The organism is Kordia zhangzhouensis (genome assembly GCF_001005305.1).
In the GTDB taxonomy this organism is placed as follows: Bacteria; Bacteroidota; Bacteroidia; order Flavobacteriales; family Flavobacteriaceae; genus Kordia; species Kordia zhangzhouensis.
In genome coordinates this window covers 115,344-230,686 of the sequence record NZ_LBMH01000005.1, presented here as the reverse complement: position 1 = coordinate 230,686, position 115,343 = coordinate 115,344, and the positions used below count along the sequence as shown (strand labels likewise).

At 33.6% G+C, this 115,343-nt stretch carries 104 protein-coding genes and 1 riboswitch (2 of these 105 cut by a window edge); of the genes, 52 read left to right on the top strand and 52 right to left on the bottom strand.

Annotated elements, in window-relative coordinates; all coding sequences use genetic code 11:
• Positions 1-981: the 3' portion of a tetratricopeptide repeat protein gene (locus AA088_RS09695; RefSeq protein WP_046744784.1), read on the top strand. Its footprint begins 21 nt before the window's first position; 981 of the gene's 1,002 nt are visible here — the last part of the coding sequence; its start codon lies off the left edge, out of view; its stop codon occupies positions 979-981.
• A gap of 129 nt (positions 982-1,110) precedes the next feature.
• Here the strand turns inward: AA088_RS09695 and AA088_RS09690 are convergent, their stop codons facing one another.
• Positions 1,111-1,677 (bottom strand): tetratricopeptide repeat protein, encoded by a 567-nt coding sequence (locus AA088_RS09690; protein ID WP_046744783.1) that lies wholly within the window; start codon positions 1,675-1,677, stop codon positions 1,111-1,113.
• 170 nt (positions 1,678-1,847) lie between these two features.
• Between AA088_RS09690 and rpmH the strand changes: the two genes are divergently transcribed.
• The 6 genes from rpmH to AA088_RS09660 all read left to right on the top strand — a co-directional run bounded on the left by rpmH (position 1,848) and on the right by AA088_RS09660 (position 10,406).
• On the top strand, positions 1,848-2,006 hold the full coding sequence (gene rpmH, locus AA088_RS09685) for a 50S ribosomal protein L34 (protein ID WP_046744936.1): 159 nt from the start codon (positions 1,848-1,850) through the stop codon (positions 2,004-2,006).
• Between the two features lie 107 nt (positions 2,007-2,113).
• Positions 2,114-4,969 carry a carbamoyl-phosphate synthase large subunit gene (gene carB, locus AA088_RS09680; protein WP_046744782.1) on the top strand — a complete coding sequence of 952 codons (2,856 nt, stop codon included), beginning with the start codon at positions 2,114-2,116 and terminating at the stop codon, positions 4,967-4,969.
• Between the two features lie 531 nt (positions 4,970-5,500).
• Positions 5,501-6,412, top strand: coding sequence for an alpha/beta hydrolase family protein (locus AA088_RS09675; protein WP_046744781.1), 912 nt, complete (start codon positions 5,501-5,503; stop codon positions 6,410-6,412).
• A gap of 225 nt (positions 6,413-6,637) precedes the next feature.
• Positions 6,638-7,459 (top strand): DNA alkylation repair protein, encoded by an 822-nt coding sequence (locus AA088_RS09670; protein WP_046744780.1) that lies wholly within the window; start codon positions 6,638-6,640, stop codon positions 7,457-7,459.
• Positions 7,460-7,696: 237 nt separating this feature from the next.
• Positions 7,697-8,848 (top strand): vWA domain-containing protein, encoded by a 1,152-nt coding sequence (locus tag AA088_RS09665; RefSeq protein WP_046744779.1) that lies wholly within the window; start codon positions 7,697-7,699, stop codon positions 8,846-8,848.
• Between the two features lie 103 nt (positions 8,849-8,951).
• Positions 8,952-10,406, top strand: coding sequence for a sigma 54-interacting transcriptional regulator (locus AA088_RS09660; protein ID WP_046744778.1), 1,455 nt, complete (start codon positions 8,952-8,954; stop codon positions 10,404-10,406).
• A gap of 97 nt (positions 10,407-10,503) precedes the next feature.
• Here AA088_RS09660 and AA088_RS17665 read toward each other — a convergent pair whose 3' ends face one another.
• Positions 10,504-11,787 carry a lipase family protein gene (locus AA088_RS17665; RefSeq protein ID WP_052752850.1) on the bottom strand — a complete coding sequence of 428 codons (1,284 nt, stop codon included), beginning with the start codon at positions 11,785-11,787 and terminating at the stop codon, positions 10,504-10,506.
• A gap of 221 nt (positions 11,788-12,008) precedes the next feature.
• Between AA088_RS17665 and AA088_RS09650 the strand changes: the two genes are divergently transcribed.
• Positions 12,009-12,317 carry a T9SS type A sorting domain-containing protein gene (locus AA088_RS09650; RefSeq protein ID WP_157547136.1) on the top strand — a complete coding sequence of 103 codons (309 nt, stop codon included), beginning with the start codon at positions 12,009-12,011 and terminating at the stop codon, positions 12,315-12,317.
• A gap of 40 nt (positions 12,318-12,357) precedes the next feature.
• Here the strand turns inward: AA088_RS09650 and AA088_RS09645 are convergent, their stop codons facing one another.
• Positions 12,358-12,909, bottom strand: a complete 552-nt coding sequence (locus tag AA088_RS09645) for an acyl-CoA thioesterase (RefSeq protein WP_046744776.1) — start codon at positions 12,907-12,909, stop codon at positions 12,358-12,360.
• Positions 12,910-13,086: 177 nt separating this feature from the next.
• Between AA088_RS09645 and AA088_RS09640 the strand changes: the two genes are divergently transcribed.
• Positions 13,087-13,656 carry a hypothetical protein gene (locus tag AA088_RS09640; RefSeq protein WP_046744775.1) on the top strand — a complete coding sequence of 190 codons (570 nt, stop codon included), beginning with the start codon at positions 13,087-13,089 and terminating at the stop codon, positions 13,654-13,656.
• A 123-nt stretch (positions 13,657-13,779) separates the two neighbouring features.
• Here the strand turns inward: AA088_RS09640 and rmuC are convergent, their stop codons facing one another.
• Complete coding sequence (gene rmuC / locus AA088_RS09635) at positions 13,780-15,213, bottom strand: DNA recombination protein RmuC (RefSeq protein WP_046744774.1); 1,434 nt, start codon at positions 15,211-15,213, stop codon at positions 13,780-13,782.
• A 128-nt stretch (positions 15,214-15,341) separates the two neighbouring features.
• Complete coding sequence (locus AA088_RS09630) at positions 15,342-15,842, bottom strand: GNAT family N-acetyltransferase (protein ID WP_046744773.1); 501 nt, start codon at positions 15,840-15,842, stop codon at positions 15,342-15,344.
• 330 nt (positions 15,843-16,172) lie between these two features.
• Between AA088_RS09630 and AA088_RS09625 the strand changes: the two genes are divergently transcribed.
• Both AA088_RS09625 and AA088_RS18315 read left to right on the top strand, forming a co-directional pair.
• Positions 16,173-18,725, top strand: coding sequence for a ligand-binding sensor domain-containing protein (locus AA088_RS09625; protein ID WP_046744772.1), 2,553 nt, complete (start codon positions 16,173-16,175; stop codon positions 18,723-18,725).
• Between the two features lie 152 nt (positions 18,726-18,877).
• Entirely contained in the window at positions 18,878-19,072 is a 195-nt protein-coding gene (locus AA088_RS18315) for a hypothetical protein (protein WP_157547135.1), read from the top strand.
• A 429-nt stretch (positions 19,073-19,501) separates the two neighbouring features.
• Here AA088_RS18315 and AA088_RS09620 read toward each other — a convergent pair whose 3' ends face one another.
• From AA088_RS09620 to AA088_RS09610, 3 genes are all read right to left on the bottom strand, one after another.
• Positions 19,502-20,302, bottom strand: a complete 801-nt coding sequence (locus AA088_RS09620; RefSeq protein ID WP_164484238.1) for an ABC transporter ATP-binding protein — start codon at positions 20,300-20,302, stop codon at positions 19,502-19,504.
• A gap of 76 nt (positions 20,303-20,378) precedes the next feature.
• Positions 20,379-21,410 carry a FecCD family ABC transporter permease gene (locus tag AA088_RS09615; protein WP_046744770.1) on the bottom strand — a complete coding sequence of 344 codons (1,032 nt, stop codon included), beginning with the start codon at positions 21,408-21,410 and terminating at the stop codon, positions 20,379-20,381.
• Positions 21,411-21,416: 6 nt separating this feature from the next.
• Entirely contained in the window at positions 21,417-22,589 is a 1,173-nt protein-coding gene (locus tag AA088_RS09610) for an ABC transporter substrate-binding protein (RefSeq protein ID WP_241483400.1), read from the bottom strand.
• A 64-nt stretch (positions 22,590-22,653) separates the two neighbouring features.
• A riboswitch (cobalamin riboswitch) is annotated at positions 22,654-22,891 on the top strand.
• 67 nt (positions 22,892-22,958) lie between these two features.
• Here AA088_RS09610 and AA088_RS09605 point away from each other — a divergent pair.
• The gene (locus AA088_RS09605) at positions 22,959-24,821 is read left to right on the top strand and encodes a TonB-dependent receptor plug domain-containing protein (RefSeq protein ID WP_046744768.1); all 1,863 of its coding nucleotides are present in this window, start codon (positions 22,959-22,961) and stop codon (positions 24,819-24,821) included.
• A gap of 134 nt (positions 24,822-24,955) precedes the next feature.
• Here AA088_RS09605 and AA088_RS09600 read toward each other — a convergent pair whose 3' ends face one another.
• A complete protein-coding gene (locus AA088_RS09600; protein ID WP_046744934.1) occupies positions 24,956-26,455 on the bottom strand; it encodes a S41 family peptidase in 1,500 nt (499 codons plus the stop codon).
• A gap of 147 nt (positions 26,456-26,602) precedes the next feature.
• Here AA088_RS09600 and AA088_RS09595 point away from each other — a divergent pair, with 147 nt between their 5' ends.
• The 4 genes from AA088_RS09595 to AA088_RS09580 all read left to right on the top strand — a co-directional run bounded on the left by AA088_RS09595 (position 26,603) and on the right by AA088_RS09580 (position 28,690).
• Positions 26,603-27,112 carry an RNA polymerase sigma factor gene (locus AA088_RS09595; protein WP_046744767.1) on the top strand — a complete coding sequence of 170 codons (510 nt, stop codon included), beginning with the start codon at positions 26,603-26,605 and terminating at the stop codon, positions 27,110-27,112.
• Positions 27,099-27,521, top strand: coding sequence for a hypothetical protein (locus AA088_RS09590; protein WP_046744766.1), 423 nt, complete (start codon positions 27,099-27,101; stop codon positions 27,519-27,521). Before AA088_RS09595 ends, AA088_RS09590 begins: the two co-directional genes overlap by 14 nt.
• A 3-nt stretch (positions 27,522-27,524) precedes the next feature.
• The gene (locus AA088_RS09585; RefSeq protein WP_046744765.1) at positions 27,525-28,073 is read left to right on the top strand and encodes a DUF4252 domain-containing protein; all 549 of its coding nucleotides are present in this window, start codon (positions 27,525-27,527) and stop codon (positions 28,071-28,073) included.
• Between the two features lie 86 nt (positions 28,074-28,159).
• Positions 28,160-28,690 carry a DUF4252 domain-containing protein gene (locus tag AA088_RS09580; RefSeq protein ID WP_052752848.1) on the top strand — a complete coding sequence of 177 codons (531 nt, stop codon included), beginning with the start codon at positions 28,160-28,162 and terminating at the stop codon, positions 28,688-28,690.
• Between the two features lie 62 nt (positions 28,691-28,752).
• Here the strand turns inward: AA088_RS09580 and AA088_RS09575 are convergent, their stop codons facing one another.
• From AA088_RS09575 to AA088_RS09565, 3 genes are all read right to left on the bottom strand, one after another.
• Positions 28,753-29,262: a hypothetical protein gene (locus AA088_RS09575; RefSeq protein WP_046744764.1), complete on the bottom strand. Its 510-nt coding sequence runs from the start codon at positions 29,260-29,262 to the stop codon at positions 28,753-28,755.
• 97 nt (positions 29,263-29,359) lie between these two features.
• Positions 29,360-30,703 (bottom strand): adenylosuccinate lyase, encoded by a 1,344-nt coding sequence (gene purB, locus AA088_RS09570; RefSeq protein ID WP_046744763.1) that lies wholly within the window; start codon positions 30,701-30,703, stop codon positions 29,360-29,362.
• Between the two features lie 69 nt (positions 30,704-30,772).
• A complete protein-coding gene (locus AA088_RS09565) occupies positions 30,773-31,345 on the bottom strand; it encodes a hypothetical protein (protein ID WP_046744762.1) in 573 nt (190 codons plus the stop codon).
• 35 nt (positions 31,346-31,380) lie between these two features.
• On the opposite strand from AA088_RS09565, the gene AA088_RS09560 reads away from it, so the two are divergent.
• Positions 31,381-31,857, top strand: a complete 477-nt coding sequence (locus AA088_RS09560; protein WP_046744932.1) for a heme-binding domain-containing protein — start codon at positions 31,381-31,383, stop codon at positions 31,855-31,857.
• A 12-nt stretch (positions 31,858-31,869) separates the two neighbouring features.
• On the opposite strand, the gene AA088_RS09555 is transcribed toward AA088_RS09560, so the two are convergent.
• Positions 31,870-32,571, bottom strand: a complete 702-nt coding sequence (locus AA088_RS09555; RefSeq protein ID WP_046744761.1) for an SIR2 family NAD-dependent protein deacylase — start codon at positions 32,569-32,571, stop codon at positions 31,870-31,872.
• Positions 32,553-33,731, bottom strand: a complete 1,179-nt coding sequence (locus tag AA088_RS09550) for a tetratricopeptide repeat protein (RefSeq protein WP_157547133.1) — start codon at positions 33,729-33,731, stop codon at positions 32,553-32,555. The genes AA088_RS09555 and AA088_RS09550 overlap by 19 nt, the downstream gene beginning before the upstream one ends.
• A 113-nt stretch (positions 33,732-33,844) precedes the next feature.
• Here AA088_RS09550 and AA088_RS09545 point away from each other — a divergent pair, with 113 nt between their 5' ends.
• Positions 33,845-34,501 carry a TrmH family RNA methyltransferase gene (locus AA088_RS09545; RefSeq protein WP_046744931.1) on the top strand — a complete coding sequence of 219 codons (657 nt, stop codon included), beginning with the start codon at positions 33,845-33,847 and terminating at the stop codon, positions 34,499-34,501.
• Positions 34,502-34,507: 6 nt separating this feature from the next.
• On the opposite strand, the gene AA088_RS09540 is transcribed toward AA088_RS09545, so the two are convergent.
• The 7 genes from AA088_RS09540 to rlmH all read right to left on the bottom strand — a co-directional run bounded on the left by AA088_RS09540 (position 34,508) and on the right by rlmH (position 42,006).
• The gene (locus AA088_RS09540) at positions 34,508-34,981 is read right to left on the bottom strand and encodes a DUF1801 domain-containing protein (protein WP_046744759.1); all 474 of its coding nucleotides are present in this window, start codon (positions 34,979-34,981) and stop codon (positions 34,508-34,510) included.
• Positions 34,982-35,202: 221 nt separating this feature from the next.
• Positions 35,203-36,840, bottom strand: coding sequence for an alpha-amylase family glycosyl hydrolase (locus AA088_RS09535; protein WP_046744758.1), 1,638 nt, complete (start codon positions 36,838-36,840; stop codon positions 35,203-35,205).
• A gap of 186 nt (positions 36,841-37,026) precedes the next feature.
• A complete protein-coding gene (locus AA088_RS09530; RefSeq protein WP_046744757.1) occupies positions 37,027-37,803 on the bottom strand; it encodes a carboxypeptidase-like regulatory domain-containing protein in 777 nt (258 codons plus the stop codon).
• A gap of 116 nt (positions 37,804-37,919) precedes the next feature.
• Positions 37,920-39,710: a DEAD/DEAH box helicase gene (locus AA088_RS09525; protein ID WP_046744756.1), complete on the bottom strand. Its 1,791-nt coding sequence runs from the start codon at positions 39,708-39,710 to the stop codon at positions 37,920-37,922.
• A gap of 217 nt (positions 39,711-39,927) precedes the next feature.
• Positions 39,928-40,932, bottom strand: a complete 1,005-nt coding sequence (locus tag AA088_RS09520) for a hypothetical protein (protein WP_046744755.1) — start codon at positions 40,930-40,932, stop codon at positions 39,928-39,930.
• Positions 40,933-40,938: 6 nt separating this feature from the next.
• On the bottom strand, positions 40,939-41,517 hold the full coding sequence (locus AA088_RS09515; protein ID WP_046744754.1) for a non-canonical purine NTP diphosphatase: 579 nt from the start codon (positions 41,515-41,517) through the stop codon (positions 40,939-40,941).
• Positions 41,518-41,532: 15 nt separating this feature from the next.
• Complete coding sequence (gene rlmH, locus AA088_RS09510; protein WP_046744753.1) at positions 41,533-42,006, bottom strand: 23S rRNA (pseudouridine(1915)-N(3))-methyltransferase RlmH; 474 nt, start codon at positions 42,004-42,006, stop codon at positions 41,533-41,535.
• 411 nt (positions 42,007-42,417) lie between these two features.
• On the opposite strand from rlmH, the gene AA088_RS09505 reads away from it, so the two are divergent.
• From AA088_RS09505 to AA088_RS09485, 5 genes are all read left to right on the top strand, one after another.
• Positions 42,418-42,627, top strand: coding sequence for a hypothetical protein (locus tag AA088_RS09505; protein ID WP_046744752.1), 210 nt, complete (start codon positions 42,418-42,420; stop codon positions 42,625-42,627).
• A 139-nt stretch (positions 42,628-42,766) separates the two neighbouring features.
• The gene (gene nadC, locus AA088_RS09500) at positions 42,767-43,627 is read left to right on the top strand and encodes a carboxylating nicotinate-nucleotide diphosphorylase (protein WP_046744930.1); all 861 of its coding nucleotides are present in this window, start codon (positions 42,767-42,769) and stop codon (positions 43,625-43,627) included.
• Positions 43,627-44,571, top strand: coding sequence for a YihY/virulence factor BrkB family protein (locus tag AA088_RS09495; RefSeq protein ID WP_046744751.1), 945 nt, complete (start codon positions 43,627-43,629; stop codon positions 44,569-44,571). Before nadC ends, AA088_RS09495 begins: the two co-directional genes overlap by 1 nt.
• A 67-nt stretch (positions 44,572-44,638) precedes the next feature.
• Positions 44,639-45,205 carry a chalcone isomerase family protein gene (locus AA088_RS09490; protein WP_046744750.1) on the top strand — a complete coding sequence of 189 codons (567 nt, stop codon included), beginning with the start codon at positions 44,639-44,641 and terminating at the stop codon, positions 45,203-45,205.
• 12 nt (positions 45,206-45,217) lie between these two features.
• Positions 45,218-45,646: a DUF2147 domain-containing protein gene (locus tag AA088_RS09485; protein ID WP_046744749.1), complete on the top strand. Its 429-nt coding sequence runs from the start codon at positions 45,218-45,220 to the stop codon at positions 45,644-45,646.
• A gap of 58 nt (positions 45,647-45,704) precedes the next feature.
• On the opposite strand, the gene AA088_RS18310 is transcribed toward AA088_RS09485, so the two are convergent.
• Positions 45,705-45,848: a hypothetical protein gene (locus tag AA088_RS18310; RefSeq protein WP_157547132.1), complete on the bottom strand. Its 144-nt coding sequence runs from the start codon at positions 45,846-45,848 to the stop codon at positions 45,705-45,707.
• Positions 45,849-45,996: 148 nt separating this feature from the next.
• On the opposite strand from AA088_RS18310, the gene priA reads away from it, so the two are divergent.
• A complete protein-coding gene (gene priA, locus AA088_RS09480) occupies positions 45,997-48,450 on the top strand; it encodes a replication restart helicase PriA (RefSeq protein WP_046744748.1) in 2,454 nt (817 codons plus the stop codon).
• An 86-nt stretch (positions 48,451-48,536) separates the two neighbouring features.
• Here priA and AA088_RS09475 read toward each other — a convergent pair whose 3' ends face one another.
• Positions 48,537-49,229, bottom strand: coding sequence for a LytR/AlgR family response regulator transcription factor (locus tag AA088_RS09475; protein WP_046744747.1), 693 nt, complete (start codon positions 49,227-49,229; stop codon positions 48,537-48,539).
• A gap of 178 nt (positions 49,230-49,407) precedes the next feature.
• On the opposite strand from AA088_RS09475, the gene rpsF reads away from it, so the two are divergent.
• The 5 genes from rpsF (at position 49,408) to AA088_RS09450 (ending at position 51,445) form a co-directional block, all read left to right on the top strand.
• Positions 49,408-49,746 (top strand): 30S ribosomal protein S6, encoded by a 339-nt coding sequence (gene rpsF, locus AA088_RS09470; protein WP_046744746.1) that lies wholly within the window; start codon positions 49,408-49,410, stop codon positions 49,744-49,746.
• 6 nt (positions 49,747-49,752) lie between these two features.
• Positions 49,753-50,049 (top strand): 30S ribosomal protein S18, encoded by a 297-nt coding sequence (rpsR, locus tag AA088_RS09465; RefSeq protein WP_046744745.1) that lies wholly within the window; start codon positions 49,753-49,755, stop codon positions 50,047-50,049.
• Between the two features lie 14 nt (positions 50,050-50,063).
• Positions 50,064-50,513, top strand: coding sequence for a 50S ribosomal protein L9 (gene rplI, locus AA088_RS09460; RefSeq protein WP_046744744.1), 450 nt, complete (start codon positions 50,064-50,066; stop codon positions 50,511-50,513).
• 91 nt (positions 50,514-50,604) lie between these two features.
• Positions 50,605-50,889, top strand: a complete 285-nt coding sequence (locus AA088_RS18540; RefSeq protein WP_046744743.1) for a carboxypeptidase-like regulatory domain-containing protein — start codon at positions 50,605-50,607, stop codon at positions 50,887-50,889.
• An 85-nt stretch (positions 50,890-50,974) separates the two neighbouring features.
• Positions 50,975-51,445: a DUF6495 family protein gene (locus AA088_RS09450; protein ID WP_046744742.1), complete on the top strand. Its 471-nt coding sequence runs from the start codon at positions 50,975-50,977 to the stop codon at positions 51,443-51,445.
• 161 nt (positions 51,446-51,606) lie between these two features.
• Here AA088_RS09450 and AA088_RS18535 read toward each other — a convergent pair whose 3' ends face one another.
• Complete coding sequence (locus AA088_RS18535; protein ID WP_052752847.1) at positions 51,607-52,053, bottom strand: hypothetical protein; 447 nt, start codon at positions 52,051-52,053, stop codon at positions 51,607-51,609.
• Positions 52,054-52,309: 256 nt separating this feature from the next.
• Between AA088_RS18535 and hisS the strand changes: the two genes are divergently transcribed.
• On the top strand, positions 52,310-53,677 hold the full coding sequence (gene hisS / locus AA088_RS09440) for a histidine--tRNA ligase (protein ID WP_046744741.1): 1,368 nt from the start codon (positions 52,310-52,312) through the stop codon (positions 53,675-53,677).
• 69 nt (positions 53,678-53,746) lie between these two features.
• Here the strand turns inward: hisS and AA088_RS09435 are convergent, their stop codons facing one another.
• Both AA088_RS09435 and AA088_RS09430 read right to left on the bottom strand, forming a co-directional pair.
• Complete coding sequence (locus AA088_RS09435; protein WP_046744740.1) at positions 53,747-54,865, bottom strand: hypothetical protein; 1,119 nt, start codon at positions 54,863-54,865, stop codon at positions 53,747-53,749.
• 37 nt (positions 54,866-54,902) lie between these two features.
• Positions 54,903-55,886 carry a transporter gene (locus AA088_RS09430; protein WP_046744928.1) on the bottom strand — a complete coding sequence of 328 codons (984 nt, stop codon included), beginning with the start codon at positions 55,884-55,886 and terminating at the stop codon, positions 54,903-54,905.
• A gap of 209 nt (positions 55,887-56,095) precedes the next feature.
• Between AA088_RS09430 and AA088_RS09425 the strand changes: the two genes are divergently transcribed.
• From AA088_RS09425 to AA088_RS09415, 3 genes are all read left to right on the top strand, one after another.
• The gene (locus tag AA088_RS09425; protein ID WP_046744739.1) at positions 56,096-56,350 is read left to right on the top strand and encodes a DUF4834 family protein; all 255 of its coding nucleotides are present in this window, start codon (positions 56,096-56,098) and stop codon (positions 56,348-56,350) included.
• A 76-nt stretch (positions 56,351-56,426) separates the two neighbouring features.
• Positions 56,427-58,937, top strand: a complete 2,511-nt coding sequence (locus tag AA088_RS09420; RefSeq protein WP_046744738.1) for a YfhO family protein — start codon at positions 56,427-56,429, stop codon at positions 58,935-58,937.
• Positions 58,938-58,951: 14 nt separating this feature from the next.
• Entirely contained in the window at positions 58,952-60,238 is a 1,287-nt protein-coding gene (locus AA088_RS09415; protein WP_046744737.1) for a glycosyltransferase family 4 protein, read from the top strand.
• Between the two features lie 60 nt (positions 60,239-60,298).
• Here the strand turns inward: AA088_RS09415 and AA088_RS09410 are convergent, their stop codons facing one another.
• Positions 60,299-61,492: a hypothetical protein gene (locus AA088_RS09410; RefSeq protein WP_046744736.1), complete on the bottom strand. Its 1,194-nt coding sequence runs from the start codon at positions 61,490-61,492 to the stop codon at positions 60,299-60,301.
• 382 nt (positions 61,493-61,874) lie between these two features.
• On the bottom strand, positions 61,875-62,543 hold the full coding sequence (locus tag AA088_RS09405) for a hypothetical protein (RefSeq protein ID WP_157547131.1): 669 nt from the start codon (positions 62,541-62,543) through the stop codon (positions 61,875-61,877).
• Between the two features lie 350 nt (positions 62,544-62,893).
• On the opposite strand from AA088_RS09405, the gene AA088_RS09400 reads away from it, so the two are divergent.
• Positions 62,894-63,988 (top strand): DUF3667 domain-containing protein, encoded by a 1,095-nt coding sequence (locus AA088_RS09400; RefSeq protein WP_046744734.1) that lies wholly within the window; start codon positions 62,894-62,896, stop codon positions 63,986-63,988.
• Between the two features lie 8 nt (positions 63,989-63,996).
• On the opposite strand, the gene uvrA is transcribed toward AA088_RS09400, so the two are convergent.
• Positions 63,997-66,783 (bottom strand): excinuclease ABC subunit UvrA, encoded by a 2,787-nt coding sequence (uvrA, locus tag AA088_RS09395; protein ID WP_046744733.1) that lies wholly within the window; start codon positions 66,781-66,783, stop codon positions 63,997-63,999.
• A 305-nt stretch (positions 66,784-67,088) separates the two neighbouring features.
• On the opposite strand from uvrA, the gene AA088_RS09390 reads away from it, so the two are divergent.
• Positions 67,089-67,670 (top strand): RNA polymerase sigma factor, encoded by a 582-nt coding sequence (locus tag AA088_RS09390; protein WP_046744732.1) that lies wholly within the window; start codon positions 67,089-67,091, stop codon positions 67,668-67,670.
• Between the two features lie 215 nt (positions 67,671-67,885).
• On the opposite strand, the gene AA088_RS09385 is transcribed toward AA088_RS09390, so the two are convergent.
• Positions 67,886-68,554 (bottom strand): endonuclease III domain-containing protein, encoded by a 669-nt coding sequence (locus AA088_RS09385; RefSeq protein WP_046744731.1) that lies wholly within the window; start codon positions 68,552-68,554, stop codon positions 67,886-67,888.
• A 47-nt stretch (positions 68,555-68,601) separates the two neighbouring features.
• On the opposite strand from AA088_RS09385, the gene bcp reads away from it, so the two are divergent.
• Positions 68,602-69,063, top strand: coding sequence for a thioredoxin-dependent thiol peroxidase (bcp, locus tag AA088_RS09380; protein ID WP_046744730.1), 462 nt, complete (start codon positions 68,602-68,604; stop codon positions 69,061-69,063).
• A gap of 116 nt (positions 69,064-69,179) precedes the next feature.
• Here bcp and AA088_RS09375 read toward each other — a convergent pair whose 3' ends face one another.
• Together AA088_RS09375 and AA088_RS09370 are read right to left on the bottom strand one after the other, a co-directional pair.
• Positions 69,180-69,662: a CIA30 family protein gene (locus AA088_RS09375; RefSeq protein WP_046744729.1), complete on the bottom strand. Its 483-nt coding sequence runs from the start codon at positions 69,660-69,662 to the stop codon at positions 69,180-69,182.
• A 64-nt stretch (positions 69,663-69,726) separates the two neighbouring features.
• Positions 69,727-71,190 carry a nucleotidyl transferase family protein gene (locus tag AA088_RS09370; protein ID WP_046744728.1) on the bottom strand — a complete coding sequence of 488 codons (1,464 nt, stop codon included), beginning with the start codon at positions 71,188-71,190 and terminating at the stop codon, positions 69,727-69,729.
• 167 nt (positions 71,191-71,357) lie between these two features.
• On the opposite strand from AA088_RS09370, the gene AA088_RS09365 reads away from it, so the two are divergent.
• Positions 71,358-72,122 carry an MBL fold metallo-hydrolase gene (locus AA088_RS09365; protein WP_046744727.1) on the top strand — a complete coding sequence of 255 codons (765 nt, stop codon included), beginning with the start codon at positions 71,358-71,360 and terminating at the stop codon, positions 72,120-72,122.
• Between the two features lie 15 nt (positions 72,123-72,137).
• Positions 72,138-72,665, top strand: a complete 528-nt coding sequence (locus tag AA088_RS09360; protein ID WP_046744726.1) for a hypothetical protein — start codon at positions 72,138-72,140, stop codon at positions 72,663-72,665.
• A gap of 210 nt (positions 72,666-72,875) precedes the next feature.
• Here AA088_RS09360 and AA088_RS09355 read toward each other — a convergent pair whose 3' ends face one another.
• From AA088_RS09355 to AA088_RS09335, 5 genes are all read right to left on the bottom strand, one after another.
• Complete coding sequence (locus AA088_RS09355; RefSeq protein ID WP_046744725.1) at positions 72,876-73,529, bottom strand: alpha/beta hydrolase; 654 nt, start codon at positions 73,527-73,529, stop codon at positions 72,876-72,878.
• A 12-nt stretch (positions 73,530-73,541) separates the two neighbouring features.
• Entirely contained in the window at positions 73,542-73,868 is a 327-nt protein-coding gene (locus AA088_RS09350; protein WP_046744724.1) for a DUF4870 domain-containing protein, read from the bottom strand.
• Between the two features lies 1 nt (position 73,869).
• Positions 73,870-75,123, bottom strand: coding sequence for a dihydroorotase (locus AA088_RS09345; protein ID WP_046744723.1), 1,254 nt, complete (start codon positions 75,121-75,123; stop codon positions 73,870-73,872).
• Positions 75,120-77,069, bottom strand: a complete 1,950-nt coding sequence (locus tag AA088_RS09340) for a BatA domain-containing protein (RefSeq protein WP_316931682.1) — start codon at positions 77,067-77,069, stop codon at positions 75,120-75,122. Before AA088_RS09340 ends, AA088_RS09345 begins: the two co-directional genes overlap by 4 nt.
• Before the next feature lie 541 nt (positions 77,070-77,610).
• On the bottom strand, positions 77,611-78,489 hold the full coding sequence (locus AA088_RS09335; protein ID WP_046744722.1) for a hypothetical protein: 879 nt from the start codon (positions 78,487-78,489) through the stop codon (positions 77,611-77,613).
• Positions 78,490-78,955: 466 nt separating this feature from the next.
• Here AA088_RS09335 and AA088_RS09330 point away from each other — a divergent pair, with 466 nt between their 5' ends.
• On the top strand, positions 78,956-80,230 hold the full coding sequence (locus tag AA088_RS09330) for a patatin-like phospholipase family protein (RefSeq protein WP_046744721.1): 1,275 nt from the start codon (positions 78,956-78,958) through the stop codon (positions 80,228-80,230).
• Positions 80,231-80,286: 56 nt separating this feature from the next.
• Positions 80,287-80,712: a hypothetical protein gene (locus AA088_RS09325; protein WP_046744720.1), complete on the top strand. Its 426-nt coding sequence runs from the start codon at positions 80,287-80,289 to the stop codon at positions 80,710-80,712.
• Positions 80,713-80,777: 65 nt separating this feature from the next.
• Here the strand turns inward: AA088_RS09325 and AA088_RS09320 are convergent, their stop codons facing one another.
• Complete coding sequence (locus AA088_RS09320) at positions 80,778-81,539, bottom strand: TIGR02757 family protein (protein ID WP_046744719.1); 762 nt, start codon at positions 81,537-81,539, stop codon at positions 80,778-80,780.
• 65 nt (positions 81,540-81,604) lie between these two features.
• Here AA088_RS09320 and AA088_RS09315 point away from each other — a divergent pair, with 65 nt between their 5' ends.
• Positions 81,605-82,615 carry a carboxypeptidase-like regulatory domain-containing protein gene (locus tag AA088_RS09315; protein ID WP_046744718.1) on the top strand — a complete coding sequence of 337 codons (1,011 nt, stop codon included), beginning with the start codon at positions 81,605-81,607 and terminating at the stop codon, positions 82,613-82,615.
• Here the strand turns inward: AA088_RS09315 and AA088_RS09310 are convergent.
• Positions 82,610-84,451, bottom strand: a complete 1,842-nt coding sequence (locus AA088_RS09310) for a cytochrome-c peroxidase (RefSeq protein ID WP_046744717.1) — start codon at positions 84,449-84,451, stop codon at positions 82,610-82,612. The genes AA088_RS09315 and AA088_RS09310 overlap by 6 nt on opposite strands.
• A 2-nt stretch (positions 84,452-84,453) precedes the next feature.
• Positions 84,454-85,920, bottom strand: coding sequence for a PhoX family protein (locus tag AA088_RS09305; protein ID WP_046744716.1), 1,467 nt, complete (start codon positions 85,918-85,920; stop codon positions 84,454-84,456).
• A gap of 522 nt (positions 85,921-86,442) precedes the next feature.
• On the opposite strand from AA088_RS09305, the gene AA088_RS17655 reads away from it, so the two are divergent.
• From AA088_RS17655 to AA088_RS09270, 7 genes are all read left to right on the top strand, one after another.
• The gene (locus AA088_RS17655; protein ID WP_052752845.1) at positions 86,443-90,303 is read left to right on the top strand and encodes a leucine-rich repeat domain-containing protein; all 3,861 of its coding nucleotides are present in this window, start codon (positions 86,443-86,445) and stop codon (positions 90,301-90,303) included.
• Positions 90,304-90,308: 5 nt separating this feature from the next.
• The gene (locus tag AA088_RS09295) at positions 90,309-91,124 is read left to right on the top strand and encodes a T9SS type A sorting domain-containing protein (RefSeq protein WP_046744715.1); all 816 of its coding nucleotides are present in this window, start codon (positions 90,309-90,311) and stop codon (positions 91,122-91,124) included.
• Positions 91,125-91,332: 208 nt separating this feature from the next.
• Entirely contained in the window at positions 91,333-92,982 is a 1,650-nt protein-coding gene (locus AA088_RS17650; RefSeq protein WP_052752844.1) for an alpha/beta fold hydrolase, read from the top strand.
• Positions 92,983-93,034: 52 nt separating this feature from the next.
• A complete protein-coding gene (locus AA088_RS09285) occupies positions 93,035-93,400 on the top strand; it encodes a c-type cytochrome domain-containing protein (RefSeq protein ID WP_046744714.1) in 366 nt (121 codons plus the stop codon).
• Between the two features lie 15 nt (positions 93,401-93,415).
• Positions 93,416-93,961, top strand: coding sequence for a YceI family protein (locus tag AA088_RS09280; RefSeq protein WP_046744713.1), 546 nt, complete (start codon positions 93,416-93,418; stop codon positions 93,959-93,961).
• Positions 93,939-94,337, top strand: coding sequence for a hypothetical protein (locus AA088_RS09275; protein ID WP_046744712.1), 399 nt, complete (start codon positions 93,939-93,941; stop codon positions 94,335-94,337). The genes AA088_RS09280 and AA088_RS09275 overlap by 23 nt, the downstream gene beginning before the upstream one ends.
• Before the next feature lie 11 nt (positions 94,338-94,348).
• Positions 94,349-95,200 (top strand): DUF5777 family beta-barrel protein, encoded by an 852-nt coding sequence (locus tag AA088_RS09270; protein WP_046744711.1) that lies wholly within the window; start codon positions 94,349-94,351, stop codon positions 95,198-95,200.
• 231 nt (positions 95,201-95,431) lie between these two features.
• Here the strand turns inward: AA088_RS09270 and AA088_RS09265 are convergent, their stop codons facing one another.
• The 5 genes from AA088_RS09265 to AA088_RS09245 all read right to left on the bottom strand — a co-directional run bounded on the left by AA088_RS09265 (position 95,432) and on the right by AA088_RS09245 (position 101,329).
• A complete protein-coding gene (locus AA088_RS09265) occupies positions 95,432-96,055 on the bottom strand; it encodes a hypothetical protein (RefSeq protein ID WP_046744710.1) in 624 nt (207 codons plus the stop codon).
• A 195-nt stretch (positions 96,056-96,250) separates the two neighbouring features.
• A complete protein-coding gene (locus tag AA088_RS09260) occupies positions 96,251-96,646 on the bottom strand; it encodes a hypothetical protein (protein ID WP_082106692.1) in 396 nt (131 codons plus the stop codon).
• A 60-nt stretch (positions 96,647-96,706) separates the two neighbouring features.
• Entirely contained in the window at positions 96,707-97,957 is a 1,251-nt protein-coding gene (locus AA088_RS09255; protein ID WP_046744708.1) for an alpha/beta hydrolase-fold protein, read from the bottom strand.
• A gap of 181 nt (positions 97,958-98,138) precedes the next feature.
• The gene (locus AA088_RS09250; RefSeq protein ID WP_046744707.1) at positions 98,139-98,801 is read right to left on the bottom strand and encodes an ABC transporter ATP-binding protein; all 663 of its coding nucleotides are present in this window, start codon (positions 98,799-98,801) and stop codon (positions 98,139-98,141) included.
• A 50-nt stretch (positions 98,802-98,851) separates the two neighbouring features.
• Positions 98,852-101,329: a DUF5916 domain-containing protein gene (locus AA088_RS09245; RefSeq protein ID WP_046744706.1), complete on the bottom strand. Its 2,478-nt coding sequence runs from the start codon at positions 101,327-101,329 to the stop codon at positions 98,852-98,854.
• A gap of 216 nt (positions 101,330-101,545) precedes the next feature.
• Here AA088_RS09245 and folE point away from each other — a divergent pair, with 216 nt between their 5' ends.
• From folE to AA088_RS09230, 3 genes are read left to right on the top strand one after another with little or no spacing between them, the layout of a single operon-like run.
• Positions 101,546-102,142, top strand: coding sequence for a GTP cyclohydrolase I FolE (folE, locus tag AA088_RS09240; protein WP_046744705.1), 597 nt, complete (start codon positions 101,546-101,548; stop codon positions 102,140-102,142).
• Between the two features lie 7 nt (positions 102,143-102,149).
• Positions 102,150-103,463 (top strand): DUF885 domain-containing protein, encoded by a 1,314-nt coding sequence (locus AA088_RS09235; protein ID WP_157547130.1) that lies wholly within the window; start codon positions 102,150-102,152, stop codon positions 103,461-103,463.
• Positions 103,464-103,488: 25 nt separating this feature from the next.
• Positions 103,489-105,567: a BNR-4 repeat-containing protein gene (locus AA088_RS09230; RefSeq protein ID WP_046744703.1), complete on the top strand. Its 2,079-nt coding sequence runs from the start codon at positions 103,489-103,491 to the stop codon at positions 105,565-105,567.
• A 105-nt stretch (positions 105,568-105,672) separates the two neighbouring features.
• On the opposite strand, the gene AA088_RS09225 is transcribed toward AA088_RS09230, so the two are convergent.
• The 7 genes from AA088_RS09225 to AA088_RS09195 all read right to left on the bottom strand — a co-directional run bounded on the left by AA088_RS09225 (position 105,673) and on the right by AA088_RS09195 (position 114,997).
• Positions 105,673-106,773: a ligand-binding sensor domain-containing protein gene (locus AA088_RS09225; RefSeq protein ID WP_052752843.1), complete on the bottom strand. Its 1,101-nt coding sequence runs from the start codon at positions 106,771-106,773 to the stop codon at positions 105,673-105,675.
• Between the two features lie 306 nt (positions 106,774-107,079).
• Positions 107,080-109,275 (bottom strand): PepSY domain-containing protein, encoded by a 2,196-nt coding sequence (locus AA088_RS09220; RefSeq protein ID WP_052752842.1) that lies wholly within the window; start codon positions 109,273-109,275, stop codon positions 107,080-107,082.
• A 10-nt stretch (positions 109,276-109,285) separates the two neighbouring features.
• Positions 109,286-109,726 carry a DUF2271 domain-containing protein gene (locus tag AA088_RS09215; RefSeq protein WP_046744702.1) on the bottom strand — a complete coding sequence of 147 codons (441 nt, stop codon included), beginning with the start codon at positions 109,724-109,726 and terminating at the stop codon, positions 109,286-109,288.
• A 69-nt stretch (positions 109,727-109,795) separates the two neighbouring features.
• On the bottom strand, positions 109,796-111,295 hold the full coding sequence (locus AA088_RS09210) for an ankyrin repeat domain-containing protein (RefSeq protein ID WP_046744701.1): 1,500 nt from the start codon (positions 111,293-111,295) through the stop codon (positions 109,796-109,798).
• 3 nt (positions 111,296-111,298) lie between these two features.
• Positions 111,299-112,204: a DUF6607 family protein gene (locus tag AA088_RS09205; protein WP_046744700.1), complete on the bottom strand. Its 906-nt coding sequence runs from the start codon at positions 112,202-112,204 to the stop codon at positions 111,299-111,301.
• A gap of 52 nt (positions 112,205-112,256) precedes the next feature.
• Complete coding sequence (locus AA088_RS09200; protein WP_046744699.1) at positions 112,257-112,886, bottom strand: HmuY family protein; 630 nt, start codon at positions 112,884-112,886, stop codon at positions 112,257-112,259.
• A gap of 23 nt (positions 112,887-112,909) precedes the next feature.
• Positions 112,910-114,997 carry a TonB-dependent receptor plug domain-containing protein gene (locus AA088_RS09195; RefSeq protein ID WP_046744698.1) on the bottom strand — a complete coding sequence of 696 codons (2,088 nt, stop codon included), beginning with the start codon at positions 114,995-114,997 and terminating at the stop codon, positions 112,910-112,912.
• Positions 114,998-115,262: 265 nt separating this feature from the next.
• On the opposite strand from AA088_RS09195, the gene AA088_RS09190 reads away from it, so the two are divergent.
• Positions 115,263-115,343: the start of a hypothetical protein gene (locus AA088_RS09190; RefSeq protein WP_046744697.1), read on the top strand. It continues 225 nt past the right edge of the window; only the first 81 of its 306 coding nucleotides appear in the window; it begins with the start codon at positions 115,263-115,265; its stop codon lies beyond the right edge, outside the window.

Sequence of the window (115,343 nt, the reverse complement as noted above, 5' to 3'; positions counted from 1 at the left end):
GAATTTCAGGAGAAGTTGATCTTTTTTGTCTTCTTACTCTTGTTCTTTAAGGCAATTTATACACTTGTCATGTCCATCATACAAGGAAGCTTTACGAGTTTCATTACTACACTCATGATTATTGTGTGTATCTTTTTTGCAATATTTGCTTTATTGCGTTCATTATTTGGAGCAGTGTCTTTAGAAAATGGCTATGGAGGAGGAACATCTACAATAGGCGACAGTCAATTTCAAAGCTTGGTAGATCGTTATGAAAACCTTTGTGAAGAGTACATCGAAAAAAAACAATACAAAAAGGCAGCGTACATTCAGTTAAAACTCTTACGCAACCCATATCGCGCAGCGCATATATTAAAAGAAGGGCATTTATACAATGAAGCTGCTGTAATTTTTCTTAAAAAATGTAAAAATAAAATAGAAGCAGCTGAATGCTATGCACATGCTCGCTCATATACCAAAGCCGTACAGCTCTATAAAGAGTTGGAAATGAATGAAGAAGTAGGAGATATACACACACAACTAAAAGATACTAAAAAAGCATTTCATCACTATCAAATAGTTGTTGATGATTATAAAAAGAACTATCAATACGTACAAGCAGCTCTTTTGTATCGTAAAAAAATGAATAACGTTCAGGCAGCAAATAACTTACTTTTAAATGGATGGGAAACTAACAAAGATGCGGTAAACTGTGCTAATAATCTCTTTGCTAACTATAAAGATACAGCTCAATTGAACAATGCAATCATCAACTTTAAAAAAGATATGGTAAATGTTTCAAATGAAGAAAACTTCTTAAAAGTACTCCAATTAGAATACAAACGAGAAATTGCGCCTAAAGAGACGATACAAGACATGGCGTACCAACTCATATCTAAGCATCACCACAATGATATGATTATAAGTATGTTGTCAAGTTTTGTGAATGATGATTCGCAACTTAACAAAGATATCATGCGATTTCGCAGAGATTCTAAGTAAATCACTATACATACTCATTCATAGAATTTTTTCACTAGAGATATTGCTAAAAAACGCAAATGAAGAAATAAAAAAAGCCGAAAGATTATTTCTTTCGACTTTACGTATAAACTATATGTGAATAGAGAATTAACGTCTGCGCATTTGCTGGCGGTTTCCATAATGTTGCTTTGGTGCACTTGCAGCTCGCTTCATTTGTTGCTCCATCATTTTAATTTGTTCTGAAAGTAACCCGCGTTTGTCCAAATCTTTGGCTTCTTTCATTAAGCTTTTAGCTTCGTTCTTACGATTTTTTTGAGCCGCAATTCCGGCTAAAGTCATTTTTACCATGGCCATATCATGATCCATACTCAAACCTAACTTTTCAGCTTTCCGCAAATGTTTTTCTGCTTGTGTCAAATTATTTTGAGATGCCATAATTCCATGCAAATAATAATAATATCCCTGTTGTTTCTTAGTCAATGCCTTTTTTGGGTCTTTTATCTTTGCCAACAAACGTTTAGCTCCATCAAAATCCTGCTTTCGTAGCTTTAAAAACGATAGTAGAATAAATTCATTCTTAAAATAAAAAAGCACAAAAATAGCTGCTAATAAGATTAAGAAAATTCCATTTCCGATGTTTGTTTCGTAGAATTGATAAATGGCGTAGGTAAAAATTCCTGCCGCTATGATTAGTTTAAAATTTTTATTGAACATAAAATGTGTATATTTATAGAGGTTGCAAATGTATAAAAAACAAACGAAAATATTTTTTAAAATGTGTTTGCTAAAGTAAAAACTCTTTGTATATTTGCGCCGCACTTTTAGAAAGGAATCTCGCGTGCATTAATAATTATTTTCAAGAGAAACTAAAGATATTTACAGTAATGAAAAGAACATTTCAACCATCGAAAAGAAAAAGAAGAAACAAGCACGGTTTCAGAGAAAGAATGGCTTCTGCAAACGGTAGAAAGGTGCTAGCTCGTAGAAGAGCAAAAGGAAGAAAAAAATTATCAGTATCATCAGAAATGAGACATAAAAAGTAATGATGTTGATATCATAATAATAAAGGTGTTGTTTTTTTAAAGCAACACCTTTTTTGTACCCAAACGTTTTTTTATTTTTACGCAACAACACAACACACAGAGAATCAATGCCAAAAAGAGAAGATTTAAACTCAATTTTAATTATCGGATCAGGACCAATTGTTATTGGTCAAGCATGTGAATTTGACTACTCAGGTTCGCAAGCACTACGCTCATTAAGAGAAGATGGAATCGAAACAATCTTAATCAATTCTAACCCAGCAACCATCATGACCGACCCATCTATGGCGGATCATGTTTACTTAAAGCCACTTACTACCAAATCGATTATTGAGGTATTAAAAGCACATCCTCAAATCGATGCGGTATTACCAACAATGGGAGGTCAAACTGCTTTAAACCTTTGTATTGAAGCAGATGAAAAAGGAATCTGGGAAGATTTCGGTGTCAAACTGATTGGAGTTGATATTGAGGCAATTAACATTACAGAAGACCGTGAGAAATTTAGAGAACTCATGGGGAAAATAGGGGTTGCTATGGCTCCACAAGCTACCGCAACATCGTTTTTAAAAGGAAAAGAAATAGCACAAGAGTTTGGTTTTCCACTAGTAATTAGAGCTTCCTATACTTTAGGAGGAGCTGGAGCTTCAATTGTATACGATCCAAAAGATTTTGATGAGTTGTTACGTCGCGGACTTGAAATTTCTCCAATTCACGAGGTAATGATTGATAAAGCCATGATGGGCTGGAAAGAATACGAATTGGAATTACTTCGTGATAAGAACGATAACGTAGTAATTATCTGTTCAATAGAGAATATGGATCCGATGGGAATTCATACTGGAGATTCTATCACGGTAGCACCAGCGATGACACTATCTGACCGAACGTATCAAAAAATGCGCGATATGGCGATTAAGATGATGCGTAGTATCGGTGATTTTGAAGGTGGATGTAATGTGCAATTTGCTGTAAGTCCAGATGAAAAAGAAGAAATCATTGCTATTGAAATCAACCCGCGTGTATCACGTTCGTCTGCCTTGGCGAGTAAAGCTACGGGATATCCAATTGCAAAAATTGCTGCAAAACTAGCTATCGGGTACTCATTAGACGAATTAGACAACCAAATCACAAAATCAACGTCAGCATTATTTGAGCCAACACTTGATTATGTAATTGTTAAAATTCCTCGTTGGAACTTTGATAAATTTGAAGGTTCTGACAGAACTCTTGGCTTACAAATGAAGGCCGTAGGAGAGGTTATGGGAATTGGACGCTCATTCCAAGAAGCATTGCACAAAGCAACACAATCATTAGAAATTAAACGTAATGGCCTTGGAGCAGATGGAAAAGGGTATAAAGATTATGACCAAATCATTAGTAAATTACGCAATGCCTCTTGGGATCGTGTATTTGTGATTTACGACGCAATTCAGATGGGAATTCCTTTAAGTAGAATCTATGAAATCACAAAAATTGATATGTGGTTCTTAAAGCAATATGAGGAATTATACAATCTCGAAAAGGAAATCTCTTCGCACAATACCATCAATACAATTTCTAAAGAATTACTATTAGAAGCTAAGCAAAAAGGATTTGCAGACCGACAAATTGCACACATGCTGGGATGTTGGGAAAGTGAGGTATACAACAAGCGTGAAGAGTTAGGGGTAAAACGTGTGTACAAGTTGGTAGATACTTGTGCGGCTGAATTTACCGCTAAAACGCCTTATTACTATTCTACTTTTGAAGAAGAAATAGAAACAGCTGATGGTGAACGTTATGTGCACAATGAAAGCGTCGTAACTGACCGCAAAAAGATAGTTGTATTAGGTTCTGGTCCAAATCGTATTGGACAAGGAATTGAATTTGATTACTGCTGCGTGCATGGTGTATTAGCTGCTGCAGAATGTGGGTATGAAACGATCATGATTAACTGTAATCCTGAAACGGTTTCTACCGATTTTGATACGGCAGATAAACTTTACTTTGAACCTGTATTTTGGGAACATATTTACGATATCATCCGACATGAAAACCCTGAAGGAGTTATTGTACAGTTAGGAGGACAAACAGCCTTGAAACTTGCAGAAAAACTAGATCGTTATGGGATTAAGATATTAGGAACAACCTATCAATCGTTAGATCTAGCAGAAGACCGAGGGAGTTTCTCTACGTTGTTAAAAGAAAACAATATTCCATACCCACAATTTGGTGTGGCAGAAAATGCAGATGAAGCATTAGCACTGGCAGATGAACTGAACTTTCCAATCTTAGTTCGTCCTTCGTATGTATTGGGAGGACAAGGAATGAAGATTGTGATTAACAAACAAGAATTGGAAGAACATGTGGTAGATTTGCTCCGTAAAATTCCTAATAATAAGCTGTTGCTAGATCATTATTTGGATGGTGCAATTGAAGCTGAAGCAGATGCTATCTGTGATGGAGAAAATGTATACATCATTGGAATCATGGAGCATATTGAACCATGTGGAATTCACTCAGGAGATTCAAATGCTACATTACCGCCATTTAACTTGGGCGAATTTGTTATGCAGCAGATTAAAGATCATACTAAAAAGATTGCTTTAGCCTTGAATACTGTTGGATTAATTAACATTCAGTTTGCAATTAAAGATGATATGGTATACATCATTGAGGCCAATCCAAGAGCATCTCGTACGGTTCCTTTCATTGCAAAAGCTTACAAAGAACCTTATGTAAACTATGCAACAAAAGTGATGTTAGGAGAAAAGAAAGTAACAGATTTTGACTTCAATCCACAGCTAGAAGGTTATGCCATCAAACAACCAGTATTCTCTTTTAACAAATTCCCTAATGTAAACAAACGTTTAGGGCCAGAAATGAAGAGTACAGGAGAAAGTATCTTATTCATTGATAGTCTGAAAGATGATGAGTTTTATAACTTATACTCTAGAAGAAAAATGTATTTGAGCAAGTAGTAAAATAACAACTACGTTCGATACAACATATATGCTATTTCGTAAAGACCTTGTACAAGGTTGAAAGGTATACGGAATCTCATAAAATAATTTAAAAACGCTTTCAAAACACAGTTTTTCGGAAGCGTTTTTTTGGTGCCTCTTGAAGAAAAAGTTTTTTACAGAAAGCGTTAATAATGAGTTTGGTTTCTCTGGGTTTTTAGTATTTAAAAATGTGTAAATCGTATAAAAAAGAAAGTATGTTCCTCTAAAATTATTTTTAGGAGTGTATTACTTTATGGAATGCTTAGCTATAAAGAATGGAATAAAAGAAAAGTAGGAACTTAAGTTTGCTTGAAAGTTCGATTTTATAAAAAATGGCATTGTGTATATATGATCTTTGTTTTACATTTAGAAAAAAATAAAAGGAAGTCTTTTCTAAAAATGTTTCTACTATTAATTAGAGAGAATAAATATAATAATTAGACTTTCGTACTCAGGGCTAATAGTACAACCAAAACTTAAGAAAAAAATCGATTGCAATATCAACACATGAAACGAATCAACTACATTTTATTATTCTCGTTATTAACTACTTTAATAAGTTGTCATAAATCGAAAGAACAAAAAAGTGAATCCCTTACTCAAGTTAACGCTGACATAAACTCTATAGAAACTAAAGATGTAACATTTGAAAGTGAAGGAGTAAAACTGGCTGGTACAATCTATCAACCCAAGCATCCACATGCTGCGGTAGTAGTTGTTCACGGATCTGACAGTGTTCCTCGAATGAATAAGTTTGCTGAATTGCTAGCAAAGAACAATATTTTGGTATTGACTTATGACAAACGTGGTGTTGGAGAATCGGAAGGAATATATGCAGGCCCTGAAGTTGGAACAAATAATATTAGTGTTGATAACCTTAACCTACTAGCAAAAGACGCAAACGCAGCTGTAAATGTTATTCGACAAGAAAATAAAAACCTAGCAATAGGCTTGGTAGGTTTTAGTCAAGCTGGATGGATAATTCCAATTGCAGCAGCAAACAATCCATTAATAGAATTCATGGTTCTTTTTAGTTGTCCTACCATTACAACGCTTGAACAACTTAGATTTCAGTTTTATACTAATGGTGATTCTGATTTTTGGGAAACTCATACAGATGAAGATGCGCAGCTGCATACCAAAAACGATCCTGACCGATATCAATTTAAAGCTACTGATCCTAAAGATGCGTTAAGTACGCTGTCAATTCCAGGTCTCTGGCTTTTTGGAGAGCAAGACATCCAAATTCCAGTAAAATTATGTATAGAAAACTTAAATGTTTTAAAAGTTCAAGGGAAATCTTTTGAATATGCGCTATTTCCAAAACTAGGACATAATACAGGATATTCAGCTTCTACAGAACCTTTTGATATTGCCATTCAATGGATAAAGAAAGAAGTGAATATAGTTAGACCTTAACAAAGATTAAATAAAATGAATATAAAGTAAATAGGAAGTTATACAAACTCGTTATAGGACTGAAAAGCAAAATCATTACTTTTATTTAAAACTTCTATTCTTGTATCTTTTAAAAATTTTAAAAGGCAATTCTATCAATATAGAAACTCAAAATATTGGAGCAGAATTACTATACTTGAAGCATTTAAAAACGTTTAAGAAACGACTCTGAGAGCAACTAAAAATATGGTTAAACAGGATGTACTTCATAGAAAAGGAGCTAGAAAAGCACAAGACATTCCTACTAATGTTTTGGAATTACTTAACCTTGGAAAAATTGAAACCGTAAACCTAACGGAATGGTTGGCTATAAATCATTTCCAACTGATTGAAAATAATTTTTCACGTTTGAGTATTCCCAAAAAAATAACTCAAACTGTTTTAGAAAGTATTCAAGAGCAGAAAAAACCTTCAACAATGAATACCATTAAAGTTGTTGGCGAATCACTTTATACACAACTAGGAGATAACGATTTGATTTCTGCTATTTTTGAAAACCTAAAAAAACACCTTTCAGATACTATTCGTTGTTATGCTCCCTATTTAATTTCGTTAAATAGAAATATCAACATAGAAGAAAAATTAGAACTAGTCAAACCTTTAGTTGCTGATACGCATTTTGGAGTTCGTGAAGTAGTTTGGATGGCTCTGCGTCCAGAAATAGAAAAAAATCTTACAGAAGCAATTACAATATTAACGAAGTGGAGTAAGAGTGAAGATGAAAATATAAGACGATTTACCACAGAATCTACAAGGCCGAGAGGTGTTTGGTGTAAGCATATTGACAAACTAAAAGAACATCCTGAGATGGTTTTGCCGATTTTAGAAAATTTAAAGTCAGATTCTTCAAAATATGTGCAAGATAGCGTTGGTAATTGGTTAAATGACGCGAGCAAATCTCAACCTAGTTTTGTAATTAATCTCTGCAAAAAATGGGAAAAAGAATCACCTACCAAAGAAACCGAAAAAATCATAAAAAGAGCAAAAAGGACAATTGATAAAAAGTAGGCCTAATCGGCTGTTGAACACCCTGTAAAAAGGACAGTTAGTTTTCTTTAGGAAAAACTTGCCAACATATATGATAAAAGGAGTCAAAAAAAGATGGTTTTTCACAAGATTCTAAAAAATCTTTTTAAAATTATTCACACCAACATTCTCCTATCTTTTCCGTATTTTTATAGAAAAAGAAAATCTAGTGAATATCTTCTTAATTCACGAACAACCCGAAAAAGAAAGGAATAATTCATGCAAACAATGAATTTTAACTACGGAAAAGGTTTTACATTTAGTAAACATATTCCAGAGGAAACCTCCCATTTTGAACGTGTGTTTGATATTTTTAAAGATATTCTCACTCATACGTCAGGCGATATTGAAGAAGCATTCGATTGGCTCGAAACGCTGGATAAAGAATACAACATCTTCACGGACGACTACACACTGCAAGATTTTGAAGACGATTTAAAAAAGCAAGGTTACATTAAAGAAGAAATTGATCCCAAACAAGGAAATACAGGCAATGAACCAGGAAAAGGGAAAAAGCTACTTACGGCAAAACTGGAGGCTGCTTTACGTTCCTACGCATTAGAACAGATTTTTGGAAAACTGAAAAAAAGCGGTTTGGGAAATCATCGGACCAACAAACAAGGAACTGGTGACGAACGTATTGGGGAACATCGTGCGTTTCAATTTGGAGACGACTTGTCTATGATTAACATGACCGAAAGCATTAAAAATGCACAAGTCAATAACGGAATAGGTGATTTGCGTATTACGGAAAACGATCTTATTGTAGAGGAAACCAAACACAGAGCGCAAATGAGTACCGTTTTGATGATTGATATTAGTCATTCAATGATTCTGTATGGAGAAGATCGTATTACACCTGCAAAAAAGGTAGCTATGGCATTGGTTGAACTTATCCATCGAAAATACCCAAAAGATTCTATTGATGTGATTGTTTTTGGAAATGAAGCATGGCCTATTGCGATTAAAGAGCTTCCCTATTTAAAAGTCGGACCATATCATACAAATACTGTGGCTGGATTGGAGTTGGCAATGGATATACTTCGACGTAAACGAAACACCAATAAGCAAATCTTTATGATTACAGATGGAAAACCTAGTTGTTTGACTTTACCTAATGGAGAATTTTATAAAAATAGTTTCGGACTGGATGAACGTATTGTAACACAATGTCTGAACAAGGCAGCACAGGCACGAAAATTGCAAATTCCGATTACAACATTCATGATTGCCCAAGATCCGTATTTACGGCAGTTTGTAGATCTTTTTACCCAACAAAATAGAGGAAAAGCCTTCCTAACAGGATTATCCAACTTAGGACAAATGATTTTTGAAGATTATGAGAAGAATCGCATCCGAAGAATTCGATAATGTACAATTTCAATAGTGCTCTGTATGCTATAAAATATGATTTTCATTAAACAGAGCTTCCATGATTAAGAAAAGTTAAAAAAGAATCAGTTTATAAAAAAATATGAAAAAAGAGATCACACTTAAAGAACTAAAAGATTCTGGATATATCCACAAAACGATTAAGGAAGAAATTCAAAAAAACTTAATTGCTCGAATCAAAGCAAAAGAGCCGATATTTAAAGGGCTTCTTGGGTATGAAGATACAGTGATTCCTCAACTAAAAAAAGCGTTATTGGCAGGGCATCATATTAATTTACTAGGATTACGGGGACAAGCAAAAACACGTATAGCACGTAGTATGGTTGACCTACTAGATGAATATATGCCTGTAGTAAAAGGTTCTGAAATTAACGACAGCCCTTTTCAGCCTATATCAAAATATGCCAAAGATTTAATAGCAGAAAAAGGAGACGAGACACCTATTTCTTGGGTACATCGCTCGGAACGTTTTTATGAAAAACTGGCAACGCCAGATGTAAATGTTTCAGATCTAATAGGTGATATTGATCCAATCAAAGCTGCGACGCTTAAATTGCCATATTCTGACGAGCGAGTGTTGCATTACGGAATGATTCCGCGTGCAAATCGGTCTATATTTGTTATCAATGAATTGCCTGATTTACAAGCGCGTATTCAAGTATCTTTATTTAATATTCTACAAGAAGGTGACGTGCAAATACGTGGTTTCCAGTTGCGAATGCCACTTGACATTCAGTTTGTATTTACTGCAAACCCGGAAGATTACACAAATAGAGGAAGTATTGTAACTCCTCTGAAAGATCGAATTGGATCGCAAATTTTTACACATTACCCAAAAACTATTCAGTTGGCACGCCAAATTACAGAGCAAGAAGCCAATATTTCTTCACAAGATCAATCGGCTATCATTGTTCCAAATCTAGCAAAAGATTTATTGGAAGAAGTAGCATTTGCGGCACGTACAAGTGAATATGTCGACGCCAAAAGTGGAGTAAGTGCACGTTTAACGATTAGTGCTATGGAAAACTTGATGGCAGCTGCCCAATTACGATTAATCGAAACTGGAGCAGAAACAACCACGATACGTTTGGTGGATTTTATATCAATCATACCATCTATTACAGGAAAAATTGAATTGGTGTATGAAGGGGAACAAGAAGGAGCTGATGAGGTCGCAAAAATATTGATAGATGATGCGGTAATGGCACAATTTGAGAATATATTTCCACGTGTGCCCAAATTAGAAAAAGAAGGTGTAAAAACCACTTATACAGATGTAGTAAACTGGTTTGAAGATAATTTTATCGAACTGAACTATACAGATACAGATGAAGAATTTTATACAAGTTTGAATTCTATAAAACCCTTGGACGCAATCATTAAAGAATATGCATCGAATCTTTCTATAGAAGATCAAAACTTTTGTAAAGAATTGATTTTATGGGCACTTACAATTCATCGAAAATTAGATCGCTCTGAGAACAGTTCAACCTTTACGATTGACTCAGCAGGGTTTGGAAAGCATTTTTTTAGTTAAAAATGCTTCCTTTCCATCACATGATTTCCAAGAAGCACTTTCTTTTAGAACAATTAATAATAAATAAAATGGTTGGTTATTCACTACTCTTGAAAGGTTAGTGAGTGTCGTTGGCAAGCTCAAGAGCTGTTTCATCAATTTTTTGCAAATCTACTTTAGCGATGTCACGTACAGCATATTCATATGGTTGTAACACTACTTGATCGGAAGGTTTGTTTTCATCAAGTATTTTTTTGAAAACGTTCATGAAATCTTCAATATGAAGCATTGGGTAATATGCAGAAACATGTTGGTAACCAGCTTGCGCGGCAAAGCGAACTAAGTTTCGTAAATAAGCTGCATATTTTCCTAAAGCCAATGGTAATACCAATCGAATGTATTTTAACTTCTTAATCACTTTATCATCTACGGAAGTGTTAAATGTTCCTTGTAATACTGTAGAAGGAACGATTTGCTTATAGCGATTTACAGGCACACCAGCAATATTTTTGGCAGATAAAGCATTGAGTGCTGCTACGGTAGCCATTGTTCCAGTAAGTGTTTCTGACGGATTCGCATCGCTAGGAGGTTTTATATAAGCATTGTAAATTGTTGGTATTTTTGCTAAATCTGCTTTAGCCCATGCATGCGGAACAATATCTAACGCATTGTGTTGACTTAAATAGTAAATATTTTTTGCTTTAATTTGTTTTTCATAATAGGCAGCAAAAGCTTCATCGCCTGGTGTTGGTCCAGCTGTAGGAAAAGCACCTATGAGCGTTTGCTTTTTTGGATCCCATTGCTCTTTCGTATCGGCTAAAAATAATGCAAGAGTTGGAGATAAAGCACCTCCCAAACTATGTCCAGCAACAGCAATAGCTACATTTTTAAGTTCGGAATTTGATTGCAAAAATTGTTGTAGTGTATCGATTAATGTTTCTTTTTTTTCATTGACCATTTCTCGTAAAATGGTTAGTCCTGTATAAGTGCCATTTGCAATATTTCCTGAATTAGGAACTCCTGTAATTAATTCCCATGCATGGGTTTTATTCACAGAAAAATCTTCAACAAACCAACCATAAGGTGAATTTACATTAGTACCAGCAATAGCAATTACAATTAAATTTTCTTCAGCATTGTAGTACATTCCCATCGTATTGTCAGCATGTACTGAAACAGAGGTCGAATCATTAGCAAAAACAATGGGTCCCCATATAGATTCCCAATGGCCAATAAGGGATTGGGTATTTGCTAAAACTTGTTCAGATACTTTGGTAACATATGCTTGCATTTCTTTCATACCACTGGTACAATCAGATTGTTTCCATGAGAGCCCTGAAGCTGCATTGACTGAGAAGGATAAACTGTAGATTTGTTGTAATTGTTTCGTGGTTGGATTCATACATTCATTTTTAAGCTATTGATACTAGTACCTACAAATTAACAGGGAATAAAAAATCCTTCATAGACGACTTATACTTGAAAATAGAACCACGTAGTTTTACTGATAAATTTTGAAAAAGATGTATATAGAATGTTAAAAAAAGAGTATTATTGTAAATAATTAATACTTTTGTATTGTATATACCAAATCAGATACGCGTGAAGTTAAAACTACTTTTTATGATGTTACTTTTTTCTTGTAGTACGGCTGTTTTTGCACAGCGTTCTACAAACGTGTCTGCTATAACTACAACAGAAACTGTTTTTACGATATCACCTAATCCAGGAGTGAATGAATTGAATATTCGATTAACACAAAAATCGGATGCAACTGTTGAGGTGTATAACCTTTTGGGAAGAAAAATTTATGCTGGAAAATTGACAACACTACACAGTTCTATTGATATTACTTCTTGGAAATCAGGTATTTATTTGGTAAAAGTAGTTACAGATAAAAAATCTATTACCAAGCGCTTTGTAAAAAAATAATTTTTCTTATTTCAGCTCCTTTTTAAAGGATTACAAATAATTACCATTCACAATTTATTTTTACTTTATGACTTTGTAATTCGTTGAGATAGTTTTCTGGAGAAAAATCTTCTCGATCAAATTCATCTTTACGACTATTTTTCATTTCTATACGTTTCAACGCTTTTAAAAAACGTTTGATTTCTGTTGTGTTTTCTAAAATTAAACCAGCTACTTCAACGCCATTGCCTGTATCATCTCTGGCAACCATTGTAAAATATGAAGAATTACAATGCTTTACTTGTCCGGTTTGAATATTCTCTGCTTCAACTCGAATTCCCACAACCATAGAAGTACGACCTACATAGTTCACAGAAGCACGCATTGTAACCAATTCGCCTACTTCGATTGGATTCAAAAAATCGACCGTATCTACAGAAGCAGTTACACAATAGGTTCGGGAGTGTTTGGAAGCGCAAGCAAAAGCAATTTGATCTAATAAGGACAGAATATAACCTCCATGAATTTTTCCATTAAAATTGGAATAGGAAGGAAGCATCAATTCTGAAATGGCTACACGGGATTCACTGACGGTTTTGTATTGAATACTCATAATTATTGTTTTTTGCTCGTTTAAAAGTACTAAAAGATTTATTTTTTCTACTTGTCTTTCAATAAATAAAACGAATTCTAATTAACCTGTTACGAATACTAAAACAGTCTTACTTGTAGATGATTTTCATCAGATATTTGACATAGAAATCAAGTATAACAATTAAAACAAACAATTATGAAACGTACCGTATTTATCACATTAGGATTTGCAGCAATCACATTTATCGCATGTACTACTTCTGTAAAGAAAGAAGAACAACACACTGTAATAAAAGATAAACAAGATGAGGTAGTTACTACTACAACACAATTTGAAACGCAAGCTTTAGAAGATTGTATAGCATATTCTGAAACAATGAATGAGTTAAAACTGCTTGAAGCTGCTGAAACAGCTCGAATAACCGATAGTATTGCAGCAGCTGAATTGGAATTGAAAGAAGCTTTAGCCAAAGCAGAAGCAGCCAAAAGAAAAAGAGAGTCTACTCCTGAAATGTTGGCTAAGAGAGCTAAGGAAGCAGAGTTGTGGTTTCAAACTAATTATGGAAGTGTAGTGAAAGCACATCAAACAAAATTTGATGGATTGCGAGTAAAAATGACAACAGAAGGGACAATTTATGATGTTTCATTATTTGTAAACGGAGAATGGAAAACAGATGAGGTATTAATGGATGCATTACAAAAAGTAAAAGTAAGTAATAATATTGCAAATGGAAGGGCTGTAGCGATTACCGTAAAAAGTGTTTAGAATGCATGCCAGTAACTTAGTCAAGGAACAAGAACGTCATAAAAAAGCCTTATCAATAGTACTGATAAGGCTTTTATAATTTTGGAAGAAAAGAGTTTTTGGTATTTTTTACAACTTGGTACTTTAAAACAATTTTCTTGGTTCTTCATTTTCTGGCAGTTCTTCAGTTTCCGAAGCAGCATTTTGAGCTCGTTTAATGATGGCTTCAGGTAAAGATTTTTTGGCTTTTGCCCCCATTTTTTTAATCTTTTCAATGCTTTTGATGATATTACCGCGACCTTCAAACAGTTTATTCATTGCTGCAGAATAATCAGACTTCGTAGCGTCAATCTTTTTTCCAATTCCTATAAGGTCGCTCATAAACCCTTCAAATTTATCATATAAAGCTCCTGCTTGACGGGCAATTTCAATAGCATTTCGTTGTTGCTTTTCATTATTCCACATAGTATCAATAGTACGCAGAGTTGCTAGTAGCGTAGTAGGTGTAACTATGACAATATTTTTCTCGAAAGCCTTGTTGTATAAAGTATTATCTTCATTAATTGCAATGGCAAAAGCAGGTTCTATTGGGATGAACATCAATACAAAATCAGGACTTTCGATCTCATACAAATCTTCATATTTTTTTGCTGAAAGTTGCTCAATATGACGTTTAATTGAGCCAATATGTTCTTTTAAATGCAAACTTCTTTCTTCTTCCTCACTATTTGCATATCGTTCATATGCTGTTAGAGATACCTTTGCATCGATTACCATTTTTTTGTCATTTGGTAAGTTGATGATTACATCGGGTAAAACACGAGAACCGTCTTCGCGAGTAAAGTGTTGTTGTACAACGTATTCGCGGTCTTTTTCCAAGCCACTTTTTTCTAAAACACGTTCCAGCACCAACTCTCCCCAATTTCCTTGCATCTTACTATCTCCTTTTAAAGCTTTAGTTAAATTGATAGCTTCTTGACTGATTTGAATGTTGGCTTTGCTTAACTCGGCTAACTTTTCACGTAATGCAGAATGAATACTGATATTTTCTTTTTGACTGTCTTCCACTTTTTTTTCAAAATGTTGAATTTTCTCTTGAAGCGGCGACAAGATGTTTTTAATATTTTCTTTATTCTGCTCAGTAAATTTGGTAGACTTTTCCTCTAAAATTTTATTTGCAAGCAATTCAAAGTCCTTTCGTAATTGTTCTTGTTGTATTTTGATAGACTCGTCTCTTTCTTTGAATTTTTGATGCAAGCTTTCAAATTCAGAGTTTTTTCTGGCTAATTCAATATTAAGATTGTCTTTATCACGTCTAATTTCTTCTCGTTCTTGTGCTGTTTTGGATAAATTCTCTTTGAACGTATGTAACTGTTGTTGAAAGGAATCGATTAATTGTTGTTTCTCATTGTCAACAGATATTTTGAATGTGTCAAATTGAGATTCTAATTGACGATTACGTTCGAGTAGTCCTTCTTGCTGTGCTTTGGTTTTTAAATTCCCGATATACATTCCTAAGAAAATACCAATAGCCGAAAACACCACAATAAGGATGATATAAATAACGATTTCTGACATGAATTTGAATTTTGCGTAAAGATACTATTTTGCAAGTATTCGGAATTGAAAATTCACAATCACTTATACACAAATTCACTTATAGTCTCTTAGTTTATAGCAAACAAAAAGACACATTTTTAACTCAATTAAGAAAATAATAACACAGGATCATCTTCTGAAAGAAGCAATTCCTGATCAAATTGTAATCCTAATTTATTCAGCAATCGTATGGAAGCAATGTTATTTGTATTGGTAATTGCAACCACTTTCGGAATTTGTAGTACTTTTTCGGCATATGTTAGTGTTGCTTTGGCAGCTTCATAAGTATAACCTTTGCGTTCGTGTTCGGGCAATAACGCAAAACCAATATCAATATCTTCCAAAGACTCTCTATTAAGGAGTCCACACATTCCGATAGGCGTAGCATCAACTTTTAATTGCATTAGCCATAGGCCATAACCGTTGTTGATGTAGCTTTTTTGCAAACGATTTTCTATATAATCAATTGCATTTTCTTTATTTCTAATGTTTTTATCGCCAATAAATTCGAGCCATAAAGGTGTATTGACGAGTTCTAAGATGAATTCTGCATCATTCACAGTAAATTCACGCAAAAGTAAGCGTTTGGTTTCTAGTATTGTTTTCAATGGTTATAAATTTTTGGTACTTAAAAATATCGAATTTAATCTAAAGGAAAAAACATTTAAAAATATTTTTGGCACAATAGTTGAAAGAAATAATAATGTAACTCGGTGAGGACATTATAAGAGCTGGTTACTCGAAATAAAGAGAGTCGTGTTACATTTTTGGTTGGTTAGTTTAGTTTAAAAAAACACTTTGCGTTTGTAAAGTGTTTTTTTTATATCATTAAATAAAAGCCAAACCTTTTTTAAGGATTCTTCTATTTTAATATATTAGCAACACCTTCAGTTGTTGCATATACTATGAATTTACGCCCTATCATTTTTTTTCTTTGCATGTCATGTCATTGCTTATTTGCGCAGAAAAGTATTTATCGAGAATTTGGAATCAATGATGGTTTGCCAAGTTTGGAAGTTCATGGAATATATCAAGATATAAATGGTTTAATCTGGTTTGCTACTGATAGAGGATTGGCAAACTATAATGGCTATGAGATTAAAAGTTTTAGTCTTGAAGATAGTGTGTCTAATGCAGTAGTTTTAGATTTATTTCCGCAACATAATGGCGTCATATATGCAGCGACCTTCAATAATCAATTGTTTTACTTTCACGAGTCGTTTCAAGGATTTCAACCTTATCCATATAATCAGTTGTTATCCGAACTATTAGAATTCAAACAGCATATAATGAGTGTATATGTAGATTCTGAAGAAAACCTACATATTGCTTGCGAGTATATGATTGGGAAGTTAGTTATTTCAAAAGACGGAAAGATTCTAAAAATGCCAAGTAAAAAGAAAGTAGAGGCAAAGCATGATATTTGGATGAATTTACAGAAAATTAATAGTTCTACATTATTCTTTTCATTTGAAAATGATTCTTTAGAGAAAGATAAAAATACCATTGTCTCTAAGGTTAAGTATGCTGCAGATACAAACGTTATATTTTTAAAAGAGGCTAAAAATATTGTATATGCAGACGATAATAGTTTGGTAATTTTAGATACTAATGGTGAGCAACTCAATTGTATTGCTACGACAATGCCGCCTATAGTATTAAAAGCACTAAGCAGTACTACTTTTTTTGTAGGATTTGAATTTGGTGGCGGTGTTATTATGGACATTCAAGGAAAAATTATTGATCGTTTTTTTCCAAATGAATCCATTACAGATTTTTTGATTGATCATGAAGGAGGTTATTGGTTTGCAACATTACATTCTGGTATTTTTTATGTAAAAGATTCAAGTATAAAAATCTTTGAAACAGGTTTAAAAAGTCCTGTAGAAACACTTGCAAAGACTCGAAAAAACGAATTATATGTAGGGTATCGCACAGGAGATGTGTTGAAAATTGCTGAAGATCGTTCTATTACATCAGAAGCTATTTTGAAAACAAATAGAAAAGCTTTTGTAGAGTTTGATGAAGCGCAAGAAATCTTGTATGTAAAATCAGGACATACTTTTTATACAAAAGATAAGAACAATAAAAAGGTATATTTTGATTCCATTGCGAGAACTTATTTTACAAAGTTATCAGAACCGTTAAATCGTGAAATGTGTATTTCAAATCAAAACGGGTTTATTATTGCTAAAGAAGGTTTGTTTGATAAAGTTGAAATGCCTTATAGAGTTCAAGATGTTATTGGTTTGGATTATGTATATTATGTAGGAACACCTTTAGGAGCGTATACATACAAAGAAGGAGTAACTACACCAATGGTTACTACGCATCCGGTGTTTAAATATAGAATTGACGATATTGATATAAACGAACAACGAAAAGAAGTATATTTTGCAACTTTAGGATCAGGAGTGATAATCTATAATCCGAAAACAGAAAAAGTTCAAACAATAAAAGCAGAAGATGGATTATCTAGCAATATAGTCAACGAGCTATATATTGAAAACAAAGATGAGCTTTGGGTATGTACCAACTCAGGAATAGATAAAGTAACATTTGCTACAGATGGTACTTTTCATATTTCAGGACTAAAAAGCTCGAATGGCTTGTTGAATGATGGAATTAATGATGTAGAAGTTATTAATGATACAGTTTGGATTGCTTCCATCAAAGGACTTACGTATGTACCTAAAAAATGGTTTCATCGTTCCAAAAAGATTGCTGTTGATTATTTGAATGTAAAAGCTTGTTATGTTAATGATTCTGTACAGCAACTTAGCAAACTACAACAACTCTCATATAAAGAAAATAGAGTAGAGTTTGTAGTAGAGGCGATTTCTTTTAAAAGCTCTCAAGACATTGTATATAAGTACCAAATGGAGGGATTGGACCATAAGTGGTATTTTACCAAAAATAGACGCATTTCCTACCCTGTATTGCCATATGGAACATATACATTTAAAGTAACAACTACTTCTCCAGAGTATGAAAGCGCACGTATGATTGAAATTCCGATTTATATACAACCGCCGTTTTGGCGACGTGCCTGGTTTCATATTTCTATCATAGCTTCTATAATACTGCTGTTATACTTATTCTTTAAATACAGGATTTTGTCATATAACCAACACATCATTCGTGAATTGTTGCGTTTGTGGATGAAAAAAATCAAGCGAAAAGAAAAATATTTTACATTCAAAGAAGCGGGGAAAGAAATACGAATCAAAACAAACACCATTCTGTACGTCAAATCAGCAGGAAATTATATTGAGTTGTGTACAGAGCATAAAAAATATACAATTCGTAAAAAAATCGGAGAATTCATCAGCCTTACACCTGATCCGTTAGAATACTTACGCATACATCGTTCCTACATCATTCGCATTGATAAAGTTGCTGAAAAGAACTCGAAAGAAGTGATTATTAACGGAGAAAAAATACCAGTAAGTAATTCGTATGCTGCTGAGCTTTCCAAATTGATTTTTTAATCAAAAGTTTCGTCCCAAAAACGATTTAATTCATCCCATATCAAACTTGACTCATCACTATTTTTCTAGGGTATCGTCACAAAGCCTTTAAAGTCAATGGTTTTGATTTTATGTGTATGTACATTTGATTCATAACAAAAACTATAACTATTATGAAAAAACAACAAATGAAATCTTTAACATTGAATAAGGGTTCAATTTCTAACTTGCAATTGCAGGAAGTAAAAGGGGGAAGAACAGGCGGTGCTTGTGTAAATACCTATACTTGCCCACAAACTGTTGTACACACTTGCCAACTTACAGATGTAAGAACGTGTACATTGTCTGTTATTCAATGCACAAGCTAAGTTAAATTAGTTAGTCACTATACAAACCAATTCATAAACCAACATTATTTTCAAAAAGCGTAACAGTTAATATTTATTTCTTTAATAAATACTTTGGCATGGATATTGGTTTATGTAAGATGTATTATGATGATGACAGTACAGAGAGTTGGTTACTTGCGTAAAGAGAGTCATAATATATTTTTTGGTTGGTTAGTTTAGTTTAAGAAACACCTCACGCTTGTGAGGTGTTTTTTTTGAAAAAAGAAAAATTATTTTACAAGATTTTAAGGCATGCCGTAACATTTTGGCACAGAAATTGTCTTATAAGTAATGTATTGCGATGATGACAGTACAAAGAGTTGGTTACTTGCGTAAAGAGAGTCGTAATATATTTTTGGTTGGTTAGTTTTTATAAGAACGCTCTATTTTCGGATAGGGCGTTTTTTTTTAGTGTGTACGTTTTACTTTAAAACTACCAGAACTCGCATCAAAAGTAATAAGATCCGTAGGGAAGAGTTTTTCAAAAATACCTTGTTCAATAAGTTCGCAAGGTGTTCCCGAAAATACACAACCATTGTTCATCACAATCATTTCATCACACAATTGAATTGCAAGATCAATTTCGTGTGTAGAAAATAACATGGTTTTATGAGTTTCATGAGCGAGCGTTTTGAGCAAATTCAAAACATATGCTTTGTGATACATGTCTAAATGTGTGGTGGGTTCGTCCAAAATAATCATGGACGTATCTTGTGCCAACGCACGTGCAATCATTACCTTTTGTAACTGTCCGTCACTTAAAGTATAACATTTTCTATGCTTAAGTTCGAGTAGATTGGTTTTTAGCAAGGCATTTTCTATAATTTCGTAATCGTTTTTAGAGAGATTTCCAATCCAGTTGGTGTAAGGTTGACGACCTAAAGCAATCAATTCAATAACCGTTAAATTTTTTGAAGGAATTTGTTCTGTTAATACCAAGCTAATTTCTTTTGCCAATTCAGTATTAGAATACGAAAATAGAGACTTGTTCTGCAATTTAATTTCTCCTGAAAGTGGCAACTGAATATTTGCTAAAGTCCGCAATAGGGTAGATTTTCCAATTCCATTTGCACCAACCAAAGCAACTAACTTTCCTTGAGAGATTTTGAAATTAATAGCATCAGCAATTACTTTTGTTTGCGTTTTTTCCTGATAACCAATGCAAAGCGATACAGCTTCTAAAACGGGATATGTAATTGTTGTTACGATAGCTTTTTTGTTGACTAAAATACATTTTTTTTAGTTTACAAGTTTAAGAAGTCATTATGATTAATGAAGTTTATACTTAAAAGATCATTTTTCGCTTTCGTACCAATAACCAAATAACCACCGGAGCACCAATTATAGAAGTAATAGCATTAATAGGTAAGGTAATATCATAAAAAGGCACTTGTGCAATACTATCACAAATTAAAAGTAAAATAGCACCTACCAAACATACACTAGGGACTAAAACTTTATGGTTGGTCGTTTGAAAAAATAAACGGGTAATATGTGGAATAGCCAGTCCAATAAAAGCTATCGGACCTACAAAAGCAGTACAGCTTCCCGCCATAATACTTGTTGCAATAATGATAATGTAGCGTGATTTTTGAATATTAATACCAAGGCTTCGAGCATAATTTTCACCTAGTAAAAAAGCATTTAAGGGTTTAATAGCAACAATACTCAGTATGATTCCCACAATACTTAAAATACTCAAAATACTTAACTCTTCAGCATGTAAACTTCCTAAAGAACCTAAAGTCCACATCATATATTGTTTGAGTTGTTCGGCATCACTAAAGTACGTGAGAACACTTACAATTGCTGCTGTAATGCTACCAAACATTAATCCAATAATAAGGATTGACATGGTATCTTTTATTCGAAAAGAAACGACCATAACCGTCAATAAAACTAAAAAACTTCCCAAACTAGCCGCAATAACTAGACTGTAGCTAGAAGTAAGCACTAAGCTAGCTACACCTCCAAATACTGAAGCTCCCATAATTAGCATTGCAACACCTAAGCTAGCTCCAGAACTCAATCCTAAAACAAAAGGACCAGAAAGAGGGTTCCTAAATAGAGTTTGCATTAGTAACCCGCTGAGGGAAAGTCCGCAACCAACCAAAATTGCAGTTATTGCTTTGGGCAGACGAATTTCTAAAATAGTGATTCGCCACGTTTCTTTTTCAATTTCTCCACCAGTAAAAGCAGCAAAAATACCTTTTAAAGGAATTGCAACAGACCCAAGACTAATATTGAGAAGAAAAGCAGCGATAAGTACTAAACTCAATACTAAAAAGGTAACGCGATATGTAGGTTGGTCAGACAATATGAATTATTGTAATTGCTTAAAAAAATAAGGATTATAATCAGGTAAAATCTCAGGATGTGCAGCTTTGATAATGTCTTTTAACACCATATCAGGACGTGTAGGCGCTAGTTCGTAATATATAGTTCCTCCAGTTGCTCCAATGGTATTTGCTGTACTGTATATTTTTTTATGTTGAAAAGGGGCAAACTGACTATATAACTCATTGGCTTTTTTAAGATCTTCATAAGATTTGAAACCTCCAGGGCCAATCCAAATATCAGCATTAGCAGCTTTATCAAGTACACTTTCAATGTTCAATGATAAACTGCCAGTACCTTCTGAATCAGCCCATAGATAATGAGTATTGGCATCTGTTAAAAACTGTGCCTGAAAACTATTACCTGCTGGTAAATACCAAATATCTTTATACATAGCTCCCGCCATGACCGTTGGAATTTTTGTTGCTTTTTGAGCTAAAGCTTTCACTTCATTATATTCATTTTCAATTTTTTGAAAAATTTCTTTAGCTTCTAATTCTTTTTGAAAGAAAGGAGCAAAAAACTGAATCCATTGTGCTCTACCTAAAGGAGTTTTTTCTGTCCAATCTGCATTATAAACTACTGGAATATTAGCTTTTTGAATGCTCTTGTAGGTGGCATTTGTTGCATTTATTGAAAAGCCAATAACAACTTCAGGTTCTAAATCAATTAAGAGTTCTAAATTTATGTGCTCATTTTGACCAATATCTTTAATTGTACCTGCTTCAATCAAGGTGCGTGTTTTTTCTGATGAAACATAATTGGTTTCTGGAAATCCGACGAGTTTTGTTTCAGCGCCAAGCATTTCTAACATAGGAATATGGGTTGTAGACGTAACGATTAATCGTTCTACAGGTGTTAAAACAATTGCATCATACGCATTTCTATCAAGTGTAATTGTAGCCGCTTTTTCTCTTGGAAGTAGCGCATAGGTAAAATCTTTTTCGGCATTTGGCCAAGGTGAAAAAACGGTTATCACTGTAATGTCTCCTGTTTTTTTTATCGAAAATTTTTCAGCATACATCAACGAATCTTCTAAAGAATCTGTTTGTTCTACTGTTGGTATAAGCGGATCATGAGTTTTTTTCTTTTCATTTTTACAGGAAAAAAAGAAAAAACATAGGATACATATAAAAGAGAGGTGTTTCATAAAGTTCATGGCTACTTTTTTCAAAAGTACTATTATTTCATCTTTTATATAGAAAGATTCTAAAAGAATGTTTATGTTTGCGCCGAATTTTGGTTCTGAATATGTACAAACATATTTGGATTAAAAGGGAATCAAGTGAAAAGGAGTAAAAACCTTCATTCTTGAACTGTTCCCGCAACTGTAAGCATGTGCTGAGACTTTTCAGCACCTCATTTCAATAACGAGTTGCTATAACTACATGACCACTGAATTTTCGGGAAGGTATATAGCAAATTGTAAGTCAGGAGACCTGCCAAATTTCATAATTAATGTCAAACTTTCGGGATAAAAGTTTGCGTATGGAACACCATGCTTTATTCCCAAAAAAACTAAAATTACATGAAAAAAACAGTACTATCTGTTAGTGCTTTGTTGTTGGTAAGTACAGCGTTGTTTGCGCAGCAACAAGACGAAAGTGAACAGCTTGATGAAGTGGTTATTTCTGATTCACGTCATGCCTTAAAACGTGAAAATTCAGGAAAAACGGTCATCACAATTTCTAGTGAAGAAATAAAAAAAAATCAAGGAAAAACGGTAGCCGAAGTAATCAATACTAAAAGTGGTATTGAAATTTTGGGTAGTAGAAGTAATGCCGGACAAAATTTAAGCTATTTTGTACGAGGAGGAAACAATCGCCAAGTATTAATTATGATTGATGGTGTACAAGTGAATGATCCTTCCTCTATTGCAAACGATTTTGATTTACGATTGTTGGCATTGGATCAAATTGAGTCAATTGAAATTATTAAAGGCGCTTCTAGTACACTCTACGGAAGTGGCGCAGCTACCGCAGTTATTAGTATCACTACTAAAAAAGCGTCTAAGGATTCTGTAGCATTGCGTGTAAATAGCTCATTTGGAACCAATCAATCGCAAGAAGATTCTGAGTACAATGTTAATGACTTTTCAAATAGTGTACGTGTTGACGGAACTATAGATGATTTGACATATGTTGTTGGTTTCGGACACCAAAGTACAGATGGTTTGTCTGCAGTTATCGGAGAAGAAAGTGACCGTTTTTCTCGTGTAAATTCGAATGTAAGTGTAGGTTATAAATTTTCTGAAACATTTGAGGCACGTATTTTTGGAACTATGGATACTTTTAAAAGTGAATACGATAATTCATTCCCTATAAGTGATGCTGATTTTGTGTCGAAGAGTGAACAATTCCGTTTTGGAATTGCTCCCAAATACACTTATGCGAACGGAAGCGTAACGTTGAATGCAGCTTATACTACCATCGACCGTGAGTTTAAATCAATTTTTCCATCTGCTTTTGAAGCAGAAACCATTGCATTGGATGTATTTAATAAGTACAATTTTAACAACAAATTTTATACAGTTGTTGGAGTAAATTATATTGATAACCAGACTGTTTTTACAGAAGAAGCATCTTCATCAATTATTGATCCATATGTAAATGTAGTATATGTGTCAGATGTAGGTTTGAATGTAAACGCTGGTGTACGTTTGAATAATCATAGTGAATACGGAACACATTTTACATATAACTTAAATCCGTCGTATCGTATGGGATTAGGTTCTGGGTATGCAAAAGTATTTGGTTCGTATAGCACATCATTTATTGCACCAACGTTATCACAATTATTTGGAAACTTTGGAGCGAATCCTAATTTAGAACCTGAAGAAAATACAACGATAGAAGGAGGAATAGAGGTAAAGCTTTCTGAAAAATTGCGTACAAGTGCAGTATATTTTAATAGAAAAGAAAAGAATTTCATAGATTATGTAGTAACTGATTTTGTGACGTTTGCGGGTGAATACCAAAATGTACAAACCGACTTTACAGTAAACGGAGTAGAACTTGAAGTAACTGCGATGCCGGTTGACAATTTAACTGTAAATGCAAATTATACTTTTACAGAAAAAAAAGATGTTGAAGCATTACGCATTCCAAAGCATAAGGCAAATTTGAATGTAGCCTATGCTTTTTCAGAAAAAACCAATGCAGGAGTGTCATACCAATACGTTTCAGATCGTTTAGATACAAATTTTGCAACCTTTCAAACAGTAACATTGAATTCTTTCAATTTATTTGGTGTGAATTTGAATCATACATTTACTAAGCGTTTTAAGGGTTTTGTAAATGTGTCTAATATCTTTAATGAAAAGTATACAGAGATTACAGGGTTTACCACTAGAGGAACCAATGTTCGAATTGGATTTTCTTTAAATTTGTAATTCTTACCATAAACAATAAAAAAACGCTTCTAATTTTTTAGAAGCGTTTTTTGTTTGAGACCATTCTGAATTAAGTTCAGAATGCCATTTTTATATATTTTATCTTAACAATATGTCTTGAAGAATACTTAAACTTATTCTTGCGGTAATACCAATTTATGATATCTCAAAGCATCGTCGCTATCGCCCACATTTAGTTCAATATACATACGATTACCTGTAATTCTTTGTAATTTACTATCGGTAATCGCCTCAATAGGAACAATCTTGTTAGGATCAGCATTTAATGCTCTTCCAGCAGCCGCAATATTATTCAAAGCCGCAGCCAATAAAGGCTCTGTTTCATCACCTAACACTCCCATATTAGTTAGGTCTTCTGCCAAAACAATATCAGGGTTTAATCCATTAGTGTAGTTAGAAAAACCAGCGCTATTCTCCAAACGAGAAATTAACGGTTGCATAGCCCATTTATGATTAGGATTTAATTGTTCATCACCAAATGTCCAAGAAGGGGAATCGTATAATGAAACAGAAGCTTCATTTTTTCCTGTGGTTGTGGTTCCTACTTGTACAACATCTATATAAGGTTCAAGAGAGTTAATTACCAATTCACTAGCTGATGCAGTACTTCCTGTAGTTAATACATATACTTTTGATAATCCTAAGCTGTTAATCGCCGCTCCATTACTTAACGAGCCTCTGAAATAACGATTTTCTTGTTCGTCAGTTAAAATTGGTTGAATCTTAGCATTGTATCTGAACTTTGTGAATAATTGACCTTCAAATTGTCCAGTAACCATACTTCCCAGATTAATTGCACTACTAACAAAACCACCTGGATTGTAGCGAAAATCTAAAACCAAATCTGTTACACCTTGTGCTTGAAAATCAGCAAACACAGTATTTAGTTGGGTATCAAAATTAGAAATAAATTGATTGTACATTATATAACCTACTTTTTTGCTTCCTACATTGATAACAGAGTTGATAAGAATTGGGTTTTCAGTTAAAGCTGTTTTAGTAAGATCAATATTTCTACCATTAGGAGTAATAGAACGTACTCCGTTATTTACGGTCAAATCTGCCAAGTTAAATGTATACGAAGTAGGATCTAACAAATCCAAATTATTATCGGTAGCCGAATTGTAATATAAACTTTGTCCATTTACTGCATATACAATATCTCCACGACGAATGTCTTTCCCATCAGCATCAGAATTTGGAATAATATAACGAACATAACCAATCACTTCTGAGCTTCCGCTATTTAGATATATATACCGAATATCAACACCATTGGAAAGTGCATTACCTTGTTGGGAGTTTTGTAATATTTCATAATCACTAACGATGACGCTAAAGCGATCATCTGGATGTAATACATGATCAAATAAGTTGGCAGGATTAGGATAACTACTCAAAAAAGAAATATAGTTTTCGCTGTTGTCTAACTTGCTATCTGCTAAGTCAGCTACTTCTCCTTGCCAAAAATACCATAAGTTCATGCCTTTCCACACAAAGTCTTGAATCTCTAGATCTGAAGAAACACTAAACAGATTGTCATCTTGATCTGTACAACTAATTGTAAGTGCAGAAGCTGCAACAAACAGAAAGAGCCATTTTTTTATCTTCATAAATTTATTTATCATAGCAGTATGTTACTTTATTTTGTTTTATAAACACTAAAAATAGCGACATTATTGTAAAATAAAAATTATTTGTAACAAATTCCTAACTCGTTCGTCTTCCTTATAACAAACCAAAAAAAAACAACCATACACATGAAACAGGCAGATTTTTTACAGATGATTATGCCTTTTAAAGACAAATTGTACAGATTGGCAAAGCGTTTGCTTGTTTCTAGTGAAGAAGCTGAAGATGCAACCCAAGAAGTATTATTGCGTTTGTGGTCTAAAAAAAATAAAGTAGGGACATACTCGAATGTGGAAGCATTTGCGATGACAATGACAAAAAATTACTGTTTGGATAAATTGAAATCGAAACAATCGGGCAATTTAAAACTAGTACATAGTAATTATAAAGACGAGCATACTTCTTTACAAAGAGAAGTAGAATTGAAAGATAGTGTCAGTTTTGTGCATGAAATCATGGAAGAGCTGCCTGAGCAACAAAAAATTATTATACAGTTAAGAGATGTTGAACAGTATGATTTTGATGAAATTGCGAAAGTAGTGAACATGAACCCAACGGCCATTCGAGTAGCATTATCAAGAGCAAGAAAGTACATAAGACAAGAACTTATAAAAAAACACAACTATGGAGTTAGCTAACATAGAAAAATTAGTAGAGAAGTATTTTGAAGCGGAAACTTCGGTTCAAGAAGAGCAAAAGTTACACGCGTATTTTTCACAACAAAATGTGGCGCCGCATTTGGAAGAATACAAACCCATGTTTCAACACTTTTCTAACTTACGAGAAGAGCAATTTACTCGCAACGTTCCATTACAACCTAGAAAAAACTATTTAAAGTGGATTTCTGTTGCCGCCGTATTTGTTCTGACCACTGGGCTATTCGTTAATAAATGGCACAAACAACGACAAGTCGATAAGGCTTTCGAAGATTTTAAAATGACCATGTCTCTTGTGTCTGAGAGTTTCAACACTGGAGCTAGTCACATCAATCATTTAGCACAATTTGAAGAAACAACAAACAAAATTTTTATAACAGAAAACAATTAAAAAATGAAGAAAATAGTATTAGTAGTAATGTTATTGGCAGTGCCAGTACTTACATTTGGACAAAATATTTTTGATAAATACGCAGATAGTGACGATGTTACCTACGTATCTATTAAACCGAAAATGTTTAAAATGCTTGCCACTATGGGCGTTGATAGTAATGATCCTGATGCTCAAGACTTTCTTAAAATGGTAAATAGCATGAAAAGCTTAAAAACGTTGGCAACTGATAATGCTAACATTTCTGCAGAGTTACAACGTTGGGTTAACGGACGCGCTTCCGAATTGGAAGAGTTGATGGAAGTAAGAGATGGAGATACTCGCATGAAGTTTTACGTAAAAGAAGGAAAAGATGAAACACATGTGAAAGAATTGTTGATGTACATTACTGGTATTGAAGATAAAGTAAAAATGAAAGAAAGAAATATCAATACTGTAGTTGTATCTTTAACAGGAGATATTGATTTAACACAAATATCTAAGCTGACAAGCAAAATGGATATTCCAGGTGGAGAACACTTAAAAGACGTAGAGAAAAAGAAAAAAAACTAGAGCATTCATAACATCATAGCGCGTCAGCAGTGTATTTACTGTTGACGCGCTTTTTGTATATTCATCAATCAAAAACAATCATTAATATGAAAACACTACAATCTATTGTCGTAGTACTTTTTCTCTTTTTAGGAATGACCAGTTGTTCTGATAAAAATAGTTTACATAATTATATTTTGAACAATGCTGAAAAAATTGGTTTCTCATCTAGCACAATTCCTATAGGAAGCTTAAAAGGAGAAAGTTTACAACTTACCGAAAAACAACAAGAAGCATTTGATGCCATTCAACGAGTAAATGTTTTACTGTATAAATATGATCCGAACAAAGAAGAAGAATATTCGGTAGAGAAAAAGAAGATAGCTTCTATCCTAAAGCAAAAAAAGTACGAAGAGTTAATTGATCTTGGAAACAAGGGGACAATTAAATATATAGGTGAAGAGGAGGAAATTGATGAGATTATTATTTTTGTTTCCAATAAAGAACTTGGTTTTGCTATTACACGAATAGTAGGAGATGATATGACACTTACCAAGTTTATGGAATTATACCAATTAGTTTCTCAAAGCGATCAAATGCAGTTAGATTTGGGAGGTTTAAGCTCTTATTTTAAATAAAAAAATAGAAAAGCTGTTCCTTTAACAAAGAACAGCTTTTCTATTTTGATAGTATACAGTTACTACTTTTTAGAAAAAAAGTAGATAAAAATCAATGCAAGAATAGCCAGTAAAACAAAAAAGATAATCTCTTTAATCTCTCTCTTTTTCATCATCAGCCTTGTCTCGTGATCTTTCTCTAAAATTTCTTGATGTACTTCTTTGTTATAGGTATCTAACAATTTAGCTTTTAATTTTTCGATTCCTTTCATGAACTCATCATACGAAACACCTTCTTTGGCATAAAAAGTACACACAAAATTATCGTATAAATTAAAATCAGAGAATTCATTTTGCTGATCATTCACAGCAGTCAATGTGTTTACATCAATAGAAGGAAGTTTTACAGTACCTTCCATCACATCATTTAAAGAAAGTTTTATTAAAATTTCCTTTAAATTATTGTCCATATTACCAAAGTGAACTCCTGAACCATAAGCATCTTTAATAAAAGATTTTAACGCTTTATTATAGATTGCTTTCTTGATTTGCAATCTACCATTCGTATGGGATGGATTCAATTTGGGATCCACTTTAGAATTTGTGATTTTTATACCCACAAAGATTTATTTTTGTTAGTTCTTGGCGTCGCTAAATTAATAAAAAAAATATCTTAAATTACAGTTCAAGTTAAATTCCTGTGTAATTCGTTGGATTTATATTTTTTAATTCAGATTTTATGGCATCAGAAACCGACAAAGTGTCTATGAAATTTGAGATAGAAGTCTCTGTAATTTTTTCATTAGTACGTGTCAATCCTTTTAAAGCCTCGTAAGGATTTGGGTAATTTTCTCTTCGTAAAATTGTTTGTATTGCTTCTGCAACAACTGCCCAATTATTTTCTAAATCTTCGTCAAATTTGTCTTGATTAAGTAATAATTTGTTCAACCCTTTTAATGTAGATTGAAAACCAATTACCGTATGTCCAAAAGGAACACCTACATTTCTAAGAACTGTTGAATCGGTAAGATCTCGTTGCAATCTTGAAATAGGTAATTTGGCAGCTAAATGTGAAAAAATAGCATTTGCAATACCTAAATTTCCTTCGCTATTTTCAAAATCAATTGGATTTACTTTATGTGGCATAGCAGAAGAACCAACTTCACCAGCTTTGATTTTTTGCTTAAAATAATCCATCGAAATATACGTCCAAAAATCTCTATCTAAATCAATTAATATCGTATTGATGCGTTTCAAGCCATCAAAAATTCCAGCTACATGATCGTAGTGTTCTATTTGAGTTGTTGGAAAAGAATGATGCAATCCTAATACACGTTCTACAAAGTCAGAACCAAACGCTTTCCAATCAATAGTTGGATAGGCTACTTTGTGAGCATTAAAATTTCCAGTGGCTCCACCAAATTTGGCTGCATGCGGAATTCCGGCAATAGATTCAACTTGAGCTTCTATTCTGGTAATAAAAACTTCAATTTCCTTTCCTAAGCGAGTAGGAGAAGCTGGTTGTCCATGGGTTCTTGCCAGCATGGAAACTTCAGACCACTCGTTGGCCAATTCTTTTAATTTTATTAAAACACTAGTCAATTCAGGAAGATACACATTTTGCAAAGCTTCTTTGATAGAAAGAGGTATTGCAGTGTTGTTAATATCTTGAGAAGTCAAACCAAAGTGAATAAACTCTTTGTAAGTAGAAATAGATAATTCATCAAATTTTTGCTTGATAAAGTATTCTACCGCTTTTACATCATGATTGGTTACTTTTTCAATATCCTTGATTGCTTCAGCATCAGCAGTTGAAAAATTTTCGTAAATATTTCGCAAATCGTCATATAAAGAAGCATCAAAATTTTCAAGTTGAGGTAATGGAATATTACAAAGAGCAATAAAATACTCAATCTCTACGAGTACTCGATATTTAATTAGAGATTCTTCACTAAAATAATCTGCTAAAGCGATGGTTTTTGAACGATACCTTCCATCAATAGGAGAAATGGCGTTAAGCGTTGTAAGCGTCATTGTTGTTGTGTTGTAGTTTAGAAGACACAAATATACTTTTTACAATGCTGGTAATAAAATTTTAAACGTTCATTTTCTCGCTTTTTTCATTCGTTGGATTAGTTGCCTAGCTCTAGCTTTAAAAGCGGCGCTTTGTGAGGCAAAATCACGTTCTAAAATAACAATCAACTCATCGTGAATCCAATCAAATTCTTTTCCTAGTAAATATAAAGAACGCATAGAGTACGCTTTTACAGCTACTTTTTGATTGCTAATCATCCAATCAAAACAAGTTTCTGTAATTTTTTCACGATGTTTTTTAGTCAGTTTTTCCTTTGTCAAATTAGGGGTTTTGTGATAATAAGCTTCTATAAGGTATTCAGCTACTTTTGCCATTGGTCGAACAGCAGGATCTAAATATACTTTTTGCATATTTTCTATGTATAGGTCAATATACGGAAGTATAGCGTCCAATTGTTCTCTAGCTACAAATTCGAACAACCAAGCAGCTCTGGCAGAGATTTTATCATCAACAGTAAAAACAACTTTTAAAAGTGTAGGTAGAAGTTCAGGATGATTTAGTACTATATTGGCATAATAATTTCGCTTTTCGCGAGAATGATTCACATAATTAAGTTCTGAATACAGTTGCTCGAATGTCATTTTTTTATATTTTAGACCTCTATAAAAATAAAGAAATGAAGATAGTCAAAAAAATAGCAGTAGTAGCATTGATTGCTTTGGTAATTTTACAATTTTTTGGTCCAGAATTGAATGAGAGTGATCCTGCAGATCTTAATCCGTTTATTGCAGAAACCAATCCGCCAGCTTCAGTACAAAAAACACTTCAAGTAGCTTGTTATGACTGTCATTCTAATAACACACGATATCCTTGGTATGGAAAAATAGAGCCTATTTCTTATTGGATGAAAGGGCATGTAGATCATGGAAAAGAAGAATTGAATTTTTCCGAATGGAGTTCATATTCTACCAAGAGAAAGGATCATAAATTGGAAGAAGTTATTGAAGAAATTAAAGAAGGACATATGCCTATAGCTTCTTATTTATGGACACATAGCGATGCAAAATTAACAGATGCACAAGTGAAAGAAATTGAAGATTGGGTAAATACTTCTCGGGCAATGTTAAAAATAAAAGAGGGACAGCCTCAGTAGGTCTTCAATTTTTTAGTTAGTCATCTTTTCAAGTAGTGACTGAACAACTTTGGGAACTCCTGTTGAAGCATTTTCGGCCACAACAGTCAAATTTTGATATGATTTTTGAGGTAATGCTGGTTTAGGGTCAATAAAGTAGATATCAGTGTGTTGTGGCACAAAATCAATCAAACTTGCAGCAGGATATACTTGCATTGAAGTTCCAATGATAAGTAAAATATCGGCTTGTACACATTCAGAAATAGCCGTTTCAATCATAGGTACTTGTTCACCAAACCAAACAATATGAGGACGTAATTGCCCCCCTTTTTCACATAAATCTCCTAGTGTGATATCTTCGGTATGATGATAAACTTTGTAAGGTGCTAGAGTGCTTCTGACTTTCGTTAATTCTCCATGTAAATGTATAATATGTGAACTACCTGCGCGTTCGTGAAGATCATCCACATTTTGAGTGATAATAGTTACATTGTATTGTGTTTCCAATGCTACCAAAGAGATATGTCCTTGATTGGGCACAACTTCCTTTAACTGTTTTCTTCGTTGATTGTAAAAATCAAGAACCAATGCAGGATTTTTTTTAAAGCCAACTGGCGAAGCGACTTCCATTACATCATGCCCTTCCCATAAACCATCTGCATCACGAAATGTTTTTATACCGCTTTCGGCACTAATACCAGCACCCGTAAGGATAACTATTTTTTTCTTTTCCATCGTTTATATATTTGGGCGTTAGGTAAATGTTTTAATTCATTGGTTTTGTCATCAATAAAATTGATTAAATCTTGTTTGGTATATTCTGTATTTTCAATGATTCTACTTAATAACACAATATTATCCTCATGTTTTTGTAGTTCATCATATAATAAAATCAAACTGATAAATCCGCTATTAAAGTAAGGATATTGATTAACAATATACGCGTATCCTTTTTCGGCAGTTTGGTAGTCGTCAAATTGCATTGCTACATTTGCCCGTAAAAACTCTAGAAAATCATCTTCTGTAACTTCAGCAAGATCATCTAAGATGCTCATTGACGCATTGTAATTTTTGAGAAGACAATAATAGTCTAACGCATACAAACTTGTAGACGTATCATAAGGAAACTTTTTTAGAAATTCATCAATGGCTTCCATGTAAAATACATCATTAATCTGAGAAGCAATCTCTATTTTTGCAGTGTGATATAGCTTACTATTAGTAAAGTCTCCTTTTAGATTTTGTATTGCTGTAAACGCTCGTTCATAATTGTTGGAAAATAGAGTACTGTAGCGAACTAAAAAGAAGTAAACTTGTTGCCGTTTTCTGTTTTCTTGAGTATCTCCAGAAAAATTGGAATGTACAATAGTGTGAATATTTTTTAATGTTTCACTGAGATATTCACCTGCTTTGTATCTGTATAAGTCTTCCACCAAAAAATCATCATCTACATAATCGAGTTGAAAATCGTAGTAATCAATATGATCTTCTTCGGTAAATAACCGAAAAAGTAAATGGTATTTTTTTTCATCTAAATGGTAATAGTAGTTTACAATATCAAACGAAGCGCCATTTTTAATTAACGTATGAATGTTTTCTGGAATTTTGAAATATTCTTGTAAAAATCCTTTTTCAAAAGTTTTTTGAAATGTCTGTAAATTCTTTTCAAAAGGTTCTTTTTGAGTGTCTATCACTGTTGAAACAAATGCTTCCTTATGAAAATGTGTATAAAAAAAACGAGTATCATACTCATGAAAAGAGTTCAATAGTTTTTTGGCGAATGCAACTACTTTTAGGTTGTTTTCATAATTATTTTCAGCAAACACTTCATTGGATTCTTGTGTCCACATTGTAAAAGTGAAAAAAGAAAATAGTATTGAAAAAAAGAATCTCATTGCATTCGTATTAGAATTTACTAAAATAGGGAAATTATGCAGGAACAAAACGTTTTTGTAAAACATCTCTTCATTTTGGTGAAAAGTGTTTTTAATAATAGATTTGTGGTATGATAGACAAGAAGTTGTTAGAACATTTAGAGGGATATTTGACCGATAGAAGAAAAGAATTATTTTCAAAGGTATTAAAAGAACGTACGCGTCATTTTACTGTTGCGGTTGAAGATGTGTATCAATTGCATAACACAAGTGCGGTACTGCGAAGCTGTGACGTATTTGGAATTCAAGATGTGCATGTGATTGAAGCGCGCTTAGGTAAAAAAATGGACAGAGAAATTGCTATGGGCGCACAAAAATGGGTTGATATTCACCGTTATTCTGAGACTAAGGTTTGTATTGATTCACTGAAAGCACAAGGATATCGGATTGTTGCTACGACACCGCATGGAGACTCTCAATATTTACATGATTTTGACATCACTGAAAAGGCTGCTTTCTTTTTTGGAAAAGAACGAGAAGGGTTGAGTGAAGAGGTTTTGTCGCAAGCAGATGAATTTTTAAAAATCCCCATGGTAGGTTTTACTGAAAGTTTAAATATTTCTGTTTCTGCCGCAATTACAATGCAACATGTTACTGCAAAACTTAGAAATTCTACAATTTCTTGGCGTTTGAGTGAAACTGAAATAATGGAAAAACGTCTCGATTGGTGTAAAAAATCCATCCGTAGTGTAGAAGATGTTTTACGACGTTACCATGAGGTTCATTCTTAGCCGGAGTTATTTGGGTTGTTTTGTATCTCCTTTTACATTTTTTTCGTAAAGTTCAATCCAATCATTTGGAGACATTTTTTTTGCCAATTCAGCAATCAATTCATAAGGAATATCGTTCATTTTTTTAAAGCGGATGCAACTTTTCCCCATGTCTAACTTGTACTTACAATGCTTAGGATATTCTGCAACAAACCAGTCTAATAACTCTTTTTTTGCATAAATTCCCATGTGATATAGTGCCACAAAGTTTTTTTGAGAAGCATAACTAATAAAAGGCAAAGGAAGTTTCGGATCGCAATGATAACCGCCTGGATAAATAGCATGTGAAACTACAAATGAAGGCATGTTGTAGTTAACCTGTTCAGAAAAACCATCAGGTAAATTTTCCAAAAGTATATTTCTAAGTCTTGTAATAGGTTCTTTGCGTTCTTCAGGAAGTTGTTCGATGTATGCTTCAATTGAATTTGCTGTGTATTTCATAGGAGTATTTTTATGAAATTAAAAGTACTAATTTTTTTAGTTATTCTCTCATCTTGGGAATAAAGGATTTTTAAGACTAGGTTTGAATAAATAAAAGAAAAGTATCCATTTAGGATGATACTTTTCAAGAATACAACCTTAAATAACCTTAAAAAGATACTATTGTACAGTATTGGATGATGTATACTATTTTAGTATTCTTTTGGCTATTTTGAGTAGTGTTAATGCAATAACACTATCGAAAATTCGGAATCGATTGTTACTTTTCCATCAATTACTACTGCTGTTTTTCCAGAATACTGATCGGTTATTTCAATTCCGTCTTCAAATTGATTTCCTAGGGAGATTTCTTTTACACCTTTCGGAAGATTCAATCCAATCACCACTTTATCAGTGTTGAAAGTTCTCGAAAATACATACGGACTTTGAGAAATCATTGTATGTTTTCCTGCACCAATTGCTGGATGCGCTTTTCGGAATTGCCCCAATTTTTGCCAATGCGTGAGTATTTTTTTTATTTCAGGATTGTTGATTGCTTCCCAATTCATAAACGAGCGCAAAGTGGCATCTCCATTTGTACCTTCAATGATTAAAGAACGCTGCGTTTCATCTCCATAATAAATTTGTGAAATTCCTGGAGCTAGGAGCAATTTAGTTGCAGATTCATATGGTTTTTCTCGTGTTTTGTCAAAAGGGTCACCATCATCATGCGAACTGATGTAATTCATAACGCTCTTGCCTTTTAACTCGTTATGAAGAATGCTATCATATTTTGAAAAGATAGCTTCATAGTCTTTTTGCGCATCATATTTGAATTGAAAATTGATTAAATTGTCAAAGCCATGAGTGTAATAATCAACTTTTTGATCGCCAAAATCATAATAGCGATGTCCATCAATTCCATAGCCATACAATTCTCCTAACATAAAAAAGTCTTGATTATCCAATACTGCTTCAGGATTGGCTTTTTTCCACGCTTGAAAGGCAGCTCTAGCTTCTTTACTTAATGCATTCCAAGCTTCTTCTTCAACATGCTTTACAGTGTCTACACGATACCCGTCAATTCCGTATTCACGAACATAATCTGTCAACCATTTAATGAGGTAGTTTCTAGGTGTTTTTTTTAAGCCAGTACGTTCAAAAAAAGCAGTTAATTCTTTTGTTTCTTGTTCGTAACGACCTTCTGCTTTCCACTTGGTTACTAATGTAGCAGGTAAAGAGACTTCTTCTTCACTATTGGTTAATACATCAGGAAGATTTTTGACTAATGTACAATTGACTGCTGTATCATAATTTTTGTAGGTACAACTCGGTTCAGTTCGCACCCAATCTGTCTCCCAAACAGAATCTTTTTGGGTTACAGGACCAGTGTGATTCATTACAACATCCATTAATATACGAATGCCATGTTGATGAGCCGTTTCAATTAATTCTTTAAATTCATTTTGGGTACAAAAATTTGCATCGAAGCTAGTCCAATCTTTTGTCCAATATCCATGAAAAGCATACGTATTTCCGGTTCCTTCATCAGTACTATCATGGATTTGTTCTAGTACAGGAGAAAACCAAATAGCATTTACACCAAGGTCATCAAAATATCCTTCTTTGATTTTTTGTGTTATTCCTGCTACATCACCGCCCATAAAACCTCTAAGTTTAGCCGGTTGTTTGGTTCTGTCATAATTAACGTCATTTGATTCATTTCCGTTGTAAAAACGATCAGTCAGCATAAAATATACATTGGCAGCTTCCCAAACAAACGGTTGAGATTTGTTGACAGATTTGTTATTCTCTGATGAATTGGTTTTGCATGCAATGATGAAAATTATACAGAAAATGAGTATGAATAAACGCTTCATGTGTTCGTGTTTGTTATGGTTGATTCTTTGCAATATAGTAGATACAAAGTTCTTTTCATATTGTCAAACACAGAATCCTTATAAAAAATAATAACGATAACGATTGCGTATGTGTATATGTGTAAAATGAAGTGGTATTTTACAAAAAAAAAGAGTGTTTTTAAGTAGCAAAATGCAAGCTAAAAACTATTTATCTTTATTTTGACGACTTAGAACGCGATATTCTTCATAACAATCATTGATTGCGTCTAGAATTTGCAAATCATTAGCTTCGGTAATAAATGTTTTTGAATAGTTACAGAGTGAAAGAATTTCATCAATATCAACACGTTCTACTTGTAAGAGTTCGCGAAGCATTTGTCGGTCAAATTTAGAAGCTAATAATTCTCTAATCTTATCGTCTTCTTTCATTTGGCGCAATTTGCGCATTTGTTGTGGTTTTTTACCAAAAAGTTTTTGTAAAAAATCTGCGGGATTAAAAATAGCGCCTAATACTGTTGAGATTGCTCCAGGAGCTTTTTCTCCTGCTTCATAACCCGTAGAAAGTCCAGCAATTCGGTAACGATAATTTGGACGAATAGGTACGTTTTTAGCATCAATTTCTAAATATCCTGTAAGTTGATAGGGTGTCAATATTACTTTTTCCAAAGCATATGCTAATTCCGTTAATCGAATTGTGGAAGAGTTTTTATATTTCAACATGTCATTGGTAACACGCACTTTGATTGATTTAAAACCAAGAAATGAAAAGAATAATACATCGTCAGGTTTTGCGGTAATTTCAAATTCACCTTTTTCATTGGTTATTACTCCTTTGATAGTTGTAAGATTCACTACGTGTACACTAGCCATTGGCTTTTCATCAGCGTCATTAATCACCCTTGCGTACAATTTTTCTTCAGTTTGGGCAGAAATTGTAGTAATAGTTAAAAATAGAAGTAAAAAAGTATACACCTTTTTCATGCATGCAATTGTTTGAAATAGAGTCTTTTCGACTAATTGGACTATAAAAGTACTAAACAAAACGAGAAAAAGTGTGCCAAAGCACACTTTTTACTAAATATTAACAAATTTTGAGTTTACTTTCTTCGAGAACGACCTCTAAATCGTTCGCCGCCTTCGCTTCTGCGTTTTTTTCGTCCGTTAGAAGCTTCTGCAGGTTCACTTCTACGGTTTCTACGTCTGCTATTATCATTATTAGTGTCTCGATCTTTGGTGCGACGTTTGCGTCCTCCATCTTTACGACGTTTTCCGCCACCGCTACCGCCAGTATTGGTAGATTCTTCCACATTGACAAAGCGTCCATCTACTTTAAAGTCAGTAAAATGAGCTAATACCAATGATTTTTTATCGGTATCAGTATTAAAGAAAGAAAAACTTTCCTTTACATCTACTTTGTACACATCATCACGACCTAAGCTTAGAGTTTCTTTCAAGAAATCTTTCAAACGCATCCAATCATAACCATCTTTTGAACCTACATTAATAAAGTAACGCGTACTGTGTTCATTACTTCCTCTTCGTGATGATTGTTCTTCGCTAGAATCTTTTGGCTGATTTAAGTCACGTTTATTTTTGTAATAATTATAGAATCGGTTGAATTCTACAGAAACCATACGTTTAATCAATTCTTCTTTAGATGTATCTTCAAAAATTTCCATGATTTTAGGAAGGTAATCTTCGACTTGATTATTGGATTCGGTATTGTGAATTTTATTTGCGAGGTGAAACAACTGAATTTCACATATTTCCATACCAGTAGGGATGGATTTTTGTTCGAATTTCTTTTGTATTTTTCGCTCAATCGATTTGATTTTGCGCATTTCACTTTTGGTAATAATTACCATAGAAACACCTGTTTTTCCAGCTCTTCCTGTACGACCACTTCGGTGAGTATAGGTTTCAATTTCGTCCGGAAGTTGATAATTAATAACATGTGTTACATCATCAACATCAATACCACGTGCTGCGACATCGGTGGCAACTAACATTTGTATTTGACGAGTACGGAAAGATTTCATCACAAGATCTCGCTGATTTTGACTTAAATCTCCATGTAAGGCAGCTGCATTGTATCCATCTTCAATTAATTTTTCAGCAACACTTTGTGTGTCTCTTTTGGTTCTACAAAAAACAACAGAAAAAATATCAGGGTTAGCATCTGCCAATCGTTTTAAAGCTAAGTAACGATCTCTACCACTTACGGCATAATACTCATGTTGCACGCTATCAGAACCAGAATTTCGAGATCCAACAGTAATTTCTTTTGGATTGTACATGAATTCTTTTGCAATAGTTGCCACTTCTTTTGGCATGGTTGCAGAGAAAAGCCATGTACTTTTATCGTTAGGTGTATGTGATAGAATAGACGTGATGTCTTCATAAAATCCCATGTTTAACATCTCATCAGCTTCATCAAGTACGCAGTATTCAATTTTCGAAATATCTACCATTTGACGATTGATCATATCTTGCATACGACCTGGCGTAGCTACAACAATTTGAGCTCCTTTTTTTACCTGCTTAGCTTGATCTGTAATACTCGCACCTCCATAAATTGCTACTACGTTAATGTTTTCATATTTAGCGTAGTTTTTTAATTCGTTGGCAATCTGCAAACATAGTTCTCGTGTAGGAGATAAAATCAATCCTTGTGTGGTTCGACTGTCTGCGTTTATTTTTTGAATCAATGGAAAGCCAAAAGCAGCTGTTTTACCAGTTCCTGTTTGGGCAAGTGCCACAATATCAGTTTCTTCGCTTAATAAAATTGGGATTGCTTTTTCTTGTACTTCGCTCGGCGTTTCAAAGCCCATGTCTTGAATTGCGCGCAATAGCGAATCTTGAAGACCTAATTCTTCAAATTTTGTCATACTGTAATTTTAAAAGGTTCGTGCAGCTTTTTTATGCTGTCTTTTGAAGTTACATTGGAGCGTTACGACCTTACTAAAATACCTTGACGCTGCATAACTTCATCTCGCTCTGAGATTTCAAGCGGCAAAGGTAGTGTTTTATTTTGAATTTCAGTAGATTATCTAAAATAGATTATTTTGCAGTTGATAGAATTTTATGATATTGAAAATCAGATGGTTATTTTTTGCCATTTAACATCACTTTGATTTGTGGATAATCTATACCAAACGCTTTTTCATTTTTGAAAGGAATTTTTAAGGTGTCTTTGTTGCCAAATGGAATCCAGATTTCAATATCGTCTAAGGATTTAAGATGATAGCTTTCCAAGGGTTTGTCATAATCTCCTTTTTCAGTTTTTTTATTATTTTTAATTTTTAACTGAAAATTTTGCCCAAAGTAATAATTATGGATTTCATGTGAAAGGCTTACATATTGTTTTTCTTTATGTTTATCTTGAATAACAATAGTCATAGCATCAAATACTTGATTTTTTAGTAGGCTAATTAAAAACGAACCATATTCAGTTTTAATTCGTTTAATTAAATTATTCGATTTGAAAATAAAATTTCCTCTTAAGTCAAACAATTCATATTCAGGTAAGCTTGTACAGCAGCCAAAAATAGTTGTCAACAGTAGGCTTTCGTCTTCATAAACCTGAAGAGCATCAGTGTAAAAGTTAAGTTCGTACGCAGGTTTGGAAGTATTTGTTGGACGAAAAAATTGTAAATGATGTTTTGTTCTTGCTATTCCGGATGCTACAGAATCTCGATACACTTGTGTGAGTTTTTTAACTATATAGTCAAATTTTAATCCTGCGTCGTTCGTTTTGGTCACGTTATGAATAGCTGCCTTTTGAATGTATTCGTAATATCCTCCAATGCTTACTTTTATATTTTCGAAAGTCGCTTTTATGTTGTAAATGCTATCAAGTTTATCAAAAGATGGTTTTCGGCTAATAGTGTCTTTACCTGCATAAAAAATAGTATCATTTTTTAAAATTCTGAATTGATAAAAATCTCTATCGTTTGTGGGTAGATTTACTTTTAAGAGTGTATCATTTTTCTTTTGAAGATAGACAATTTCTTTTTCAACAACAGTTTTTGTAACAGTTTCAGTGACTGTTTTGGTGCAGGAAGCAGTTAGTAATACAAGAAAAACGAATGAAAGTTGGTATATTTTCAAGATTGATTAGTTTTTGGTACTCAAAAAGTGTATCAATTTTTGTACCGCTTTTCCACGATGGCTGACACGATTTTTTTCTTCAAGGGAGATTTCAGCAAAGGTTTCTGTAAAACCTTCTGCTACAAAAATAGGATCGTAGCCAAATCCTTGTTCACCACGTTTTTCTTTGATGATAGTTCCTTCACAAATTCCTGTAAATGTGTGTTGTTTGCCATTTAAAATCAAAGCGATGACTGTTTTAAAATGTGCAGAACGATCTTTTTTATCTTTTAAATTGTGGAGTAACTTATTCATGTTGTCATCAGCATTTCGTTGCGTGCCGGCATAACGAGCAGAAAAAACTCCAGGTTCTCCATTCAATGATTTTACTTCTAATCCGGTGTCATCGGCAAAACAATCGTACCCATAATGCTTTTTTATATATTGAGCTTTTTGAATGGCGTTTCCTTCAATGGTAGGTTGTGTTTCAGGGACATCTTCATCGCAGCCTATGTCTTTGAGACTTAAAATAGTAATATGGCTTGGTAAAAGCGATTGAACTTCTTTAACCTTATTTTGATTGTTAGTGGCAAATACGAGTTTCATAATCAGGGTGCTTTTTTATTGATGATGATAAGGCTCATTTCTTAAAATAGTAAAGGCTCTATAAATTTGTTCAACTACAAACAGACGAACCATTTGGTGTGAAAAGGTCATTTTTGACAATGATACTTTTCCTTGTGCTTTAGCATATACTTGTGGGGAAAAACCATAAGGTCCGCCAATAATAAATACCAACGTTTTAATTCCTGCATTCATTTTTTTTTGCAAATAATTTGAAAAATCTACAGAAGAAAATTGTTTTCCATTTTCATCCAGTAAAATTAACACATCAGTAGGAGTTATTTTTTTTAGAATCAAATCACCTTCTCTCTCTTTTTGTTGCGCTTCATTGAGATTCTTTGTGTTTTTAATATCAGGAATAATTTCTAAATCAAATTTGACATAGTGAGACAAGCGTTTAGCATACATCTCTATTAACTGTAGCAGTTGTTTGTCGTCTGTTCTTCCTATGGCAAGCAATTTTATATTCATGCGATAAAAGTAACTTATTTTGAGCTGATATTTTATAAAGCGCCACCATTATTGTTTGAAGTTGAGCAAAAAGGTTACTAATTTAAGATTCAATTAATAACTTAAAATCTTTATAAAATGAAAAAAAGAAATGTAAGAAAACTATCGTTGAGTAAAAAGAGAGTATAGAATTTTAAAGTTTCTGCCATACAAGGAAGGAGCTTGTCAACCAGCAGAACCATTGCTAGATTCTATTGGATGTCCGCCACGTTCAGTTCCTCATACAGCTTGTCAAAGAATCTTACGATTTTTCCTGTATTTGTAGTAGATAGGTATCTATTTCAATAACTTAAGCAGGTTATTGATTAACCACATTAGAGGTAAGTCAGTTTAAAAACACATATTTTACGAACCATAATAAATTATACAATCATGAAAAAAAAGAAGCAATTAGGAAAATTAAAATTATCAAAAAACACAATTGGGAACTTATCAAAGCTAAATGGAGGTAGACCTCCAGGAAGTTATAATTGTGTGCCTTATGAACCAGCACCAATTACGATAGAAACAGTTTGCTGGACACAATCAAGAGATATTGCATCAGAATGTTGGTGCTCATCAGATGATAGCTTTCACTGTTAAAAAAGTCATAATTTGATATGAAAAAGCATTATTCTTTCGAGAGTGATGCTTTTTTATTTAAGAATAATTATTGAGTTTCTATTTTGATATGCAACATAAACTTTGCAATTTTGAAATAAATACTTTTATTCTTAAAACAATGATTTCAGAAACACAATTTCAAAAAGAATTAGAACTTATCATTTCAAATGCTATCCGAGAAGATGTTGGTGATGGCGACCATAGCTCTTTAGCTTGTATACCTGCTGATGCAATTGGAAAAGCAAAGTTGTTGGTAAAAGATGAAGGAATCATTGCGGGTGTTGAGTTTGCTAAAATGGTGTTTGCTTATGTAGATGCAGAAATGAAAGTAGAAACATTAATTGAAGATGGAAGTAAAGTTCAATATGGAGATATTGTTTTTTATGTAACTGGAAGGTCGCAATCCATTCTAAAAGCTGAACGTTTGGTATTAAATGCAATGCAACGTATGAGTGCGATTGCTACCAAAACAAATAAATTTGTACAACTATTAGAAGGTACAGGAACAAAAATACTAGATACTCGTAAAACAACTCCTGGAATTCGTGCTCTTGAAAAATGGGCGGTCAAAATAGGAGGTGGAGTAAATCATCGCTTTGCATTATACGATATGATTATGTTAAAAGATAATCATATAGACTTTTGTGGAGGAATTACACCTGCGATTACACAAACCAAGAACTATTTAAAAGAGCAAAACTTGGATCTTAAAATCATAGTAGAAGCGCGTGACCTAGAAGAAATCAAGGAAATCTTACAAAATGAAGGCGTATATCGAATTCTAATCGATAACTTTAATTATGAAGATACTAGAAAAGCGGTAAAAATGATTGGAGATAAGTGCTTGACAGAATCTTCAGGAGGAATTAATGAAAATACAATTCGAGAGTATGCTCTATGTGGTGTCAACTATATTTCTTCTGGAGCATTGACGCATTCAGTATACAATTTAGATTTGAGTCTAAAAGCAGTGGATTAATGTCAAAAGAAATTGAAGAAAAGCTAGCTAAAATTCCGCTATTAAATATAATAGTTAGATTTCTCAAGAAAATTAAACTTCCTGGGTTGGAAGGACTATCGCTTTACGACTTGTTAGAAATGTATATTGTAGGTATTGTAAATGGAGCAGTAACTTCTCGTGCAGGCGCAGTAGCATTTAGCTTTTTTATGGCGATATTTCCTTCGTTACTTTTTTTCTTAAATTTATTACCATTCATACCAATTCAAGACTTTCAAGCAAATTTTATAGGAACCATTACTTCATTTCTTCCTTCTGAATCTGGAAACTATCTAAATGAAATTATTGTAGATATTGTTAAAAATAAACGAAGCGGATTGCTTTCCTCTACTTTTTTACTATCTATTTTTTTAATGGCGAATGGTGTGAGTGCTATCTTTGCTGGTTTTGAAAACTCGTATTATATACTCAAAAAGCGAAACTTTTTTAAACAATATTTATATGCTTTAAGTGTTGGATTACTTTTGGCATTGTTGTTGATTTCTACAATAGCAGTATTAGGATATGTTGAAATTTATATGCCGTATATCAGTAGTTTTGGCAGGAGAAATTCAGTAGTAGATACCACTGCAGGAGAAACTGGAATTGAAATAGCAAAATTTCTATTTTTAGTAATAATGGTATATGTAGGAACTGCTATTTTATATTATTTCGGGACGCATCAAGGAAGAAGAGCTCGATTTTTTTCTCCCGGAGCATTGCTAACTACTATTTTAGTTTTGTTGACTTCCTACTTGTTCGGGATATATATAGCAAACTTTTCTCAATACAATGAGTTGTATGGCTCTATTGGAGCGTTGCTGATTTTGATGTTGTATATATGGCTGAATGCTAATATATTACTTTTAGGATTTGAATTAAATGCTTCAATCGATATGTTAAAAATCAAAAGAGAGACCGCTTAAAATATTATGTTAGCATAATAAAAAGTAGTATCTTACAAGCGTAAAATTATAAATAAACCCAATTAAAATGAAAAAGACAATTTTTGCGTTCATCGCTTTTTTAATCGTAGGAGTGAGTAGTGTATCTGCTCAAATTGAAGTTGGATCTGCTACACTTCCTGAGTCTGTTACATTTGAAAGTCAAAAACTTATCTACAATGGAGCAGGAGTTCGTAAAAAAGCATGGTTTAAGTTGTATTCTGGTGGATTGTACCTACAACAAAAGTCTAGTGATGCGTATAGTATCATGAATGCCGATGAAACAATGGCAATCAAATTGCACATTACCTCTCGACTAATTTCTAGTAAAAAAATGATCAATGCGGTTGATGAAGGTTTTGAGAATTCTACCAATGGAAATACAGCGGCAATTGCAAATAAAATAGAAACATTTAAAGGATTCTTTAGTGATGAGATTAATGATGGAGATATTTTTGATATTGTATATATTAAAGATAAAGGTGTAGTTGTATACAAAAACGGAACAAAAAAAGGAACAATTGCTGGATTAGAATTTAAAAAAGCATTGTTCGGAATCTGGTTGTCTAACAAGCCAGCAGACAATAGATTGAAAGAAGGAATGTTAGGTAACTAAACATACTTGAGAATGAAAAAATATATCATTTGTGTTCTTTTGATAGCGTTCGGACTTCAAAACCATTTTGGACAAACCGTTGTTGGAAAATGGAAAACGATTGATGATGAAACAGGCGAAGCCAAATCAATCGTAGAAATTTATGAAACTGACGGTAAAATCTATGGAAAAGTGGTTGATATCATCAATACTGAAAGACGTAATGCTATTTGCGAAAAATGCAACGACACTCGTAAAGATCAACCAGTTTTAGGAATGGTTATCATTAATGGATTAGAAAAAGATGATGATGAATATGAAGGAGGAAAAATATTAGATCCTGAAAAAGGAAAAGAATATAAATGTAAAATTTGGCTTGACGACGAAAATAAAGATAAACTCTACGTTAGAGGGTATGTTGCCTTTTTTTACAGAACTCAAAATTGGTATCGTGTCAACTAATAAAATGATGTAAATTCATAAAAAAAACCACTCAACTTGAGTGGTTTTTTTATGTTTATTAATGATGATGACAGCGCGTGACTACACAAGTTGTCCAGCCTTGCTGGTCGGTTGGTTCATTTCCTCCAATTAGTTTTTTTACTTCAAAAGTTGAAATTAATCTTTTGTGTAATGCTAATGATTTAAAATTTTGTTTCTTCATGATTAATTTTTTAGTATTCAAATAAATTACAAAAACGAATTGACTCTTTGATAGGGAAAAACCTTACCATAGGTTGGTGTTTGTAAAAGCGTAAAAAACTCTTCCTCTAAGGCATAATTTTATGTGACCAAAATAGTACCTTTGAATAATGGCTTATTTTATTGATGTCATATTACCAATTCCACTTGAAAAACTGTTTACATACAGCATTTCAGAAACTGAAGCTAGCTTTCTTAAACCAGGAATGCGAGTCGCTGTTCCTTTCGGAAAAAGTAAAGTATATACGGCTTTAGTGTATACAATTCATCAGCAGGCACCTGAAGTATATGAAGCTAAGGAAATACAACAAATTTTAGACGAAGAGCCAATTATTACTAAGCGACAACTTACGCATTGGGAATGGATTGCGTCCTATTACATGGCAAGTTTGGGAGAAGTATTTCGATCGGCAATTCCAAGTGCTTTTTTACTGGAAAGTGAAACAATAATTTCTAGAACTGAAAACAAGGAGTTTGACGAAACGCTACTCAAAGATGATGAATTTTTAATAGTTGAAGCATTGCAGCATCAATCCTTATTAAAAATTCAAGAAATCAGTAGTATTGTAGAGAAAAAAAATGTATTACCTCTTTTAACACGCTTAATAGAAAAGCAAATTATTCAAGTTCATGAAGAGATTTACGAGCAATACAAGCCTAAACTAGTACGTTATGTAAAACTGCATACAAAATACGCTAACGAAGAAAATTTACAACATCTATTGGATTCACTCAATAGAGCAAAAAAACAACGCGAAGTTGTTCTTCATTTATTTTCCCTTTCAGCGAGCATTAAAAAACCTATTACAGTTAAAGAATTAACTCAAAAAAGTGGAGGAAGTTCTACTGTAATAAAAACATTGATTGAGAAAGAAATTCTTGAAGAATACTATATTCAACAAGATAGAATAGAATATGAAGGAGCGGAAACGGAAGATTCTAAAAAGCTCAATTCCTATCAAGAAGAAGCGTATAAAACAATCAAAGAATCATTTGACAATCAAGACGTGTGTTTGCTGTATGGAATTACTTCTTCAGGAAAAACAGAAGTTTATGTAAAACTCATAGAAGAGCTTATTGAAACAGGTAAACAAGTATTGTATTTGTTGCCAGAAATAGCCTTGACAACTCAATTAATTGATCGTTTGCAGTATTATTTTGGAGACAAAGTATCTGTGTACCATTCAAAATATTCTGTACATGAACGAGTAGAAGTATGGAATAACGTATTGGCCAATAAAGCAAAGGCGCAAATTGTAATAGGCGCTCGCTCATCCTTACTCTTGCCTTTTTCTAATTTAGGATTAATTATAGTTGATGAAGAACATGAAACGTCATTTAAACAATTTGATCCGGCTCCTCGATATCACGCACGAGATGCGGCAATTGTTTTAGCAAAGATTCATCGTGGTAAAGTTGTATTGGGCTCAGCTACTCCAAGTGTTGAAAGTTATTACAATGCTAAAGCCAATAAATATGCTTTAGCAACTATAACAAGACGTTACGGAGATGTTTTGCTACCAGATATGGAGTTGGTTGACATTAAAGAAAAACATCGAAAAAAACGCATGAATGGGCATTTTTCTGATCGTTTATTAGAAGAAATTGAAGAAACCCTAGGAAATAAAGAGCAAGTCATTTTGTTTCAAAATCGTCGTGGATATGCACCAATAATTGAATGTAATGTGTGCGGGCATTCGCCTCAGTGTCCTAATTGTGATGTAAGTTTAACCTATCATCAATACAAAAATCAGTTGCGTTGTCATTACTGTAGTCATCATATAGCAATGCAATTACAATGTTTGGCTTGTGGAAGTCATGAGCTAGACACAAAAGGATTTGGGACACAGCAAATAGAAGAAGAGTTAAAAGAACTTTTTCCCAATGTAAAAGTTGGGCGAATGGATTTAGACACGACTCGTGGAAAATATGGGTATCAAAAAATTATAACCGCGTTTGAACAGCAAGAAATTCAAATTTTGGTCGGTACACAAATGCTTACAAAAGGATTGGATTTTAGAAATGTAAATTTAGTAGGTATTATGAATGCAGATAGCATGCTAAATTTCCCTGATTTTAGAGCGTATGAACGAAGTTTTCAACTCATTCAACAAGTAGCAGGACGTGCTGGAAGAACTCAAAAGAGAGGTAAAGTAATCGTGCAAACGTATAACCCGTATCATCAAATACTTCAGCAGGTTTCTATGGGTGACTACGAAAGTATGTTTACAGATCAATTAAATGATCGACGTCAATTTAAATATCCTCCATTTTATAGATTGATTAAAATTACACTTAAACATAAAGAATACAATCGTGTAAATGAAAGTGCTGCTTGGCTTGCCAAATCGTTGCGAAATAATTTTGGAGAACATGTGTTAGGGCCTGAATTTCCTCCTGTAGCTCGTATTCGTAACTTATACTTAAAAAATATATTACTAAAAATACCGAAGCAACAGTCCTTACCAAAAACCAAAGAAATTATCACTCGTATTAAAACGACGTTCTTGTCTATTTCAGAATACAGAAGTGTACGCATTATTATTGATGTAGATACAATATGATACTATATGAAAGAGAATTTGTATCTAAAGAAAAATAGAGAAATAAATTTGATAATAATCAAGTGTTAGTGTAACAAGTACACGTACTAAATATTAGAAAGAGCTTCTGAAAGTTCAACTTTCTTGTTTCTACTTAAAGGAATCAACTGACCTGCAATTTCAACGTTTTTACTATTAAAACGATCTACTTTGTCCAAATTCACAATATATGATTTATGAATTCGTAAAAATTTGTTCTCAGGCAATTGTTTTTCAAAAGCTTTCATAGTAGATAAGACAACAATATTACTATCATCGGTAACTAATTTAACATAATCACCTAAAGCTTCAATCCATTTAATTGTACTAAGGATAACTTTACGTTTTTTCAAATTGCTCTTCACAAAAATATGATCGTCATCATCACTACTCTTTGTGCTATAACTAGATTTTTCAAGTGCTCTAGTAATGGCTTTGTCAAAACGTTCTTTTGTTAATGGCTTGTGTAGAAAATCGGTAACATCATAATTGAAAGCTTTAAAAGCGTACTCAGTTTTACCGGTAACCATGATAACTTGAGGTGGATTTTTTAAAGATTCAAGCAAGTCGAATCCGTTGAGCACAGGCATTTCTATGTCTAAGAAGATGAGATCGACATTGTTTGTTTTAAGTCCATTCTTAGCTTCTATTGCATTGCTGTACTCTGCGATTAAGTTTAGGGAGGGATGATTCAACGTAAGCTTGGCTACTGCCATGCGTTGTATGGAAGAATCATCTACAATAATACAGTTAAGCTTCATATGCGAAAAGCGATTTTATCAAATTTGGGTACATGCAATGTTAAAAAAAATAAATCAAAGACACAACAAAATCAAGTATTTATTCCAAAAAAGACAGAAAAAAAAGAAGCAATTTTATTTGTTATAAAATAAATAAACAGTACATTTGCGCCCAATTTTTAATCAAAAAATAGTATTTATGAATCATTATGAAACTGTTTTCATTTTAAATCCCGTTTTATCTGAAACACAGATAAAGGAAACAGTAGCGAAATTCGAGGATTTCATTGTTTCTAGAGGTGGCAAAATGATTTCAAAAGAAAATTGGGGGCTAAAGAAGTTAGCATACCCAATTCAGCACAAGAAAAGTGGTTTTTATCACTTATTTGAATTCCAAGCGCCAGGAGAAGTAATTACTCCTTATGAGTTAGAGTTTAGACGTGACGAGCGTGTAATGCGTTATTTAACTGTAAAGTTAGATAAACATGCAATTGCTTGGGCAGAGAAAAGAAGAAACAGACAAACCGCTAAATCTTAAGAAATTATGTCTTCAATAGAACAACAAGCAAAAGGAAAAAAAGAAGGAGAAATCAGATATTTAACTCCTTTGAATATAGAGACGCAAAAAAACAAGAAATATTGTCGTTTTAAGAAGTCGGGAATTAAGTATGTAGACTATAAAGACGCAGATTTCTTATTAAAATTCGTAAATGAGCAAGGTAAATTATTACCACGTCGTTTAACAGGAACTTCATTAAAATATCAACGAAAAGTGTCTGTAGCTGTGAAAAGAGCGCGTCACTTAGCATTAATGCCATATGTAGCAGATATGTTAAAATAAAAGAGAGACAGATTATGGAACTTATTTTAAAACAAGACGTTGAGAATTTAGGATTTAAAGATGATATCGTAACAGTAAAAAATGGTTACGGAAGAAACTATTTAATTCCTCAAGGATTCGCAAAACTAGCAACTAGTTCAGCTAAAAAAGTTTTAGCAGAGAACTTGAAACAAAAAGCATATAAAGAACAAAAATTAGTTGATGAGGCAAAAGCGGCTGAAAAGGCGTTATTAGGCTTAGAAATTAAGATTACTGCAAAAACAGGTGTTGGAACAAAATTATTTGGATCAGTAAGTAATATCAACTTAGCAGAAGCTCTTGAAAAAGAAGGGCATTCAATCGATAAAAAATATATCAAAGTTATCGGTGGAACTGTAAAAAGAACTGGTAAGTATGATGCAAAGATCAGATTACACAGAGATGTTGTTGTTGATCTTCCATTTGAAGTTATTGCAGAAGCATAAAAAAACGTTTGTAACGTTCATAAAAAAGTCACTCAAACTGAGTGACTTTTTTTTATCTTTATTTTTATATGTAAAAAATAACATTAAAACGATGGAAAAAGCTTCTTTACACTGTTTAGTAACTGATACAATTGGCGAGCCTTTACCAGGAGTAACTCTTCTTCTCAAAAATAAAAGTAAGAGTAATGCAGTGCCGCTAACTCAAGTAACCAATGCAAAAGGAAAAAGTACATTTGTGGGATTGTCTTTTAATGAATATGAACTCACAGTGTCGATGTCTGGATTTCAAACAGTAGAAAGAATGATTCGAATCCAAGTTGGAGAAACCAATATAACAGAAAACATAGTAATGAATACAGAACGTTATGAAGACTAAAACTTTCTGGGAAATTAAAGTGTATTTGGACAGAAAATCTTAAAATATCCTTGTAAATTTGCACTCTTTCAGAGAACGAGGAACTATGAAATATACACGTCTTACTAAAGAACAGTTAGAAGAATTACATCAAGAATTTATCAATTTTCTGGCGACACAATCTATTACGGCAGAAGAGTGGAAGCAACTAAAAGAAGAAAAACCAAAAGTTGCCGAAGAAGAGATTGATGTATTTAGTGATCTAGTTTGGGAAGGAGTATTAACTCAAGCAACATATCTAGAAAATATTTCTCCACAGCATATGTATTTATTTCACTTGCATGAAAGCGAAATGAAGCTCATTGCAGTAAAAATTCTTCGTAATGATGTTGATATTACCACGAAAGAAGGTTTTCAGTGGTTACGTGAAAACTATACTTCGGAAGAAGTAGAAATTTTAACAGCGAATAAAGAATATTCATCTGATCGAAATGCGGATAAATTTGCTCTCATTCAACAAGGATCAAACATTACCAAAGGGCAATTGTATCAATGGTTTGAAGCTATGATGGCTTAATTTGTATTCCGTAGAATATACAATCTAAAAAAATATAAGTAAAAATCACTCAAAAGTCTCCTAATCAGATAATTACTATATCTTAAAAAAGGAGAAGGTCTTTTGTAAATACGAACAAAGTGCCTCAATAAGAGACACTTTGTAGTTAAATAGCAGATGTTTTATTCTGTGTATGCACCCACATACCATTTCGATCCATCCCAGCAATATTCCTTTTGGACATTATCTTGATTATATGCATACACTCTTATGTGTATTTGCCCATTTTTATCTAACCAAGAAGTTGCATCTGGAGTAGAAGCTCCGTAAAATTGTCCAGTCAAAGCACCGGAATACCATTTGTCTTTGTCCCAGCAAAGCTCTATAATTTTTCCATCGGTTCCAATAGCATACACACGTATATGTATTTGCCCACTTGAATCGAGCCAAGAAGTAGCGCCTGCACCTGAAATTGCAGAAAACTGATTTGTCAAAGCTCCATCATACCATTTATTGGAATCCCAACATCTTTCTAGTAATTTGCCATTAGATTGTTGTAAACTGTAAATTCTTAAGTGAATTTGTCCACTTCCGTCAAGCCAGGAAGTAGCTCCCATTGCGTTTCCCATAATATTAATTTTTTAAAGGTTAATAAGTTAAATGAAGTTACATTTTAACATGGCTATTCGTAAGAGTATTAATACTTGTTTGTAAGAAAAAGTATTTTACTCTGTGTTTATTTTGCAGTTAAACTGTCAAATGAAATCGTTTTTTACATCAACAAGAAGTTGAGAAAAGCTAATCTATGTATTTTGGAAGTATTCAATCTGTACATTTTTTCAATCCCTAAAAAATAGACTTATATTTGCGCAACAATACTAAGACATGGCACAAAAACCTAGCATACCTAAAGGAACAAGAGATTTTTCTCCTATTGAAGTAACAAAAAGAAATTATATTTTTGACATTATAAAATCGGCTTTTCAAATGTTTGGATTTCAGCCAATTGAAACGCCTTCTTTTGAAAAATCGGAAACGCTATTGGGAAAATATGGTGAAGAAGGAGATCGTTTGATTTTTAAAATATTAAACTCAGGAGAAAAAGTTCGCAAAGCAGACTTAAAAGCGTTAGAAGAAGAAAATTTTGCACGTTTTTCAAATTCACTGTCAGAAAAAGCCTTGCGGTATGATTTAACCGTTCCTTTTGCTCGTTATGTCGTACAACATCAAAACGATATTACGTTTCCATTTAAGCGTTATCAAATACAACCTGTTTGGCGTGCAGACAGACCACAGCATGGGAGATTTCAAGAATTTTATCAATGTGATGCAGATGTAGTTGGTTCGACGTCTTTGTGGCAAGAAGTGGAGTTTGTACAATTGTATGATAAAGTTTTTACTGATTTAGGATTAAACGGTGTCACTATAAAAATAAACAACCGAAAAATTCTTTCTGGAATAGCCGAAGTGATTGGAGCGAAAGACAAATTGATTGATTTTACAGTCGCATTAGACAAATTGGATAAAATCGGTGAAGATGGTGTCAAAAACGAAATGCGCTCGAAAGGAATTTCTGCGGAAGCGATCGAAAAAATACAGCCTTTGTTCCAGTTTTCAGGAACATTAGATGAAAAATTAGACAAACTCAAGGAGTTACTTTCTGCTTCTAAAGAAGGAATGGAAGGCGTTGAAGAACTAGAATTTGTATTTGAAGCCATTGAAGTTCTTGGTTTGGAAACAGCTACACTCGCTTTAGATATCACGCTAGCACGTGGCTTAAATTATTATACAGGAGCAATTTTTGAAGTAGCTGCACCAGATGGAGTTAAAATGGGTTCTATTGGTGGCGGAGGTCGTTATGATGATTTAACCGGAATTTTTGGATTAAAAGATGTGAGTGGAGTTGGAATTTCGTTTGGATTGGATCGAATTTACCTCGTATTGGAAGAATTAAATTTATTTCCAGAGGCTGTTTCGGACAAAGTTGATGTATTATGTGTGAATTTTGGAGACCAAGAAGCATTAGCATCTTTACGATTGATTAAGAAGTTACGAGAAGCAGGCAAAAGTGCTGAGTTGTACCCTGATAATAAAAACATGAAAAAACAGATGAATTATGCTAATAAGCGTGATATTCCATATGTAATTATTATTGGCGGAAACGAGTTGAAAAACAGTACTTGTATTGTGAAAAACATGAAAAGCGGCACACAATTAGAAGTTCCGTTTGATGAAGTTTTAACAGCTTTTTAAAAAGAACTCAAAAAAGAATGCATGTTTAAAGACGCTTTTTAATAGCTAAATTTTATAAAAAACATTCCGCTACAAGTCCTTTTTGTAAGTTTTACGTCTTTTATGAGTTACAGGGTTAAAATGTTTCCATATTTGATGAATTGCCGTGTTTTCAATCAATTCTGGAGTACGAATACACTCTTGTACACCTTTAGACTTAAAGGTTAAATAATATTCCATAAAAATGATGGCTGTTAATCCTTTGTTTTGATATTCTGGATGAATGCCAATAAGGTAAAAAGTAATACGTTTGCTATGTTTTCTAGCTTTCAGTAAATGGAAGATACCAAAAGGGAATAATTTTCCATTCATTTTTTGGAGAGCCTGAGCGAATGAAGGCATTACAATTGCAAAAGCCACTAACTTATCATCTTTATCAACAACAAATTTGATGAATTCAGGATTAATGAAACCTATGTAGCGTTTTTTAAAGTATTCCTTTTGGATATCATTAATTGGAACAAAAGAAGACAATGAGGCATATGAGGCATTAAATAAATCGAACATTTGATCAACATAAGGCATGATATCTTTTGTTCGGGTAAAATTTAACGGACGCAATTGAAACCGTTTTTTAATTAACTCTTGCGCTCGTTCGAAAGTTTCTGGGTGAACGTTGCTAAAATCAAATTTATTTTCTAAATATTCTTTTTCTTTAATCAATCCATGATGAATCAAATGTTGTTCATAATACGGATGATTATACCAAGTAATCATAGTTCCAATATGATCAAACCCTTCGGTTAAAACTCCCACTTTATCCAAGTTAGAAAAACCAACGGGTCCTTCCATGTATGCAAGTCCGTGCGCTTTTCCAATCTCGGCAACCTTATCTAGTAATGCGCCCGAAACTTCAAAATCATCAATCATATCAAACCAGCCAAAACGCATTTTGGCCAATTTTTGTTCCTTTACCTCAATCCAATTAATAATGGCGGCTATACGTCCTACTATTTTTCCATCTTTAAAAGCTAAGAAAAATTGTGCGTCAGCATCTAGAAAGGCAGGATTTTTATCTTTGTCAAATGTTTCTAATTCATCTTTGATGATTGGAGGTACCCAATATTTGGAACCTTTGTAAAGACTAAAAGGAAATTTAATAAAATCTTTTAACTCTTTTTTATTAGCGACTTCGCGAACTGTGATCATAAAATAGGAAGATTAAATTATCAAAAAAAGGAATTGATTAGTTTCCGTCATCTTCGAACTTTTCCAGTTCTTTTTCATCTTTTTTCTTCTTCTTTTTTTGATCTTCTCCTTTAGGATCTTGCTCGTCAATTGGAATAATTTCATCTTCATGCCAGTCATCAAATCGATAGGAGAGTCCTAAGCCAGCAAAAATACGAGTAGGAGTGTTTTTTATACCAGCGCCAATATATGCATCTAACTGAAAATCTTCACCCAATAAATAAGCTCCACCTGCTCTAAACAAAGCGTCAGCATATCGATCACTATCAATTCCTTGATGTTCAATAAAAGCAGACCATTTTGGGTTATCGAATGCATGTGTAAGCGTTAATATATAGCTTAACTCTTTTGAATCTTCTGAAGTAATACGATCATACGTAATATTGGTTACAAAAACCCATCGTCCTGCAAAGTGACTTTGTGTGGCTACTGTAACTTTAGGGCTTACAGAAGGTTCTGTAATTGGGAAATATGGATTGTCTGAGAATACAAAGTTTGCCCCAACATATACACCAATAGCAGGAATAAGGTCTTTCCAACGGAAAGAATTATTAGCTTTCCAACTATAAAGATTTGGTTTTTCTAACGAAGATTTTAGATACGGATCATAAATCATGTATTTAGCACCAAGCGTATGTGTTAAAAAACCATTTCGATTAAATTCAAATGCAGGACTGGTAGCATTGTTAGTAAATGTGTCAAATTGATAAGCTCCTTCCCAGCTAATTTCTAATTGTTCTTTAAACAATCCGTAACGAATTGCAAAATCAAGTCCAAAAGCTTTTACTTCGGTATTTAATTTCTTATGTTCTAACTTTTCAACAAACATACCACCTTCAAGCTGTAAAACATTTTTACCAACAGAATAGGCGCTGATAGAAGCTCCTGGGCGATTAGAGTTAATAACATCTGTATATTGAGCAAACGTGTATGTAGTTATAAATAAAAAACTGAGAACGGTTAAGGTAAATTTTGTTTTCATATAATATAGCATATTAATTTTCAATAGGTTTTCATATTATTTTGTGAAAAGAAATCTCAAAATGAAACAGAAACCTTTATGAAATCTAAATGTTTTTTCAATTGGTTGCATCCAAATCTACATAAAAATATACTTTTTTATCTAGTAAAAGCCATATAAATCTGCATAAGTTGTATTTTTGAAAAAATATAGGTTACATCAATTAAAATATGGGATTACTCAGAACAATACTAATCATCATCGCCGTATATTATATCGTAAAATTTCTTTCTAGATTATTTGCGCCAATGTTGATACGTTATGTGGCTAAAAAAGCAGAAAAACGCTTTGCAGAACAATTCAATCAACAAGCAAGACAACAACAAGGAAGAAAAGAAGGCGAAACTATAATTGATAAGGTGCCTAACAGGAAAAGTTCTTCCAATAATGTTGGAGAATACATCGATTATGAAGAAGTTGATTAACGATTTGTGTTACTTTTCCCGTCTTTCCGAAAAGGTTTAGTATATTGCTTTCATCTATCATAAAAATAATCATTACGTGCAGTTAGATTTTAAAAAAATAGTTCCTCACTTAATAGCGTTACTGCTATTTGTAGGAATGTCATTGGCTTATTTTTATCCAGTATTACAAGGAAAAAAAATACAACAAACCGATATCGTTCAATATGCTGGAATGGCAAAGAAACAGAATGATTATCGTGAAACGACAGGAGAAGAGTTGTATTGGACAGATAATGCGTATGGAGGAATGCCCACATACCTTTTAGGAGCACGTTATCCTCATAGCTATATTAAAACTTTAGATAGAACGCTACGATTTTTACCAAGACCAGCAGATTATTTGTTTTTATACTTTTTAGGAATCTATATTCTTTTGTTAGTGATGAAGGTCAATTGGAAGTTGGCGATTCTTGGAGCCATTTCCTTTGGATTTTCTACTTACTTTATAGTCATTTTAGGCGTTGGTCACAACGCCAAAGCACATGCAATAGCTTATTTTCCGTTGGTGCTAGCAGGAATTTTACTGACATTTCAACGAAAATATGTATGGGGATTTTTGCTAACAGCCATTGCTATGTCACTCGAAATTATGACATCGCATCCGCAAATGACTTATTATTTGATGTTGCTAGTCGCAGTAATGGGATTGGTATATTTCATCAATGCTTTTCAAAATAAGGAATTACCACATTTTCTTAAAAGTGTTGGATTATTATTTGCAGCAGTTTTACTTGGTATAGGTGTTAATGGTACCAATTTGTTGACCACTAAACAATATGCTGATTGGAGTATTCGTGGGAAGAGTGAATTAACAATTAACCCTGATGGCTCGCAGAAAGAACGACAAGGACTCTCCAAAGAGTACATAACGGAGTACAGTTATGGGAAAGCTGAAACCTTTAATTTGTTAGTCCCACGTTTTATGGGAGGAGCTGGTTCAGAGGATTTTGGAACAAACTCAAAAACGTATAAGTTCTTATTGCAACGAAATGTACCTGCTGGTCAGGCTCGAGAAATTGTAAGGAATATTCCTGGTTATTGGGGAGACCAACCTATCATTGCTGCGCCAGCATATGTAGGAGCAGTCATTATATTTTTGGCATTGTTGGGATTATTTTTAGTGAAAAATAAAGCAAAATGGTGGCTAGTAGGAGGGATTGTTATGTCAATTCTATTGTCATGGGGAAAAAATTTCAGTATTCTTACTGATTTTATGCTTGATTATTTTCCGCTATACGGCAAATTTAGAGCAGTTTCATCCATTCAAGTGGTCCTTGAGCTATGTGTGCCAATTTTAGGAATTCTCGCATTAGTGGCATTTTTCAAAAAAGAAAAAGAATCAGAAATAGCACAAACAAGCTCTCAGAAAACCAAGCAACGTGCTATTTTTATGAGTGTGGGTATTATTGGAGCGATTCTTCTATTCTTTATGGTATTTAAGTCGTCACTATTTGACTTTATAGGATTGAACGACGCATATTACGAACAGTTTTTCGGACCAGAATTGATGGAAATTATTCGTGAAGATCGTGCTGGAATGCTTGTCAATGATTCAATTCGATCGTTGGTACTGATTCTTCTTACCGCAGGAGTTTTAATTGCCTTTTTACGAAAAAAACTCAATGAAAACATACTCATTATAGTGATAGCTGGATTGTTACTTTTTGATTTGGTAGGGATTGCTAGAAACTATGTAGCTACCGAAAACTTTGTGTCGAAAGCTCAATTTGCACGTCCGTACAGAACATTAGAAGTAGATAAGCAAATTCTTCAAGATAAAGGACATTATCGTGTATTTGAACCACGATTACGCTTGGCAAATTCACGTACAGCATTTTTCCATAACACGCTTGGTGGATATCATGCTGCAAAACCAAGACAGTTTCAAGAATTATATGATTTTTATCTAGATCATGGAAATGAAAAATTTGAAGTGAACGAGCGAAACATCAATGTAATCAATATGTTGAATGTTCGATATATCATTAAAGATTTAGAAGGTTCAGAAGATCAAGCAGGTGCAGGTGCAATTGCATTAAAAAATCCATATCCCAATGGGAATGCTTGGTTTGTAGAAAAAGTAAAAACTGTAGAAACAGCAGATGAAGAAATGTTATCTATTTTTGGATTGGATACAAAAAATGAAGCTGTTATTCGTAAAGGACAAGAAGATGCTCAACATTTAGAGGAAACGTATACAAAAGATTCATTAGCAACCATTGAATTGGTTTCTTATAAACCTGATGCTTTACAATACAAATCTGAAAACTCTACTAATGGATTTGCTGTGTTTTCTGAAATTCATTATCCACATGGTTGGAATGCATACATTGACGGTAAATTAGTACCACACTACCGTGTCAATTATGTGCTAAGAGCATTAGAAATTCCTGCAGGAGCACATACAATCGATTTTAAGTTTGAACCAACTGTTGTAGAAAGAGGAACTACAATTTCATTGATAAGTTACTTAATTCTTGCAGTATTAATTATTGGTGGGTTTTATTATGAGTTTAAACGTAAAAACTCAAATTCAACACAAGCGTAATTGAGTGTAGGAATATGGCAAAAAAAGTAGTCATCGTTTCATATTATTGGCCACCAGCAGGAGGACCAGGTGTGCAACGTTGGTTGAAGTTTGTTAAATATTTGAGAGATTTTGAGATTGAACCAATTTTGTTTGTTCCCAAAAATCCAAATTATCCTATAACAGATGAAACATTTTCTGCTGAAATCCCTAAGGATATAACGATTTTAAAGCAGCCGATTTTTGAACCGTATGCAATTGCAAATTTATTTTCTAAGAAAAAAACCAATAAAATTAGTAAAGGGATTATTGCTAAAGAAAAGCAAACTTTTGTAGAAAAACTGCTATTGTACATTCGTGGTAACTTCTTTATACCAGATGCGAGAAAGTATTGGATTAAACCTTCCGTAAAATTTTTAAAGAAGTACCTTTTAGAACATTCAATTGAAACTATTGTTACTACTGGTCCGCCGCATAGCATGCACTTAATAGGTTTGAAACTTCGAAAAGAATTGCAAATTCAATGGTTAGCAGATTTTAGAGATCCTTGGACAACAATTGGTTATCATGACGAGTTAAAATTGACAAAAAAATCACAAGAGATTCATCGTAGGCTTGAGTCGACTGTATTGCAAACTGCGGATCAGATTGTAACAACGAGTTTTACAACACGTACAGAGTTTTCGCAACTTACTTCGAAACCAATTGAGGTAATTACCAATGGATATGATGTTGAGAAATTTTCCTCGAGTTCTCTCGATAAAAAGTTTACAATTTCACATATTGGTTCGTTGCTTTCTGAACGAAATCCAGAAATCCTTTGGGAAGTATTGGCTGAGTTGATTGAAGAACATGAAGATTTTTCAAAAGATGTGCAACTTCAGTTTGCGGGAGTAGTAAGTGATCGTATTCAACGACATATACAAAACGCAGGTTTGGAAAAGTATACAACATATTTTGGATATGTATCTCATCAAAAAGCATTGCAGTTGCAACGTGGTTCTCAATTGTTATTGGTAATTGAAATTAATGCAGAAAAAACAAAAGGAATTATCGCAGGAAAATTGTTTGAATATATGGCAGCAGAACGTCCAATACTAGGACTAGGACCTAAAGATGCTGATATTGCTAAAATTATTCAAGAAACCAACACAGGGACCTATTTTTTATATACTGAAAAGGAGAAGTTGAAAATGCAAATTCTCTCGTATTATGAAGCATATAAAAAACAATCACTACAAGTGTTTCCTATAGGCTTGCAAAAATATTCTCGTAAAGCACTCACAAAAAAATTAGCAGAACTGTTGCACGCACTTCACTAAAAAACCTTACCTAGTTTTTATACCAAGTAAGGTTCATTTTATAACCAAACAACTAAATTTTTAATTTCTAGATCTTCCGCTACGCTGAGCTCTATTAGAGCGTTGAGTTGTAGAATTTCGTTGCGAAGAGCGTTGTTGTGATCGGGTAGCTCTTGAAGAATTTGATCTTTGCGATGAAGAACGAACAGCTCTTCTATCTGAATTTCTACTACTTCTTACAGAGTTATTATTTCTAGTAGAAGAACCGCGTGTCGCTCTAGTAGGTGTTCTGTCTGTATTGTTGGTACGAACTCGGTCATTACTTTGAGAACGGGTATTTCCTCTATCAACTCTTGAATTACTACTGCGAACATTTCCAATAGAAGAATTATTCCTTGTATTACGAGTTGTACTTCTTACAGAATTGTCATTTCGTGTATTAGTACCACGAGTAGTACGTACGTTTTGATTTCTTGTGGTGGCTGCTGCACGCGTATTTCTAGTATTTGTATTGGTGCGTGTTACTGTTCTTCGTGTGTTATATACTGCTGTATCGTTTCTACGAGCCACACGACGATCGTTTCTGTATATACTTCTTCGATTTGTATTCACTCGAGCGTTACTGTGATATACATGACCAATTCTAGCTCTAGTATATCTGTGACGATAGTTATTTCTATATGGAGCACAATACGTGTAACGAATTGGCGTGTAAAATCTTCTGTAAGGGCGAATACTTACAATACATAAATTTACCGTTGGACGAAAGAATAGATTACTGTAAAATACTGATCTTCCTGGGTATCTGTTAAATGTATTGATATAACCTCTTGTGTGAGAAAATCTGTAGTAATCATCATAATACACAAATAGCCCTCCAACTTGAACTAAGTTTCCAAATCCATCATAATTTAGATGAATATTACCTATTTGGTAAACTCTTCCGTAATAATCATAAAAAATAGGTGTATTTTCAATCTGAATAATTGCTCCATAATCATCATATTGAACAAATGGATTGTAATTGTACCCAGAATTGAATGTAATATGGAGTCCAGCTACATTTGCATTTACACTAACTCCTGGATGTAAGCGATTGATAAAGAAGTCAAACTCTCCATCATTATATACTGAAAACGTAATTCCATTTTCTATAAAACTAATAGATTCTTGAAATCGTACGGAATTCGTTGCTGACGTATCAACCCGTTTAGCTTCTGCGGTATGTGACACTAGGAAAAACAATCCTGTAAGTGCGATAATAAATTTCTTCATAACGAACGGTTTTAATGATTCATATTACACTAACCAAACAACGTGCCAAAAATAAAATAACATTTAAGCGGCGATCTGTGATAAGCAAAATAACTGCAAGAAAGTATGGTTTTTCCATACTATAAAGTATTACTAATTAATTACTTTAGGCGTCGTTATAGTAGTGCTGCGTTCGTATTGTGAACACATAAAGAAAATAGTTATAATCGTTTGATACAACATAAATTTTTGTAGTTTAGTTGACTCTTTATGTTTTTAGGGATCATGCGAAAACAGCGAAGAAATAATTGGAGCGGTTTCTTTATACTATAAAAAAATAACCTCGTGTGATCCAATACAGACACACGAGGTTTTATTTTTGATGATAAAGTATCAAGAATAATTACTTATCCTTTTTCAACTTTCTAGTAGTACTGTTATTTCTGTAATAATATAAATCATCGTCATGAGATGGATAATCATGTCCATTATTGATGTTGTCTATGTGAACACTTCCATGATCAATTCCACAACTAGCAGTGCCACAAATTCCACAATCTACAATTGGTTTGATATTTCCATACTGTCTAATCAATCGTCCCCAACCATTATATTTAAGGTGCAAACCACCAATTTGTTTTAGTTTTCCATGACGGTTATGATATTGCATGTAAATTGATCCAATTCTTTTTACTCTTCCCAATCTATCATAGTTGATAAATAGATTTCCAATTCTACGAACTCTACCATTGATGTCATGTTCTACACGAACGCCAATATTTGAGGTATGATAACGATTACCACTAATTCTGACTCTAGGAGCACCATAAGTTGCGTTTACAGATCCTCTACGTGTTCTTTGATACGTAATAGGATGTGTGTTAAAATCAAATTCTCCATTTAAGAAAACAAAAAATTCAACACCTCGCTCTACAAACTGAATTGGTTGTGCATAACGATAGCGATTGGTTAACCCGTTTTCACTTCCTGTTGATTGGTCACTTATTACATTTGCTTGCGTAGTCGTTACACTTAATAACATTCCTACTAATAAAAAATAAAAGTTTTTCATAAGTTCTACTTTTAGGGTTATGCCTACTCTTTAGCTTTTCGGCGTGCGCTATTTGTTATAGATAAAACCAATTTGCGTGCCAAAAATGTAATGATTTAATTATCAGTATTTTATATTGTTTTAATTTGAGTAAATTTATTCTGTAAATGCTATTTATGTAAAATTTGTATCTTTTTTTTAACCAATTAGCGTGATATGCTCATAAAAGGAAAAACAATATGAATAATCTTTGGAAAGCATTAATGATTCCTCAAAAGTGATTGTTTGATTATTACAAATTTATTGATGATGCGCTTAACATTTGTAAATAGATTTTAGCATATTTGTATCACAACTAGCCAAAAAACTGTATGTCTGATATTAAGAAAATCTGTCCGAATTGTGATTACCAGTTAACGCCTTATCATAATTTTTGTCCAAACTGTGGGCAAAAAGTAGATGATAAATTGAGTATGCGTGTATTGTTTCATAATACAATCATGAATTATTTTTCGGTAGATGCACGTTTTTTTAGAAGTTTTATTCCATTATTAATCAAGCCTGGTTTTTTGGCAAAGCAATATGTAGGCGGAAAGCGGCTCATGTATTTACATCCTGCTCAATTTTACCTTTTTGCATCGATTGTTTTTTTCTTTTTATTTTCAGTTTCGACACGTTCATCGCAGCAAAGTTTTGATCGGAATTTGCAACGTTCTTTTGGAAATGAACGTGAAATAGTTTCTGAAGCCGAAAGAGTGCGAGATTCTATTCAAGAAGTATTAGAAGAACAAGCAGCCAATATGAACGGAAAAGACAGTGTAACCATTCAGAAATTAGCAAGTGATCTCAAGAAAACAAATAGTAAGAATCAAAAAATAGATTCTACAGGTAAAAAAGAAGGAAGGAATGTAAAAGGTTCTTTTTTAGGGTTTAAATACGATGCAAATATGCTAGATTCTTTACAAAAAGCCAATGCAAGTACTGAAGAAAAACTACGTGCAATTGGGTATAAAGAATCGGATGGTTGGTTTTCTAAATTTATGGGAAAACAAGTGCTTAAATTTAGAGAGAATAGAGGTGTTGGTTTTTTTAAAGCTTTCTTGGACACAATTCCAATCTCAATGTTCTTTTTGATTCCAATTTTTGCATTTTTACTAAAAATATTATACCGAAAGCGAGGTCGATTTGCTCATCATATGGTGTTTAGTTTTTACTATTTTGCATTTATGTTTTTAACCTCTAGTTTGTTAATATTAACCAATTATATTGTTGATATACCTAATAGTATTGACTTCTTCATCATTTTATCAACCTTCTTTTATTTGGTCATTAGTTTAAAACGTTTTTACGAACAAGGTTATATAAAGACATTTTTCAAAACGTGTATATTGTCTTTTGTGTACTTACTCTTTGTAGTGCCATTAACATTTGTAATGCTATGGGTAGTTTCTTTCTTTTTGTATTAGTAGTATAACTAGAGAGAAAGTTTTTCTTGTAAATAATTACCAGTAAATGAATTCTTGTTGCGAGCAACTTCTTCAGGTGTTCCTGAAGCTACAAGAGTCCCTCCATTTTTTCCGCCTTCAGGCCCTAAATCGATAATGTAATCGGCACACTTAATTAGTTCAATGTTGTGTTCAACTACAATAATAGAATGTCCTTTGTCGATTAATGCATCAAAGGATTTGAGTAGTTTTTTGATATCGTGAAAATGGAGTCCTGTTGTTGGTTCGTCAAATATAAATAATGCTTTTTCTTTGGTATTTCCTTTTACTAAAAATGAAGCCAATTTAATTCGTTGTGCTTCTCCACCAGAAAGGGTTGATGAACTTTGTCCTAATGTAACATATCCTAAACCTACATCTTGTAAAGGTTTTAATTTTTTGTGAATTTTTGTTTCATTATGCTCTGTAAAAAAGTCCATGGCATCATCAATCGTCATATTCAAAATATCATCAATATTTTTATCTTGAAAAGTGACCTCTAGTACTTCTTTTTTAAAACGTTTTCCTCCACATGTTTCGCATTCTAAATGTACATCTGCCATAAATTGCATCTCAATAGTCACTTGTCCTTCACCTTTACAGGTTTCGCAACGACCTCCATCAACGTTGAATGAGAAATGTTTCGTTTTATAATTGCGTATTTTTGATAATTTCTGATTTGCAAACAAGCTCCTGATATCATCATATGCTTTAATATATGTCACAGGATTGGAACGAGAGGAGCGTCCAATAGGGTTTTGATCAACAAATTCAATATGTTTTATATGACTATACTTTCCTTCTAATTTGGAGAACTGTCCCGCTTTTTCTCCATAACCACCAATTTCTTTTAAAAGAGATGGATACAAAATCTTTTTGACTAAGGAGCTTTTCCCACTTCCAGAAACACCAGTTACTACAGTAAGGACATTTAGAGGAAATGTAACATCAATATTCTTGAGATTGTTTTCACGGGCACCAACAATTTTTACAAATTGAGGAGAAGTTCTTCTTTTTTTCGGAACTTCAATTTGCATAGTCTTGTTGAGGTATTTTGCAGTCAAAGAATCTGCTTTCAAAATTGTATCATAATTACCAAATGCAACTACATTTCCTCCATGTGTCCCAGCTTCTGGTCCAATATCAATAATTTCATCTGCAGCTTGCATGATGTCTTCATCATGTTCTACAACAATGACTGTATTACCTAAATCGCGAAGTGATTCAAGCACTTTTATTAAGCGTTCACTGTCTTTAGGATGTAATCCGATGCTCGGTTCATCTAAAATATACATAGAGCCAACTAAGCTGCTTCCTAAAGAAGTTGCCAAATTAATACGTTGTGATTCACCTCCAGATAATGAATTTGATTTACGATTGAGCGTTAAATAATCCAAACCAACATTGGTTAAGAATAGCAAACGATTATTAATTTCTTTTAATAAACGTTGTGCAATTTGCTTGTCGTGTTCATTCAAGTGCAATTCTTCAAAAAACACAGAAAGCTCATTGAGCGGCATTACTACGAGATCGGTTATCGTTTTACCTCCAACTTTCACATAATTAGCTTCTTGTCGTAAACGTTTTCCTCCACAGACAGCACATTTCGTTTTTCCACGGTAACGAGAAAGCATCACACGATTTTGAATTTTATAACTTTTTTCTTCTAAAAAAGCGAAAAACTGATGCAATCCTTCAAAATAGTCGTTTCCTTCCCAAACTAATTGTTTTTGCTCTTCCGTCAGTTCAAACCACGGTTTATGAATAGGGAAATCAAATTTATAAGCATTATTAACCAATTGATCTCTATACCAACCCATACTTTCACCACGCCATGGAAATATTGCATTTTCATACACAGAAAGCCCAGTATTTGGAATCACCAAATCTTCATCAATGCCTATTACATCTCCATATCCTTCACATTTTGGACAGGCACCATAAGGATTATTAAAGCTAAAAAGATGCACATTTGGTTCAAGGAATTTCATTCCATCCAACTCAAATTTATTACTAAAATGTACAGCTTTTTGGTCACTTAAAGATTCAACATAACATTCTCCTTTTCCTTCAAAGAACGCCGTTTGTACTGCATCAGCTAGTCGATTGTAAAAATCGTCATCATGTGATACGACAATACGATCAATTACAAGTGAAAACTCGTCATCAAAATTTTCAGTAATATCATCAATGCGAAAAACTTCACCATTTTTTTTAATTCTAGCATATCCTTGTTGAGCCAAAACCTTAATAGTGTGAAAAGCACTGCGATCTTGCGGAATAGTAATTGGAGCTAATAAAAGGAGTTTACTTCGTTCCTCAAATGTTTTTACATATTCAATGACATCGGTTACGGTATGTTTTTTTACTTCCTCTCCAGAGATAGGCGAGAAGGTTTTTCCAATTCGAGCATACAATAACTTTAAATAATCATAAATTTCGGTTGTAGTTCCTACTGACGATCTTGGATTGGTAGAGTTTACTTTCTGTTCAATGGCAATCGCAGGAGCAATTCCTTTTATATACTCAACCTTTGGTTTATGCAAACGCCCTAAGAACTGACGTGCATATGAGGATAAACTTTCTACATACCTGCGTTGTCCTTCGGCATACAAAGTATCAAAAGCCAAACTAGATTTTCCTGAGCCCGATAGCCCTGTAATCACAACTAATTTGTTTCGGGGAATTACGACATCAATGTTTTTAAGGTTGTGTAGTTTTGCACCTTTAATAATGATGTTTTCTTTTGGATTTATAGTAGCAAGATCTTGTGTCATTGGAAAAAAATATGTGCAAAGATACTGCTTTTACGTTTGGTAATAAAATCAATTCAATTTAAAGAATGTGCTACAAAATGTTGGTTTTACTGACAATTCGTCTAAAGAAATACCGTTTTTCAACGAATAAACAAGATGAAAATGTTAAAAAAACAATTTTTATTTGCTTTTTTTTAACGAATCTCATTATATTTGGAACAATTACAAACACTACAAAAATAGCAGCCTATAGTATAAAAATACTTTTTTAAAACTTGGAAATAAAATTATCAGCCTCGATAATTACTATGTAAAAAAGTATTGCTATGGAACAGATTCTGCAAGATTCAGTATTAGTATCTAACTACATTAATGGCGATGAATGTGCATTGGGCATATTGATTGAACGTCATAAACAACGTATTTATAGCTTTATTTATTCTAAAGTCCTTGATAGAGATATCACAGAAGATATTTTTCAAGATACTTTTATCAAGGTGATAAACACGTTGAAAAAAGGAAATTACAATGAAGAAGGTAAATTTCTTCCGTGGGTAATGCGAATTGCTCATAATTTGGTAATTGATCATTTTAGAAAGAATAATAGAATGCCTAAATATGATAATAGTGGCGATTTTAACATTTTCTCGGTGTTAAGCGATTCAAATTTGAATGCAGAAAGTAAGATTATAAAAACACAGGTAGAAAATGATGTGCGACGATTGGTTGAAGAACTACCAGAAGATCAAAAACAAGTGTTATTAATGCGTATGTACCAAGATTTGAGCTTTAAAGAAATCTCAGAAAAAACAGGGGTGAGCATCAATACTGCATTAGGAAGAATGCGCTATGCATTAATCAATTTACGAAAGGTAATCGATAAACATAATATAATTTTAACGAACTAATACAATAAAGTGTAGATATGTACGTTGTTGTTTTAAATATAAAAACTGACGTATGGCAAAAAACTACACTAAGAGTTCATCAGAAATGAAAAAAATGTTGCCGAAAAAGGAAACGATTAGTTTCTTGTTGAACTATTCGAAAGCTTTAAGTGTTATTAATTACAAAAGGATGAAGTTTGAAACACTTCTCAACTAAACTTTGGCAAAAAGACTCGTTAGCTGCGAGTCTTTTTCATTTTTAGTAGGTATTCATTAATTACAGATTTTCTTCCAATCGTTTTCGTAATGATATCGTTATCTAAATTCCAACCACGCGCAGGACTATAATCTCTTCCGTACCAAATGATTTGTAAATGCAAATCGTTCCATTTTTCTTTGGGAAATAAACGCTTAGCATCTTTTTCTGTTTGGACTACATTTTTTCCGTTGGATAAGTTCCAGCGATACATCAATCTATGAATGTGTGTATCAACAGGAAATGCAGGAATTCCAAATGCTTGACTAATTACCACACTTGCAGTTTTGTGTCCAACCGCAGGCAATTCTTCAAGTTCTTCTAAAGTTTTAGGAACTTGCCCGTTGTGTTTATCTATCAAGATTTGCGACAGTCCATGAATACCTTTTGATTTCATTGGAGATAAACCTACAGGCTTAATAATTTCTCTGATTTCTTCAACAGATAGTTTTACCATATCATACGGATTATCAGCGCGTTCAAATAGTAATGGAGTAATTTGATTCACACGAACATCGGTACTTTGTGCAGACATCAAAACGGCTATTAAAAGGGTGTAAGGGTCTTTATGATCTAGAGGAACAGGAATTTCAGGATATAAAGTTTCAAGAGTATCAATTACGAATTGAACTTTTTCTTGTTTGGTCATTTTTCAGTATTTTTAAACAAAAATAACTAATAAAAATACGCGACGCTATGAATACATTAAAAACAGGCGATAAAGTACCTGATTTTACCGTAAATGATCAAGATGGAAACCCAGTTTCTTTGTCAGATTATAAAGGAAAAAAACTAATCGTTTTCTTTTATCCAAAAGCAAGTACGCCAGGTTGCACAGCAGAAGCTTGTAATTTAAGAGATAATTATACCGAATTGAAGAACAAAGGTTTTGAATTGTTAGGAGTAAGTGCTGACTCTGAAAAAAGACAAACCAATTTTAAGAATAAATATGATTTTCCGTTTCCTTTGTTAGCAGATGAAAATAAAGAAGTGATTGAAGCTTTTGGTGTTTGGGGCGAAAAGAAATTCATGGGAAGAGTCTATGACGGAATTCACCGTAAAACTTTCTTAATCAACGAAAATGGAGTCGTAGAGCATGTGATTGACAAGGTTAAAACCAAAGAGCACGCTGCACAAATTTTAGATTTGGTAGATTAATTAGAAATTTTGTCAGGTTCAGCGAATTCAAAATCAGTATGTTCTAATCATTTTGAAATATTGTCTGAAATGATATTAACAGACTTTACCAATTTAAACTTGTAAAGTCTGTTTTTTTATTTTAATTCAATGCGCTTAAGAAGCAATTGAAATGTTTCTTCTTTTTTATTACCAATCAAGAAGCCAAATTCTTCTAATTGATTGCCTAGAAAAGGAGCAAGGTTACGTTTTTTTCCTCGAAAACTTGGATATAAGTTTTTTAGAGAAATCTCAATGGTTTCCCATTTTCCAGAAGTGTCAAATTTTGTAATATAAGAGTGCTTATCACTGCTTTCTTTTTTCAATCGAAATTGATACGTTTTTCCATCTCCTTTAAGGTGAATACATACTTTTTCTTTGCCTTCAAGAACTGTTTTTCCACAACGGAAACGAAGAGAAGAAAAACCTCCATTGTTTTCCAATCGCACCTTACCTTTAAAAACTCCAATTTTATCATCATTTATGTAAAAACTGCTTTCCGAAATTCCCCCCATAACATTATCAGTAAGCACATACCAATTAGAAATATTGTTTGTGGAGGTAAAATCAAGCAGTGTCATAAAATTTAGATAGAAGTTATTTGCGTTTATCTATAAAAAAAGCTCCTCAAAAGGAGCTTTATTATTATTTATTTTCTATTAGTTCATTTAGGTTTTGTTGAGTATATCCAAACAAATTCTGCTCTTTAATAATCTCCGCAACGCCATCAGGGAGCATTTCTTCCCAACCTTCTTCATTATTAGCAATCATTTTCAAAACTTTTCGAGAGAAAATCTGTAAAATATCCTGTTCAAAGTCAAAAATATCAATCACTTTTCCGTTGTATTTAAAGAATTTATACAACTCTTTCATTCGTGGGTGTACTTTTAGGTTATTACTGTTAATTAACTCTCCAGTCTCTCTGCGCTCCATTGGGTATAAGTACACTTTTAAATCTTTGTAGAAAAGTTTGCCAAATGCTTCGAGAATTCCTCCACTTACATGACGATAATATTTTTCATCAAAAATATCTACCAAATTATTTACACCCATAGTCAATGCCATACGTTCTTTGGTATAGTTTGAGAAGTATTCAACCAAGCGGTAGTATTCTTTAAAGTTAGAAATCATAACAGTTTGCCCAAGTGAGCCAAGTAATTGAGCTCTATCCATAAAATCTTGCTCATCAATTTCTCCTTCGGCACGCAAATTAGAAAGTGTAATTTCAAAAAGAACAACTGTTTTTTCTTCCTCTACTTTATTTTCACGAATAAAAATATCATACGATTTTTTGAACATGTCCATATTAACTTTTGTTACTGGACGAAAACTTCCGCGAAGTGCCAACACGTTCTTTTTGTACAATAAACGTGCGGGTAAAATATTATTTCCGTCAGGACCAAAAATTACGGCTTCTGTCATGCCATTTTTCAATAATTGTAAACTCATCAAGCGATTGTCTACTTGATCAAATTGCGGTCCTGAGAAATTGATGGTGTCTATTTCAATTTTATCTTTATCAATATGATCATACAAATAGCGCAACAAGTTTTTTGGATTGTTGTACTTATAGAACGCACCGTGAATTAAGTTTACACCCATAATACCCAACGTTTCTTGCTGTAATTTTGCATCATTTTCATGGAAACGTACGTGTAGAATGATTTCGTTATATTCTTGTGTAGGATCTATTTGATATTTGATTCCCATCCAACCATGACCTTTGTATTTTTTTGCAAAATCAATCGTAGCGACGGTATTTGCAAAGCAGAAAAACATTTTATCAGGATGCTTATCACGTGAAATACGATCTTCTAACAACGCCATTTCATGCGACAGCATTTTTTTAAGGCGAGATTCTGTTACATAACGACGGTCATGCTCTTCACCATATATTGCATCACTAAAATCTTTATCATACGCACTCATTGCTTTAGCTATAGTTCCTGAAGCACCTCCAGACCTAAAAAAATGTCGTACAGTTTCTTGCCCTGCACCAATTTCAGCAAAGGTTCCGTAAATTTGACTATTTAGGTTAATTCGTAATGATTTTGCTTTGATGGAAGGTACATTTTCAATATTGGTGTCACCTTTGTAGACAATAGCCATGCGTAGTATAAATTTGTTTAGTACAAAAATAATCAATCATAATTTTTTTTGAACTAAATATTTGAGGTTTTTTGTTAAATAATCAGTTAAATTTGACAAAAAGTCGTTAAAATACCTGTGTTTGTATTTAAAACTATCTAATTCTTAACAAATTATCTAACACACCGATGAAAGTAACTTTTTTGGGAACTGGTACTTCACAAGGAATTCCTATTATAGGGAGTACGCATCCTGTATGTTTGAGTAATGATTTTCGTGACAAACGCTTGCGTGTGTCGGTAATGATTACTTGGGAAAAAGCTACATATGTAATAGATTGTGGACCAGATTTTCGTCAACAAATGTTACGTGCCAAATGTCATCAGATTGATGGAATTTTATTTACACATGAACATGCAGATCATACGGCAGGGCTGGATGATATTAGACCGTTTTATTTTCGCCAAGGAGATATTCCAATGTATGCTCATAAACGGGTTTTTGGAGAGTTGGAAAGACGATTTGATTATATTTTTACGACTGAAAACAAATATCCTGGAGCTCCTGGCGTTATACAATATGAAGTAAAAAATAACGAACCGTTTCAGCTAAAAGGAGTTACCGTTACACCAATTAATGCTTTTCATTATAAATTGCAAGTGTTTGGATATCGTTTTAATGACTTTGCTTATTTGACCGATGTAAAAACTGTTGCTCATGAAGAGCGTGAAAAACTGAAAGGACTAAAAGTGCTGGTAGTAAATGCTTTACGCATTGAAGAGCATGTTTCACATTTTTCATTACAAGAAGCATTGGAATTTATTGAAGAATTAAAGCCTGAGAGAGCCTATTTAACACATATAAGTCATTTGTTAGGTTTTCATGAAGAAGTTTCTAAAAAGCTTCCAGAAAATGTATTTTTGGCGTACGATACATTGACAATTACTATTTAAAATACAATACACCTTATGACAAAGAGAATTTTATTGTACTCACTAATATTTTTAGTATTACTAGCGATATATCAATATGTAAGTATGAACAAAATGTATGAGAAACAAAATGCTAAAATTGAAGAATTACGTGAACAAACAACAACTTTACAGCAGTCTATAGAAGCTTATAAAGACACTACAAATGTCCTCATCAATGAAAATCTAGACCTCAGTTATTTTGCTTTAAAACATAATGGAGAAGCGTTGGCATATTTTGATGAATATAACTTTGAGAATGGTGATCCAACACAACTTATTGTAGATGCTATATATGATAAGAATTCGGCAACAGCAAACAATCCTTTAGTCCCATTTGATGGTACTAGCGGAAATTTTATGTCGGTTGATAAAGTAAAAGTTATCAACCATAAATGGGTTTTGTGTAGTTTTACCGATGGCGATTATTGGGGAGAAATGATTTTGAGATATGAGTTTGACAATACTAAGAATCTACGTTTCGAATTGGTTACGGAAGTATTATATGCAAAATATGAAGGGTAGTTTGTAAAATTCTAAAGAAAAGAATATGAAAGAATCGTCAAAAGAAATATCTTCGGACGATTTTTAGTTTTATAGCATTTCTACATTTACGGCATTTCTTGGTAAGTGCAGTAGTTTTTTTATTTTGAATACGGTTTTTAACAGGTGTTTTTTCTTTAGATATAAACTTATAAGCATATAGACACCTGATTAATCATGAGTGCATATTAACTATGTCCTTTTTTCTAGCCAGGCTTTGAATGAATAAAAGTTTTGAGGCGCAACACCATGTCCTACAGGATATTCTTCATACACATGTTGTATAGAGTGCAATTCCATAAAAGGAGTGATTTCGCGAGCAGCTTCAACCGGAATTACCTGATCAACACTTCCGTGAGAGCAATAAAAATCTAGGTGTTTGTATTTTTGATTGTCACTTATATCAAATAAGTTATGATTTAAATATCCACTTAGAGCAATTACATTTTTGATTTTTTCAGGATATGTAAAAGCAACGGCATAGCTTAAAATAGTTCCTTGACTAAAACCTAACAGGGTTACATTGTTGACATCTACAGGATAATTTTCTACAACTTCATCAATAAAAGAAGCAATCATATCTCTTGATTCAATCGCTTGTTCATCATTACTGATTTTTTCTGTGGCTGTATAGTGAATATCATACCAAGAATATCCATACGGAGGTAAATTTCTAGGAGCTCTTACAGAAATGACAAACAAATGCTTTGGCAATTCAGCAGCAAAAGAAAATAAGTCTTCTTCATTACTTCCGTATCCATGAAATAATATAATTACTGGAGCTTTTGCTTCTGAAGTTTCAGGAACTCTGATGATATGGTAAAGGGATAAGTTTTTAGCTTGCATGTGGGTCGTTTTTTATAAAGATTTAAACCATTCTTGAAAATAATCGCCTAATAAAGGAATGGGTTTGTATTCTCCTTGAATGGCATTTACAAGACCAAAAACCCATAAGACGATAAAAAATACATAAAATGAGCCAGAAATCATCCAACTATTAAAGTATCCAATAAAAAAAGAAATTGTGTAAAATAGAATATTCAATCCCAACGATTGGCGAATATGAAATCGAGCATATTCATTTTTAGATTCTACATTCATAGAGTAAGCAATAACCAATCCTATTAGAGTAATGTAAGAGATAATCGCCGTTTGCTTTCCTTCTTCAATAGTTTGTGAGTTCATTTTAAGATAACACTTTTTGGTCGTGACGTATAATTCCGTAAACAATTCCTTTGAGTTCTTTGCCTAAAAAAGCGCTATTGTGTGAACTACTCTGTATGTGTGCTTCGGAGAATGTATAAGTTTTATTCGGATTGAACAGTGTAAAGTTTGCCTTTTGTCCTTCTTTAATACTGGTTTTTTCGATACCAAATCGTTCCTTTCCTGCAGTCAACATTTGAATGGTTTTTTCAGTAGAAAACAACGTTTGTAAGGCTCCAAAAGCACTTTCCAATCCAATTGTTCCATACATGGCATTGTCAAATTCTACTTTTTTATGCTCTATATCAATTGGATTATGATCGCTGGTAACCATGTCAATTGTACCATCTTTTACGGCCTCTATTAAAGCTTTTTGATCATTATGAGTACGCAATGGAGGCAATACTTTGTAATGTGTATCAAAACCTTCCAATTCATCATCAGATAAGACTAAATTATGAATGGCAACAGAGCAGCTAACATTGAGTCCTTTTTGCTTAGCATTTCGAAGTAATTCTACAGATTTTGCCGTAGAAATTGTAGGGATATGTAGTTTCCCTTTCGTGTATTCTAACAAAAATAAATCACGTGCTACCTGTAATTCTTCTGCTAAAGAAGGAATTCCTTTTAATCCTAATCGTGTACTGTTATACCCTTCATTTACAATTCCTTTCCCAACAATTTGATTTTCTTGCGGAAAAGAAAGAATCAAACCGTCAAAGTTATCAGCATACAATAGGGCAATTTTGAGTAAGTTAGGATTTTTGATTGCTTTTTGGTAATCGCCAAAAGCTATGGCACCTGCATTTTTCATATCAAACAATTCTGCCAAATCCACGCTTTCACTATTTTTTGTCAAAGCACCTATTGGATGTAATTCTACGGCATTTCCCAAAGCTTTAGTTTTTAAGAAGGAAATGTCTGCTTTAGTGTCGGCAATAGGATACGCATTTGGATTGACTGCTACGGCTGTAAAACCACTTTGAGCAGCAGTATTTAATCCATTCTCAATGGTTTCGCGCTCTTCATAACCAGGTTCTCCAAAACTTACACTGCTGTCAAACCAACCTTGCGAAACGTGTAAATTTTCATACGAGATAGTTTCGTAGTCGTTTGTATTGTCAATCGTAGCAGCAATTTTAGTAATGATTCCATTTTCAATCTGAATATCCACCGTTTTTTGATGGTATTTACTTGAAGAATCTACGATGGTAGCGGATGATATGATGAGGTTCATTTGATGAATTTTAAAATCAAAATTTCAATGCATAAACATAGCAATGCAAAAATAACAAACCATTTCCAAAGCGAAGCAACAGACTGTTCATTTTTTAGCTCTTCAAAAAACTGCGCTACGGTTGTATGTGTTTGTGTAGGATATAAGTTTTGCAAATTGTGATATTGCAGATTGCTTTCAGATCGATCAAAATTAAAACTTACTTTTTGCAATTCAATATCTTTATTCATTACCTGATATATTCCTGCTTTTTTAGGAAATTCATTCGTTGTAAGACGTACTTTGTTGGCAGTTGTTTGTTGAAGCGGAATAAATTCTTCTTTTTCGTTAGAAAGAGTCAATACGGCATCTTGACCAAGAGAAGTTTGTACGTCGAATGCGTTTTCCCTTCCTAATGTGAAGTACAATTCAGATAATTGTAAACTTTTTTTAGCAATATTATAAAACACAGGAACAATCAAAGGTGAATTTTGGAAGTTTGAAGTTTCTGTATTTATTGGAGCTGTAAAAAGATAAGTGTTATTACGTTCGATTAAAAACTGCGCATTATTTTCAAAAGTTAAAATAGTAGCAGTTTCTTTTTCTACATAAAAAGGAACGGTTACTTTAGGATATTGAAAATTGGTAACTTTCTTTTCAAAAACGTTTGTAAATAATGGGTGTGAAAAGCTAATTTGTGTTATTCGTTTTTCGGTAGCATTTGGTAGTTTTTGAAGTGACCAAGGAGTATGAGTTCGTAATAATTCGTTATAGCTAGTCAAATTACTCTCTTTAGAAGGAATAATTACAAGTGAACCTCCGTTTTGTTTAAAGCTTTTGAGTGCGTTTACTAACGGAATTGAAATATTTTTTAATTCGTTAAGAATAATTAATTGTTGTGAAGAAATCACATTATAATTCAACTGACTTAGTGGAGTAGAGGTTAGCCTAAATTCATCCTCAGTATATAATTTCTGCAAAAAATTGTCATTTGCTTCATTAATGGCAAGGACATTAATTTTTTCAGCTTTGTTTATATTAAAAAATAGTTGATTATCAAACTGTAAGGAAGCGTCATCAATAAGAATATGTCCGTCAATAATGGTATTGGGTGGAACTGTAAAGGTAACTTCTGTTGTGTTTTCTGTATTAAAATCAGCAGAGGATTTTGCAATCAAATTTTCTCCGTTGTAAAGAGAAACGGGTACATTTTGGGTTGGAACTCCTGAATTTTTTAGTAGTACATTTAATTCGATGGCACTTGCATCTTGTGACGAAATATATAAACTATCTAATGAAATATTGTTTGTATTGACAGGCGTTATTTGTACAAAATGGGTAGAGAAAGTACTATCTTTTACAATATTTAAAGCTTCTTTTTGTTGAAAGTCGGAAATTAGAATCAATTTTTTGATGGAATTGGCTTGTTTAGAAAACAACTTTCTTCCTTTTAAAAAAACAGCTGGCAATGCTTCTTGATGGTTTATGTAATCCAGTTGTAACAGTTCGTTACGAATACTTTTTATGGTTGTATTCTTAAAGGTTTCTGAATTTGTAAATAAAGAAATAGGCTCATCTTCAGGAACTGTATTTAGTAACTCTTGAACAGCTCGTTTAAGCAGTGCCCCTTTTTCACCTTTTGCCTGCATACTGAACGAATTATCTAAATAAATCACTGTTTCTTGCTCGGTTTTTACGATGTCTCTATTAGCAAAATACGGTTGAGCAAAAGCGACAACCAATGCAGCTATGACAAATAATCGCGTACAGAGAATTAACCATTTTTTGAGTTGCGAACTTTTTCGCGTTTGAAGAATAACATTCTTTAAGAACTTTACATTTGTAAAAGCGGTCTTTTCAAATCTACGCAATTGGAAAAGATGAACAAGAATAGGAATGAGTAGTAAAAATAACGCGTAAAGTACTTCTGGGTGTTTGAATTGCATTCCTAAAAAAACATTTGTCAAATATAAACGTTTAATTCTATTTTTTCATTATTTCTATTTGATAAAGAAGTGTTAAAGGAGTTTTTTAATATTGTTTTGCTTTTTTGAATTTGAGCTGGTAGAAAATAAAGCGACTAGCCATTAAGCTAGTCGCAAATATATGTATGTAGTTGTTATTTTTACTGAATTAGTTTTTTATTTGTTTAGACTTAAATAGCTGTACAATACTGAGTACAATTGATGGAACAATAAGCAATTTATACATGGTAAAATAGTTGTTCTCATAGAAAAAAACACAAAACAAATAAATCAAAAAACAAAGTTCAGTAAAATATATATAGTTCATGATCTGTTTTTTGTGAATATAAAAGTCAACAGACAATCTATTTATGAACAATACTATTACGAATAATAACGTGTGAAATAAAATCGTATGCTCTTGTTCAAATAGATATATTGAGATGATACCCAAGACAGCTATAAAATACAAAATAATGAGTATACGGGCTTTTTTTGGTATTGTCGAAAATGTTTGTTCTTTAAACATTATTCTATTCTTTTTTTAACTGAAAAAGTCACACCACGCGTCATAAATAGCTATAGCTGTAGCCGCAGCAGCAGAACCAGCCCAAGCACCTGCAGCTTTTCCTCCTAATACACCGCCAACTGTTCCAGCAGGTCCAGCAAATGATCCAGCAGTCCCACCAACGACACCGCCAACAACATAGCCAGCTACATCGGCACCTACAATGATACCACTTCGAGGATCTCTTTCTGCACCTCTAGTAAATACAGCAAAGTCGTAATTTTTCCAAAATTCTGCCGAGTATTTAGCAACTGCAAGAGCGCCTAAAGCATATTCTTCATTATCATTCCAATGTTGAGACAAAATACGTTGCTCATGTGCAGTCACTACAGCTTTTATTGCATCAAAAATCTCTGCGTTGGTAGCTGCATTATTGGCTGCGTTGAACAAGTCATGAAGCAAGTTTAAAGTATATTCTCGATCTCTACTTGTAGCTCTGTCATTTAAAACTGCCGCAGCTAGGTCAAGACTTGTAACATTATCTCTGTCAAACCATTCTGAAAGATCTAACTGGTCATATACTTGTTTTTGATAAGATACGGTTGAATTGGTTTGTGTGTATCGACTATGATATGCATTGTTCATGGTATTTGCAAAAATTCTTTTGTAATCATCACTCAAAAATGCGGCACGATCCCATTCGCCATTGAGAAAGCTATCTTCTAACTTCCGTGTAAAATCTAACATGAAGTTATTATGCTCAACTCCAATATACTCTAAAGGATTGATATAAGCATTTTTAACAATTTCGGTTTGCTGCGCATCATTATTGATGGTGTCTTCGCTACAAGCATAAAATGCAATAAACGATACTAATAATAAAGCAAATAAAGACTTAAAAAAGTTTTTTTTCATGGTATTAAGTTTTTATAATAGCCAGATTATGAGGCTTTTTGTTGATTAATTTGTCCACTAAACTAACGCATTCTAGACATTTTTAAGCGCGGAAGATACGTTGGTTATGATGACTTACTTCATTCTCATCAAGTGCATTTTTTTTGGGTATATCAGCCCGTTTTTGTAGGTTATTTTTTGTAGATATAGCATGTGGTTTTTAAATAGATTCACATACATAAATATACTATATAGATTCTTAATTTAATAATTAATTTGTAAGTTTTTAAGTTGTTTTTAAATTATAAAAGATTACTTTTTTAATAAAAATTAACTGCATATTGTAAGTGATATAGCTTTTACTATATGTACAATTCATTATGTTGTGTTAGGAGAGTGCATTTGTTTACTTTCAAAACTACGTATAACTACGCTAGTGTGTTAAAAAATAGAGTGTTACATTTAATCAACTAAAAAATTAACCAATATGAAATCAACGTTAAAAGCACTTTTTTTGTTGGGTTTTACTATGTTACTTTTATGCTGTAACACCACGAAAGAAGACTCAGAGCAAACAGACACTTTAGTAGGAGAGGAAGCGGTAAGGAAATATACATTGTTTTTATCTATTGATGGTGGAGGTGTGAAGGGAATTGTTCCTGCAACCATTTTAGCACAACTAGAAAAAGATTTAGGGAAACCAATTTATGAACTATTTGATGTAATAGGAGGAACTTCTACGGGAGGAATAATCTCTATTGGGTTAACTACTCCAAAACTTCCAAGTAGTACACGTGCCACAGTACCAAGAACTGCTGCGGAAATTCAACAAATATATTTGCAAAACTGCGGAGAAATTCTTTATCCAAATAAATACCAAACAGGACCATATTATTATGCGGAAAGTGGCGGCTCTCCTTCAGTTGGAATTGAACCATTTTTACAAGGACTAGTAGGGCAATCTTATACAATGAAACAGGCTCACGATAATATGGTAAACCTACCAAATAGTAGAGTTCGTGAAGTATTTACTACTTGTTACATTGTAAATAGTAATGGAGGTAAGCATACAAGTGTAACCAAAGGAGTAGATTATGGACCATATCAATTTACATGGAGTAAAGCAATTAATTCATCTATTAATGAAAACTACTATGTTTGGGAAGCTGCTAGAGGAACGAGTGCGGCACCAATATTTTTTCCAATTGCTAATGTTGGAGGAGGAAAACACAAAAGATCGTCTGCAGATGAAAAATGGGTAATTGATGGAGGAGTGGTCACAAATAATCCTGTAATTACGGGACTAGAGTTTATCCGAAAGCGACAAGGTACTTTGGACAATGTGGTGGCAATTTCATTAGGTTGTGGAATTAACCCGTTTAATGGAGGTGTAGGAGTAACTAATCAAGCGGTAAATTACCAACCTTATGGACAGAAGTATGGATTTTGGAATTCCACCAATTGGATTGTAGAAGATTTGTACAATCTTGCTGAAGATGATGCAGGTCGTGGTCGCTTGATTGAATTATTAATGTTTGCAAATCAATTTACAGCCGATAGTCAACTGGAAAATATGATTCAAACAAGTGCTATAAAAGATGGTGTTCGAATTCAGCCCATGTTACCACAAAATATCAATCAATCATTTGATTGTAGCGTAGTAGGACAACTACAGCAAGCAACAATTCATTACATAACTCAGGATTCTATTGGAGTGGCAGAATATACTAAGTTGAAAAATTTGATTCATCAATATCATTAGTCTTTTCAAAAATATTAGTTTATCTTGTTCTCATAAAATGTATTAAAAATCTAATTATGAAAATTTTGAAAAAACTGTGTTTTGCTCTTGCTACTTTATTTTTCTTATTCTCATTTACAGCACCAGAAGGAGAACATGTAGGAAGATGGAAAGGAAAGGACAAAGGAGATATAGGATACCTTACATTGACCAGTGAAGGTTATGCCACATTTGAGTTTAATGGTCAAACAATGGGAGGAAAATCATACAATCATCAAGGAGTTAATGCGGCAATGAAATACACTGTAAATTATGGAACTTCACCAGCTTCTATTGATTTTATTATTGTAGATAACAAAGACAACGAGGAAATGGGACGTTTAAAAGGTATTATCAACATGAAATCAAGAAATGAAATGCAAATGGCATTACGATTTGGAGGAGGTGCAGGCAGACCTACAGATTTTTCAGTAGATGCAATTGTTTTTAATCGTGTAAAATAATTTTTAATTTCATATAATAAATAGAAAACCTCGTCGCTAGATGAGGTTTTTTTATAAAAAAATGTTTAAAACTTTTCAAAGACTCCTAAGCCAAACAGTGCAAAATCATATTTTACAGGATCATTTGGGTCAAGTTTTCGTAAAGTAGTATCTAACTCTAGTAATGCTTTGGCGTCATTTTGCTTTCGTTTTAAAAGACCAAGCTTTCTAGCTACATTTCCAGAATGTACATCTAACGGACATGATAATTGAGAAGGAGATAACGATTTCCATATACCAAGATCAACGCCGGTGTTGTCATTACGCACCATCCAACGTAAAAACATATTGATTCGTTTAGCAGCACTTCCTTTTTTTGGGTCAGACACATGTTTGCGAGTTCGTTCAGGATGCGGAATGCTAAAAAAAACTTCTTTAAATTCTGAAATAGAGTCTTGCAAATTCTCTGCTTTTGCATTGGCAAAAACCGCTTCCAGTCCACCGTAATTTTGATAAATATTTTGCAAAGACTTGATAAAAAAAATCAAATCAGTTCCGTTGAAAGTTCTATGTACAAACATTTTCAATTTTTCCAAGTCGTCTTCGGTATGATTCATTACAAAATCATAGGGAGAATTACCGAGTAGCACCATCATTTTGTTGGAATTATTAATAATCATCGTACGATTTCCCCAGGCAATAGTAGCTGTTAAAAAACCTGCAATCTCGATGTCTTCTTTTTGTTGAAATTGATGTGGAATTTGAATAGGATCACTTCCCACAAATTTAGGCTGATTGAATTCAATTACTTTTTCGTCGAGAAAAGATTGTAGCTCAGTTAGATTCATCTAATATGGCATATTTATTGTTGAGCAAAAATAATTATTATTTTTATCTCCAATCAACCATAACTATGTATAAAAACCCTATACAATTCATATTCAGCACTATTTTCTTTTTTTGCGGATATCTACAAGCACAAACTTTACAGGGAACTATTGTAGACCATAAATCAAAAGAACCTTTATATGGTGTTTCTATCTATTTTGATGGAACTACCAATGGAACTGCAACTGATATGAACGGAAAATTTTCGATTCACTATCAACCATCTACCAAATCACCTCTTATTGTTAGTTATTTAGGATATGAAACCCAATTGTTTGACGTGCGGAAGCTGGAAAATGATGTGACTATTTATCTAATTCAAAAGCCACAATCATTGGAAACAGTGTATATAGAAAATGATCCGTGGTCGCGCAAACAGAAATTAGAGATTTTTAAACGTGAATTTATCGGAAAAACGATTGATCCTAAAGAATGTGAAATTTTAAATGAAGATGATATCAAATTGGTCTACAATCCTGCGACGCAAACCTTGAATGCCTACGCAGATAAACCAATACGTATTCGAAACAAGTATTTAGGGTATCATGTATCATACAATATAGAAGAGTTTTCCGCGCAATTACAGGAAACTTTTTCAGGTATTGTACTTACCAAAAGTGTATATGTAGAAGGGTCCAGTTTTTATAGTGAATTACATAAAAAACTACGTAGAAAACATAGAAAAGCACGAGAAAAAGAATACGGACAATCTGTGTTATATTTTATGCGATCGTTGGCAAATAGACAATTGAAAGAAAATGGTTTTCAAGTCTTTCACAAAGGTTTTATTGTGCCTCCTTATAAATATTTTGACATTAAAAAAGAAGGCGAAAATACCCATGTAAAACTTGAGGCAGAACGTTTAGTAATCGTGTACAATCGTTTTCAAAAATCATTCATGACTATTTTAGATGAAAACAAAGAATTTACGATTAATAAATATGGCAACTATTCACCTCCAAAAAGAGTCTCTTTTGGAGGTGTGTTGGGAAATAAACGTATAGCAAATACATTGCCATTGGATTATAATTTATAAACTTTTTTCCAATTGATCTTCTAGTGTATACATAAAAGAAATAATTGCTTGTATTTCTTGATTAGAAAGATGTAATGAATCGGCAGGAAGTGTTTGATTTTCTAGTTTAATTCCGATGCCTGCGCCACCGCCAAGATTGTAAAATTTCAATACTTCTTCAAGTGTATCGTAAACACCATTGTGCATATAAGGAGCTGTTTGGGAACTATTTCTCACAGTTGGTGTTTTAAATGCATATTTTTTTAATGCTACTTTTGCATAATGATAACGCCCTAGGTCGTCATCAATAGTTGCATTTTCCCAGATTTTTGTATTGGGAACTCCTAATACTTCCAATTCACTTTCAGCAAAATACGGAGGAACTGTTCCATTGAAAATAGGAGCAAAGTGACACGTCGCACATTTTGCTTTTCCCATAAATAAATTAAAACCCAGTACTTCTTCTGCAGTAAGCGAGGTTTCTTTTCTAGAAATATTTCTATCAAATTTAGAATTGAACGGAGTCAATGTTCGTATGTACGTTGCAATTGCATTCCGAACAGATTTATGATCAATTCCTTGTTTGTACAACTTTTTAAAACGTTCTGTATATGCTAAATTGTTCATTAATTTGCCAATAATCATTTCGGTATTGGCATGAAATTCTTTTTCATTGTTGATTACATCTAAAATCTGATTTTCCAAGTTTGTAACACGTGCATCGTAAAATTGTGCTTGCTGTAAACTCGCATATAATAGTGTAGGAGAGTTGCGTTGTACCATATTTCCTTGATTATCGACTGAAAAGCGTAATCCATCTGTAAATGCTTTTTCGGGTTGGTGACAGGTTGCGCAACTCATAGTTCCTGATTCTGAAAGTGAAGCATCAAAGAACAAGTCTTTTCCTAATTGTGCAATTTCAGGTGTTATTTTTGGACTGTAACTTGGTTTGAATGCATTGGCGTTGAATGTTTCTTCTGCAAAAAATGAATCAATTCCATAATTCAATTTTTGTTGTAAAGGAAATTCTACTTGCCAATCGGTCACAGTTTGATTCCATAATGAAAGCATTGGATGCAAATGATCTTTGATAAATGTATACCGATCAAACGAATCAAAATCTTCTGCTTCATCAAAAGCATTTTGTGCAGCTTGCAACGCATGAATCCAATCTTGATATAACTTTTGATTTTTAAAGTGTGATGCATAGAGCTTAAAATATGTTTCCAAACTCACAAAAACTTCTCTGTTTTCAGGAATAGAATGTAATAATACAGGCGAATCAAATCCTGAAATTCCTAAAGACATTACACGAACCAAAGCTTGTCGTGTTAACCATAAAAATTTATAGTCGGTATGTTTTAAGATTGAATTGTGCTTTTGTTCCAATCGCAATTTTCGATAAATATCATTTGCATACGAATGTACAATGGTAGTATCAATTTTTGTAGCTGTGATAGCTTCTTCTAGCGCTTGAAAACCCGAAGCTTCAATCACTTTTTCTGCATTATCACCTTCGTCAATTTTAGGTAAGTTAGCCTTATTTAGTCCATAATAATTAGCACTATTATAAAAAGACAAAATAGGTTCCAATCGTTTAAAAGTTAAACGAGATTTTTTAAAATAGTATTCAATACTGTCTATTGAAATAGCTTTTTGTAATGATGCCACATTTTGAATACACAATTCCAAATCGTTCGCAAATTGTGCTTTGATTGCGGTAATAACTGTTTCACTTGTATTTGTTGGAACTGGTGTAGTTTCTACGGTGTTTTTACAAGAAAACAGGCACGTTATATATATCAGAAAGAGGCTTACAATTGAAGCCTCTTTCCCTAGATTGAGTTTATATTGCATAGTTATCTAGCTAATCCTTTTATGACTAATAAAATACTGCCTTCATTGTTGCTGTTTGCATCTGTTCCAGCACCATCAGGATTTAGAAATGCATCATTTTTCCACGAGTGTGCTTGTTGGATGAGTAAAAATGTATCAGGTTCTCCAATTACATCAGAAATATCAATCATCCCTGTTAATTCCCATCTTCCCCAACGATCGTCAAAACTAGCATAGCCATTATCAACAGCTTCTACAGTTCTATGAGCAGATTCTAATACTACTTTCAACTCTCCTGTATTTAAATTGTATTGATATAAATATGCATCGTGCTGTTTTACCATATCATCTACGTATCCGTTTGGATCTTCTTGAATGTACGCATAGTTTTCAGTTACCAAGATATTATCAGGACTGTGAAATGTTTTTGCAGTTCCTGCAAGGTCATCACCGTCAAGCACTAAGGTTAATTTCCCTGTTAATGGATTGTTTTCGTCTAATACTAATTTGTAAGTACGACCGTATTTTGTACGAGTATCTGAGTTTGAAGAATGTCCTGTTGCGTTGAAATAGATTTCTCTATTCGCAGCAGGCGAACCTTTTCTGTAATCAATATCTTCTACACGGTTAAACGCCATTACTCCTTTAGCAATACTCTCTGTGTTTAATTCGTTGTAAGTAGTTTGTTCTAACTGAACAAATTCTACTGTATATTCTGTTCCTGTAAGTAAATCTTTATCAGTAACCGTTCCGTCACCAACCTTCATTCCGTATAAGCTTCCTCCATGTAAGTCACCAACAGTGTTTGATACATACATGGCTAACTGTCCTCCAGCGTCACCGCGGCTATCGTCACCAATCATCACGATAGTTTTTCCAGCATACGCATCTTTGTGTAGCGGAACTGCATTTTCAATAGTCCATTGTCCCATAGCAGGCAACACCTCTGCAACACCTGCATCATTGGCAGATTTGTAAGGATCAACTACAAAAACATTGTTGGTAGGCATTGCTCCCCATTCGCCACCGCTTAAATATAAAGGACCAAAACCATGTTCTTCTGGCGTAGCCAAACTACCTGAACATTGCGCTGTGTTTCCAGTTGCATCAGAATTTAAAATATATTCTCCTTTGATGGGTTTAAAAGTTTCATCAAGAGTAATGCGAGCAATTGAATAATCGGCCTCAATATTATTGATTAATGTAAATGTTCCATCGCTATTTCTTAACAATCCACAACCATCTGCCATACTTCCGTACACAAAGTTTGGTGATTGTGGCAATGTATCTTCAGAGCTTAAAATACTATATACTTCAATAGTATTAAATTCTGCTTGAGGAGTTACAAAAGCAGGAGTTGTAGAGTGATTTTTTAGTTCAATCACAGCGTTATTAGAATTTGGGTTTGTCACAGTATTATTATCATCACTGTCACATGACACGAACGCAATTAATCCGGTAAGTGCCAAAAATTTTGAAATAGTTTTCATCGATTTGTTAGTTTGCAAATTTTAGTTGCACAAAACTATCAATGCTGTGTTAGTGAAATTTTAGCGAAATATTGTTTTACGTTTATCTGTGTATTAAGAGAACGTTTCGAGTTTAAATTTGTATGAAATCAAAAAATGGGCGTCATTTTGTGTATAGATATTTATATTTTATAGCCTTCTTTCATTGGATTACAAAAAAAAAATCAAGTGTTTTACTTCCTAACTAAATAACAATAGAGAATGTTACTTGTTACTACATGAGTTTATGCTGTTTTTTAGTGTAATGTGTTTATTATCAGATTCTTTTTAAATGCTCTCTTCTGTTCAAATAAATCAATTTTGTCGGAAATGTAACAGCATTATGCGGGATTGTTACAGCTATAAAAACTCTTTGAAACTACTTTTGTCATGTAATATTCAATTTTAGTCTTGCCTCAAACTAAAATTAATTTTTAAATAAAGAAATGAACCAATGTTTCGTAGGAATATACCAAAATAATAACAACATACAACTTCAAGACCATGAAAAGAGGAAGGCTATTAAAAATTATTTTAACTATTATACTTACAAGTTTTAGTTTATCTATTGGAATATCACAAACATTTACAGTGAATGGGTTTAATTTTAATGTATTATCAACCAATCCAAATGAAGTAGAAGTTACAGGAGGAAGTGATGGTAGCTCGCCATTGACCATTCCGAGTACAGTAACAGACAATGGAATAACGTATACTGTTACTACTATAGGAAACTCTGCGTATAGAAATGGGACAAGCAGTGTAATACTACCCAATACAATTACCACCATTAAGTTTCGTGCATTTAGAAATAATGGTGGATTAACCACAATTACGCTTCCAGCAAGTGTTACAACTATTGAAGGAGAAGCTTTTGCTTTTGGCGGTTTGGTTGAAATTATTGCTTTAGGAACTGTGCCAGCTTCTATAAGTAATAGTTCATTTAGTAATCGTAGCACTATTGATTTAACCGTACCTAATGGTTCAGAAGAAGATTATTTCAACGCAGGTTGGACAGGTTTCAAAACGGTGAATGGTGAATTTCCGCTTGGAGGTGACTTTACAGCAGGCGATTTACAATATAAAGTGATAGGGAAAAACCCAAATAGAGTTTCGGTACTTGGACGCACAAATACTGCACAAACAATTGCCATTCCAGCAGTCGTTCAAGAACCAGTGTTTAGTGATAACTACACAGTTGAAGAGGTAAACATTAGGGCTTTTAAAAATGCTTCTTTGACTAGTGTAGTTTTTCCAAACACATTAAAAATTATAGGAGTAGAGGCGTTTGAAAACAACAACTTGACAACTGTTACATTTCCAGCTTCACTCACAGAGATTAATGACAAAGCATTTAGAACCAATTTATTGACAGAAGTCATCTCACAAGCTGTTAATGCACCGACAATCGTAAATTCTGGTATAGAAAATCGTAATGATATCTCACTAACAATTCCAAATGGTTCAGAAGCAAATTATGTTTCAGCAAATTGGACTGGTTTTTTTAGTGTGAATGGAACGCCAGAAATAGGTGTTAATTATTCAGTAGATGGATTCAATTACACGACACTAAATGTATCTCCTAATGAAGCACGCTTAAATAGTGGAAATGCTAGTAATACAGATTTAGTGATTCCATCCACAGTGACAAAAAATGGAATAACCTTAACTACAACGGTTATAAAGGAAAGGGCGTATCGATTTGATAATTTGAATAGTGTAGTTTTACCTAATTTAGTAGAAACTATCGAAGCAGAAGCTTTTCAAGGAAATAATTTAACTACCATTACCTTGCCTTCTACGCTTACTACTATTAATGCCAGAGCTTTTAGAGGAAATCCGCTAACTTTTGTAGAAGTACTTGCTATAACGCCGCCAAGTGTAGAAAATTCAAGTATAGAAGATCGTAACCTTATTGATCTTGCGGTGCCTAATGGTTTGGAAAACACATATATTGCAGCAGGTTGGACTGGTTTTAGAACAATTAATGGTAATTTGTTTGAAGGGAACGTGTTTGAAGAAGGTAACTTTCAGTATCAAGTACTTTCAAAAAATCCCAACACAGTTGAGTTATTAGGACAATTAACAGGAGCTCAAAATATAGTCATTCCTACCACAGTAACGAGTTCTATTGGTAATAATGAAACATTTACGATTGTATCTATTGGAACTGCTGCGTTTGAAAATGCCAATCTATCAAGTGTAGTTATGAGCAATACCATTACAACGATTAGTACAAGAGCTTTTAGGAATAACAATCTGACTAGCATTACGTTGCCATCTAACATAGAAACTATTGGCGTCAATGCATTTCGTGAAAACCAGATAGGAAATGTTAGTTTTCCGGCGAGCTTGACAACTTTAGGAGCTTTTGCTTTTCAATCGAATGCATTAACAAGCATAACTATTCCGAGTAGCATTACTGTGATTGAATCGAATACATTTGACGGAAACTTACTCACTTCAATCACTATTCCATCAAACATTACTTCTATTGGAGCGAACGCATTCATAGGAAATCCATTAACATCGGTTACAGCAACTAGTGCCACGCCAGCAACGGTTGATAGTTCAAGTTTTGGTACACGTACTATGCTTCCGTTAACGATTATTCCAGATCAAGCTACTGTTATTAATGATTATCTCAACAATGGTTGGACAGGTTTTGCTTCAATCAATGGTACATTTAATGTAGGCGGGCAGTTTATTGAAGGCGATTTTACTTATGAAGTGACTTCTATTGCGCCAGAAACGGTGAAGATTATCAATCGAGTTACAACAACACAAAATATTACGATTCCAAATACAATTCTAGAAACAACTACTTCAACAACTTTTGCAATCACCGCGATTGACAACAATGCGTTTCAAAATACAGATATTACGGATGTACTTATAGGAAGTAACATATCAACTATTGGTGTCAATGCTTTCGCAACCAGTTCATTGGCTACTGTAGAAGCGTTGGGAAACACACCTGCAACGATTGATGTTACTTCTTTTGGAACGCGAGAAAACATCGCATTAAGGGTTCCGACGGGTGCTGAAACAGCGTACGAAAATGCAGGTTGGACAGGGTTTTTCTCTATCAATGGAAATGGCATCACCGTTGGAAATCAATTTACGTTCAACGCTATTCGCTATGAAATTCTCTCATTGTCACCAAACACGCTCAAAGCAATTGGTAGAGATGGTGACGTTCCTAACGGAGATTTCATCTTTCCAGAGCTCGTTTCCAAAGGCGGAATTGATTTTACGATTACTATCATTGGAAACTCCGCATACCGAAACAGAGGTGTACGTACGGTAAGCTTTCCAAGTACATTGACTACGATAGAGTTTAGAGCGTTTAGAGATAATAATAATTTACTCAGCGTTACCATTCCAGAAAACATCACAACTATTGGTGGAGAAGCTTTTTTTGGGGGAGGTTTACGAGAGGTCATCTCGGAAGGAAGTACGCCAGCAAGTATTTCTAATAGTTCGTTCGGATCACGCACAAACGTAGATGTTTTCATACCGTCAGGAACCACACAAGCCTATGAAAATGCAGGTTGGATAGGATACAAATCATTAATAGAACAAGGAACGACCATTTTAGAACCTAAAGTGTACTTACAAGGCGCATTTTTCAATCCGACTTCGGGTGAAGAAACTCTCATGCGTGACAATCTCCGCGTTGCGGGACTCATTCCGACCACATCTCCATACAATGACGCACTTACGTGTAATAGCAATGTATTCAACGCAACAGGAAACAATGCTATTGTAGATTGGGTTTTTGTGGAATTGCGTGATGCTGTTGATAATACCACTATTGTGGAAGGAAGATCTGCATTGCTACAACGCGATGGAGATGTAGTAGACGTGAATGGTTTGGGAATTCTTCAATTTGCCTCGCCAACAAGTAATTACTTTGTCGCAATTCGTCATAGAAATCATTTAGGAGTGATGACAGCAAATGTACAGTTGTTAACAGGAAATAGGGTAGTGCTTGACTTTACAAATGCAACAAATCCTATTACTTTTGGAAGCAATGCGCAAACCATAGCAGCTATGCCAGTAGGAACGCTAGGAATGTGGGCAGGAAATGTAAACGGAGATACGATTGTCCAATACTCAGGAACTACACCTGATGCACCAGAAATTCTTTCGTTAGTACTCAATGATCCAGGAAACTTCTTAAACTTTTCAACCTTTATTGTAAGTGGATATAATACCAACGATCTTACGATGGATGGAAGTATACAATACGAAGGTGTCAATCCAGATGCGCCTTTCATATTGCAAAATGTACTCGCACATCCAGGGAACTTTTTAAACTTTAGCACATTTCAAATACAAGAACAATTACCAGAAAACTAAACATCATGAACAAAATTACTATTACAAATTTATGTATGGCAATCTATTGCTTTTTTAGCTTACAGATAAACGCACAAGAAAACTACACGTACACACTTATTGACAATGGAAGTTATAGTTTTACGATAGCAGTAGTGCCTGATCCTAGTGCATCCAACTTTCCTACTTCAGTACAGAGTTATGGATTTACGATTATTGTCCCAGATGGTGTTACAGCTACAGTAATATCGTCATTAGGGAATGGAGCAGGCGCTACTTTCTTTGACGGAACCAATGTAGGCAATCCAAGCATTGATGGATATCTTATCACAGAAACTTTAGGAACGCCAATTGCGTTGCCAGCACCATCAGCAGGAACAACTTCCCCAATGGTAACCATTCAAATCAATGGAGCTCCTACAAGTGGAATTTTGGAAATACTAGCGAACGATTCTTCATTAGCCACAACGGTTACGCCTCTTAAAAGCTTTTTGACCGCAGACACAACCGATGATGGATCTGCCAATTTTTCAAACACTGTAGATTCTAATGGATCAGGATTATCAGGAACAAGTTCGTTTGACTTTGCCACACTAACGGTAAAAGAAATAGCACTGGCAAATGTTTCTATTTATCCAAATCCAGCATCTTCATTTGTATTCATCAAAAATCAACAACAAAATATTGAACGTATCACAATTTATTCAATGAATGGACAGTTGATAAAATCAGAAACACAACCATTAGAAAAAATGGATATCAGAGATATTCATAGTGGTATTTATATTTTAAAAATTGATACGGCAAAAGGAAGTAAAAGTGTCAAGTTTGTTCGTCAATAATAACATTATAACTTTTGTATAGATTTCAAAAAATATACCCGATAGACCATGTGCTATTTTATATCAAAAAAATATTTAGTTGACAGATAAAGTTGAATATCATTTTTTTATGTAATTTTTAATTCTAAAAAAGGAAGTTGATTAACTAATTTTGAATATCAAGTCACAACAAAGCTAATGCTATGGTTTCTTTACGAAAATAGAAAATATGATTCCAAAAATACAATATACCAAAAGTGGAAATCTTAGCATAGCCTATCAAGTATTCGGCTCAGGCCCCATTGATTTAGTGTATATTCCAGGTTGGATTTCTAATATTGATTGGATGTGGGCGTGTCCAGAATTGGTTCATTTTTTTCACGAACTAGGAAAAATAGTACGCATTATTTTGTTTGACAAAAGAGGCACTGGTTTGTCAGATCGTATCGTAGAGCTATCTACTTTAGAAGAGCGAATGGAAGATATTAAAGCTGTTATGGACGCAACCAATTCGGAAAGAGCAATACTTTTTGGACACTCTGAAGGAGGAAGTGTATCTGCTTTATTTAGTGCTACTTATCCAAATCGTGTCATAGCATTAATTACATTTGGAATCTTTGCAAAAAGACGTTATTCTCCAGATTATCCTTGGGCACCAACTGATGAAGAACGGCAAAAGGTATATGATATGATAGAAAATAGTTGGGGCGGAGGAGAAATGAACCTTGAAACTTTAGTGCCTTCCAAAGCCAATGATTATAAGTTTATGAGTTGGTTGGCAAGTTATTTCAGATCAGGTGCCAGTCCGAGAGCTGCTTTGAAACTCACTAAAATGAACACGCAGGTAAACATTATCGATATTTTAAAATATATCAAAGTCCCTACATTACTAATGCAGCGTACCAATGATATTGATGTAAAAATAGAAGAAGGAAAGTTTATTGCGGAACGTATTGAAGGGGCTAAGTTTGTTGAATTTGCGGGAGAAGATCATTTATTTTGGGCAGGAAATACAATTGAAGTGCTGGATGAAATTCAAGAGTTTATTCAAGAATTGCCTCCTTGCGATGGATGTCATAAACAACGACTTTCAACATTGTTCTTTGGACAGATTATGACAGCTTCTACGGGAAGTTTACGAACACAAAAAATAGACGAACTTATCAATCAGTACGGAGGTGTTGTTCTTGAAAAAGATAAAAAAATCTGTAGAATCGCTTTTGATATTCCTAGTAAAGCCATTCACTTCGGAATGAAAGTGTTAACAGAAGTAAAAACACAAAATGCAGCTTTTTCTGCAGGTATTTACATGCGAGAAAGTGACATAAACTATTCCGATTCTGTATTGCCAAGAGACAGTTATATGATGACTTCAATATTGTCATTAATAAGACCGAATAAAATTCTAGTTACTCAAGCAATCAAACATTTATTGTCGGGTGTAGATTATAATTTTATAAAAGATGCTTCTATTCTTAGCTATAAAACCAATGATTTATGTACATTGTATACGGTAACAAAAAAAACGGAGACGAATGAATCAGATATGAATCCGTATGGATTTACTAGATATGATTCATTTTTGGAGGAGGTCTTACAAGTTATTGATCAACATATAGATGATAGCTCATTTGGCGTTGAAAAACTTACGCAGGTAATGAACATGAGTGAGCGAAAATTACAACGAAAAATAAAAGACAGTACAGGAAAATCTCCTACACAGCTGATTATGTTTGTTCGATTGGATCACTCAAAAAAAGCATTGATATCCCATAAATACTCGGTTTCTGAAATAGCATTTAAGTTTGGCTTTTCTAGTCCTTCATACTTTTCTAAATGCTTTAAAAAGGAATTTGGTATTCGTCCGACAGAAGTGTAAAAAAGCTTTAAAAAAATTGATAAAAAAAGAAATACAATTAAACCTTTACCACATGAATAAAACACCTTATACCTATCTCATCTGCTTATGTGCGTTGGTATTATATGCCAATTGTACTACCAACACTTTAGATGAAGGCGATGTAACAGATCTTCCTCCTATAGTAGAAGCGGTAACTTACGATGATGATGTGGCACCAATTATCAATACCAATTGTGTAGGTTGCCATAGCGGACCAAGTGCAAATGCAGGACTCCAACTTGACGGATATGCCAATGTTCGTGCAGCAGCAGAACAAGGAAATTTAGTAAATCGTATTAATAACGCATCCAACCCGATGCCGCCATCAGGACAACTTCCACCAGAAACACGTCAAATAATTGATCAGTGGGTTGCAGATGGTTTTCTTGAAAACTAACCTAAACTCTCACTCATGAAAAAATTAATTCTATGGTGTATGTTATTCGTTTTTGGAATAACTTCAGCACAAAAATATTATACCAAAACAGGGACAACCAACTTTAAAGCTTCTGTGGAAGCTTTTGAACCTGTAGAAGCAACAAGCAATAGTACAACAGTAATCTTAAATACTGAAAATGGGGATCTTGCGGCATTATTATTTATAAAATCCTTTCATTTTAAAGTAGCTTTAATGGAAGAACATTTTAATGAAAATTATATGGATTCTGATAAATATCCGAAAGCAACTTTTAAAGGAAAACTGGCCAACTTTGATATGTCTGCACTTTCTAGTTCGCCTAAAGAATATACTTTGGAAGGAACCATAACTGTTCGAGGAAAAACCAAAGAGATTAGTACCAAAGCAAATGTATATCTTGAAGGAGACAAAATTATGATTGAATCATTTTTTTCGGTAAAACCTCAAGACTTTGATATTGATATTCCGAGTATTGTACGAGAAAAAATAGCAAAAGAAATTAACCTAACATTGAATTATGAGCTTATCAAGAAAAAGTAAAATAGCATTGGCTGCCGTATTTATATTAGCCATATTAGCTTATGTGGCTTATAGTTATGCATACAAGCCACATACATCAATTAACGATATGGAAGTTGCATTTACGGGCAATTCTCAAGCATTTTTAGAGAAAATAAAAGACAATGCCGATGCTTGGACAAAAGGAGAAAAAGTAGTGACTTTAACAGGGGAGATTACTGCAAAAGACCAAAAAGGAATTACCATTAATGAAAGTATCTATTTTCAATTGGAAGAAGGAACAGCAACAGAAACCTTCTCTGAAGGGCAAAAAGTACAAGTAAAAGGAAGAATTATTGGGTATGATGATCTTCTTGAAGAAGTAAAACTCGATAAGGCTGTCATTATCAAAAAATAATATATAAGTACATGAAATATTACTATATACTCGCGTTTGTATGTTTGTGGAGCATACACATGCACGCACAAGATGATCTTTTAGATGAGCTAGAGGAAGAAGCAACACCAGAAATGTTTGAGTCACCAGCGTTCAAAGCTATGAAGATTGGAAATTTACAATCTACAAAAGTAGCTGCCAAAGGAGATTTTTATCTATATGTTTCCCACCGATTTGGAACCTTAGAAGATGGATTGTCAACCTTTTTTGGGTTTGACAATGCCAACACAAAAATTCAATTAGTCTATGGACTTTTTGAAGGGTGGCAATTTGGAATCAGTAGGGAATCGTTGCGAAAAACATATGCGTTGCACACCAAAATGAAAATAAAGGGACAGTCAGAGAGCTTTCCATTCAATATTGTAGGGTATGCAACGGCTAATATCAATACACAAGTACGCAAAGAACGTTTTCCGTTCTTACTATTTGAAGACCGACTCAGTTATGCGTCGCAACTATTGATTTCACGACGCTTCAACAATAACTTTTCGTTTGAATTGGCACCAACCTACGTACGACACAATCTCACGTTAGAAGCCAATCAAAAACACGATCAGTTTGCGATGGGTGCGGGCGGACGTTTAAAAATCAGCAAGCGTATGTCTATCAACATGGATTATGTGTATAATTTTAGCAGAGCAGACAACACCGCATTCCGCAATCCGTTTACTGTGGGAGTAGACATTGAAACGGGCGGACACGTTTTTCAGTTGTTATTCTCCAACGCACAGTCGACCAACGAGCCAGGCTTTATCAGTTATGCAGAAGGCGATTGGGGCGATGGTGATGTATTTTTCGGATTCAATATTGTACGTGTGTTTTAAGAAGTATACATAAAAAATAGAAAGCGAGGTTGTTAGGTGATTTTTGAGTCTTTTCTAACAACCTTGTTTTAAAAAAAATATCACAGCTTTTTGCGATCACTCACGATTTTCACCACAGCAAGTAGCACGAGTCCGATCAATGCAATGATTTGCACAAACAGCAAGCGGTCGTTGGTATCAAAGATTTGTACTAAGAATATAATTCCTAGTAATATAAACGATATGAAGGCTTTAGGATTCATTGGCAAGACATTCGTTATAATCATCAGTAGCATCACTTTGACACAATGCGGCGACAGCCGTAGCTGTTGCAAAGGCTATCGGGAAGGCAGTTCCTCCTGTAATAAAAGCCGCAACACCAGCACCTGCCATTGATATAGCATAGTTTCTTGTGCATCTGTCAGTGGCTTCATTATATTTTTCTAAGCAACTTTCATAACTCTTATTATCAAAAGTATTAGAATTTAGTTGGTTGTCAATTTCAACAGTAATAATCTCCATTATTTCATCATAAGTTAAATTCAAAAGTTGAGGATTTGAATTTAAAAAGTTTACAATATTATCTTGAATCTGCTCATTTATGATTACAAGATTAGTGTAAAATTCAGTTTCAGCATCCTTGTTTTGATTTAAAAATAAAATTTCAGAATTCCCACTTTCCTCAAAAAAAGTATTAAACTTTTGAATATCAAAACTTTTATTTGAACGAATTACATCGCTAAACTTTTGCGAAAGTAATAAGTGTTCAGTTACAAAGCTATCTGCATTCACAGTAACTATCGGTTCTTCCTTTGAGCACCCAAACAAAAGAAAGATGCACATAATTGTAGCAATACAATTTACTTTTTTTGTCATTTTTGATCTTATTTAAGAGGTTTTATAATGTAAAAGTAAATTTTAGATTACAACTATTCTTACGGAATTCCGCAATTTAGAATAAAATATAAAAAAATATCTCCCTAAATAAAAAGAAAATATTTACAAAATATAGTAATTAGTAAGAAAAAGATACAATTAATTGTTCTTTAAACGCTTCTCTAATTGTTTTTTTTAATCAAATTCATTTTTGTGAAGCTCTAATATCGTATCTGTAAAAAGAGTGATTTCTTTTCTCTCTTTTAGTTTAAAGTCTATGAATATGATTAATCCCAAAATAATCAATATAACTGGCAATCCCCATACTCCTTTGATTAAAAAAATGATAGAAATTAAAAAAACAAATCCAAGTAAAAAATAGACTAAAATGCTCAATGGGTATGTGAAATCAAATTTCAAATCATAGTTTCCATCATCATTCAATATTCCAATGATTCTGTGGTTATTCGGGAAATGGTTTCGAGTCAATTCAAACCTTTCAGGACTAATTGAACCGTTGTAATATCCATCGATAATTAACTTATTGAGAATCTGTTTGTTTTTTTGACTTTTGGTGATTGTTTGCCTCATTTTTTTTAAATATATACAACCATTTTGGAAACAATTCCATACACGCATTATTCTCTCTTATCACTTCTTTTTCAAAGTAGCTAATCTATCTTTATAATACACATTATCGCTTAGTTCCGTAGCTTTTTGTAAATGTTTGATTGCATTGGAAATATCGCCTTGCGCTTCATAAAAATCTGCAATAGAGTCGTGTGCATTGGCACTTTGTGGATAATACGCAATAGCAAGTTCAAAGTACATTTTTGCTTTCTCGAGTTGCTTCATATCCATATTCATATAGCCTGACATGTTGAGCAGTTCTTCAGGGTACGGAGGTTCCATATATCCAAAGTGTTCTTTGAGTTTTTTTTCTCTATACGTTATAATATTGTAGAGTTCATCTTTTGAAGTATCAAACGCATTAATCTTATCGGTGTTTTCCATTTGATACCACCTGAATATGCTGATTAAGCCATCCATGAGTGAAGGGAAAGTGACAGTTCCATGAATGTCATTTGGATAAAACTTCCAATTAAAATTCAATCCGCTAGGTTGCTGCTTTTGGATTGTATCTCTAAAGCTAAGATTTGATCGAGCAAACAGTGTAAAATCTGAGGTATCCTGCATTACATTATCAATAGTGATTTTAGAATTCTGCATGTGCAACTGACCGCTTAATGACATAAATAATGACTTTCCTGTATACTCGTTAGAAAGAAGTTTACGCTTAGCGGTTGATACTAACTCTTGTTCATTCCAATCAAGACTTGGATCAATGGCTAAATAGTTGGCAAATAAAGTGGGTTTATGAAGAAAAGTATATATGGTAAACAAACCACCATACGAATGTCCAATTAACGTTCTATAATTTGTTACAGGAAATTTAGTTTCCACATACGGGATTAATTCTGTTGCGATAAAATCAAGGAAATTGTTAGCTCCTCCAGTTTCTTGAGTAAAAGGCATACCATACATTTCGGTAACTTTTGAAATTGTAAGATCACGCGTTCGGTGTTTTGCATTGGAAATTCCAATAAGAATCATTTCTGGCGTAAATCCTCCACTATAGTACTTTTGTACATCACTCAGTGTGGGAAGAAAAACTTCGCCATCAATAAGATAAGCGACAGGATATTTTTTGCCTCTTTCTGGATGATAGTCTGCAGGAACTTGGATATAGAGAGTTCTATATTCATTCAATACTTTAGAATAGATACTATCTTGCACACCAATATGTGTCAAAAACTGTTTTTGTTTTTCTACTTGAGCATTTGTAGAATAGCTACCAATAAAGAGAAATAGACAGGAAAAGAATAAGGTTAATCTACTCATTGTGATGATGTAATAGGTGTTTATAATGAAGGCTAATCAATTACTTATGGGACTAAATTAGTGAAATTTATAAGTAAACAGGCTAGATATCAATCATGAATATAGATACTATTCATAAACTTTCTAAAATCTTTTTAAAACCTACCTTTTTAAAATACTTAATATGAAGCATATAGAGTAGTTACTTCACAATATTCCCATCGCGCATTTCAATAGTACGATCGGCCATGTTTGCTAATTCTTTGTTGTGTGTTACGATGACAAAGGTTTGTCCAAATTCGTCGCGGAGCTTAAAAAATAAATTATGTAAGTTTTCTGCTGATTCAGAATCTAAGTTTCCGCTTGGCTCGTCTGCAAAAATGATAGCAGGTTTATTCATTAAAGCGCGTGCTACGGCGACACGTTGTTGTTCTCCTCCCGATAATTCATTGGGTTTGTGATGGTAGCGATTTTTTAGCCCTAAAAAGTCCAATAATTCTTTAGCACGTTGTTCGGCAGTCGTTTTGTCGGTATTTTGAATATATGCGGGAATACATACATTTTCAATTGCGGTAAATTCAGGTAATAATTGATGAAATTGAAAAATGAATCCAATATGATGATTGCGAAATTTAGCAAGTTCTTTTTCTGATAGCTTTTCTACGGCAGTGTTATTAATAACCAATGAGCTTTCAGGGTGTGGCTTCATTTTATCAAGCGTTCCTAATATTTGAAGTAAAGTTGTTTTTCCAGCACCAGACGCACCAATAATAGATACAATTTCTCCTTTATTTATAGTAAGGTCAATCCCTTTTAAAACTTCTAAGTCTCCGTATTGTTTACGAATATTTTTAGCTATAATCATGCAAGTCGGAATAAAACTACCAAGTTACTACATTCAAATTGGATGTACAATTAAGAATTAATTTTGCTCATTCTTTTTTTGCCTGCAAAGAGCCTTTTTACATTGTTATAATCAATAAAATAGACCAAGCGAATCGATACAGTATGGTCAATTGGCTCATCAAATAATCGATTTAAACTGTTGAAATAAGTTTCGTTAGATGCGTCACTTTCATTGAAAATTTGGTTTCTATACAAAGCTGTTAAAAAACTTCCAGGAGCAAATTGCCAAGTATAACTAAAATCTAAATTCCATGTACTAAAATTAATATTTGAGTTGCTTAATCCTAAATCTTCAAACGAACTTTGAGAGCGAATCAAACGCCCATCTGTTCTTAAGAAGTAAGGATTAGTATCATAATCGACAGTAGCCCAATAGTTTCGAAAAGTTAAATTCAATCCGTGAAAAGAGTTGAAATTGTAGTTTGCAGATACTCGGTTGACAATAGTTACTTGATCGCGTTGCCCAAAAATAATTTCATTTTCTACCTCATTAGAATTGTTTGCATATCCACGACGATTATTTTCTACATTCAAAGAAAAAGAGTGACTCACAATAAATTTTTCACTAATTCGAACTCTTGGTTCGAAGCGAAAACGATAACTTGTAAATCCTTGATGATTTTCAAAGAATGTCGAAAAACCAATTCTAGAATCTAGCGCAAAGGTTTTGTTATAATCGGTAGAAATCCAAGCACCTGTATAGAATTCATTTTCGGTAATGAAAAAGCGTTTATTTTCGAAGTCACGAGGTTCAAAATAGTCAAATTGTTTGCCTGGAGCAAAGCTAAAATCGCCCCCAAATGCCATCAATGACTTTTTAACAACACCAAATACATTCATGCCAAAATTAGTGCCTGTAAATACATTAGGGCTGTATAAACGACGATAATTTACCCAAGTATTTACACGAAAGTTGTTCAGTTTTTCAGTAGGTTCAAATATTTGATAGGATGCATCTACACCAAAATTGTTGAAATTGTTTCGGAAATTCAATCCAAGGTCATTAATGTCAAATTTTGTGTTGGAAAAACTATGGTCAAAACTGTAACGGAATTTTCCATGAATTTTACGAATGGCAAAGAAAGAGTTGAATCCTGTTTCAGTACCTGTAACTAAGTTTCGATTGCTCATACGCAATTGAGCATCTACATTAACGGTATTTCTTTTGTTAACAAGATCTGCAACCAATGCAGTAACATTGGCATCGCGAAAATGACCATTTCTAGTCACATTCGTGTTGATTAAACTAATAGACGAGTTTTGATTGAATTGTTGATCAACCACCATAATATTGTAATTCGCCAACGGTTCTACCACTTCTTTACGGAATTCACCTGTATCGTTGTTACGAATTGTAGCTTCTGTTTTTTCAGTTACAGCATTAAAAAAACCAATTCCCAACCCGTTTTTTGTTCTTCCTGAAACTTTCACTGCATTGATAAGCTTCACTTCATTAGGAAGATCAACCACTTCTTCATTGTTTGCCGTTTCAGGTTCACCAATAGGAGCATTTCCAACACGGCGAGAAAAGAACAAATTTCCTTTGTTGAATAAATCAACACCTTCGGTAAAGAATTGTCGTTGTTCTGAAAAAGTTTGCTCAAAAGGGCCTAAATTTAGTTGTAGATTATCAAATCCTGCTTGACTAAAATCAGGAACCAATGTCGCATCGAGTGTGAAATTTTCAGTAATTCCATACTTCACATCCATTCCAAAATTATATTCATCGGTAGTTTCTCCTGCTTTTGTACGCACTACTGTAGAAGCAAATGGATACAAGCTCAATCGAGTAGGAGGTTTGATATTACGCAATCCTCGCATTTCACCCGAATACAACCCAATATAACCTTTGGTAGGATCTAATGGATTCCATGTGTATTGATTTCGAGTTTTTCTAAAATGTCTGTGAAATTGAATTCCCCACGTTGGGTCTTCTTGATTGGTAAATCGTAAGGTTCTGTATGGAATCTTCATCTCAGCAGTCCAACCATCATTGCGCATAGTTGTAGCATTTTGCCAAACGGCATTCCAACTAAAATCTTCACCTACACTCGGATTGGCAATAGCATCAGCTTGGTTTCCATTGGGGAACACAAAAAAGCCAGTATCGTTTTGTCCATCATTGTTAGGATTAATAAATACGGCAAAAAAATCATTCTGCCCAAAATTATCACGACTTGTAAACTGACGCATGATATTTTCAGGCTTGTCATATAAATATGCAGCAATATAAATGGCTTCGTCGTCATAAGCCATCTTTACAATAGTTTTTTGATGTTCAGGAAGTTTGTTGCCAATAGAAGGACGAAATTGAATAAAATCTGTAGCAATCTCAGCATGTTTCCAAACTTCATCATCTAGATTTCCATCAATTTTTGGTGGTTGAACCGTACGTTTTATTTGGTACATTTTTTTGGGAATACTGTCTTGTCCATAGGACATCAACACAAAAAATAGTACAAAGGGGAATACTAAAAATCGGTTCATTAATAATAAATTTTGGTGATTGATGATGTCTTAAAGAACTCTGGATTTTTCTTTTGTTACAGTAAGACTTCACAAAACTAGCGGCATACGCCTCTTTTTTGTCCTAAAAAAAAGTTAAATGTTACTTAAATTTTTAACACTTATGTACATACACAAACTTTTGCTTGCATTTTTTTTGAGTATCTTTAGCCACTTAGAAAAGGTAAAAAGGACATTATGCCATACAAACAATTTGAAGAATATACTACCAAAGTTACCAATGAAGTAAAAGATCGTTACAAAACTATTATAGAAGAACTTGGCGAAGATGTAACTAGAGAAGGATTGGTAAAAACTCCTGAGCGTGCTGCAAAGGCAATGCAGTTTTTAACGCAAGGATATGATATGGATGCCGCAGAAATCTTAAAAGGAGCCATGTTTGCAGAAGATTATAACGAAATGGTGATTGTAAAGGATATTGAATTGTACTCGTTGTGTGAGCACCATATATTGCCTTTTTTTGGAAAGGCACATATTGCATATATTCCCAATGGATATATTGTCGGATTGAGCAAACTACCACGTATTGTAGATGTATTTGCTCGAAGGTTACAGGTGCAAGAACGATTAACACATGATATTTTAGAATGTATCAATAATACATTACAGCCTAAAGGAGTTGCCGTTGTAATTGAAGCATCGCACATGTGTATGATGATGCGAGGTGTACAAAAACAAAATTCTGTAACGACTACTTCTGGCTTTAGAGGAGCTTTTGAAAATATTGAAACTCGTACAGAGTTTTTAAAATTAATTAGTTCAGACTTATCATAAATATTTTTTGAAAACACATACACACATATGGTGTTTGCTTTTTTGTTGGAGTTCCATACTACTTTCACAAGAAGTAACTTTGACAGATTGGAATGAATTTGAAAAAGAATTTGCGAAAGAGTACAGACGCTTGCATTTGCCAAATTTGAGTATTAGCTACTTGGACAATTTAGAGTTGATTCAAAATAAACGTACAATCGATAGGCAAGAAATTGTGTTTTTGAAATATAAATATGCTTTACAAACAATAGATCAAACAAAATTATCACAAGTACAAGCATTAGATTATGCATTGGTTGCTTATGAGATTGACATGAACTTGCTACGTATTGCCCTTGAAAAAAAGTGGCATACTGTGAAACCAAAACATATTTCACAAGAAGGTTTGCAGCATGTACCTCTAGGAAAAGAATGGTATGCCTATTTTCTAAAACGCTGGATTGATGTGACTGTTACACCTAAAGAATTATATCAATTTGGACTTTCTGAAATTGAACGTGCTAAAAAAGCAATGAAAGCTATTCAAGTAGCTTCTGGGATGGATAGTTTGACTTTTCAAAAGTATTTACAGGGAAATCATTTTTATTACAATGATGTAGATACCATTCAGCATCAATTTGAGACTTACAAAAAAGAAATAGTACCTAAACTTATTGGAGCATTTCCCAAAGTAAATGAATTACAAGATGTAAAAATTGAACGTGGACGTAATGAAGCCTATGGACAAGTACCTGCCTATTATGCAGAGTATGACAATACATTTTATTACAATTATTTCAATACACCATTCAATACACGACAAATAGCTTGGATTTATTTACATGAGGCTATTCCAGGGCATCATTATCAAATAAAATTTGAAAATCAATTAAAGCGATCAACCATCAAAGAGCTGTTTTCATATAACGGATATCGAGAAAGTTGGGCAGCGTATGTAGAAGAAATTGGAAATGATTTCAATGCATATACCACTATTTATGATGAATATGGAAAGTGGGAATGGGATATCATTCGTTCCGTACGCGTAGCAATGGATGTAGGATTAAATTATTATGATTGGAGTGATGAAAAAGCGTTGGCATTTTGGAAACAACACATCAAAGGACAAGACGCTATTGCAATGCGAGAAATCAACCGAATAAAACAATGGCCTGCACAAGTAATTACATACAAATATGGAGCCAACAAGATTTTAGAATGGAAGCGTATCATAGAAGCAAAACTTGCCGATGGCGAACCATTTCCGTGGCTTGAATTTCATACAAAAATATTGCAATATGGAGCATTGCCTTTTTCTATAATGGATACATTGCTCTTTTAAAAACAAATACAATTACAGTAACTTAATGAGGTTTTTTTCGGTCATACTAGGAATTTTATTAGCAACAGGAAAATTCAGTATGGCGCAAAATTTTGTAAAACATGCTGTGACTTCTTCCAAGGCGACTTCATCCGAGCAATATCAATCAATTACCTTTAATGGTGTTTGGTGTTGGTTTTCAGATCCAAGGGCTGTGTATTATGAAGGAAAATTTAAAAGAACTTATATCGGTTGGATTGATAATTATGGCGATGTACATATTGGCTATTACGATCACGACACGCAACAAGTCGCTTCAGAGGTTATTTATGATAACTTAGAAATTGACGATCATGACAATCCTACGATTTTGTTTGATGATGACGGGAAATTGTTAGTTTTTTTCAATACACATTTACAAGATGAACGCCCGTTATTTTTACGAAAATCGCTTCAGCCAGAAACGATTAACGCTTGGTCTCCCGTACAAGAATTGTACTTGAATGATGATGAAAAATACAGAAAAGCACGCATTTTACGTCATACCTATACCAATCCAGTGCGATTATCGGAAGAAGATGGAAAAATCTATGTGTTTTGGCGTGGTGTAGATTTAAAGCCTTCATTTTCGGTGTCAGCAGATAACGGAGAAACTTGGTCAGCTGGAGAAATTTTATTTCAACCCAAAGAAACTTATGACTTAAAAACGCCGTACACGAAAGTATATTCGGATGGCAAGTCAAGAATTCATTTTGTATTTACAGACGGTCATCCTGCGAAAGATGAAAAAAACAGTTTGTATTACATGTATTACGAAAAAGGTGCCTTCTATAAAGCCAATGGGACTAAGATTAGAGAACTTTCAAATTTACCTGTACAGGCAGACGAATTGGACATTGTATATACTTCTGAAACGATTAAAGTGTGGAATTGGGACATTGCTCAAGATGCGAAAGACAATCCGATTATTACCTACGTAAAGTTTCCAAACGAAGATGAACATGTGTATTGCTATGCAACATTTACCAATGGTGTTTGGAAAAGCTATGAGTTGATTGATGCTGGCGGATGGTTTCCTAAAACTCGTAAGAATACGAAAGAAACGTCTCCTCATTATTCTGGTGGAATTGTAATTGATCATGAAAACCCAAACACTGTATATATGTCTGTAAAGCGCGATTCTGTATTTGAAATAGAGCAGTGGACAACGCATGATTTAGGTAAATCGTGGAATGTAAAACTAATTACGAACGGTTCTACAAAAGACAATATCCGACCGTTTGCCATTCGCGGAGCAAAAAAAGAGAATCCGTTACAAATTGCTTGGTTGCAAAATACTAATTATGTGTATTATGCACACCAAACACGCGGAAAAACGGATGAATTAGATTTTAAAGATCGTTATCATACTGCCGTAAAAATTAACATTCCCAAACCTGCGTTACATAGTCAGTTGAGTACTAAAAATGTATTGAGCTTTTTACGTGTAATAGCAGAACGTTCACTAGAAAATCCAAATCATGCATTATTACCAACTGATTGGCGTTTTGGCTTGAATTATGCAGGTATTAAAGCGTTTGCTGAGATTACTGGTGAACAGCGCTATCAAAACGAGTTGGATAATATTCAGCAATATACAACGGAAGAAACTAGCGAAGATGAATTATCAATTACCGATATTATTTGGTCGTACCAAACACCGAATGAGCGATCGTATTTGCAAAAAATAGAATCCTTGAACGTAAAGGATTTACCCAATGAAGATGCAGATATTGCACTGGCTTCTTGGATTCATGCGATGGATACTTACGAATCGCAACTTACTACCATAGAAGAACTAAAAGAATATCTTAAAAAATCATCCGATACATTTTTAGAATTGCTCACAGCAAATTATGTTGGAAAAACATATCGCACGCGAGCGCTTGCTATTTATGCATTAGCAACAGGTATTCGTACAGGTTATTTTGATGAAAAGTATAGTAAAGAAGTATTGAAACAATGGAAACTTTTACAAAAAGAACTATTAGAAAAAGATTATACCGCAACTGTAAACACTGAGACTTCAGGTGCTATTTTGTTAGCAGGAGCGGAAGTATATAAAATATTAAAGTTTACACATTAAAGAAATAAGGTGTAACGTAGATAAATAGCAATTGTGAATTTTTAGTACTTTTTACACTTTTCAAATGCTATAGAGTTGTATGTGTTTGGAGGAGTTTCGTTGTTACTAAAACTTTCTTTCAAACGATGTTCCATTAAAAACATATACACCACTTGGGTTTGCACCGCCAAACCATAACTCTCCATTAGTAGCTAGATAGATAGTCCAAATTTGATTGCTTTCAAGACCATTTTCTTTTGAGTAATTGGTAAAACTATTTCCGTCATATTTCCATACACCAGATTCTGCCGTTCCAAACCAAATATTTCCTAAGGTATCTTCTTTTATGGCAAATACTCTATCAAGGGAATTTCCTTTGGTGTTTTTTTGCTTCAATGTATGTTGCTCAGTAAAGTTTATCAATTCTTTTCCGTCATATTTAAAAACACCAATTCCATTATTACCAATCCAAATATTTCCTTTGCTATCTTCTATTAAACTACGAATATGTAGAAACCCCGTTTCCTTATTGAGTCCAATAAAATCATTGTCAATAATTTTGAATTCAGTACCAGTATATGCTATGGCTGCTCCGTACGTTCCAAACCAAAAAGTTCCTGTTTTACTTTTCACAAATGGCGTTGTTATTGAGTAGTAGTTTTCTTCCCCTTCTTTTGGACTTATTGGGAAAGCACGAAATGATATTTCTTGCCCGTTATATTGATAAACTCCAGGTCCTTTTTCTAATTCATTATACCCAGTAGCTTTGTCTCCTTTAAACCAAAGACTATTGTTGATGGGTTTCCATGTATTGATTGAGTCAAAATTTCTTTTTGTATGTTCACTTATTTTGTTTTCGACAAATACGCTCAATCCTTTACCGCCTTCAAACCAAATTGCGCCGTTCATGTCCTCATAAATTGTTCTGATTTGCATGTCAGATAATCCATTTTCTTTCGTATAATAAGTCAAACCATTAGTATCTAATTTAGCCAAACCTTCTAGGTGACTGCCAAACCAAATGTTTCCTTTACTATCTTCTAAAATAGAACGGATACCAGAGGTGTATTTTAGTGTAAGGTTATCAATTCTTTTTTCTGATTTATTTTTAATAGCAATTTCACCTGCTTTGCTTTGCTTTTTTTGTTTTGAACAAGAAAAACAAAAAATAATTAGAGCAAAAAAGAATAGTGTTGCATTGAATTTTCCGTTGTAAATAAATTTCATTTGCGATGATAATATTGTTTATAATAGTAAGATTAAATGAATCTTCTTTATTTAGATAGAGTAATTTTTAAAATTTATAAGTGATACATAACGGGTTTGTATTCCCGTTAATTAAAGAATTAAATATAGTATTTTTTAATAAAAACGTACACTAAACGGTAAGTTATTCAGCTTAATTAGAGACAGATTTAGTACCTTTTTTGTCAATCGGTTAGGTAAAATTTCAGAACAATTTATACTAGCTATTGAAACATGCAAGCTTCCAATCGATTGAATTGATGTATGTTACTTTGTTTTTATAGGATGTTAATAACAATCCATTTTTAATTGTTCAGCATGCTCAAAATCACTCAAAGGTTGTGCAAGCTGCATTGTCGTTATTTTTTCAAGTGTTTGTAATACTTGATTTTGCATGGCAACAGATCCACAAATCATGATGACACCTTCATTTTTTAATAAGGACGCAATTTTTTCTGCTTGCACTGCAATCAACTCTTGAACGTATTGTTTGATGCCTGTTTCTTGTGAATATGCAATATGTAAACTAGTAAGTTGCTTGTTTTGCAATCCTTCATTCAAAATGTCTTTATAGATTTCTGTGGAAGCTTTTGTCCGAGTTCCCCAAAATAGGTGTACTTTTTTGCGTTGTTTGTTTTCATCAATCATTCCTAAAAAAGGGCCAATTCCTGTACCGTTTGCAATCATGACAATTTCTTTAGCGTATTTAGGAAAATGAAATTCGTGATTTCGTTCAATTTTCGCCTTTACAATATCTTGCGTTGATTGTTGACTTAAATAGCGCGAACAGATGCCAAATTCGTGTCTTTTGATACTTAACACAATAGTGTTATTTATTTTTCCAATGGAGTATTTGCGTGGGATTAAATCATTTTCAGGATAAAACGTTAACAAATCTCCCGATTGAAATTTTTGTTTTTTATGAGGTTGTAATTGAATTAAGAAAGTTGCATCAGTATTGAGTTCAGAACGTTTTAATACTGTGAATGAGCGTAATTTTTTTAGATCGATACTTGCTTTAGGCTGTTTAATTGTCAATGGAATTCCCGTATGTGCTATCCATTGATTTGCCCAACTTTGAAATGCTGTAAAAGATTGGTTGTTAATCTTGAAAAGTGGCATGAATGCTTCAAAATTAGGATGTTGGGCTAATCGATTTTCAACATCTACTGCATATTTACAATACTGTGGATACATTAATGAGCCAAAACCGATAACACTGTATTTAATAGAATTTTGCTGCGGAATTGAAGCAAGTAACTCCTGAAACTTTTTTGCGTTAGTTGGAGCATCTCCATCGCCGTATGTTGCTGTAAAAACAATCAATTGTTTAGCAACAGCGAATGAGTTATAATCATTGAGTTGAGCAATGAAAGCTTTGTTCTTTGTAGATAGTAACGCTTCAAAAAAGAGATGTGCAAAACGATAGGTGCTTCCTGTTTCTGAACCCACTAAAATGATAAATTCGGCTTCGTCTTTAGTAAATTTATTTTTTAGAATTAGTTGTTTTTTGGTTCGCTTTAGTGTCATTTGAAAGCCCGAGTACATAAAGAATATTAATGTGATGCATGCTAATCCTAATACGATAGCCCAAAGTATAGAACCTTGTCCTGTATGCAGCAACAAACTCCAATACGATGTAATAGCAACCCAAGGATATTCGTAAGAACTAAGTACTTCACCTGCGTATTGATGTATTTGTAGCTCTTTATTTTTGAGTTTGACTAAAAAGTAATCTTCTACATCTTTTGAAAAAGGAAACGTTATACTTTTTACATCACTTAAAGTTGTTTGTTGAAAAATAGGAAAATCTTTGGGTGCTTTGGTAGTGTAGTTATTTATAAAAGCTGTTGTATGTGTAATTTGATGATTTGGCAGCAGCGAAAATTTTTCTATAGAAAGATATATTCCTGTAAGTGTAATGATTGCAAGCGGAATGAAGAATAGTTTTCCGAGTTGAATGTGATAGTATTGTAAAAAATTCTCTTTTACAACGTTGGAAAAGAATCGTTTGACGCCACCTTGACGTTTGGCAATGAGTATGATTCCCGAGAAGAGTAGTAAGAAGAGTAGAAGAGATACAATACCAACAATGAAACGCCCAGTACTTTTTAAGAATAATGAACGATGTAGATTGGTGGCAAATTTAAAGAGAGTTGCTTTTTCTTTGAGTTCGCCGAGCTTTTTTCCAGTAATGGGATTAATGTAAAACGTTTCGCTGTCGCCCATGTGGGTAATCACGGAAGCAGTTACAAAATTATCATTCGTTACTTGTAGTTCTATAACTTCTTTATAGGTGTGTTGAAGCGCAGTAATGGTTGTTGCCACAGAAACGTTATCTAAGTTGTGAATAGCGTAGGTTTCTAACTGATTGGAAACAGGTTCAAAGGCTAGGATGATTCCTGTGATAGAAGCAAGTGTGATAAATAGCGAAGAAGATATAGCCAAGAGTAAATGGCTATATCTCCATATAGAAATTGTCATGAATCAATGGTTATTTTTGAGGAATCATACGAACGTAGCGAATGAATCCGTTTCCTTCAACTTTACTTTTTACCGTTTGTGAGGTTAGTTCAAATTGAACGTCTTCAACATGATATTCTTGATCTTCTACAGCAGTTTCAAAACGAATTTTATAACCTGTGTCAATTTTATCATCCGGAATTTCAATCACACTTATCTTTCGTTCGCCGCCACTGATAGTTTCTCCAGTAATCGAATCAATATTGGGACGTCTTTTTCCGTAAAATTTCCACCACTCAGTAATGTCGGAGTACCATTCGTCATCATTTCCTTGTACATATAGTGTTTCTACATATTTTCCGTTAGCATCTAGTAAAGAGATTACCACATATGCGCCTTCACCTGTATAGTTTTTCATTTGAATCATGCATTTGTATTTTGAACTTGAACCGATAGAGGTAAAGCCCATCATGACAAATGCTGTAACTAGACTGAGTACAGTGAGCGTGTTAATTATTGATTTTTTCATGCTTTTTATTTTTTATTGAAGAAATGAAATGTCTATTTTTTGTTGCTGTAACAACTCATTTTCTTTGGCAAGATCGTACGCACTTTCTTCAAAGTCTGTTTTTTGCGATTTATCAGCACCCATAGAAAGTAAGTATTTAAGAATTTTTGTACTCTTTGCTTTCATCGCTGCTATATGTAGTGGAGCAATTCCGTCGTTATTTTGTTGATTAACGTTTATACCTAACGAGTGTACATATTTGAGAAGTTCTATATTTTCTGCGTCTAATGCTAAGTGAAATAGAGTATTTCCATTAGTTTGCGGCTTTAAAAAATTAAAACCTTTGGCCTTTAATAAGGCAAGCTTTTGCGCAAAGTTGTTCATGTTCTTTGTATGGTAGTTTTTCAACAGGTAAAACGCAAGGTTATGTTGTTCCTTATCTACAACATTGATATTAGCTCCTTTTTCCAATAAAAATGCAACTACTTCTGGAGAGTTTCTGTATATCGCATTTGTCAAAGCAGAATGACCTTCTTTGTTTTGAGAGTTGATGTTTTTTGTATACTCTGCTAGGTAACGAATTACATCTTCATTATTTCTATAAGAGGCATTTAACAGTGCTGTATTTCCGTCTTTATCTACTTGGTTTACATTTACACCTTCTCCCACAAAATATTTGAATACAGCAATGTCTTCCGATTTACTTGCAAGTGAGTGTAAAGGGGTTTCTCCTTCTGTAGTGGTCACATTTGGCGTAATTCCTAATGATACTAAGTATTTGAACGTTTCAAGAGTATTGGTTTTTCTACGCAAACCACGACTTGCAAATATAATTGCGTTTTCTCCTTTTGTACTCGTACGTTTTGGATCAATACCTTCTTTGAGTAAACGCTTCATGATTGGAATATTTCCTGCTTTTGCGGCATAACTGAAAATTCCGTTACCATTTGCATCTGTATCTTCAAGCGAAACTCCTTTTGAGAGAAAGTATTGAATAATGTCGTAATTTTTAGCAAAAGGTGTTACTAACAGCAGTACGTTTGCGCCATCGTGATTGGTATCTTTTTTGAAATTTGCGCCATACATTAAACAGAGATCGTACAGTTCAGGGTTTACCTGACCTGTGACGGCTGCAAAATTTACAATAGAATATCCGTGACTGTCTGTAATGTTTGTGTTCGCACCTTTTTCAACTAAAAATCGCATCATTTCCAGATTGTTTCTATATGCTGCCCAAAAAATGTAGGTTCGTCCATCATGTGTGAGTTTGTTGACGTCGTTTCCTTTTTTGGAAAGCAAATATTTAATGGTTTTATTGTCTGTTTTTTCAATCAACGCCATAGAAACGGCATCAAACATATTGTGATCTAGTTGTGCAATATCGTTTCCTTCCGCTATTTTTTTGTCAATATCTGCAATACTAGGATTGGTTTTCCAGTACGCTCTACTTAAAAAAGCATTGGTTTCTTGTGCATTGCTGTACCCTATCGCACATAATAAAATACTAGCTACGATTAGTTGGAGTTGTTTCATGTTTTATTTTTTTACAAAAGATTCAATGACTTCGTTGATGTCATTTTCTTTGGTTATGTTATCAGCAAATAAATGTTTGTATAGCACTTTATTATCTACTTTTGCTTCTAAAGATAGGTTCGTGTTTCGGCTGAATACTTCGTCCCACTTGTCACGAACTTTTGCCCATTTTTCTTGGTGTTCTTTCCACCAGTCTGCAGCAGCCTTGCAACGACTATCATCTACACGTTTGTACACATTGTATCCTTTTTCGCTAGCGATGATGATATCATTTTTTTCTTCTTCTCGAACTACTTTTAGATTGTCTTGATCGTGAACCCAACCTTCGGTTGTGATTTCATGTCTATTTCCACGAACCGTTACATTATAATCGCTACGTTTTGTGTATTCGCGTCTTGGTAACGGAGCATCTGTAGTATTTTCCCAGAAACTTTTTCCATCTACATGTACCCAAGTTGCTGAGCCTTCATAACGAGGACTGTCGTCTACTTGATATACTTTTTGCGTCCATTGTTTTTTTACATCAGTTTTAGACTTTTTCTCATAAACCCAGTTATTGTTTCCGTTGTACATGTAAAAATCAGTGTTTTCATATAGCCAATCTTGTCGCCAGTGTTTTACGATATGCGGTTTTGCAGGATTTCCAACTTGAAGTAAATGTTGTATCGAAATTTTATTGTTTTCATCCACCACTAATTGTGCCCATTCCAAACCTTTTGCAACTTTATTTTCAGAAGGTTTGTATAATGAATCATTGCTATAATTGAATGTTTCTGCAAAGTTGAAGGTTACTTCAAAACAGCCACACATTTCTTTGATGGCGTTTCGATCTTTTTTCTTTTTGCTTTGTGCATTGGTAATTCCTATGATTAGTAGAGAAAAAGCGAATAGTGTTGCGATTTTTTTCATTTGAATTATTGTCTAATAGATTGAATTAATCTGTATATTTTTATATGGATGTTTAAAAATTGGTCACATTGTCATTTGGTTGATACACAAAGTTGAAGGTAAAGTAGCGGCTTTCATCAACAAATGCATCAGGATTAGCAGGCGCATCTTTATAGTAACTTAAAATTTCAACTTTTGCATATTTTCCATCATGTGTTCTGATTACTAATATTTTTCCAGGTGTTGGATTGATTACGTGTGATGGAGGACCTGCATATGTATACCAACCGTTTCCACTTCCTGTTGCAATGGCATAACTAGTTGCGCTATCTTGCATTAAGTGTTCAGTTGCTACTTCTGTAATAGAGCTCATGCTTCCGTTAGCGATGTATACTGCGGCATTTCCAGTACGTTCTGGCTCATCAGTAGTTCCTAAAGAAGTACCACCATTTACAATGATAGAAGTTCCTCTAAAGGCAATATCCCATTCTGTATCACTAGTAGTTGTTTCTCCTGTAGCAAAGTTAAATTTTGCAAAAGCACCTGAAACAGGTTGTCCTTGACCGCCATTTTGCGGAGCGTGTAAGTTGCTAATAGTTTCAGAGTTTACTGGAAGCAATTCAGGGGTTGCATCATCGTCATTGTTACAAGAAATGAATCCTACGAATAGTAAGGCGATTGCTAAAAATTTGATAGTTTTCATGTTAATTTAGTATTTAATAATAGTTAAAATTGAATTGTTAGGTTTCCGTATATAATTCGTCCAGCGATATTGCTGATGTTTTGCGCATCGGTAAAGCCAAAAAGATTGTCAATACCAAAACCAAAAGTGTAATGTTTATACATGGTTTTGTTGATGGCTAAATCCCAAATCGTATAGCCACTTACAAAATTGTCATAGTGGTCTAAGTAGCCATTTCCGTTAGAATCAGCTATGCCATATTTACTGCGATATACTGCTCGAATGTTTGTGTTTATGTTCCACTTTGGAATGTGGAGGAAAAGCTTGCCATTTGCCATGTGTCGTGAGCGATTAAATAGTCCAAAATAATCTGACGATTCTAGCTGAAATGATGGCGCACTTGGGTTTTCTCTGGCAAATACTTGTTCGTTGTCAAAGGCTTTTTCAGCGGCTTTGTCTTTGGCGAATAATAATTGATATCCTGCTGAGAATTGAAGATTCTTGATGATTTTCCAAGTCGTTGAAAATTCTACACCTTGCGTGTAAACTTCATGTACATTGGTGTAACTAAATACATTTTGCCCGTTGGTTTTATTGGCAATCACTCGTGTATCGATGAGGTTGTCAATTGAATTTCGAAATAGATTTGCTTGTAGTGAAAGTGTTTTAGTCGGTTGGTAATCAAATCCAATATTGATGGCTAAAGAACTTTCAGGTTTTAATTCGCTTGAAAAAGTACTTACGGGAACTACTTGATTGGCTATTTGTCCTTCTGCTGCTAACTGTGCAATGACTTCGGAAACAACGTCATATCCCACTACCGTATAGCCTACGGTTGCATTGGTGAAATTGAAGTAGAGTTGCCTAAAATCGGGTGCTTTAAAACCATAACCTACCGCACCTTTTACAGCTAATTTTGGTGAAATTTCATAGCGAAGTGCTAATTTCGGACTGAATTGTGAAGCGTAGACATTGTGATTGTCAAAACGAGCTCCAATGATAACATTCAGTCTTTCTAGAGGATTTCCATCATATTGCGCATATACATATGGAGCTTTGAACTGAGGCTTTTCATTGAAGTATGTACGATCAAGAGTTTCGTATGTGTAACCAATTCCTGCGATATACGAGGTTTTTTCAGAAGCTTTATAAACTGTTCGAAACTCAGGTCGAATCATGGTTTGATTGAAAGTTGCTTCACTAAAACGAGTATTATTTGAAGTGTCGTCCAAAAATTCAGAAGCTCTGTAATTAGTAACATAAAACTCCAAAGAACTTTCCCACTTATCATTAAATGTGTGAGTCAATTTTGAATGCATATTCCACTCATTAATATCACTTTCTCCTTGTAAACTTTCAGAGGCAATGTAATCTTGCTGTTGTGTGAAAAATCTTCCAGAAAAAAACACATCGGTTTTATCAGAGAAGTGATAAGTTGCTTTTGATGAAATGGTATAATTTTCAAAGGGTTCAACAGTATTTCCCACACTATTGTTGTTCAAATCATATCCGCCGCTGCTATACCTGTTTATAAAACCTGAAATGCTGAATTGATCATTTTTGTAACCTATATCTGCACGTGTGTCATACGTTTCAAAAGAGGCTGTACGTTGTTGTAAACTTCCGTTGATTCCATATTTAGGTGTTTCTGTGATGATATTAATCACTCCTCCGAGCGCTTCATTTCCATATAAAGATGAAGAAGCTCCTTTTATAATTTCAATTTGTTTGATGTTGCCAACTGTAATTCTGTCTAGGTCTAACGTTCCAGCTGAACGTCCAATAAGTGGTACACCGTCTATTAAAATAAGTGTATAAGCAGCATCCAAGCCTTGCATTTGAATTCCTTCGCCACCACCAAAATCTGGAACAGTAATCAAGCCGCTTTGCTCATTCAAAATGTCACTCAACCGTACAGCATTAATTGCTTCTAAGTCTTTTTTTAAAACTATCGATGCTGGTAATGGAAGGGAAGAAAGTTGACGTTTTGTACGTGTTGCTGTGATAATGACATCTTCTAATAACTCAACAGTAATCGAATCTTTCTTTATGTTTTGATTGTTTTGTGCGTTGATATAGGAGCTAACTAAAACCCAAAAAACTAGTAGAATATTATTTTTATTTAGACTCATTATATTTAATTTGAACGCAAATATACTTTTTATTTTAATTCAGTCTAAATAATAATAAATTTTTTTACTGCTTTTTAGCCTTAAAAAATGGTTTGGTTTTTTAAAGAATTGTCATGCAGTTGTTTAACTGTCAAAATTTATATTGTTAGTTAGAAAGGTATTTTTTTAAGGGAAGAAACGCTGTTTTTATTACTATTGAGCGATTCATTGTTTTCTTTTAATCTTGGCACTTTTATTGCTTTATTAAAAAAAAAGACTGACATGTATGACTATACTTGCTACGAAGAATAAAAAAATCAAATTAATACTCAGCGTTATTTTTGATTTGATAGGATACGTTTCGTAT

Excerpts from the sequence above, each read along its gene's own strand:
- AA088_RS09665 (WP_046744779.1), top strand. The coding sequence starts at position 7,697 with ATGCAAACAATGAATTTTAACTACGGAAAAGGTTTTACATTTAGTAAA.
- AA088_RS09305 (WP_046744716.1), bottom strand. The coding sequence starts at position 85,920 with ATGAAAACTATTTCAAAATTTTTGGCACTTACCGGATTAATTGCGTTC.
- uvrA (WP_046744733.1), bottom strand. The coding sequence starts at position 66,783 with ATGACACAAGATCTTGCTACTATAAATCCAAAAGAAAACATCATTATT.
- AA088_RS09555 (WP_046744761.1), bottom strand. The coding sequence starts at position 32,571 with ATGGAAAAGAAAAAAATAGTTATCCTTACGGGTGCTGGTATTAGTGCC.
- AA088_RS09515 (WP_046744754.1), bottom strand. The coding sequence starts at position 41,517 with ATGAAACTCGTATTTGCCACTAACAATCAAAATAAGGTTAAAGAAGTT.
- rlmH (WP_046744753.1), bottom strand. The coding sequence starts at position 42,006 with ATGAATATAAAATTGCTTGCCATAGGAAGAACAGACGACAAACAACTG.
- AA088_RS09645 (WP_046744776.1), bottom strand. The coding sequence starts at position 12,909 with ATGAGTATTCAATACAAAACCGTCAGTGAATCCCGTGTAGCCATTTCA.
- AA088_RS09295 (WP_046744715.1), top strand. The coding sequence starts at position 90,309 with ATGAACAAAATTACTATTACAAATTTATGTATGGCAATCTATTGCTTT.
- AA088_RS09540 (WP_046744759.1), bottom strand. The coding sequence starts at position 34,981 with ATGAAATACACAGCAAATTCAATTGAAGCATACATCGAACAACTTCCT.
- AA088_RS09275 (WP_046744712.1), top strand. The coding sequence starts at position 93,939 with ATGAGCTTATCAAGAAAAAGTAAAATAGCATTGGCTGCCGTATTTATA.
- AA088_RS09600 (WP_046744934.1), bottom strand. The coding sequence starts at position 26,455 with ATGAAGATAAAAAAATGGCTCTTTCTGTTTGTTGCAGCTTCTGCACTT.
- purB (WP_046744763.1), bottom strand. The coding sequence starts at position 30,703 with ATGACGCTTACAACGCTTAACGCCATTTCTCCTATTGATGGAAGGTAT.
- AA088_RS09495 (WP_046744751.1), top strand. The coding sequence starts at position 43,627 with ATGTCAAAAGAAATTGAAGAAAAGCTAGCTAAAATTCCGCTATTAAAT.
- AA088_RS09195 (WP_046744698.1), bottom strand. The coding sequence starts at position 114,997 with ATGAGTCTAAATAAAAATAATATTCTACTAGTTTTTTGGGTTTTAGTT.
- nadC (WP_046744930.1), top strand. The coding sequence starts at position 42,767 with ATGATTTCAGAAACACAATTTCAAAAAGAATTAGAACTTATCATTTCA.
- AA088_RS09585 (WP_046744765.1), top strand. The coding sequence starts at position 27,525 with ATGAAGAAAATAGTATTAGTAGTAATGTTATTGGCAGTGCCAGTACTT.
- AA088_RS09590 (WP_046744766.1), top strand. The coding sequence starts at position 27,099 with ATGGAGTTAGCTAACATAGAAAAATTAGTAGAGAAGTATTTTGAAGCG.
- rpsR (WP_046744745.1), top strand. The coding sequence starts at position 49,753 with ATGTCTTCAATAGAACAACAAGCAAAAGGAAAAAAAGAAGGAGAAATC.
- AA088_RS09350 (WP_046744724.1), bottom strand. The coding sequence starts at position 73,868 with ATGAACTCACAAACTATTGAAGAAGGAAAGCAAACGGCGATTATCTCT.
- AA088_RS09435 (WP_046744740.1), bottom strand. The coding sequence starts at position 54,865 with ATGATCACAGTTCGCGAAGTCGCTAATAAAAAAGAGTTAAAAGATTTT.
- AA088_RS09375 (WP_046744729.1), bottom strand. The coding sequence starts at position 69,662 with ATGACACTGCTTGATTTTACCTCCACAAACAATATTTCTAATTGGTAT.
- AA088_RS09265 (WP_046744710.1), bottom strand. The coding sequence starts at position 96,055 with ATGACAAAAAAAGTAAATTGTATTGCTACAATTATGTGCATCTTTCTT.
- AA088_RS09310 (WP_046744717.1), bottom strand. The coding sequence starts at position 84,451 with ATGCAATATAAACTCAATCTAGGGAAAGAGGCTTCAATTGTAAGCCTC.
- AA088_RS09595 (WP_046744767.1), top strand. The coding sequence starts at position 26,603 with ATGAAACAGGCAGATTTTTTACAGATGATTATGCCTTTTAAAGACAAA.
- AA088_RS09355 (WP_046744725.1), bottom strand. The coding sequence starts at position 73,529 with ATGCAAGCTAAAAACTTATCCCTTTACCATATCATCAGAGTTCCTGAA.
- AA088_RS17655 (WP_052752845.1), top strand. The coding sequence starts at position 86,443 with ATGAAAAGAGGAAGGCTATTAAAAATTATTTTAACTATTATACTTACA.
- AA088_RS09215 (WP_046744702.1), bottom strand. The coding sequence starts at position 109,726 with ATGATGGGCTTTACCTCTATCGGTTCAAGTTCAAAATACAAATGCATG.
- AA088_RS18310 (WP_157547132.1), bottom strand. The coding sequence starts at position 45,848 with ATGAAGAAACAAAATTTTAAATCATTAGCATTACACAAAAGATTAATT.
- AA088_RS09220 (WP_052752842.1), bottom strand. The coding sequence starts at position 109,275 with ATGACAATTTCTATATGGAGATATAGCCATTTACTCTTGGCTATATCT.
- AA088_RS09250 (WP_046744707.1), bottom strand. The coding sequence starts at position 98,801 with ATGATTATAGCTAAAAATATTCGTAAACAATACGGAGACTTAGAAGTT.
- AA088_RS09260 (WP_082106692.1), bottom strand. The coding sequence starts at position 96,646 with ATGAGGCAAACAATCACCAAAAGTCAAAAAAACAAACAGATTCTCAAT.
- AA088_RS09270 (WP_046744711.1), top strand. The coding sequence starts at position 94,349 with ATGAAATATTACTATATACTCGCGTTTGTATGTTTGTGGAGCATACAC.
- AA088_RS09335 (WP_046744722.1), bottom strand. The coding sequence starts at position 78,489 with ATGAAAAAAAACTTTTTTAAGTCTTTATTTGCTTTATTATTAGTATCG.
- AA088_RS09225 (WP_052752843.1), bottom strand. The coding sequence starts at position 106,773 with ATGAAATTTATTTACAACGGAAAATTCAATGCAACACTATTCTTTTTT.
- AA088_RS09315 (WP_046744718.1), top strand. The coding sequence starts at position 81,605 with ATGTATAAAAACCCTATACAATTCATATTCAGCACTATTTTCTTTTTT.
- AA088_RS09550 (WP_157547133.1), bottom strand. The coding sequence starts at position 33,731 with ATGAGATTCTTTTTTTCAATACTATTTTCTTTTTTCACTTTTACAATG.
- AA088_RS09200 (WP_046744699.1), bottom strand. The coding sequence starts at position 112,886 with ATGAAAACTATCAAATTTTTAGCAATCGCCTTACTATTCGTAGGATTC.
- AA088_RS09565 (WP_046744762.1), bottom strand. The coding sequence starts at position 31,345 with ATGACATTCGAGCAACTGTATTCAGAACTTAATTATGTGAATCATTCT.
- AA088_RS18535 (WP_052752847.1), bottom strand. The coding sequence starts at position 52,053 with ATGGGAAACGCAATGGGAGCTACTTCCTGGCTTGACGGAAGTGGACAA.
- AA088_RS09405 (WP_157547131.1), bottom strand. The coding sequence starts at position 62,543 with ATGAAAAACTTTTATTTTTTATTAGTAGGAATGTTATTAAGTGTAACG.
- AA088_RS09675 (WP_046744781.1), top strand. The coding sequence starts at position 5,501 with ATGAAACGAATCAACTACATTTTATTATTCTCGTTATTAACTACTTTA.
- AA088_RS09390 (WP_046744732.1), top strand. The coding sequence starts at position 67,089 with ATGGAACAGATTCTGCAAGATTCAGTATTAGTATCTAACTACATTAAT.
- AA088_RS17650 (WP_052752844.1), top strand. The coding sequence starts at position 91,333 with ATGATTCCAAAAATACAATATACCAAAAGTGGAAATCTTAGCATAGCC.
- AA088_RS09650 (WP_157547136.1), top strand. The coding sequence starts at position 12,009 with ATGATGTTACTTTTTTCTTGTAGTACGGCTGTTTTTGCACAGCGTTCT.
- AA088_RS09535 (WP_046744758.1), bottom strand. The coding sequence starts at position 36,840 with ATGAAGCGTTTATTCATACTCATTTTCTGTATAATTTTCATCATTGCA.
- AA088_RS09640 (WP_046744775.1), top strand. The coding sequence starts at position 13,087 with ATGAAACGTACCGTATTTATCACATTAGGATTTGCAGCAATCACATTT.
- AA088_RS09425 (WP_046744739.1), top strand. The coding sequence starts at position 56,096 with ATGGGATTACTCAGAACAATACTAATCATCATCGCCGTATATTATATC.
- bcp (WP_046744730.1), top strand. The coding sequence starts at position 68,602 with ATGAATACATTAAAAACAGGCGATAAAGTACCTGATTTTACCGTAAAT.
- AA088_RS09490 (WP_046744750.1), top strand. The coding sequence starts at position 44,639 with ATGAAAAAGACAATTTTTGCGTTCATCGCTTTTTTAATCGTAGGAGTG.
- hisS (WP_046744741.1), top strand. The coding sequence starts at position 52,310 with ATGGCACAAAAACCTAGCATACCTAAAGGAACAAGAGATTTTTCTCCT.
- AA088_RS09285 (WP_046744714.1), top strand. The coding sequence starts at position 93,035 with ATGAATAAAACACCTTATACCTATCTCATCTGCTTATGTGCGTTGGTA.
- AA088_RS09410 (WP_046744736.1), bottom strand. The coding sequence starts at position 61,492 with ATGAAGAAATTTATTATCGCACTTACAGGATTGTTTTTCCTAGTGTCA.
- AA088_RS09485 (WP_046744749.1), top strand. The coding sequence starts at position 45,218 with ATGAAAAAATATATCATTTGTGTTCTTTTGATAGCGTTCGGACTTCAA.
- AA088_RS09255 (WP_046744708.1), bottom strand. The coding sequence starts at position 97,957 with ATGAGTAGATTAACCTTATTCTTTTCCTGTCTATTTCTCTTTATTGGT.
- AA088_RS09670 (WP_046744780.1), top strand. The coding sequence starts at position 6,638 with ATGGTTAAACAGGATGTACTTCATAGAAAAGGAGCTAGAAAAGCACAA.
- rplI (WP_046744744.1), top strand. The coding sequence starts at position 50,064 with ATGGAACTTATTTTAAAACAAGACGTTGAGAATTTAGGATTTAAAGAT.
- rmuC (WP_046744774.1), bottom strand. The coding sequence starts at position 15,213 with ATGTCAGAAATCGTTATTTATATCATCCTTATTGTGGTGTTTTCGGCT.
- AA088_RS09370 (WP_046744728.1), bottom strand. The coding sequence starts at position 71,190 with ATGGCTATTGTCTACAAAGGTGACACCAATATTGAAAATGTACCTTCC.
- AA088_RS09525 (WP_046744756.1), bottom strand. The coding sequence starts at position 39,710 with ATGACAAAATTTGAAGAATTAGGTCTTCAAGATTCGCTATTGCGCGCA.
- AA088_RS09365 (WP_046744727.1), top strand. The coding sequence starts at position 71,358 with ATGAAAGTAACTTTTTTGGGAACTGGTACTTCACAAGGAATTCCTATT.
- AA088_RS09230 (WP_046744703.1), top strand. The coding sequence starts at position 103,489 with ATGAGGTTTTTTTCGGTCATACTAGGAATTTTATTAGCAACAGGAAAA.
- AA088_RS18540 (WP_046744743.1), top strand. The coding sequence starts at position 50,605 with ATGGAAAAAGCTTCTTTACACTGTTTAGTAACTGATACAATTGGCGAG.
- AA088_RS09430 (WP_046744928.1), bottom strand. The coding sequence starts at position 55,886 with ATGAAAACAAAATTTACCTTAACCGTTCTCAGTTTTTTATTTATAACT.
- AA088_RS09660 (WP_046744778.1), top strand. The coding sequence starts at position 8,952 with ATGAAAAAAGAGATCACACTTAAAGAACTAAAAGATTCTGGATATATC.
- AA088_RS09450 (WP_046744742.1), top strand. The coding sequence starts at position 50,975 with ATGAAATATACACGTCTTACTAAAGAACAGTTAGAAGAATTACATCAA.
- priA (WP_046744748.1), top strand. The coding sequence starts at position 45,997 with ATGGCTTATTTTATTGATGTCATATTACCAATTCCACTTGAAAAACTG.
- AA088_RS09325 (WP_046744720.1), top strand. The coding sequence starts at position 80,287 with ATGAAAATTTTGAAAAAACTGTGTTTTGCTCTTGCTACTTTATTTTTC.
- AA088_RS09580 (WP_052752848.1), top strand. The coding sequence starts at position 28,160 with ATGAAAACACTACAATCTATTGTCGTAGTACTTTTTCTCTTTTTAGGA.
- folE (WP_046744705.1), top strand. The coding sequence starts at position 101,546 with ATGCCATACAAACAATTTGAAGAATATACTACCAAAGTTACCAATGAA.
- carB (WP_046744782.1), top strand. The coding sequence starts at position 2,114 with ATGCCAAAAAGAGAAGATTTAAACTCAATTTTAATTATCGGATCAGGA.
- AA088_RS09345 (WP_046744723.1), bottom strand. The coding sequence starts at position 75,123 with ATGAACCTCATCATATCATCCGCTACCATCGTAGATTCTTCAAGTAAA.
- AA088_RS09385 (WP_046744731.1), bottom strand. The coding sequence starts at position 68,554 with ATGACCAAACAAGAAAAAGTTCAATTCGTAATTGATACTCTTGAAACT.
- AA088_RS09690 (WP_046744783.1), bottom strand. The coding sequence starts at position 1,677 with ATGTTCAATAAAAATTTTAAACTAATCATAGCGGCAGGAATTTTTACC.
- AA088_RS09280 (WP_046744713.1), top strand. The coding sequence starts at position 93,416 with ATGAAAAAATTAATTCTATGGTGTATGTTATTCGTTTTTGGAATAACT.
- AA088_RS09415 (WP_046744737.1), top strand. The coding sequence starts at position 58,952 with ATGGCAAAAAAAGTAGTCATCGTTTCATATTATTGGCCACCAGCAGGA.
- AA088_RS09245 (WP_046744706.1), bottom strand. The coding sequence starts at position 101,329 with ATGAACCGATTTTTAGTATTCCCCTTTGTACTATTTTTTGTGTTGATG.
- AA088_RS09505 (WP_046744752.1), top strand. The coding sequence starts at position 42,418 with ATGAAAAAAAAGAAGCAATTAGGAAAATTAAAATTATCAAAAAACACA.
- AA088_RS09360 (WP_046744726.1), top strand. The coding sequence starts at position 72,138 with ATGACAAAGAGAATTTTATTGTACTCACTAATATTTTTAGTATTACTA.
- AA088_RS09320 (WP_046744719.1), bottom strand. The coding sequence starts at position 81,539 with ATGAATCTAACTGAGCTACAATCTTTTCTCGACGAAAAAGTAATTGAA.
- rpsF (WP_046744746.1), top strand. The coding sequence starts at position 49,408 with ATGAATCATTATGAAACTGTTTTCATTTTAAATCCCGTTTTATCTGAA.
- AA088_RS09210 (WP_046744701.1), bottom strand. The coding sequence starts at position 111,295 with ATGAAACAACTCCAACTAATCGTAGCTAGTATTTTATTATGTGCGATA.
- AA088_RS09475 (WP_046744747.1), bottom strand. The coding sequence starts at position 49,229 with ATGAAGCTTAACTGTATTATTGTAGATGATTCTTCCATACAACGCATG.
- AA088_RS09605 (WP_046744768.1), top strand. The coding sequence starts at position 22,959 with ATGAAAAAAACAGTACTATCTGTTAGTGCTTTGTTGTTGGTAAGTACA.
- AA088_RS09400 (WP_046744734.1), top strand. The coding sequence starts at position 62,894 with ATGTCTGATATTAAGAAAATCTGTCCGAATTGTGATTACCAGTTAACG.
- rpmH (WP_046744936.1), top strand. The coding sequence starts at position 1,848 with ATGAAAAGAACATTTCAACCATCGAAAAGAAAAAGAAGAAACAAGCAC.
- AA088_RS09560 (WP_046744932.1), top strand. The coding sequence starts at position 31,381 with ATGAAGATAGTCAAAAAAATAGCAGTAGTAGCATTGATTGCTTTGGTA.
- AA088_RS09610 (WP_241483400.1), bottom strand. The coding sequence starts at position 22,589 with ATGAACTTTATGAAACACCTCTCTTTTATATGTATCCTATGTTTTTTC.
- AA088_RS17665 (WP_052752850.1), bottom strand. The coding sequence starts at position 11,787 with ATGAATCCAACCACGAAACAATTACAACAAATCTACAGTTTATCCTTC.
- AA088_RS09625 (WP_046744772.1), top strand. The coding sequence starts at position 16,173 with ATGTCATGTCATTGCTTATTTGCGCAGAAAAGTATTTATCGAGAATTT.
- AA088_RS09205 (WP_046744700.1), bottom strand. The coding sequence starts at position 112,204 with ATGAAAAAAATCGCAACACTATTCGCTTTTTCTCTACTAATCATAGGA.
- AA088_RS18315 (WP_157547135.1), top strand. The coding sequence starts at position 18,878 with ATGAAAAAACAACAAATGAAATCTTTAACATTGAATAAGGGTTCAATT.
- AA088_RS09330 (WP_046744721.1), top strand. The coding sequence starts at position 78,956 with ATGAAATCAACGTTAAAAGCACTTTTTTTGTTGGGTTTTACTATGTTA.
- AA088_RS09530 (WP_046744757.1), bottom strand. The coding sequence starts at position 37,803 with ATGAAAAAGGTGTATACTTTTTTACTTCTATTTTTAACTATTACTACA.